The organism is Phenylobacterium sp. (assembly GCF_016124325.1).
GTDB lineage: Bacteria > Pseudomonadota > Alphaproteobacteria > Caulobacterales > Caulobacteraceae > Phenylobacterium.
In genome coordinates this window covers 1-82423 of sequence record NZ_WGNY01000026.1, presented here as the reverse complement: position 1 = coordinate 82423, position 82423 = coordinate 1, and the positions used below count along the sequence as shown (strand labels likewise).

The 82423-nt window shown below is 70.8% G+C and carries 88 protein-coding genes and 1 tRNA gene; 41 read left to right on the top strand and 48 right to left on the bottom strand.

The annotated features are described in order from the left end of the window. Window positions 1–72: 72 nt before the first annotated feature. The 3 genes from rpmI to GC203_RS15590 form a co-directional block, all read right to left on the bottom strand. Window positions 73–273 (bottom strand): 50S ribosomal protein L35, encoded by a 201-nt coding sequence (gene rpmI / locus GC203_RS15600; protein ID WP_293456315.1) that lies wholly within the window; start codon window positions 271–273, stop codon window positions 73–75. Between the two features lie 123 nt (window positions 274–396). Then, complete coding sequence (locus tag GC203_RS15595; RefSeq protein WP_293456313.1) at window positions 397–837, bottom strand: RidA family protein; 441 nt, start codon at window positions 835–837, stop codon at window positions 397–399. Between the two features lie 89 nt (window positions 838–926). Continuing rightward, on the bottom strand, window positions 927–1298 hold the full coding sequence (locus GC203_RS15590; protein WP_293456310.1) for a hypothetical protein: 372 nt from the start codon (window positions 1296–1298) through the stop codon (window positions 927–929). 138 nt (window positions 1299–1436) lie between these two features. Here GC203_RS15590 and GC203_RS15585 point away from each other — a divergent pair, with 138 nt between their 5' ends. Next, window positions 1437–2465 carry a mechanosensitive ion channel domain-containing protein gene (locus tag GC203_RS15585; protein WP_293456306.1) on the top strand — a complete coding sequence of 343 codons (1029 nt, stop codon included), beginning with the start codon at window positions 1437–1439 and terminating at the stop codon, window positions 2463–2465. A gap of 15 nt (window positions 2466–2480) precedes the next feature. Here the strand turns inward: GC203_RS15585 and GC203_RS15580 are convergent, their stop codons facing one another. Next, entirely contained in the window at window positions 2481–2816 is a 336-nt protein-coding gene (locus GC203_RS15580; protein ID WP_293456304.1) for a cytochrome c, read from the bottom strand. Window positions 2817–3082: 266 nt separating this feature from the next. Between GC203_RS15580 and GC203_RS15575 the strand changes: the two genes are divergently transcribed. Genes GC203_RS15575 through GC203_RS15565 form a run of 3 tightly spaced genes read left to right on the top strand, consistent with a single transcriptional unit; the run spans window position 3083 to window position 5573 of the window. Continuing rightward, window positions 3083–4531 (top strand): PAS domain S-box protein, encoded by a 1449-nt coding sequence (locus GC203_RS15575; RefSeq protein WP_293456301.1) that lies wholly within the window; start codon window positions 3083–3085, stop codon window positions 4529–4531. Then, window positions 4515–5129: a response regulator FixJ gene (fixJ, locus tag GC203_RS15570; protein ID WP_366501910.1), complete on the top strand. Its 615-nt coding sequence runs from the start codon at window positions 4515–4517 to the stop codon at window positions 5127–5129. The genes GC203_RS15575 and fixJ overlap by 17 nt, the downstream gene beginning before the upstream one ends. A gap of 48 nt (window positions 5130–5177) precedes the next feature. Next, on the top strand, window positions 5178–5573 hold the full coding sequence (locus GC203_RS15565; protein ID WP_293456298.1) for a response regulator: 396 nt from the start codon (window positions 5178–5180) through the stop codon (window positions 5571–5573). 246 nt (window positions 5574–5819) lie between these two features. Here the strand turns inward: GC203_RS15565 and hemN are convergent, their stop codons facing one another. Genes hemN through ccoN form a run of 9 tightly spaced genes read right to left on the bottom strand, consistent with a single transcriptional unit; the run spans window position 5820 to window position 14924 of the window. Next, window positions 5820–7211 (bottom strand): oxygen-independent coproporphyrinogen III oxidase, encoded by a 1392-nt coding sequence (hemN, locus tag GC203_RS15560; protein WP_293456295.1) that lies wholly within the window; start codon window positions 7209–7211, stop codon window positions 5820–5822. Window positions 7212–7255: 44 nt separating this feature from the next. Then, on the bottom strand, window positions 7256–7414 hold the full coding sequence (gene ccoS, locus GC203_RS15555) for a cbb3-type cytochrome oxidase assembly protein CcoS (RefSeq protein ID WP_293456292.1): 159 nt from the start codon (window positions 7412–7414) through the stop codon (window positions 7256–7258). Next, entirely contained in the window at window positions 7411–9591 is a 2181-nt protein-coding gene (locus tag GC203_RS15550; protein WP_293456290.1) for a heavy metal translocating P-type ATPase, read from the bottom strand. The genes ccoS and GC203_RS15550 overlap by 4 nt, the downstream gene beginning before the upstream one ends. Further along, window positions 9582–10076 carry a FixH family protein gene (locus GC203_RS15545; protein WP_293456287.1) on the bottom strand — a complete coding sequence of 165 codons (495 nt, stop codon included), beginning with the start codon at window positions 10074–10076 and terminating at the stop codon, window positions 9582–9584. Before GC203_RS15545 ends, GC203_RS15550 begins: the two co-directional genes overlap by 10 nt. Then, on the bottom strand, window positions 10073–11566 hold the full coding sequence (gene ccoG / locus GC203_RS15540; protein WP_293456284.1) for a cytochrome c oxidase accessory protein CcoG: 1494 nt from the start codon (window positions 11564–11566) through the stop codon (window positions 10073–10075). Before ccoG ends, GC203_RS15545 begins: the two co-directional genes overlap by 4 nt. Next, entirely contained in the window at window positions 11563–12492 is a 930-nt protein-coding gene (gene ccoP, locus GC203_RS15535) for a cytochrome-c oxidase, cbb3-type subunit III (protein WP_293456281.1), read from the bottom strand. Before ccoP ends, ccoG begins: the two co-directional genes overlap by 4 nt. Then, entirely contained in the window at window positions 12485–12658 is a 174-nt protein-coding gene (locus GC203_RS15530; RefSeq protein ID WP_293456278.1) for a cbb3-type cytochrome c oxidase subunit 3, read from the bottom strand. The genes ccoP and GC203_RS15530 overlap by 8 nt, the downstream gene beginning before the upstream one ends. Further along, complete coding sequence (ccoO, locus tag GC203_RS15525) at window positions 12655–13392, bottom strand: cytochrome-c oxidase, cbb3-type subunit II (RefSeq protein ID WP_293456276.1); 738 nt, start codon at window positions 13390–13392, stop codon at window positions 12655–12657. The genes GC203_RS15530 and ccoO overlap by 4 nt, the downstream gene beginning before the upstream one ends. A gap of 11 nt (window positions 13393–13403) precedes the next feature. Continuing rightward, a complete protein-coding gene (gene ccoN / locus GC203_RS15520) occupies window positions 13404–14924 on the bottom strand; it encodes a cytochrome-c oxidase, cbb3-type subunit I (protein WP_293456321.1) in 1521 nt (506 codons plus the stop codon). A gap of 267 nt (window positions 14925–15191) precedes the next feature. On the opposite strand from ccoN, the gene GC203_RS15515 reads away from it, so the two are divergent. The 3 genes from GC203_RS15515 (at window position 15192) to GC203_RS15505 (ending at window position 16623) form a co-directional block, all read left to right on the top strand. Continuing rightward, the gene (locus GC203_RS15515; protein WP_293456273.1) at window positions 15192–15449 is read left to right on the top strand and encodes a hypothetical protein; all 258 of its coding nucleotides are present in this window, start codon (window positions 15192–15194) and stop codon (window positions 15447–15449) included. Beyond that, window positions 15413–15871 carry a hypothetical protein gene (locus GC203_RS15510; RefSeq protein ID WP_293456271.1) on the top strand — a complete coding sequence of 153 codons (459 nt, stop codon included), beginning with the start codon at window positions 15413–15415 and terminating at the stop codon, window positions 15869–15871. The genes GC203_RS15515 and GC203_RS15510 overlap by 37 nt, the downstream gene beginning before the upstream one ends. 104 nt (window positions 15872–15975) lie before the next feature. After that, window positions 15976–16623 carry an OmpW family outer membrane protein gene (locus tag GC203_RS15505; protein ID WP_293456268.1) on the top strand — a complete coding sequence of 216 codons (648 nt, stop codon included), beginning with the start codon at window positions 15976–15978 and terminating at the stop codon, window positions 16621–16623. 179 nt (window positions 16624–16802) lie between these two features. Here GC203_RS15505 and GC203_RS15500 read toward each other — a convergent pair whose 3' ends face one another. After that, on the bottom strand, window positions 16803–18380 hold the full coding sequence (locus tag GC203_RS15500; protein ID WP_293456265.1) for an MBL fold metallo-hydrolase: 1578 nt from the start codon (window positions 18378–18380) through the stop codon (window positions 16803–16805). 4 nt (window positions 18381–18384) lie between these two features. Further along, the gene (locus tag GC203_RS15495; protein WP_293456262.1) at window positions 18385–18834 is read right to left on the bottom strand and encodes a host attachment protein; all 450 of its coding nucleotides are present in this window, start codon (window positions 18832–18834) and stop codon (window positions 18385–18387) included. Window positions 18835–19059: 225 nt separating this feature from the next. Between GC203_RS15495 and GC203_RS15490 the strand changes: the two genes are divergently transcribed. From GC203_RS15490 to GC203_RS15460, 7 genes are all read left to right on the top strand, one after another. Continuing rightward, complete coding sequence (locus GC203_RS15490; protein WP_293456259.1) at window positions 19060–19935, top strand: universal stress protein; 876 nt, start codon at window positions 19060–19062, stop codon at window positions 19933–19935. A gap of 38 nt (window positions 19936–19973) precedes the next feature. Then, the gene (locus GC203_RS15485) at window positions 19974–20822 is read left to right on the top strand and encodes a universal stress protein (protein WP_293456256.1); all 849 of its coding nucleotides are present in this window, start codon (window positions 19974–19976) and stop codon (window positions 20820–20822) included. Then, on the top strand, window positions 20798–21856 hold the full coding sequence (locus GC203_RS15480; RefSeq protein ID WP_293456253.1) for an AI-2E family transporter: 1059 nt from the start codon (window positions 20798–20800) through the stop codon (window positions 21854–21856). The genes GC203_RS15485 and GC203_RS15480 overlap by 25 nt, the downstream gene beginning before the upstream one ends. Beyond that, on the top strand, window positions 21853–22428 hold the full coding sequence (locus tag GC203_RS15475; protein ID WP_293456250.1) for a DUF308 domain-containing protein: 576 nt from the start codon (window positions 21853–21855) through the stop codon (window positions 22426–22428). The genes GC203_RS15480 and GC203_RS15475 overlap by 4 nt, the downstream gene beginning before the upstream one ends. Before the next feature lie 65 nt (window positions 22429–22493). Beyond that, complete coding sequence (locus GC203_RS15470) at window positions 22494–23261, top strand: glucose 1-dehydrogenase (RefSeq protein ID WP_293456247.1); 768 nt, start codon at window positions 22494–22496, stop codon at window positions 23259–23261. Window positions 23262–23278: 17 nt separating this feature from the next. Then, entirely contained in the window at window positions 23279–23890 is a 612-nt protein-coding gene (locus GC203_RS15465) for an NAD(P)H-dependent oxidoreductase (RefSeq protein WP_293456244.1), read from the top strand. Between the two features lie 37 nt (window positions 23891–23927). Beyond that, on the top strand, window positions 23928–24188 hold the full coding sequence (locus GC203_RS15460) for a hypothetical protein (protein WP_293456241.1): 261 nt from the start codon (window positions 23928–23930) through the stop codon (window positions 24186–24188). 7 nt (window positions 24189–24195) lie between these two features. Here GC203_RS15460 and GC203_RS15455 read toward each other — a convergent pair whose 3' ends face one another. The 8 genes from GC203_RS15455 to GC203_RS15420 all read right to left on the bottom strand — a co-directional run bounded on the left by GC203_RS15455 (window position 24196) and on the right by GC203_RS15420 (window position 33085). Beyond that, a complete protein-coding gene (locus GC203_RS15455; RefSeq protein WP_293456318.1) occupies window positions 24196–25179 on the bottom strand; it encodes a zinc-dependent alcohol dehydrogenase family protein in 984 nt (327 codons plus the stop codon). A 64-nt stretch (window positions 25180–25243) separates the two neighbouring features. Continuing rightward, entirely contained in the window at window positions 25244–26833 is a 1590-nt protein-coding gene (locus tag GC203_RS15450) for a PAS domain-containing hybrid sensor histidine kinase/response regulator (RefSeq protein WP_293456238.1), read from the bottom strand. Window positions 26834–26912: 79 nt separating this feature from the next. Further along, on the bottom strand, window positions 26913–28106 hold the full coding sequence (locus tag GC203_RS15445) for an MFS transporter (protein WP_293456235.1): 1194 nt from the start codon (window positions 28104–28106) through the stop codon (window positions 26913–26915). Beyond that, entirely contained in the window at window positions 28103–29341 is a 1239-nt protein-coding gene (locus GC203_RS15440) for an MFS transporter (protein ID WP_293456232.1), read from the bottom strand. The genes GC203_RS15445 and GC203_RS15440 overlap by 4 nt, the downstream gene beginning before the upstream one ends. Window positions 29342–29452: 111 nt before the next feature. Then, entirely contained in the window at window positions 29453–30316 is an 864-nt protein-coding gene (gene bla / locus GC203_RS15435; protein WP_293456229.1) for a subclass B3 metallo-beta-lactamase, read from the bottom strand. Further along, on the bottom strand, window positions 30313–30834 hold the full coding sequence (infC, locus tag GC203_RS15430) for a translation initiation factor IF-3 (protein ID WP_293456226.1): 522 nt from the start codon (window positions 30832–30834) through the stop codon (window positions 30313–30315). Before infC ends, bla begins: the two co-directional genes overlap by 4 nt. Before the next feature lie 107 nt (window positions 30835–30941). Beyond that, the gene (locus GC203_RS15425) at window positions 30942–31925 is read right to left on the bottom strand and encodes a glycosyltransferase family 9 protein (RefSeq protein WP_293456223.1); all 984 of its coding nucleotides are present in this window, start codon (window positions 31923–31925) and stop codon (window positions 30942–30944) included. Then, window positions 31925–33085 (bottom strand): glycosyltransferase family 4 protein, encoded by a 1161-nt coding sequence (locus GC203_RS15420; protein ID WP_293456220.1) that lies wholly within the window; start codon window positions 33083–33085, stop codon window positions 31925–31927. Before GC203_RS15420 ends, GC203_RS15425 begins: the two co-directional genes overlap by 1 nt. A 45-nt stretch (window positions 33086–33130) precedes the next feature. Between GC203_RS15420 and GC203_RS15415 the strand changes: the two genes are divergently transcribed. After that, window positions 33131–33877, top strand: a complete 747-nt coding sequence (locus tag GC203_RS15415) for an alpha/beta hydrolase (protein WP_293456216.1) — start codon at window positions 33131–33133, stop codon at window positions 33875–33877. Between the two features lie 58 nt (window positions 33878–33935). On the opposite strand, the gene metZ is transcribed toward GC203_RS15415, so the two are convergent. Continuing rightward, on the bottom strand, window positions 33936–35120 hold the full coding sequence (gene metZ / locus GC203_RS15410; protein WP_293456213.1) for an O-succinylhomoserine sulfhydrylase: 1185 nt from the start codon (window positions 35118–35120) through the stop codon (window positions 33936–33938). 128 nt (window positions 35121–35248) lie between these two features. Between metZ and GC203_RS15405 the strand changes: the two genes are divergently transcribed. The 3 genes from GC203_RS15405 (at window position 35249) to GC203_RS15395 (ending at window position 37003) form a co-directional block, all read left to right on the top strand. Next, complete coding sequence (locus GC203_RS15405) at window positions 35249–36271, top strand: 2'-deoxycytidine 5'-triphosphate deaminase (protein ID WP_293456211.1); 1023 nt, start codon at window positions 35249–35251, stop codon at window positions 36269–36271. Window positions 36272–36359: 88 nt separating this feature from the next. After that, the gene (locus GC203_RS15400; protein ID WP_293456209.1) at window positions 36360–36803 is read left to right on the top strand and encodes a hypothetical protein; all 444 of its coding nucleotides are present in this window, start codon (window positions 36360–36362) and stop codon (window positions 36801–36803) included. Next, a complete protein-coding gene (locus GC203_RS15395) occupies window positions 36800–37003 on the top strand; it encodes a helix-turn-helix transcriptional regulator (RefSeq protein ID WP_293456207.1) in 204 nt (67 codons plus the stop codon). The genes GC203_RS15400 and GC203_RS15395 overlap by 4 nt, the downstream gene beginning before the upstream one ends. Here the strand turns inward: GC203_RS15395 and GC203_RS15390 are convergent. Together GC203_RS15390 and GC203_RS15385 are read right to left on the bottom strand one after the other, a co-directional pair. After that, complete coding sequence (locus tag GC203_RS15390; RefSeq protein ID WP_293456205.1) at window positions 37000–37920, bottom strand: hypothetical protein; 921 nt, start codon at window positions 37918–37920, stop codon at window positions 37000–37002. The two genes, GC203_RS15395 and GC203_RS15390, sit on opposite strands and share 4 nt — an antisense overlap. Before the next feature lie 8 nt (window positions 37921–37928). Continuing rightward, on the bottom strand, window positions 37929–38537 hold the full coding sequence (locus GC203_RS15385) for an HD domain-containing protein (protein WP_293456202.1): 609 nt from the start codon (window positions 38535–38537) through the stop codon (window positions 37929–37931). 158 nt (window positions 38538–38695) lie between these two features. Here GC203_RS15385 and GC203_RS15380 point away from each other — a divergent pair, with 158 nt between their 5' ends. The 3 genes from GC203_RS15380 to GC203_RS15370 all read left to right on the top strand — a co-directional run bounded on the left by GC203_RS15380 (window position 38696) and on the right by GC203_RS15370 (window position 40206). Next, window positions 38696–39082, top strand: coding sequence for an MAPEG family protein (locus tag GC203_RS15380; RefSeq protein WP_293456199.1), 387 nt, complete (start codon window positions 38696–38698; stop codon window positions 39080–39082). 95 nt (window positions 39083–39177) lie between these two features. Then, window positions 39178–39252 (top strand) — tRNA-Gly (locus tag GC203_RS15375). 96 nt (window positions 39253–39348) lie between these two features. Continuing rightward, window positions 39349–40206 (top strand): DUF6065 family protein, encoded by an 858-nt coding sequence (locus GC203_RS15370; protein WP_293456196.1) that lies wholly within the window; start codon window positions 39349–39351, stop codon window positions 40204–40206. Between the two features lie 12 nt (window positions 40207–40218). Here GC203_RS15370 and GC203_RS15365 read toward each other — a convergent pair whose 3' ends face one another. After that, a complete protein-coding gene (locus GC203_RS15365; protein ID WP_293456194.1) occupies window positions 40219–40590 on the bottom strand; it encodes a YccF domain-containing protein in 372 nt (123 codons plus the stop codon). Next, window positions 40587–40967: a potassium channel family protein gene (locus tag GC203_RS15360; RefSeq protein WP_293456192.1), complete on the bottom strand. Its 381-nt coding sequence runs from the start codon at window positions 40965–40967 to the stop codon at window positions 40587–40589. Before GC203_RS15360 ends, GC203_RS15365 begins: the two co-directional genes overlap by 4 nt. 335 nt (window positions 40968–41302) lie before the next feature. Here GC203_RS15360 and GC203_RS15355 point away from each other — a divergent pair, with 335 nt between their 5' ends. Next, window positions 41303–42859 (top strand): hypothetical protein, encoded by a 1557-nt coding sequence (locus GC203_RS15355; protein WP_293456190.1) that lies wholly within the window; start codon window positions 41303–41305, stop codon window positions 42857–42859. Between the two features lie 83 nt (window positions 42860–42942). Continuing rightward, on the top strand, window positions 42943–45606 hold the full coding sequence (locus GC203_RS15350) for a TonB-dependent receptor (RefSeq protein WP_293456189.1): 2664 nt from the start codon (window positions 42943–42945) through the stop codon (window positions 45604–45606). A gap of 45 nt (window positions 45607–45651) precedes the next feature. Here GC203_RS15350 and GC203_RS15345 read toward each other — a convergent pair whose 3' ends face one another. After that, window positions 45652–46179, bottom strand: a complete 528-nt coding sequence (locus tag GC203_RS15345) for a recombinase family protein (RefSeq protein ID WP_293456188.1) — start codon at window positions 46177–46179, stop codon at window positions 45652–45654. A 222-nt stretch (window positions 46180–46401) separates the two neighbouring features. On the opposite strand from GC203_RS15345, the gene GC203_RS15340 reads away from it, so the two are divergent. Continuing rightward, a complete protein-coding gene (locus GC203_RS15340; RefSeq protein WP_293456187.1) occupies window positions 46402–47979 on the top strand; it encodes a response regulator in 1578 nt (525 codons plus the stop codon). Window positions 47980–48087: 108 nt separating this feature from the next. After that, window positions 48088–48366: a DUF6356 family protein gene (locus tag GC203_RS15335; RefSeq protein WP_293456186.1), complete on the top strand. Its 279-nt coding sequence runs from the start codon at window positions 48088–48090 to the stop codon at window positions 48364–48366. Between the two features lie 7 nt (window positions 48367–48373). Here the strand turns inward: GC203_RS15335 and GC203_RS15330 are convergent, their stop codons facing one another. Together GC203_RS15330 and GC203_RS15325 are read right to left on the bottom strand one after the other, a co-directional pair. Next, the gene (locus tag GC203_RS15330; RefSeq protein ID WP_293456185.1) at window positions 48374–50467 is read right to left on the bottom strand and encodes a M13-type metalloendopeptidase; all 2094 of its coding nucleotides are present in this window, start codon (window positions 50465–50467) and stop codon (window positions 48374–48376) included. Window positions 50468–50607: 140 nt separating this feature from the next. Then, window positions 50608–51333, bottom strand: coding sequence for a Crp/Fnr family transcriptional regulator (locus GC203_RS15325; RefSeq protein ID WP_293456184.1), 726 nt, complete (start codon window positions 51331–51333; stop codon window positions 50608–50610). A gap of 351 nt (window positions 51334–51684) precedes the next feature. Between GC203_RS15325 and GC203_RS15320 the strand changes: the two genes are divergently transcribed. After that, a complete protein-coding gene (locus GC203_RS15320; RefSeq protein WP_293456183.1) occupies window positions 51685–52194 on the top strand; it encodes a thioredoxin family protein in 510 nt (169 codons plus the stop codon). Window positions 52195–52207: 13 nt separating this feature from the next. Further along, window positions 52208–53182 carry an ornithine cyclodeaminase family protein gene (locus GC203_RS15315; protein WP_293456180.1) on the top strand — a complete coding sequence of 325 codons (975 nt, stop codon included), beginning with the start codon at window positions 52208–52210 and terminating at the stop codon, window positions 53180–53182. Window positions 53183–53190: 8 nt separating this feature from the next. On the opposite strand, the gene GC203_RS15310 is transcribed toward GC203_RS15315, so the two are convergent. The 7 genes from GC203_RS15310 to GC203_RS15280 all read right to left on the bottom strand — a co-directional run bounded on the left by GC203_RS15310 (window position 53191) and on the right by GC203_RS15280 (window position 59201). Continuing rightward, window positions 53191–54303, bottom strand: coding sequence for a membrane dipeptidase (locus GC203_RS15310; RefSeq protein ID WP_293456177.1), 1113 nt, complete (start codon window positions 54301–54303; stop codon window positions 53191–53193). Beyond that, the gene (locus tag GC203_RS15305) at window positions 54300–55634 is read right to left on the bottom strand and encodes an amidohydrolase family protein (RefSeq protein ID WP_293456174.1); all 1335 of its coding nucleotides are present in this window, start codon (window positions 55632–55634) and stop codon (window positions 54300–54302) included. The genes GC203_RS15310 and GC203_RS15305 overlap by 4 nt, the downstream gene beginning before the upstream one ends. A 108-nt stretch (window positions 55635–55742) precedes the next feature. Further along, window positions 55743–55928 carry a hypothetical protein gene (locus GC203_RS15300; RefSeq protein WP_293456172.1) on the bottom strand — a complete coding sequence of 62 codons (186 nt, stop codon included), beginning with the start codon at window positions 55926–55928 and terminating at the stop codon, window positions 55743–55745. A 51-nt stretch (window positions 55929–55979) separates the two neighbouring features. After that, window positions 55980–56171 carry a hypothetical protein gene (locus tag GC203_RS15295; RefSeq protein ID WP_293456144.1) on the bottom strand — a complete coding sequence of 64 codons (192 nt, stop codon included), beginning with the start codon at window positions 56169–56171 and terminating at the stop codon, window positions 55980–55982. Between the two features lie 123 nt (window positions 56172–56294). Further along, on the bottom strand, window positions 56295–56702 hold the full coding sequence (locus tag GC203_RS15290) for a hypothetical protein (RefSeq protein WP_293456142.1): 408 nt from the start codon (window positions 56700–56702) through the stop codon (window positions 56295–56297). A 78-nt stretch (window positions 56703–56780) separates the two neighbouring features. Further along, window positions 56781–57302 (bottom strand): hypothetical protein, encoded by a 522-nt coding sequence (locus tag GC203_RS15285; RefSeq protein ID WP_293456140.1) that lies wholly within the window; start codon window positions 57300–57302, stop codon window positions 56781–56783. A 78-nt stretch (window positions 57303–57380) separates the two neighbouring features. After that, a complete protein-coding gene (locus tag GC203_RS15280; RefSeq protein ID WP_293456138.1) occupies window positions 57381–59201 on the bottom strand; it encodes an alpha/beta hydrolase in 1821 nt (606 codons plus the stop codon). A gap of 227 nt (window positions 59202–59428) precedes the next feature. Here GC203_RS15280 and GC203_RS15275 point away from each other — a divergent pair, with 227 nt between their 5' ends. The 3 genes from GC203_RS15275 to GC203_RS15265 all read left to right on the top strand — a co-directional run bounded on the left by GC203_RS15275 (window position 59429) and on the right by GC203_RS15265 (window position 61922). Next, window positions 59429–59956 (top strand): RcnB family protein, encoded by a 528-nt coding sequence (locus GC203_RS15275; protein ID WP_293456136.1) that lies wholly within the window; start codon window positions 59429–59431, stop codon window positions 59954–59956. A 92-nt stretch (window positions 59957–60048) separates the two neighbouring features. Further along, window positions 60049–60225 carry a hypothetical protein gene (locus GC203_RS15270; protein WP_293456133.1) on the top strand — a complete coding sequence of 59 codons (177 nt, stop codon included), beginning with the start codon at window positions 60049–60051 and terminating at the stop codon, window positions 60223–60225. Between the two features lie 56 nt (window positions 60226–60281). Further along, window positions 60282–61922 carry an amidohydrolase gene (locus GC203_RS15265; protein WP_293456130.1) on the top strand — a complete coding sequence of 547 codons (1641 nt, stop codon included), beginning with the start codon at window positions 60282–60284 and terminating at the stop codon, window positions 61920–61922. A gap of 3 nt (window positions 61923–61925) precedes the next feature. Here the strand turns inward: GC203_RS15265 and GC203_RS15260 are convergent, their stop codons facing one another. Next, window positions 61926–62393: a hypothetical protein gene (locus GC203_RS15260; protein WP_293456127.1), complete on the bottom strand. Its 468-nt coding sequence runs from the start codon at window positions 62391–62393 to the stop codon at window positions 61926–61928. A gap of 320 nt (window positions 62394–62713) precedes the next feature. Next, the gene (locus GC203_RS15255; protein ID WP_293456125.1) at window positions 62714–63547 is read right to left on the bottom strand and encodes a TauD/TfdA family dioxygenase; all 834 of its coding nucleotides are present in this window, start codon (window positions 63545–63547) and stop codon (window positions 62714–62716) included. Between the two features lie 74 nt (window positions 63548–63621). Here GC203_RS15255 and GC203_RS15250 point away from each other — a divergent pair, with 74 nt between their 5' ends. From GC203_RS15250 to GC203_RS15235, 4 genes are all read left to right on the top strand, one after another. Then, window positions 63622–64305 carry a Crp/Fnr family transcriptional regulator gene (locus GC203_RS15250; protein WP_293456122.1) on the top strand — a complete coding sequence of 228 codons (684 nt, stop codon included), beginning with the start codon at window positions 63622–63624 and terminating at the stop codon, window positions 64303–64305. A 56-nt stretch (window positions 64306–64361) separates the two neighbouring features. Continuing rightward, window positions 64362–65024 (top strand): DsbA family protein, encoded by a 663-nt coding sequence (locus GC203_RS15245; RefSeq protein ID WP_293456119.1) that lies wholly within the window; start codon window positions 64362–64364, stop codon window positions 65022–65024. Window positions 65025–65288: 264 nt separating this feature from the next. Next, window positions 65289–65834, top strand: a complete 546-nt coding sequence (locus GC203_RS15240) for a hypothetical protein (protein ID WP_293456116.1) — start codon at window positions 65289–65291, stop codon at window positions 65832–65834. 14 nt (window positions 65835–65848) lie between these two features. Continuing rightward, a complete protein-coding gene (locus GC203_RS15235; RefSeq protein ID WP_293456114.1) occupies window positions 65849–66073 on the top strand; it encodes a hypothetical protein in 225 nt (74 codons plus the stop codon). Window positions 66074–66097: 24 nt separating this feature from the next. Here GC203_RS15235 and GC203_RS15230 read toward each other — a convergent pair whose 3' ends face one another. Together GC203_RS15230 and GC203_RS15225 are read right to left on the bottom strand one after the other, a co-directional pair. After that, a complete protein-coding gene (locus GC203_RS15230; RefSeq protein ID WP_293456112.1) occupies window positions 66098–67309 on the bottom strand; it encodes a hypothetical protein in 1212 nt (403 codons plus the stop codon). Window positions 67310–67316: 7 nt separating this feature from the next. Then, a complete protein-coding gene (locus GC203_RS15225; RefSeq protein WP_293456110.1) occupies window positions 67317–68270 on the bottom strand; it encodes a hypothetical protein in 954 nt (317 codons plus the stop codon). A gap of 108 nt (window positions 68271–68378) precedes the next feature. On the opposite strand from GC203_RS15225, the gene GC203_RS15220 reads away from it, so the two are divergent. After that, window positions 68379–68861 carry a hypothetical protein gene (locus GC203_RS15220; protein ID WP_293456108.1) on the top strand — a complete coding sequence of 161 codons (483 nt, stop codon included), beginning with the start codon at window positions 68379–68381 and terminating at the stop codon, window positions 68859–68861. On the opposite strand, the gene GC203_RS15215 is transcribed toward GC203_RS15220, so the two are convergent. From GC203_RS15215 to GC203_RS15195, 5 genes are all read right to left on the bottom strand, one after another. After that, window positions 68858–69880 carry an aldehyde reductase gene (locus GC203_RS15215; RefSeq protein WP_293456105.1) on the bottom strand — a complete coding sequence of 341 codons (1023 nt, stop codon included), beginning with the start codon at window positions 69878–69880 and terminating at the stop codon, window positions 68858–68860. The two genes, GC203_RS15220 and GC203_RS15215, sit on opposite strands and share 4 nt — an antisense overlap. Before the next feature lie 63 nt (window positions 69881–69943). Next, window positions 69944–70411 carry a DUF3429 domain-containing protein gene (locus GC203_RS15210; protein ID WP_293456102.1) on the bottom strand — a complete coding sequence of 156 codons (468 nt, stop codon included), beginning with the start codon at window positions 70409–70411 and terminating at the stop codon, window positions 69944–69946. Between the two features lie 6 nt (window positions 70412–70417). Then, the gene (locus tag GC203_RS15205; protein WP_293456099.1) at window positions 70418–71236 is read right to left on the bottom strand and encodes a TIGR02186 family protein; all 819 of its coding nucleotides are present in this window, start codon (window positions 71234–71236) and stop codon (window positions 70418–70420) included. After that, on the bottom strand, window positions 71236–72159 hold the full coding sequence (locus GC203_RS15200) for a sulfite exporter TauE/SafE family protein (RefSeq protein WP_293456097.1): 924 nt from the start codon (window positions 72157–72159) through the stop codon (window positions 71236–71238). Before GC203_RS15200 ends, GC203_RS15205 begins: the two co-directional genes overlap by 1 nt. A gap of 104 nt (window positions 72160–72263) precedes the next feature. Further along, window positions 72264–74762, bottom strand: a complete 2499-nt coding sequence (locus tag GC203_RS15195) for a peptidoglycan-binding protein (protein ID WP_293456094.1) — start codon at window positions 74760–74762, stop codon at window positions 72264–72266. Between the two features lie 168 nt (window positions 74763–74930). Between GC203_RS15195 and GC203_RS15190 the strand changes: the two genes are divergently transcribed. Then, complete coding sequence (locus GC203_RS15190; RefSeq protein WP_293456091.1) at window positions 74931–75134, top strand: hypothetical protein; 204 nt, start codon at window positions 74931–74933, stop codon at window positions 75132–75134. On the opposite strand, the gene GC203_RS15185 is transcribed toward GC203_RS15190, so the two are convergent. Further along, entirely contained in the window at window positions 75131–76798 is a 1668-nt protein-coding gene (locus tag GC203_RS15185) for a GNAT family N-acetyltransferase (protein WP_293456088.1), read from the bottom strand. The two genes, GC203_RS15190 and GC203_RS15185, sit on opposite strands and share 4 nt — an antisense overlap. 115 nt (window positions 76799–76913) lie before the next feature. Between GC203_RS15185 and GC203_RS15180 the strand changes: the two genes are divergently transcribed. From GC203_RS15180 to GC203_RS15160, 5 genes are all read left to right on the top strand, one after another. After that, complete coding sequence (locus tag GC203_RS15180; protein ID WP_293456085.1) at window positions 76914–78131, top strand: acyl-CoA dehydrogenase family protein; 1218 nt, start codon at window positions 76914–76916, stop codon at window positions 78129–78131. 61 nt (window positions 78132–78192) lie between these two features. Next, window positions 78193–79401 carry an acyl-CoA dehydrogenase family protein gene (locus GC203_RS15175; RefSeq protein WP_293456082.1) on the top strand — a complete coding sequence of 403 codons (1209 nt, stop codon included), beginning with the start codon at window positions 78193–78195 and terminating at the stop codon, window positions 79399–79401. A 49-nt stretch (window positions 79402–79450) separates the two neighbouring features. After that, on the top strand, window positions 79451–80653 hold the full coding sequence (locus GC203_RS15170) for an acyl-CoA dehydrogenase family protein (RefSeq protein ID WP_293456079.1): 1203 nt from the start codon (window positions 79451–79453) through the stop codon (window positions 80651–80653). Between the two features lie 151 nt (window positions 80654–80804). After that, on the top strand, window positions 80805–82007 hold the full coding sequence (locus GC203_RS15165) for an acyl-CoA dehydrogenase family protein (protein ID WP_293456077.1): 1203 nt from the start codon (window positions 80805–80807) through the stop codon (window positions 82005–82007). A 137-nt stretch (window positions 82008–82144) separates the two neighbouring features. Next, on the top strand, window positions 82145–82423 hold a 279-nt coding region (locus tag GC203_RS15160; protein ID WP_293456075.1), incomplete at its 3' end, for an acyl-CoA dehydrogenase family protein.

Below are 82423 nucleotides of genomic sequence, written 5' to 3'. Positions count from 1 at the left end.
TGCTCGAGAACCTTCTTGTGCTTGGCGTGGGCGACGACGCCCCGTTTCACGCGTGCCATCGGTCAGTTCTCCTTAGAGGCCGTAGGGGAGCCAGGTCTTGATGATCTTGGCGTCGGCCTCGCTCATCACCTTGGTTCCACGGTTCTGACGGATGTACTTGCCGTTGTGGCTGATGAGGCGGTGGCGCTTGCCGGCGACGCCGGCCTTAAGCTTGCCAGACGCGGTCATCTTGAAGCGCTTTTTCACGCCCGACTTCGTCTTCAGTTTCGGCATTTCACTCGGGTCCCGAAGGTCCCGTCCTCTGGTCGTGTTGATGAACCGCCCTGGCATGCCTTGGGGCCAGGCGGTTCCGAAGGGGCGGGCTAGTAGCCGAAAGGCGGCCGAAAGGCAAGGCCGCTAGGGCTTGCGGACGGCGATCCCCATCACCTCGAACCGGGCGTCGCCCAGCAGGTGGCTGGTCCCGATATAGGCCCGCGCCGGAAGCGGCCCCTTGAAGTAGGTCCGGTAGACCTCGTTGAAGGCGGCGTAGTCCGACAGGTCGGTGGAGAAGATCTGCACCCAGACGAGATCGTCCATGGTCAGGCCGCCCGCCTCGACGGCGCGCTTGACGTTGTCGAGCACCCGCTTGGCCGCGTCGGCCGGCGTGCCGCCCATCGCCGCTCCGCCATCGGTCGTGCCCGAGACGTAGAGCGTGTCGCCGGCCTTGACCGCCGCGCTGAACGCCGGCGCGGGCAGGTCGGGCCGCGACGGCGCCGGGATGTGGGTCACCTCGGCCGCCTGGGCGGCCGCGACGGGCGCGAGCGCGAGGCCCGCGGCGACGAGGAGAGTTCTGAGCATGGCGGCCGGTCCTTGCGATGGCGTGCCGCCCGATGCGACCGCCCGGCCTTCGCCCTGTCAAGGAACCTGCGGCGCGCCCGCCCCGGAATTCAGGCGAGTGGCGCGCCGTTCATCCGTTCCAGCGCGGCGCGCAGCCCTGGGAACTCCCCAGGAGCGGGCTCCCACGGCCGGTCTTCCGGCGGGCGGCCCTCCGGGTGGGCCCCTTCGAGAACCAGCGAACGCACGCCCCAGGTGTCCATCAACTCGCGCGCCAGCGCGGTCGCATCCCGGCGGCCGGTCGGCGGCCGGGCCACGATGGCCACGGTCGGCGAGGTCTGAGCCGCGAGCGCCAGCGCCATGTTCGCCCGGGTCACCGGCCCCACAACATTGGAGCCGCCATCGACCAGCGCAGAAATCAGGTCCGCCGAATACTTCTCGTCGTCACAGACGATAAGGACAGTATCTACTGAAGCTTCATTCATGCGCTCGCACTTCTCCTTCTTTAGTATTGTTGACTTTTTATACCCGATCGCGATCCGTCTATCCAGTCGGCGGGCTTGACAATTATGTGAGTGGACACACCTGCTTTTTCGGCTGCTGGCGGCGCGCAGGGAGTTGCGATGGATCGGGTTTGGCAGGCTGTCGAAAACTGGTTCGTGACCGGTGCGTGGGTTTCGATCGCGGGCAAGGCGATGGTCGCGGCGCTCATCGTCGCGCTGGGCTTCGCCGCCGCGCGCCTGGTGAGCCTCGGCCTGCGTCGCATCCGGCTCCATTCCCACAGCGCCGCGTCGCTGATCTACATCGTCGAAAAGCTCGCCGCGTACGGGCTTACGGTGGCTGGGCTGTTCGTGGGGCTCTCGACCCTCGGCGTCGACCTGAGCTCCCTGACGCTTTTCGCCGGCGCGGTGGGCGTGGGCGCCGGCCTGGGCCTGCAGGGCATCGTGCGCGAGTTCGTATCGGGCCTGGTCGTGATCTTCGATCCCCTGGTCCACGTCGGCGACTTCGTGGAGCTGGAGGACGGCCTGCGCGGCGAGATCATCGAGGTCGGGCCCAGGGCCACCCGCCTTCGCACCAACGACGGCCTGAACGTGGTGATCCCCAACTCGAAGCTCATCGAGAACCAGGTCGTGAACTGGACCCTGAAGGGCAGCAGCCGCCGGTTCCACGTGCCCTTCTCCGTGGCCTATGGCGTCGACAAGGCCAAGGTGCGCGACGCGGTGCTCGAGGCGGCGCGGGCCGTGCCCTTCACCTCCCCCGACACCGACCTGCGAAAGGCCCAGGTCTGGCTCACCGGGTTCGGCGATTCCGGCCTGAACTTCGAGCTGGTGGTCTGGCCCACGCCCGACGCGGTCAAGCGGCCGTCGGCCATGCATGCGGCGTACAACTGGGCCATCGAGGACGCCCTGCGCGCTGCCGACATCGAAATCCCGTTCACGCAGATCGACCTGCGCCTGCGCAGCCTGTTCGAACGGGAGGGCGACGAGGCCCTGCGTACGCTCAACCTGGCGACCGGCGACGCCGAGCCGGAGCCCGAGCGCGCGGCCCGCACACGCAATGACGCCGCCGAGGACCTCATGGCCGACGCCGAACGCGAGGCGCGCGAACGGGCGGCCGAGGAACAGGCCAAGCGCGACGCCGAGGCGCGCTGAAGCGCCTGGCGCGCCCTAGTTGGTGAGGCTCTCGATGTACGCCACCAAATCCTCGGCCTCGCTTCGGGTGATGTGGATCGGCGGCATCTCGCCGGACCCGTGCTCGGAGATCTGGTCGAACCGGCGCTGGAGCGACAGCGCGTTGAAGCGCATCCGCAGGGCGCGGAACCGCGGCCCGCTCGTCCCCTCGCGGTCGTCCAGGCCCACCTCGTGGCATCCCGCGCAGCGCCGGGCGGCGAAGGCCTGGCCCCGCTGGACCGCGGGGTCGGTTCCACCGGGCGGCGGCGATCCGGCGGCGGCGCAGCCGGACACCAGGACCGCCAGCCCCGCGGAAATAAGGATCGCGCGCATCTTCGTCTCCCTGCTCGCGCCCGGCCGGTCCGGGCAGGGCATCCTGCGCCGGGGCGCGGAGCGGCGCGCGTCCGTATGGCTACTTAGCCGACGCGATGCCAGATTGTATCCCGGACCGATTCAACCAAGATGTGGTCCTCCATGATGTGTCGGAATCCCAGGTCGCAGACAAGCTGTCTGTTGCACGCCGGAGCGGCCGGACTTAGGGCGTGACCATGGTGCAGCCACGGACGCGATTCATCGATCGACTCCGGTCCAGAGGCCCGGTGGCGACCTATGGCGCAGCCGCGCTGGCCACCGCCGTCTGCTTCGCCTTCCGCGCGGCGCTCGACCCGGTGGCGGACGGCTGGCCGATGCTGATCGTCTACATGCCGGCCGTGCTGCTGAGCGCGGCCCTGGGCGGATGCGGCCCGGCGCTGGTGGCCACGGCGCTGTCGCTTGCGTCCGATGCGGCGTTCGTCGGTCCCGACCTCTTCGCGCGGGACGCCAATCTCGTGACGGTGGCGATCTTCGCGATCCTCGGCGTCGCCAGCGGCGTCTTCGGCATGCGCCTGCGGGGCAGCGCCGGCCGGGTCGGCCAGATGCTGCAGGATCTCGAGGACCGCGAGGCGCACCTCCAGTCCATCCTGGCGACCGTGCCGTCGGCGATGATCGTGATCGACGAACATGGCGTCATGCAGTCGTTCAGCGCCGCGGCGGTCCGCCTGTTCGGGTGGAGCGCCGAGGAGGCGGTGGGCCGCAACGTCAGCATGCTGATGCCCAGCCCCTACCGCGACGCGCACGACGGCTACATCGGCCGCTACCTCTCCACCGGCGAGCGCCGCATCATCGGCATCGGCCGCGTCGTGGTGGGCGAGCGCAAGGACGGTTCGACCTTCCCGATGGAGCTGGCGGTCGGCGAGATGCAGAGCGGCGGCCGGCGCTTCTTCACCGGCTTCGTCCAGGACGTCACCGAACGGCAGACGGCGGAGCGGCGGCTGCACAATCTCCAGGACGAACTGGCGCATGTCTCGCGGCTCACGGCCTTGGGCGAGATGGCCTCGGCGCTGGCGCACGAACTCAACCAGCCGCTCTCGGCGACCGCGAACTACGTCAAGGGCTGCGTGCGCCTGCTCGAGCGGGAGACGCCGGACGTGCAGAAGCTCAAGTCGGCCCTGGAGGCGGCGGGGGAGCAGACGCTGCGAGCGGGCCAGATCATCCGGCGCCTTCGTAACTTCGTCAGCAAGGGCGACGCCGAACACCGGATCGAGAGCCTTCCCCAGCTGCTCGAGGAAGCCGGCGCCCTGGCTATGGTCGGCGCCAAGGAGCGTGGCGTGAAGCTCCGTTTCCGCTTCGAGGCCGGCGTCGACCAGGTGCTGGCCGACAAGGTGCCGGTGCAGCAGGTGGTGCTCAACCTGATGCGCAACGCCATCGACGCCATGGAGGCCTCACCCGAGCGCAGCCTGACCGTCGGCACGCGTCCGGCGGACGACGGAATGGTCGAGGTCTTCGTGGCCGACACCGGGCCGGGCCTGGCGCCCGAGGTCGCCGACCAGCTCTTCCGCCCATTCGTGACGACCAAGAGCACGGGCATGGGCGTGGGGCTCTCGATCTCCCGAACCATCGTGGAGGCGCATGGCGGCCGCATCTGGACCGAACCGAATCCGGCGGGGGGAACCGTGTTCCGCTTCACCCTGCGGGCCGTGAGCGAAGAGGAGCTTGCCGACGTTGAGTGAGGACGTGGTGCATGTGATCGACGACGACGACGCGGTGCGGGAATCGCTGAGCTTCGTCCTCGACACGGCGGGTCTGGCGGCCAGGACCTATGAATCGGCCGAGACGTTCCTCGCCGTTGCTCAGGGCGGCGTCACGGGCTGTATCGTCACCGATGTCCGGATGCCGGACATGAGCGGGCTCGACCTCGTCCGGCGGCTGCAGGGCATGGGCGTGGCCCTGCCCGTGATCGTCATCACCGGGCATGGCGACGTGCCGCTTGCCGTCGAGGCGATGAAGGCGGGCGTCGTCGATTTTCTCGAGAAGCCCTTCGACGACGAGGTGTTCATCGGCGCGGTCAACGCGGCCCTCAACGCCGGGGCCCGGGCCACTCATGTCGACGCCGAGCGCGCCCGGTTCCAGTCGATGCTCGCGGGCCTCTCGCCGCGCGAGGCCGAGGTGCTGCGCGGCGTGGTCGAGGGCAAGTCCAACAAGGTCATCGCCCGCGACCTGGGCATCAGCCCGCGCACGGTCGAGGTCTACCGGGCCCACGTGATGAGCAAGACCGGCTGCGCCGGACTTTCCGAACTGGTCCGGATCGCGCTGCTCGCCGGCTTCTGATTTGCGCGGCGTCAACGCCGCCAGGGCGGTTCCGCGCTAGCAAGCGGCATGGCGCAGGCGTCCGATCCGTCGCTCCCTCCGCGGGTGATCATCGTCGAGGACGATACGGCGCTCAGCGGCGCGCTACAGTTCTCGCTGGAGCTTGAAGGTTTCAGCGTCGAGTTGTGCGGGTCGGGTGAGGATCTGCTAGCGCTCGATCTGCCTCTTCGCCGCGCGTGCCTGGTGATCGATCAGGGGTTGCCCGGCCTCGCGGGCATCGAAGCCCTTACCCGGCTCCGGCGGCGGGGCGTCAGCCTGCCGGCGATCATCATCACCACGCACCCCGAGGATCAGCTGAGGCGGGCGGCCTATCGCGCACACGCCTCTGTCGTCGAAAAGCCGCTGCTGGGTGACGGCCTGATCTCGGAGATCAAGGGTCTGCTCGCCGACCGGCGGGGCGGCTGAGGCGCACGCAACGACCAGCGCGGCCTGGCGCGAGGCCAAAAGAAAGCGCGCCGGACCCGTCGTCCGGCGCGGTCAGATCGCTTGCGGGGGCGCGCGCTAGTTGCGCAGCCAGGCGTAGCCGAGCGCCGCGATGAACACGGCGTAGCCGGCCAGCACGAGCATGAGGAAGGGCGTCATCGGGCGTCTCCAGGTTTTCAGGCAGGTTTGCAGGGCGCGTCCTGCGTCGCTTTGATCGGCGTCAATGGCTCAAAGGCTGCGCGAGTGGCGGCCCGCCTCGGGATCGAAGTAGGCGTCGAAGACGGCGCAGATCGAACGGATCACCAGCCGACCGTCGCCCACCACCTGGAGGCGCCGGCCCTCGATCCGGGCCAGGCCGTCGGCGACGAACGGCGAGAGCCGCGCCATCGCGCCATCGAGCTCGCCGGGGTCGCGCCCATGCCGGGCCGCCACCGCGCCGACGTCGACGGCCAGGTCGCACATCAGCCGTTCTATGATCTCGCCGCGCAGGCGGTCGTCGTCGGTGAAGGCGACGCCGCGCGCCACCGGCAGCCGGCCCTCGCGCACGGCGGTGCGCCAGGCCAGTTCCTGGGCGGCGTTCTGGACGAAGCCCTGCGGCAGGCGCCCGATCGCCGAGGCGCCCAGGCCCAGCAGGGTCTCGGCCGCATCGGTCGTATAGCCCTGGAAATTGCGGTGTAGACGCCCTCCCGAGGCCGCCTGCGCCAGCTCGTCGCCCGGCCGGGCGAAGTGGTCGAGGCCGACCCGCACATAGCCGGCCGCCACCAGATGCTCGGCTGCGGTCTCGGCCTGGTCCAGCCGCGCCGCGGGGCCCGGCAGCGCGTCCTCCTCGATGAGCTGCTGGTTGGCCTTCATCCACGGCACGTGCGCATAGCCGAACAGGGCGATCCGTTCGGGCGCGAGCCGCAGGATGGAGTCCAGCGTGGCCAGGGTGTTGGTCGTCGTCTGGTGCGGCAGTCCGTACATCAGGTCGACGTTGATCGAGCGCACGCCCACTTCGCGCAGCCAGCCTACGGCCTGCTCGACCTGCTGCTCGGTCTCGCTGCGGTTCACCGCCGCCTGCACCCGCGCGTCCAGGTTCTGCACGCCCAGGCTCGCACGCGTCAGCCCGTGTCCGGCCGCGGCCTGCACCCAGTCGCGGGTCAGGCGCGCCGGGTCGATCTCGACGGAGACCTCCCGGTCGGGCGTCAGCCTGAAGACCCGGCCGAGCCCGTCGAACAGGGCGTCCATGTCGTCGGCCGACAGCATGTTGGGCGAACCGCCGCCCAGGTGGATGGCGTTGGCCGCGAGCCGGGCCGGCAGCGCCTCGCCCAGCATTTCGGCCTCCCGCACCAGCAGGCCCACATAGTCCGAGATCGGCTCGGGCCGGTTCATCGCCCGCGTGTTGCAGCCGCAGTACCAGCAGATCCGCGCGCAGAACGGGATGTGGGCGTAGAGCGAAACCGGCGTGTCGGCGGGCAGCGCCGCGAGCCAGCCGCGGTAGGCGGCCTGATCCACCGCCGGTGTGAACTGCACCGCCGTCGGATAGCTGGTGTAGCGGGGCGAGCGCCCGTCGTAGCGGGCGATGAGATTGGCCAGGGCTTGGGCGTGCGCCCGGGCGGCGGGGGCTTCGGCGATCGTCATGCCCCTCTGATCGCGCGGGCGGGCCGCGCGCGCCGTGATCGAAATCAAGCCGCCGGCCGGTCCTCGGGATCGTCCATCAGGATTCGCTCCGCGTCGCCCACGGGATCCTCGTACTGGTTGTTCCGCAGGCTCCACCAGAACGCGCCGACGGCGATCAGCCCCAGGCCCAGCGAAAGCGGCGCGAGGAACAGCAGGACGGTCATCGACGGCCCCCCGTCCGGAAGGCGTTCAGCGTGACCGTCAGCGACGATCCCGACATGGCCAGCGCGGCCACGAACGGATTGACGAAGCCCAGCATGGCGGCGGGCGCGGCCACGGCGTTGTAGAGCGCGGCGAAGCCGAAGTTCTCCAGCGCGCGGCGGCGGGCGCTGCGGGCCACGTCGATGGCCTCCACAACGGCCATCAAGCCCTCGCCGGAGAACACCAGGTCGGCGGCGTTCTGCGCGGCCTCCAGCGCCGTGCCGGGGGCCATGGCGCAGTGGGCCTTGGCCAGGGCCGCGGCGTCGTTCAGGCCGTCGCCGACCATCAGCACCTTCTGTCCGGCGGCGGTCTGGGCGTCGACGGCGGCCGACTTGTCCTGCGGCCAGCAGCCGGCGCGCCAGGCCTCGATCCCGACCGCGGCGGCGGTGCGGGCCACCGGCTCGGCCGCGTCGCCGGAGATGATCTCCACGGTCAGGCCGCGGGCCTTCAGCGCCGCCACGGCCTCGGCGGCGTCGGCGCGGAGCTGGTCCGAGAACCGGAAGCAGGTCTGGCTGCGGTCGCCGTCCAGGAAGCCGAACCACAGCTCGGTCTCCTTCGCGTCGGCGGTGGGGTCGGCGCCCACGAACGCCGCGCGGCCCAGGCGGGCGGGCCGGCCGCCGACCAGCCCCTCGACGCCTTCGCCCACCACTTCGCGCACGTCGTCCGCCATCGGGCCGTCGCCGGCGGCGTCGGCCAGGGCGCGCGCCAGCGGATGGCGCGACGCGCGCGCCAGCGGGGCTGCGGCGATCACCCGCGCCGGGTCGGCGTCGAGCAGGCGCGGGCGGCCTTCGGTGAGCACGCCGGTCTTGTCGAAGATCACGTGGTCGACTTCGGCCAGGCGCTCGAGCGCGGCGCCCGACTTCACCAGCACGCCTCGGCGGAACAGGCGCGCCGAGGCGGCGATCTGCACCGCCGGCACGGCCAGCCCCAGGGCGCACGGGCAGGTCACGATCAGCACCGCCACCGCCCGGATCAGCGCCTCGCGCGGGCCCAGGCCCAGCGCCCAGCCGCCGGCGAAGGTGGCCGCGGCCAGGGTATGCACCACCGGCACGTAGATGGCGGCCGCCTTGTCGGCGAGGCGGACGTACTTCGACTTCGACACCGCGCCGGCCTCGACCAGCCGGGCGATGGCGCTGACCGCCGAATCCTCGGCCGCGGCGAGGGCGCGCAGCTGCAAGGCGCCCAGCAGGTTCAGCGCGCCGGCGCGCACCACCGCCCCCGGCCGCACGGCCACGGGCGCCGCCTCGCCGGTCAGCAGGCTGTTGTCGAGATCGGAGGTCCCGGCCTCGACGGTGGCGTCCACGGGCGCGCGTTCGCCCGGGCGCACCAGGACGAGGTCGCCCGGCCGCACCTCGGAGACGGGCACGGCGCGCTGGGCCCCATCGGGCTGGACGACGGTGGCGGGGACGGCCTGGAGGGCCAGGAGGTTGTCGGCGGCGCTGCGGGCCCGGGCGCGAAGCTGGTGGTCCAGCCAGCGGCCGATCAGCAGCAGGAAGAGCAGCGAGACGGCGGCGTCGAAATAGGCGTCCCGGCCACGCAGGATCGTCTCGGAGACGCTGATGCCCAGGGTCAGCAGGACGCCCAGGCTGATCGGCACGTCCATGTTGGCGCGCCCGACCCGGAGCGACCGCCAGGCCGAGCGGAAGAAGGGCATGCCGGCGAAGAGCGCGCAGGGCGCGCCCACCGCCCCCGACAGCCACATCATCACCGTGCGGGTCGCGGGGCCGAGTTCCTGGCCGAACAGCCCCGCCCACAGCGGCACCGAGAACATCATGGTGTTCATCGCGCCGAACGCGGCCACCGCCATGGCCAGGACGAGCTGGCGGCCCTCGCGGTCGTAGGCCTCGCGGGCCTGGCCGGGATCGTACGGCGTCGCCGAATAGCCCAGGCGGTCCAGCAGGTTCACCACAGCGCCGGGATCGGCCGAGCCCGAGCGGAACGTCACCGTCAGCCGGTGGCTCGTCAGGTTCAGCCGAGCGGCGGCTACGTCGGGGCGGTCCTTCAGGGCTCCCTCGATCTTCGCCAGGCAGCCGGCGCAGCGCGCGCCGGGGATCAGCAGGTCGATCCGCGCCGCCTCTCCCTCGGGCTTGAGGAAGGCGCGGAGATCGCGGGCGGGAGAGGCCTCGTAGGCTAGGGCCACGTCAGTCTCCGCTCCAGCAGGAAGTCGTCGCCCGACGGGTCCTTGGCCTCGGCCGTCAGGTCCCAGGCGCCGGACAGCTGGCCGACCGTGGCTTCGTAGCGCCCCGGCGCGGTCTCGACGAAGCGCGGCGTGATGCGGCCCGTCTCGGTCGCCGGCCGTTCCATCTTCGCGGTGAGCGTCAGGCCCCGCACCGGCGCGTCGGCCCGGTCGCGGAACTCGACCAGCACCTTGTTCGTCCCGAGGGGACCGGCCGCGGCGCGCCATCCCAGCTGCCTCTGTTCCTCCAGCTGGGTGATCCGCTGGTTGTAGAGCAGGCCGTCCTCGTAGGGCGTCACCGACACCTCGCCGGGGTGGGTGCGCAGCGCCATGTACGCGAACGTGCCGTCCACGGCGAAGATCACGGCGAAGAAGGCGGAAATCCCGGCCAGGACGTGCCAGCCGGTCAGCCGGAAGCCACGGGGACGTTCGGGATGGACAGCGCTCATTGCGGGTTCGCGGCTCCGGACAGGAAGACGGTGCGCGTCTGGGTCTTGGCGTGGTCGCTGTGGACGTCGAACACCGCGGGCATGCTGGACTGGGTCAGGGCGTCGGGCGGCGCGGTGACGAAGACCCGGACGGCCTCCACCTCGTTGGCCGGAACCGTGACCCGGATCGACGCGCCCGCCGGCTCGCCGGGCATGCGCAGGGTCGCGCCGGGAACGCCCGAGAAGGTGACTTCCACCGGCATGGGCTCGAAGCTGCGGTTGGCGATCTTCAGGGTGTAGGCGTTGCGGATCGCCCCGTCGTGCAGCCGCACGAAGGTCGGATTGCGGTCGCGCAGCGCGTGCAGGGTCAGCTCGCTGCGGTTCAGGAAGCCCCAGAGCATCAGGGCGGAAACGACCGTCAGCGCCACCGCGTAGTAGGCGGTCCGCGCCCGCAGGAAGTGGTAGCGCGGCGGCTGGCCGGCCTCGCGGGCGGCGACGGCGGCGTCGGTGTCGTAGGCGATCAGCCCCTTGGGCCGTTCGACCCGCGCCATGATCTCGTCGCAGGCGTCGATGCACAGGGCGCAGTTGATGCACTCCAGCTGCCCGCCGTCGCGGATGTCGATGCCCATCGGACAGGCGGTGACGCAGGCGTTGCAGTCGATGCAGTCGCCGCGGCCCTCCCAGCTCTGGCCCTTCTTGTGCGGCCCGCGCGGTTCGCCGCGGTTGTAGCGATAGGTCACCTGCAGGGCGTGCTCGTCGAGCATCGCGCCCTGGATCCGCGGCCAGGGGCACATGTAGGTGCAGACCTGTTCGCGCATGTGGCCGGCGAAGATGTAGGTGGTCGCCGTCAGCACGAAGCACGAGATGTACGACGTCATCGGCGCCTTGCCGGTCCAGAACTCCACGAACAGCGTCGGCGCGTCACGGAAATAGAAGATCCAGGCGCCGCCGGTGCCGAACGCGACAGCCAGCCAGACGAGGTGCTTGCCGGTCTTGCGCCACAGCTTGTCGAACGACCACGGCGCGGCGTCGAGGCGCATGCGCGCGTTGCGATCGCCCTCGAACAGCCGCTCGACGTGGATGTAGAGGTCGGTCCAGACCGTCTGCGGGCAGGTGTAGCCGCACCACAGCCGCCCGAACAGCGACGTCACCAGGAACAACGCCAGCGCCGCCATCACCAGCAGGCCGGTGATGAAATAGACCTCCTGGGGCCAGAGCTGGATCCAGAAGAAGTAGAAGCGGCGGCCCTCGAAATCCACCAGCACCGCCTGGTCGGGCAGGGAGCCCGGCCGATCCCAGCGGATCCAGGGCGTCACGTAGTAGACCGTCAGCGTGGCGATCAGGATCGCCCACTTGATGGTCCGCCACTTGCCGTGGACCAGCTTGGGATAGATCGGCGTCCGCGGCTTGTAGAGGCTCTTGCCCGCGTCGCCTTTCTGGCGCGCGTGCTCGGCGGCCGACTCGGGGCCGGCCGCCGCACCCTTGGGCCGCTTGTCGATGACGACGGTCATTTGCCGCTTACGGCTCCGGCTGAGGGCCTGGAGACGGCCGCCGCCGCGGGTTCGGCGTCGCCGCCCGCATTGGCGTGGACATAGACCGCCAGCGCCTTGATCGTCTCGGGCGAGAAGCGCGCCTCCCACGTCGGCATGACGCCGTTGCGGCCATTCCAGATCTGATCGTGGATCGTCTGGCGGTCGGAGCCATAGAGCCACTCCGCGTCCGTCAGGTTCGGCGCGCCAGGCTTGGCGCCGCCGGTCCCGTCGGGTCCGTGGCAGGCCGAGCACTGGTCGGCGAAGGTCTGGGCGGCGCGCGCCACCGCGGCCCGATCGGCCTTGCGATGGGAAAGCGCCATCACGTACTCGGTCAGGTCGTTGATCTGGGCGTCGGTCAGCAGCTGATCGCGCCCGAACGCGGGCATGATGGTGTCGCCGCCGCGCGCGCCGGGGTGGCCGGAACGCACGCCCACGGTGATCGTGTGCTGGATGTCCTCCAGCGTGCCGCCCCACAGCCAGACGTCGTCACGCAGGTTGGGATAGCCCTTGCCGCCGCCGCCGCCCGCGCCGTGGCAGGTGGCGCAGTTGTCGCCGAAGACCGAGGCGCCGACCTGCATGGCGTAGGTCTGCAGCTGCGGATCGGATTCGATCTGTTCCAGCGACGCGGACTTCAGCTTCACCAGGCCGGCGCCGCGGATCGATTCCAGCTTGGCGAGCTCGCCGGTGACCGCGGCGCGGTCGGACTTGCCGAGCATGCCGTGGGTGTAGCCGGTGATCCCCGGCCAGGCCGGCATCAGCACCCAGTAGACGATCGCGAAGGCGATCGAGCCGTAGAACACCCACAGCCACCAGCGCGGCAGGGGGGTGTCGAGCTCCTTGATCCCGTCCCACTCGTGGCCGGTGGTCTCGGTGCCCGTGTGTTGATCGCGTTCGCGCTCAGACATGGTCGCTCTCGTCCTTCTCGAGCGGCAGATGGGCGAGGCGGTCGAACGCCTCCTTGTGCCGGGGCCAGAGCGCGTAGATCAGGCCGGCTGCGAAGATCAGGCCGAAGTAGATGGTGCCGCCCTGCTGGGCGAACCGGGCCAGGGTTTCGTAGGAGAGGCCGTTCATCGCAGGTTCTCCGGGTCTTCGGCCTTGTAGGTGCGGAAGTCGACCATGGTGCCGAGCACCTGGAGGTAGGCGATCAGGGCGTCCATCTCGCTGATCCTCTCGGGGTTGCCGTCGAAGTCGCGCTGGTTGACCCGCGGGCCGTAGCGCTTCTTCAGGTCGGAGGTCTCACCCGCGAAGGGATCCACCTGCATTTCCAGGTCGGCCTTGGCGTTGGCGATCTCGTTCTTGCTGTACGGAACGCCCACCGCCTTCAGCGTCTTCAGGCGCTGTTCGATGTTGCGGTAGTCGAGGTCCTTCTCCGCCAGGAACCGGTAGGGCGGCATGTTGGACTCGGGCACCACCGAGCGCGGGTTGGTCAGGTGGTCGACGTGCCAGTTGTCGGAGTACTTGCCCCCGACGCGCGCCAGGTCGGGCCCCGTCCGCTTCGACCCCCATTGGAAGGGGTGGTCGTACATGCTCTCGGCCGCCAGGCTGTAGTGGCCGTAGCGCTCAACCTCGTCGCGCAGCGGGCGGATCATCTGCGAGTGGCAGACGTAGCAGCCTTCACGGACGTAGATGTCGCGGCCCGCCTGTTCGAGCGGCGTGTAGGGGCGCACCCCGTCCACCTTCTCGATCGTGCTCTCCAGGTAGAAGAGGGGGCTGATCTCGACCAGGCCGCCGATCGACACCACGATGATGATGCCGATCAGCAGGACGAGCGAATGGCGCTCGAACTTCTCGTGTTTCTTCCACATGACGGTGCGCCTCACTCAGCCGCCGCGAGTTGCGGGGCGGCAGGGGCGCCCATCGCCTGCGAGCCCGCCGGAGCGGTCCCGGGCATGCGGACGGTGCGCCACAGGTTGTAGGACATGATGGCCGCGCCGGAGAGGTACATGAGGCCCCCGACCGTGCGGATGATGTTCTCGACGTGCTTGGCCGCGACCGTCTCGACGAAGGCGTTGGCCAGGTAGCCCTGCGGCGTGTACTCGCGCCACATCAGGCCTTCCATGATGCCCGACACCCACATCGCGGCGATGTAGAGCAGGATGCCCGTCGTCGCGATCCAGAAGTGCCACTCGATCAGCGTGTTCGAGTAGATGCGCTCCTTCTTCCAGAGCCAGGGGACCATGCAGTACATCGCGCCGAAGCTGATGAAGCCGACCCAGCCCAGGGCGCCGGAGTGCACGTGGCCGATGGTCCAGTCGGTGTAGTGGCTGAGGGCGTTGACCGCCCGGATGCTCATCAGCGGGCCCTCGAAGGTGGACATGCCGTAGAAGGCGATGGCCACCACCATCATGCGGACCACCGGGTCGGTGCGCAGCTTGTCCCACGCCCCCGACAGGGTCATCAGGCCGTTGATCATGCCGCCCCAGGACGGCATCCAGAGCATGATCGAGAAGGTCATGCCCAGCGTCTGGGCCCACTGCGGCAGGGCCGTGTAGTGCAGGTGGTGGGGACCGGCCCAGATGTAGATGAAGATCAGCGACCAGAAGTGGACGATCGACAGGCGGTACGAATAGACCGGCCGTTCGACCCGCTTCGGCACGAAGTAGTACATCATGCCCAGGAAGCCGGCGGTCAGGAAGAAACCCACCGCGTTGTGGCCGTACCACCATTGGGTCAGAGCGTCCTGCACGCCCGCGAAGGCCGAGTAGCTCTTGGTTTCGAGCAGGCCGACCGGCAGGGCGGCGTTGTTCACCAGGTGCAGGATCGCGATGGTGACGATGAAGGCCAGGTAGAACCAGTTGGCCACGTAGATGTGGGGTTCCTTGCGCTTCCAGATCGTGCCCAGGAAGACGAGCAGGTAGGCGACCCAGACGATGGTCAGCCACACGTCCACGTACCACTCGGGTTCGGCGTATTCGCGGCTCTGCGTGATGCCCGCGAGATAGCCGGTGGCGGCCAGGACGATGAAGAGCTGGTAGCCCCAGAACACGAACCACGGCCAGACGCCGCCGGCCAGCCGCGCCTTGCAGGTGCGCTGGACGACGTAGAAGGAGGTCGCGATCAGGGCGTTGCCCCCGAACGCAAAGATCACCGCCGAGGTGTGCAGCGGTCGCAGGCGGCCGAAATTCAGGAACGGCAGGTCGGCGTTGTAGAAGATGTTGGGCCAGCTGAGCTGCGCGGCCGCCAGGGCGCCCGCGGCGAGGCCTGCGATCGCCCAGAACATGGTGGCGATGACCCCCGCCCGGATCACGCCGTCGGCGTAGCGGGTGGGATCCGATTTGAGCTTTCCGGACGCCATGCCCACCGAGATCGCGAAGAACGCGACCGTGAAGGCGGCCATCAGGACATAGCTGTGAAACCGGAACAGCGGGTCCGGCGTGAACGCCGCAGCCAGCATCGACGCCAATGCGGCGACGCCGGTGAAGACGTAGAGTAGAACGGCGTCGAACGGCGCGTCGTCCGACGGTGCGACAGCCTGTGACATGAATCCCCAGCTCGCTTTTGAGACGGCCGAGGTCATGCCGCAGCGCGAAAGGCGTCACCTTGACATGCGTCAACGACGATTGCGGCCAGAAGGCGCATCTCTTTCACGTTCAAGGAGAAGTCCATGCGTGAGCGCGCTGCGTCGGGTGAAGACGCATTCCTGCGTATCGGAGCGAGTCTGTTGGGGGCGGTTCTCCTGCTGTCCGCAGCGCTCGCGGCCGACCTCGCGCGCGAGCACATGGCCGCCCTTGGCGCGATTTGCGGCGCCGGTCCTCATCCCCATTGTGGCTGGTGTTACGCGGCGGCGAGCCTCGTCCTGGCGGGGCTCGCCGCTTTCGCCGTCGCGTGGCGGCCGGCTCCGCCGCCGCTCCGCGCGCGCTGACCGCCGCGCGCGGCCAGGAGACCGCCGTGCCCCTGCCGGCCGTCGCCCGCGCCGTCTTGGTCTGGCTGCTCCTCATGCTCGCCGAGAGCGCTCAGGGTGCGTTGCGCCGCGCGCTGCTCGGCCCCGAGGTCGAGCGCTTCGTGCGCCAGTTCTCGGTGCTGACCGGCGTCCTCGTGATCTTCGCCATCACCTGGCTGCTGCGGCGCTGGCTCCGTCCGCCCAGCGTCGCTGCGGCGCTCGGCGTGGGGGCGCTGTGGGTCGCCATGACCGTCGTCTTCGAGGTGGCGCTCGGCCGGATGCTGGGCCTGGGCTGGCGCGATATCGCCGCCGACTACAACCTCGCCCGCGGCGGCCTCATGCCGCTCGGCCTGCTCGCCATGGGCCTGACGCCCTGGGCCGTGAGCGCCCTGTCGGCTCGTTGAACGCCATACAAATTTAAACGTTCGTTTTGCGGCAGATCAAGGCCGCGCTTGGGGCGTGGGACCAGGGTGCCTTCGCGGCGTTCGCCGCCGAGAAGGGGATAGAAATGAAGACCAAGATGATGGCGCTGCCGCTGATGGCCGCGCTGGCTGTCGCCGGGGTCGCCCAGGCGCAGGATTTCAAGCCGAAGGCCGCCGGGACCAAGGTCGTCGACCTGCGCATCACCCAGGTCGCGCCGAGCGGCACCGACCCGATCACCACCCTGGCCGGCGCGTCCACCGGGCTGCGCGCCGACGTGAACTACGACGTCATGCCGACCCTGGGCCTGACCTACTTCTTCACTGATCACGTGGCGGTCGAGGTGATCGCCGGGACGACCAAGCACACCGTCAAGGCCAAGGGTCCGGGGACCGACATCAAGGTCAAGGAAACCTGGGTCCTGCCGCCGATCGTCTCGCTGCAGTATCACTTCGCGCCGGATCAGCGGATCAGCCCCTACGTGGGCGCCGGCGTGAACTACATGCTGTTCTACAGCGGCTCGGACAAGAACGGGTTCAACCTGAAGCTCGACGACGGGTTCGGCCTGGCCGCCCAGGCGGGCGTCGACATCGCCACCGGCGGGCCCTGGAGCCTGAACCTCGACGTGAAGAAGGTCGCCTTCAAGACCGACGCCGTCGACAAGACCAACGGGATCAAGTCCAAGGTCCACCTGGATCCGTGGGTGGTCTCGGCGGGCTTCGGCTACCGCTTCTAGAACGCGCTGGGAGGCGTTACGCGGGGCGCGGACTTAGGTCCGCGCCCCGTCGCATGTCCGGGACCTGGGCGCCAGCGTCCGGGTTGATGGCTTGATCGACCGACCCTCGCCGTCATGGCCCGGGCAAGCCGGGCCATGACGGCCTGAAATGTCTTCAAGCTATCGAGCGGGTCTTCAACCTAGGCCAGCGACTTCGACAGGCGCGCGAGCAGGGCTTCCCGCTCGGCGTCGCTCGGCAGGGCGTCGAGCCTGGCTTCGAGGTCGAGCAGCAGTTGGGCGCGGGCGTTGTGCCAGTCGGTCCGGGCCGCGGCGCCGGGCTTGAGGCGGCTCGCGCCGGCCTGCGCCACCACCGTGTCGTGATCGAGCGCGAAGCGGTCGTCCAGGGACGGGATGATGATCTGCTCGGCGGCGAAGCCGTCGCCCGCCAGCCGGGCGCGCATCGCCTCCTGCCCCTCGGGCTCTCCATGCACCAGGAACAGCTTGCCCGACACAGGCGCGCGCGCCTTCGCCCAGGCCTCGAGGCCGGCGGCGTCGGCGTGGGCGGAATAGACGTCGAGCGAGCGGATGCGCGCGCGGACCGAGATGTGGTCGCCCTGGATTCGCACCATGCTGGCGCCGTCCGACAGCAGGCGGCCCAGCGTGCCGGCGGCCTGGAAGCCGGTCAGCAGCACGGTCGCGTCGCGCCGCCAGAGCAGCCGCTTGAGGTGCTTCCGCACCCGGCCCGCGTCGCACATGCCGCTGGCCGCCATGATGATGTGCCAGCCCGAGAGCCGCTCCAGGCGGTCGCTTTCCCAGGGCTCGCGCAGGAACTGGAGGCGGCCGGCCGAGCGCAGCCGCTCGAACGGATTGGCCCCGCGCGCCTTGCTCCAGCCCCGCCGGCGGAACACCTCGGTGGCCTCGATGGCCAGCGGCGAGTCGAGGAAGATGTCGGTCTGCGGGACCTCGCCCTCGTCCATCAGGATCTGGATGTCGGCCAGCAGCTCCTGCGAGCGCTCCACCGCGAAGGCCGGGATCAGCAGAGGGCCGCCGGCGCGGTGGGCGTCGCGCAACTCCTGCGCCAGCATCCGCCGCCGCGTCGCCGGGTCGATCAGCGTCCGCGCGCGGGCGCCGTAGGTCGACTCCATGATCAGGTGGTCGACGCCCGACGGCCCCTCGGGATCGGGCTGGAACTCGCGTCCCCCCGGGCCGAGGTCGCCCGAGAACAGCAGGCTCACCGGCTTATCTCCGGCCTCGACGCGCACCTCGATCGAGGCCGATCCGAGGATGTGGCCAGCCTCCCAGTAGACCGCCGTGACGCCCGGCGCCACGCGGACTTCCCGGCCCAGCTTGGCGGTCTTGAAGAGCTCGATCGTGCGCTCGGCGTCGCGCGCGGTGTAGATCGGCTCCACCGGCGGGCGGCCGCGGCGCTCGTTGCGGCGGTTGAGCTGGCGGACCTCGCTTTCCTGGATGTCGCCCGCGTCGGGCAGCATGACGGCGCAGAGGTCGGCCGTGCCGGCGGTGGCGTGGATCGGCCCCTTGAATCCCGCGCGCATCAGCTTGGGCAGCAGCCCGGAATGGTCGATGTGGGCGTGGGTCAGAAGGACGGCGTCTATTTCGACCGGATCGAAGGGGAACCGCTCGTAGTTGAGGGCCTTCAGGGTCTTGGAGCCCTGGAACATGCCGCAGTCCACGAGCACGTTGCCCCGGTCGGTCCGCAGCTGGGCGCATGATCCCGTTACGCAGCCGGCCGCGCCGTGGAACGTCAGGTCGAATGTCACCCCGTCAGGCTCGCGCGCGGACGTCGTGCAGGTGGCGGCGGATGTCGTCGGCGGTCTCCTTCACCCGCTCGTGCGGATCGGATCCCTCGAGTTTCGCGGCGACGGCCGGGGGCAGGGCCTGGCGCAGGACGCCGAGGGCGTGCGGCGGCGCCATCACCACCAGGCGTTCGTAGTCGCCATGCTGGGCCGCCTTGGCCAGGCGATCGGCCACCCGCCTGAGGAACCGGTCCTCGGTCTCCTGCTTGGGCGAGGTCTCGTCGCCGGCGCCGTGCCGTCCGACGCCTCCGCGCTCGTGGACCGTGCCGTGCTGGTGGGATGGGGCGTGGTCTTCATGCCCGGCCCGCATGCGGGAGTCGGTCAGCTCGTGGACCGGGCCGGCGCGCATGGGCTCGGCGAAGAACCGCGCCTCGGCGCCGTCCGCCGCCACGATCCAGGTGGTTCCCGTCAGTTCCATGCCGATTCTCCTATGCCGAGGCGCCATGCGTGCGGGGCCCCGCAGACCGCGATCCAGACCAGAAACGCGCCGGCTGCAAAACCTCCGTATAGCTACTTAGGGCGCCGCCCCAAGTTCCCGGTCGCCGCGGTCGAGCGTACCCCTCTGCTCAGGTTTCCGGCTGCGAACGCGCGCCGGCCGCCCACATTGCGCTTACAATATCCGACATGTCGCAAGGAGGCTGAGATGACCTCGACGAAAGATCAGGTTGCGCTCCAGACCAAGGCCGCCGCGTCCGGCCCCGCCATCGCCAGTCTGCTGGTCCATGCCGAGCCCGCCGCCCGCGCGACGACCCGCGTCCACGCCGCCGCCGTGCTGGCACGTGACCTTGGCGCGCGGCTGATCGGCCTGGGCGCCGAGACCTTCGATCCGACGCCGACGGTCGATCCGTTCTTTGGCTACGCGGCCGGCGAGTGGGTCTCGCTCGTTCAGGAGCAGATCAACGCCGACCTCAAGGCGGCCGAGGCCGCCTTCCGGCGCGACGCCGCCGGCGCCGACGTCGAGTGGCGTTCGGTGCAGGCCTTTCCGGCCCGGGCCATGGCGAGCGTCGCGCGCGCGGCCGATCTCATCGTCGCCAGCCCGCGCAGCCGGCTGGGCCCGTCGCTCTGCGCGGATCCGGCGGAGCTCGTCATGCACGCCGGCCGCCCGGTGCTCATCGTGCCCGAAGGCGGCGCCGCCCCGAAGGGCCGCGCGGTGGTCGTCGCCTGGAAGGACACGCGTGAAGCCCGGCGGGCCGTGGCCGACGCCATGCCGTTCCTGGCGCGCGCCAAGGACGTGATCGTCGCCGCGGTCTGCGACGACGACGCCATCGAGGAAGCCCGCTTCCAGGCCGAGGACGTCGCCGCCAGCCTGCAGCGCCACGGCGTCGCGGCGCGAGCTCACGTCTCGACGAGCGCGCCGGAAGGCGTCGCCCAGGAGCTGGCCAAGATCGCCGGCGCCAACGGCGCGGACCTGATCGCCTGCGGCGCCTACGGCCACAACCGTGTCGCCGAGTGGGCGTTCGGCGGGGTGACGGACGAGCTCATTCATCGCCCGCCCTGCTGCGTGCTGCTGAGCCATTGACGGTTGAGCGTGTCGGCGAGCCCGGACATAAGCGGCGCATGACCTATCGCGACTTGCTGCTGGGGGCGCTCACCTACCCCGACGCCACGCCGGACAAGGCGGTGCGGAGCGGCGTCGCCTTGGCGCGCCGGTTGGGCGGCGGCGTCTGTATGGCGCCGGTTCGCGTCGACATACCCTCGCTGCGCAGCCGCCTCGCCGACGCCTTGATCCACATCGAGCGCCTGGTGGAGGAAGAGGAAGGGCGCAGCGTCGCCGCGGCGCGGCACATCGAGGGGTGCGCGCGCGTCGCCGCCGACGAGGCCGGCGTTCCGATCGAGGTCCGCACGCTCACGGCGCGCATGTACGAGGAAGGCTCGGCGCTGTGCGCCGCGGCCCATACGCGCGACCTCTGTCTCCTCCCGCTGGGGCCGGCCGTGCTCGACGATCGCGAGCTGGCTGAGGCCGTGCTGTTCGGCTCGGGCCGTCCGGTGATGGTCTATCCGGAGGAGGTGGAGATCACGCCGGGTGACGGTTTCGACGTCATCGCGATCGCCTGGGACGGCGGGGCGCGCGCCGCGCGCGCCGTGGCCGACGCCCTGCCGCTGCTGGTCCGCGCCGGGAGCGTCCGCATCCTGGTCGTGACCGACGAGAAGCCGGAGGTGGGACCGGCCGTCGCCGACGATCTGCTCCGCCACCTCGCCGCGCACGGCGTCAGCGCGACGGTCGACGCGCGCTCGGCCGACGGCCGGCCGATCTCGCGCACGATCCGCAACTACGTCGTGGAGGCCGGTGTCGGGCTCCTGGTCATGGGCGGCTTCGGCCACGCGCGCCTGCGGGAGTTCGTTCTCGGCGGCGCGACCGCCGGGGTCCTGGAGGCTCCGCCTTGCCCCGTCCTGATGTCCCACTGACGCCGGGACCGCCGCAGGCGCGGCGGGCGCGCCTGCCCGCGGCCATGGCCCTGATCGTGGCCGCGACCCTGGGCTTCCTGATCTGGCGTCTCGCCGACGTCATCCTGCTGGCGTTTGGCGCGGTGCTCGTGGCCATCCTGCTGCACGCCCTGGCCGAACCGCTCGTCCAGCGCGCCCGCATGGGCCGGCAGCCGGCGCTCGCGGTGGCGGTCGTGGTCATGGGCGTCGCGATCGCCGGAACGCTGTGGCTGTTCGGCCAGCAGATCGGCCAGCAGATGGCGGCGCTCGGCGAGCTCCTGCCACGCACCTGGGCGGCCCTGCAGGAGCGGCTTTCGGCCTCGCGCGTCGGCGCCTACGTGCTCGACGACCTTCAGCGTCTCCGCCAGCCCGACGGCATGATCGTCACCCTGGGCTCGCAACTGATCGGCCAGTGGGCCAGCGCGGCGACGGCGGCGGTGATCGTGCTGTTCGCCGGGCTCTATCTGGCCTTCCACCCGCAGACCTATGTCGGCGGCCTGCTCCGGCTGGTCCCGGTGGGGCGGCGACCGCGCATGGCCCAGGTCTTCGACGCCTGCGGCAAGGCGCTGAACCGCTGGCTGGTCGGCCAGCTCATCTCGATGGTCCTAGTCGGCGTCACGGTGGGCCTCGGGCTGTGGCTGGCGGGCGTTCCATCGCCCTTCGCCCTCGGCGTGGTGGCGGGGCTCGGCCAGTTCGTGCCCGTGGTCGGCCCGATGGCCGCGACCGTGCCGGGCCTCATCGTCGCCGCCGGACAGGATTTCCAGACCCTGGCCTGGACGGGCGTCGTCTACCTCGGGGCTTCCCAGTTCGAGGCCAACGTCGTCACCCCGCTGGTGCTGCGCCAGATGGTCGAGCTGCCGATGGCCGTGACCCTGTTCGCCGTGCTGGCCATGGGCGTGCTTCTCGGGCCTCTCGGCGTGCTCTTCGCCACGCCGCTGGCCGTGGTGGCCTACGTCGTCGTCCGGATGCTGTATGTCGAGGACGTGCTGGGCGATACGCAGGAGCCTGCGCCGTGAGCGCGGTCAGCGCAGCGGCGGCGCCACGACCCGCCAACCTGCATGCTTCGCGCAGGCGGCCCGCGGGGATCGTGGGGCTGGCGCTTCTGGGCCTGGCGCTCGCGGTGGCGTTCTCTCCGGGCAAGGCGTCGATGCTGATCGGCGCGGCCAGCGGCTGGGCGCTCTGGCTGGCGGGCGCGCTGATGCTGGGGTTCGCGCTCCTGATGTTCACCGGCCCGCTCCGGGCGGCCGGAGCGGCGGCGGCGCTCGCCGCGGCGGGGCTCGGCGCGTGGCTGACCTTCCATCCGACGGCGGGCGCGCTCGCCGCGGCCCTGCTGCTGGCCGCCGCGTTCGTGGTGGACGGGGCCTTCCAGCTCGCCGCGGCCCTGCACCTGCGGCCCCTGGCGGTCTGGCGCTGGATGCTGGCTTCGGCCCTCACCAGCCTGGCGGCGGCCGGCCTGCTCGCCGCCGGCCTGCCCGAGCGGACGTCCGAGGCGGTGTCCCTGCTGCTCTGCGCCGCCCTGGCCACCACCGGCGCGGCGCTCGTGGCCCTGGGGTTCACACGGCGCTCGGAAAATCCGCTGGCGGATTGATCAACCGCAAGTCGCTTCGGCGGCGTCGGGCGCAGGATTGCTTCCGAACCGCCAGGAGCCTGCTCATGGACCGTCTTCGCGGAAAGGTCGCCGCCATCACCGGCGCCGCGCTCGGGATCGGCCGGGCCACGGCGATCCGGATGGCCGGGGAAGGCGCCGCCGTCGCCCTGTTCGACACCAAGGTGGAGGAGGGGACTGCGCTCGCCGCCGAGCTGAGCGGCCGCGGTTTCAAGGCCCGGTTCTGGGCTCTGGACGTCACCCGTGAGGCCGACGTGGCCCGCGTGCTGGACGAGGCCGCCGCGCACTTCGGCCAGCTCGACATCCTGGTCAACAACGCCGGCGTGGCGGGCGCCAACAAGCCGACAGACCAGCTCACCGAGGCGGAGTGGGACTGGGTCCAGGCGGTCAACGTCAAGGGCGTCTTCTTCGGCGTGAAGCACGCGGTCGGCCACATGCGGCGGGCCGGCGGCGGGAGCATCATCAACCTGTCGTCGATCTACGGCCTGGTCGGCGGGCCAGATGTGCCGCCCTATCACGCGTCCAAGGGCGCGGTTCGCCTGATGAGCAAGACCGACGCCCTGATCTACGCGCCCGACAGGATTCGCGTGAACTCGATCCATCCGGGGTACATCTGGACGCCGATGGTGGAAGGCTTCCTGGGCGGGCAGGATGACCCCGAGGTCGCCCGGGAACAGATCGCCACGCTGCATCCGCTCGGCCACCTCGGCGAACCCGACGACATCGCCTGGGCGTGCGTGTATCTTGCTTCCGACGAGGCCAAGTTCGTCACCGGCGCCGAGCTGGTGGTCGACGGCGGCTATACGGCGCGCTGAACCTCCCGAGGGTCCCGATGAAGCACGCGGTCATCCTGGCGCATCCGGCTTCCGACAGCCTGAACGCGGCCGTCGCCAAGGCCTATGCCGCGGCGGTGCGCCAGGGCGGTGACGAGGTGATCCTCCGCGACCTCTACGCGATGGGCTTCGACCCCTGCCTCAAGGCCGAGGAGATACCCGGGCCTGGCGAGCCGCACTTCGGCGCCGACGTCGTCGACGAGCGGGCCCTGCTGGCCGACGTCGACGTCTTCGCCTTCGTCTATCCGCTCTGGTTCAACGCGCCGCCGGCGATCCTGAAGGGCTACGTCGATCGGGTGTTCAGCATGGGGTTCGGCTTCAAGCCCGGCTTCGGCGGCACCGAACCGGCGCTGCGTGGCCGGCGCCTGATCAGCTTCACCACGTCGGGCGCGCCCGACTTCTGGGTGAAGGAGACCGGGGCCCTGGAGACGCTTTCGCGCCTGTTCGACGCGCACCTCGCGGGGGTGTGCGGGCTGGAGGTGGCCGACCACGTCCATTTCGGCGGCATGGTCTCGGATATCGGCCGCGAGGCCTACGAGGACGTCGTATCCCGGGTCCGCGACGCCGCGACCCGTCTTGTGTCGCAACCTGTCGCGGCGCGCGCCCGTTGACCGCGAAAGGGCCGGCATTGGCAGGAGGAGGATCGCCATGAACGCAGTCTCAGAGCAACCGCCCGCTCCGGCGCACAACCTGATGGAGATGCAGGCCCGCGAAGCGCTCTGCATCTGGGAGTGCGCCTGCGGCGCCTGGACCGACTATCTGTCGGCCGTGAGCGCTTCCCCGACGCCGGCTTCGGTGATGGAGGCGAACACCAAGCTCGCCGCCGACACCTGGGACATCTATGGGCGGGCCGCCGGGCTCATGCTCTCCCATGGTGGACTGCGCGCCCCGCTGCTGAGCGACGGCTGATCGCGCCTCAGGGCGTCAGCACGGCCGCGCCGGCGAAGCGGCCTTCGCGCAGGTCGTCCAGCGCCCTGTTGGCCTGGGCGAGCGGATAGGCGGCGACGCGCGGCCGCACGCCGGCCCTGGCGGCGAGCGGCAGGTACTCCAGCCCGTCCCCGCGCGTCAGGTTCGCCACCGAGACGAGGCGGCGCTCGCCCCACAGCAGGTCGTAGGGGAAGGCGGGGATGTCGCTCATGTGGATGCCGCCGCAGACCACGATCCCGCCCTTGCGCACCGCCTTCAGCGCCGCGGGGACGAGCGCGCCGACCGGCGCGAAGATGATGGCGGCGTCCAACAGGTCCGGCGGCGTCTCCGACGAGCCTCCGGCCCAGGCGCAGCCCAGTTCGCGCGCCAGCGCCTGGGCCGGCGCGTCGCCATCCCGGGTGAAGGCCAGCACCTCCTGACCCTCGTGGATGGCGAGCTGGGCCAGCAGGTGGGCGGCGGCCCCGAAGCCGTAGAGGCCCAGCCGCCGAACGGGCCGGCCCTCGCACGCCTTGCGCCACGAGCGGTAGCCGATCAGGCCGGCGCACAGCAGCGGCGCCGCCTCCAGATCGGACAGGCCCTCGGGCAACGGAAAGCTGAAGTCGGCCCGGACGATCACCTTCTCGGCATAGCCGCCGTCACGGGTCCAGCCGTTGAAGGCGGGGTTGTCGCAGAGGTTCTCCTCGCCCTCCAGGCAGTAGCGGCAGACGCCGCAGGTTCCGCCGAGCCAGGGCGCGCCGCGCCGCTCGCCGATCACCACGCCGCTCACGCCCGGGCCGATCGCCTCGACGACGCCGACGATCTCGTGGCCCGGGACGATTCTGGCCCGCACCTGGGGCAGGTCGCCGTCGGCCACGTGTAGGTCGGTGCGGCAGACGCCGCAGGCCCGCACCTTCAGGCGCACCTCGCCCGGCCCCGGCTCGGGGTCGTCACACACCTCGGCGACGAGCGGCGTGCGCGGGGCCTTGAGAACCATGGCGAGCAAGGCGTCGGCTCCGGATGTCTGTCGCGCGGCAGACTATCATGGTCGCCGGCGCGGCTCAGGCCGGTTGGTGCGCCTCGGCCGTCGTCCACCGGGCGATCTTGCCCACCAGCTCGCGGGCGTCGATCGGCTTGGCGATGTGGTCGTTCATCCCCGCCGCGTGGCAGGCTTCGACGTCGCTCGGCAGCACGCTTGCGCTGACCGCCAGGATCGGCGTGCGCTGATTGGGCGCCGCGGCCTTGCGGATCTCTCGGGCCGCGGCCATGCCGTCCATCCCGGGCATCTGCAGGTCCATGAGGACCACGTCGAACGGCTCGCGGAGGGCCGCGTCCACCGCCGCCGCGCCGTCCGCGGCTTCCGTGATGCGGATGTTGAACGGCCCCAGCAGCGCCATGATGAGCTCTCGGTTGGGCCGGGCGTCGTCCACCAGCAGCAGGCGCAACGGCGTCAGCGCCGGTGCCGCGTCCTCCTCCGGCCTGGGCGTGTTCTCGCCGGTCGCGGCCGGTGCGGGCACGGCGAACCAGAACGTCGACCCCTGGCCCTCGACGCTCTCCACGCCGATCTCGCCCCCCATCAGCTCCACCAGCCCCTTGGAGATCGCCAGGCCCAGTCCGACGCCGCCCAGGCCCCTGTCGTCGCGCCTCCCCACCTGGGAGAACCGCTTGAAGAGCTGGCCGACCGCTTCGGGGGCGATGCCGATCCCGGTGTCGCGCACGCGCACCAGCAGGCGCGCCTCGCCGGCGTCGTAGCCGACCTCCGCCGTGACGCCCCCCGCGGGCGTGAACTTCACGGCGTTGGTGAGCAGGTTGAGGATGACCTGCCGCAGCCGGCCGTCGTCGACCAGGAGCCGGCGCGGCGTCCCGGGCGCGATCCTGATGTCGAGCGCGAGCCCCTTTCCGCGCGCCTTGTCCTGCACGACCGCGACGGCGTCCTCGATGAGGTCCGTCACGTCGATGATCGCGGGTCTCAGTTGGACCTGACCGGCCTCGACGCGCGAGTGATCGAGCACGTTGGTGACGATCGCGGCCAGGGCCTCGCCGCTCCGGCCGATGCGATCGGCGTAGGTCCGCGCCCGATCGGGGAGGTCCGCCATCTTGGCCAGCAGGCCGGCAAAGCCCACCACCGCCGTAAGCGGCGTGCGGATTTCGTGGCTGACGTTGGCCAGGAGTTCGGCCCGGGCGGCGACGGCTTCGGCGGCTTCGGCGCGTCGCGCGGTGACCTCCTCCTCCAGGGCTCGCCGTTCGGTGACGTTGCGCAGGATCGTCACGACGCCGGTGACCCGCCCGTCGGCGTCGCGCAGGACCGTCGGGTTGCCCTGGGTCCAGACCCAGGATCCGTCGCCGTGCCGCAGGCGGCGCTCGTTCTCGATACCCCCGCGTGGCTCCACCCCGTCCCGCGTGGCCCGCAGCCGGTTGCGGCGCGCTTCGTTGTCGTCCGGGTGCCCGAAGTCGAAGATCTTGCGGCCGACGAGTTCCTCCGGCCGGTAGCCGAATACCACGGCCGACGGCGAGGCGTACTGGATCACGCCCTCGGCGTCGTACTGGATGATCAGGTCGCTGGCGCTTTCCGCGAGCAGGCGGTAGCGCGCCTCGCTCTGGCGAAGCCGCTCCAGTTCCTCCCGATCGAAATTCTCGTCCGTCGAAGACATGGTAAGCGGAAGGTAAAGCTGCGCCTTGACGACGAACAGGCGTCGGAAGGCCGCAGGGGGTCGGACGGTCTGGACGCCCTCAGGCCGGCCGGAGCGGGGCGGCGGCGATGATCCGCGAGGCGAACCAGAGGGCGGGCAGGATCAGCAGCGCCGAGATCGCGAACGGGGCGCCCGGCTGGATCAGCGAGAAGGCCTGTCCGGCCGCGACGGGGCCCACGATACGGGCCAGCGCCATGCCGCTCATGTTCAGGCCCAGCATCTCGCCCTGCCGGTCGGCCGGCGCCGAGCGCGAGATCAGCGCCGAAACGTTCGGGAAGCAGATCGACTGGCCCAGGCACACCAGCAGGAACCCGATCATGGCCACCGGCCAGCTTGGCGACAGGCCCTGCACGACGAGGCCGAGGCCCATGAACGCCAGGCCGCCCGTCAGGGTGCGGGCCTCGCCGAAGGCGCGCGCCAGGCGGCCGCAGAGCCAGCCCTGGAACACCGCCCCGGCCACGCCCACCAGCATGAAGGCCAGGCCGATCTCGCGCGGGCCCCACCCGAACCGCTGCTCGGTCCATAGCCCGTAGGTGGCCTCGATGCCGGCGAAGCCGATCACCACGATGAAGCTGATCATCACCACGCGGCTGATGATCGGGTGCGCGAAGCCTTCGCGCAGGCGGGCCGAGCGCACCCGGCGCACGGCCTTCGGTCGGTCGGGGCGGTGCTCGCGCACCAGCAGCACCACCGCCAGGGCCGAGGCGAGCGCGAAGCCCGCCGCCACCAGCAGCGGCAGCTGGAATCCCAGGGCGCCGCGGCTGGGCTGGGCCAGCAGGCCGCCGATCGCCGGACCGGTGGAGAAGCCGGCGCTGAACGCCGCGCCCATGATCCCCATGCGGCCCGCCCGCCGCTCGGGCGGCGTGATGTCGGCCAACGCCCCCTGGAGCGTCGAGATGTTGCCGGCGAAGAGGCCATTCAGGAACCGGATCGCGAAGGCCGCGGCGATGTTCGGCGCGAAGGCCAGGGCGGCGTAGCTGACGCCGACCATGGTGATGGTCACGATCAGCACGGGCTTGCGGCCGATGCGGTCCGACAGCTTCCCCCAGAACGGCTCGCCCAGGAACTGGCCGACCGAGAAGGCGGAGAACAGCAGCGTCACCTGCCACGCCGGCGCGTCGAACGCCTGCGCGAAGAAGGGCAGCAGCGGGATCACCAGGCCGAAGCCGGCGATCATCAGGTAGATCACCGTCAGCAGGACGATCAGCGCGCGGCGCTCTTCCGCCAGGGTCATGGCTGTCCGCCTGCCGGCTGGGCCGCGCGCCAGACCTTCGCCCGCCGACCGGCGCTGATCGACAGGAAGATGGCGGGGATGACGAACGCCGCGCCCTGGAAGAACGGGCCGTTGATCGAGATGCTGGCGAAGCTGAGACCCGCGCAGAAGGGCCCCACCACGCGCGCCAGGGCGCCCATGGCGTTGTTGAGCCCGAGGATCTGGCCCTGCCGATAGGGGTCCGCGGTCTCCGAGATCAGCGCACTGACGTTGGGCCAGGCCACCGACTGCCCCATGGCCGACAGGCTCATCAGGGCGATCGTCATCGGTCCGCCGGTCGAGAATGGCTGCAGGCCGATGCAGACCACCGTGATCGCCATGCCGACCGCCAGCATGGTCGCCTGGCCGAACCGTTCGGACAGGGGCCCCGTCAGCAGGAGCTGGGTGCACGCCGAGGCGACGCCCACGAACATGAACGCCCAGCCGATCTCGCGCGGGCCCCATCCATAGCGGTCCTGCGCCCACAGCCCGAAGATCGACTCGATGCCCGTGAAAGCGAAGCCGACCAGGAAGGTGACCAGCATCAGGCGCCCGATCACCGGGTGCCGTGCGGCCTCGCCGGTCGCCACCCACCGGCTCGGGCGGTAGGTCGCGCCCTTGTCCCGCTGGCGGCTCTCCTTGATGAACAGCGCGATCGCCAGCGCCGAACTGCCGAACAGGCTCGCCGAGATGAACAGGGGCAGCTGGAAGCCCACATGGCCGAGCGACGGCTTGGCGAAGACGCCGCCCAGCCAGGGGCCGACGATCAGGCCCACGTTCCAGGCCGCGCTCATCCAGCTCATGGAACGGGTGCGGCGCTCGGCCGGCGTCACGTCGGCGATGTAGCCCTGGATGATCGAGCCGTTGCCCGAGAACAGGCCGCCGCACAGGCGGATGAAGAACGCCGCCCAGGCGTTGGGCGCGAACGCCAGCGCCAGGTAGCAGAGCCCGTTGGCGCAGATCGTGGAGATGAGCAGCGGCTTGCGGCCGTATTTGTCCGACAGCCGCCCCCAGAACGGCTCGCCGAAGAAGGTGCCCACCGAGAAGGCCGAGAAGATCAGCGCGATCTGCCACGCCGGCGCATCGAACGACTTGGCGTAGAAGGGCAGCAACGGGACGATGATCCCGAAGCCGAGCATGTTCAGGAAGATCAGGCCGATGAGCGACAGCGCCGCCCACGGCGGCGGGGTCGCCTGCCTGGGCGGCGTTTCTGACATGGACGGCGAATTAGGCGCGCTGGCCGCTCGCGGCAAGCCTTGCGGCGCCGGCGCCACACAGATCGCTGTTCACCGTTGGCGTGCGGCCACACCTTCCGGGCCGCGCCTGGCCTAGGGGTTCTGCTTCTTCAGCTCGGTTCGGAACGCGGCTTCGGTCTTGGCGTAGAACGCCTTGCAGCCCTGGGGGTCGACGAAGGCGTCGGCCTTGCCGGCGTCCAGCGCCTTCTTCTTGGCCTGCATGCCGTAGAACGAGGCGTGCGAGCCGAGGAACACCTCGCAGGGCAGGGCCTTCCAGGTGGCGAAGCTCTTCTCGAACTGGGCGGTCTGGCCGGGCCAGGTCTCGACCTTGCCGATCCTGTAGCCGGGCAGGACCGTCGACGAGCAGTGGACCAGGGCCTGGCGCGTCTTGCCGGCCACCGTCACGGGGAAGGTCCAGGTGGTGCAGCCCGCCGTGTGCCCGCCGGTGATGTGGGCGGTCAGGGTCCAGCCGCCCAGCTTGACCTGCTGGCCGTCCTTCAGCGTCACGGCCACCGGGACCGGCTCGTAGTAGAACCGCTCGGCCTTGAGCAGCGGATCCCCACGTCCGCCAGCGGCGATCACCGCCCCGTCCGCGGCGCTGGCGTAGAGCTTGGCGCCCGGCGCGGCCTTCGCGATCGCCGCCAGGCCCGCGGCGTGGTCGAAGTGCTGGTGGGTGTTGAGCAGGATCTTCACCTGCGACGGGTCGAAGCCCAGCGTGCGGATGTTGGCGACGATCTGCTTGCCGGTCTCGGCGTCGCCGCCGTCCAGCTGGATCAGGCCCGCCTTGGTGACGATCAGGTAGGCGGCGTAGTCGGCCGAGCCGACGTAATAGAGGCCTTCGCCGATCTTGAACGGCGGGTAGGGGGCGTCGCCCGGATCGGCGGCGAGGGCCCCCGACGCGAAAACGGCCGCCGAGAGGGCGACCGCTCCGAAAATCCGAAAATGCGTCAGGCTCACCGCGGCGCCAGGATCATGATCATCTGACGACCTTCCATCCGCGGCTCGTACTCGACCTTGGCGACCGGCTCGAAGTCGGCCTTCACCTTCTGGAGCAGCTTCATCCCCAGTTCCGGGTGGGCCAGCTCGCGGCCGCGGAAGCGCAGGGTGATCTTCACCTTGTCGCCTTCCTCGAAGAAGCGGTTCATCGACCGCGCCTTCACCTCGTAGTCATGGCTGTCGATGTTGGGGCGGAGCTTGATCTCTTTGATCTCCACCACCTTCTGCCGCTTGCGCGCCTCGTTCTTCTTCTTCTGCTCCTGGAACTTGAACTTGCCATAGTCCAGGATCTTGCAGACGGGCGGATCCGCGTTGGGGACGATCTCGACAAGGTCGAGTCCGGCTTCTTCGGCGGCCTCGATGGCGGCCGAAGTCGGCATCACGCCCTGTTTCTCGCCGTGCTGGTCGATCAGCAGGACGCGAGGGACGCGGATATCTTCGTTCATGCGCGGCCCTTCCTTGACGGGCGGCGCTTGCATGGGGCGGCGAATAGGCAGTGCTCCGGGCTGTTGAAACGCAAAAAACGCCGGGACGCGAGAAGCGCTCCGATCGTCTGATCAGTATATGACCAACGGGCCCCTTCGTATCAACCCGCAGCGGTGGCCGGGACCAAAGAATTGACCGCCTGCGCCACCTGCGCCACAGGCAGGTCGGCTAGGTTGTCCGACCGCAGGATGGCCACGCGGCCCCGCGGCGCCGACAGCGCCGGGTCGGAGGCCTTGGAGAACAGCACGATCGTGGGCGCGCCGGCCGCGGCCGCCAGGTGGAGCGGGCCGGTGTCGTTGCCGACCGCCAGCGCCGCCTTGGCGCCCAGCATGGCGACGGAGGCGAAGTCGGTGCGGCCGGTCAGGTCGCGGGCTCGCGGCGCGGCGCGCTGTATCGCGTGCGCCAGGTCGGTCTCCTGCGGGCCGCCGATGACCACGATGTCGAACCCGCGCGCGTAGAGGATGCGGGCCAGCTCGGAATACTTCTCGACCGGCCAGCGCTTCTCAGGGCGGTGCGCCGAACCGCCGGGGACGAACATCACATAGGGCCTGGGCTTGTTCGAGCCCGGCACCGGGCGCTCGGGCGGCGCCGCCTTCAGCACCCACGACAGGTCGGGCGGCGGCGCGGCGCCGGGCTCGGTGGGCGCGTCGGGCCAGATGCCGGCGTACATCAGCTGGTCGGCCTGCCGCTCGAGGGTGTGCATGCCGTTCCGCAGCGTGTTGCCATGGGGCAGGGAGCAGCCCAGCGCGATCCCCGACCAGGCCGGCGGGTTCGGCCGCAGGATCTGGAAGATGCGGTTCGACTGCGAGGAGGTCTGGAGGTCGTAGACCCGGTCGTAGCCGGCGGCCTTGAGCCGCTTGCGCAGGGCCATCCAGTCGCGGAAGCTCTCGGGCCGGCCCCCGGTGTCGACCGCGTTGAAGTAGGGGCAGATCCTGGCCAGCGCCTCGAAGGGCGGCGTGGTCAGCAGCGTGATGTGCGCCTTCGGGTGGGCCTGGCGAATCCGCTTCATCGCCGCCAGCGCCAGGACGAAGTCGCCCAGCGCCGACAGCTTGATCACCAGGATGCGCTCCATCTGCCGCGGCATCAGGCGCGCGCCTCCAGGATGTGTTCGTAGGCCGCCAGGGTGGCCGCGCACATGGCGTCGGCGGAATAGAGCTGGCGGGCCCGGTTGCGGCCGATCTCGCCCATGTCCGCCCGCTTGCCGGGGCCCAGGTCGATGGCGCGCGCCAGCGCCGCGGCCCAGGCCTCGGCGTCGTCGACCGGCGCCAGCCAGCCCGTGACCTCGTTGACCACGGTCTCGGTGACGCCGCCGTGGTCCGAGGCGATCACCGGGCGGCCCATCGCCTGCGGCTCGACCGCCGCGCGCCCGAAGCTCTCCGGCACGCTCGTGGGCAGGATCGCGAAATCGGCCAGCAGATAGGCGGCCGGCATGTCGTCGCAGTGGCCGACGATCTTCACCACGTCGTCCAGGCCCGCCGCGTCGATCGCGGCCTGCACCTCGGCCGCATAGCCCGTGCGGCCCTGGTCGTCGCCGGCGAACAGGATCTGGAAGTCGCGGCGGCCTTGCGCGACCAGGCGGCGCGCGGCCTCGACGATCATCAGGTGGCCCTTGATGCGGGTCAGGCGGCCCGCCAGCAGGATGCGGGTCCGGCCGTCCGCCCCGACGCCCCAGGCGTGGCGCAGGTCGTCGATCCGGTTGGCGGTCACGAACCCGGGGTCGAAGCGGTCGAGGTCCACGCCGCGCGGAATGGTCACCACCTTGGCGGGATCGACATGGTGCTCGGCCAGCACGTGGTCGCGCGTGTACTCGGAATTGGCGATCACCAGATCGCCCCGCGTCATCACCGCGTTGTACCAGCGCTTCAGGCCCGACCTGGCCTTGTAGACGCCGTGATAGGTGGCCACGAACGGCGTGCCCGTCGCGTGCGCCGCCCACAGGGCCGAGAAGGCCGGCGCGCGGCTCCGCGCATGGACGATCGAAACCTTCTCCTGGCGGATCAGCGCCACCAGCCGCGCGGCGTTGCCCAGCATCACCAGCGGGTTCTTGGTCTGGACGGGCATCTGGGCCATGCGCCCGCCGTCGGCCTCGAGCCGGGCGGTCATGCGCCCGCCGCGCGTGGCGACCAGCGCCGTGCCGCCGGCGCGGACCACGGCCTGGGCCACGTCGATGGTGCTTTGCTCGGCCCCGCCGGTTTCCAGTTCCGGGACCACCTGCAGCAGGGTGAAGTCGGGAGGCAGCGACACGGGGCTTCTCTAAACTGGTTCGTCCCGAACTGCTAAGAGGCGCGCATGAGCGAAACGAACGGATTCCTGGACCGCCCCGACGGCGAAAGGATGGCGTGGCGGCGCGTCGACGGCGCGGGCCCCACGGTGGTCTGGCTGGGGGGCTTCAAATCCGACATGACCGGGACCAAGGCCCAGGCCCTGGCCGACTGGGCGCTGACCTCGGGCCGCGCCTTCCTGCGCTTCGACTACTTCGGCCACGGCGAGTCCTCGGGCGACTTCGCCAGGGGCACGATCAGCCGCTGGCGCGACGACGCGCTCGCCGCCCTCGACGAACTGGCGCCGGGCGAGGTGATCCTGGTGGGCTCGTCCATGGGCGGCTGGATCGCCTGCCTCGCCGCCCTGGCGCGGCGCGAACGGATGAAGGCGATGGTGCTGATCGCCCCGGCCCCCGACTTCACCGAGAAGCTCATGGGCCCCGAGATCCCGCCCGAGGGCCGTGCCGCCCTCGCCGCCGACGGCGTGTGGCTGCGGCCGTCCGAATACGGCGATCCCTATCCGATCACCCAGGCCCTGCTCGACGACGGCGCGCGCTGGTCGATCCTCGGCGGCGAGCCGATCCCGATCGAGGTTCCCGTGCGCGTGCTCCAGGGCGGCGACGATCCCGACGTGCCCTGGCGCCATGCCCTGGAGTTGGCGATGACCCTGAAGGGCGACGACGTGGTCTTCACCCTGGTCCGCGACGGCGACCACCGCCTCTCGCGCCCGCAGGACATCGCCCGCCTGCTGGCGGCCGTGGACGAGGTGGCCTGAACCCGGGTTGGGCGCGCGCCGCGGGCGGAAAACCGCTCCGCACCTCTCCTCGACGCGCTCAGGCCGCGTCCAACGCCCGGCTCACGTCGCGGCCCAGGTCGCCGGCGCCTTCCAGGCCCACGCTCATCCGCACCCAGCCCTCGGTCAGGCCGATCTCCAGCCGCTCGGCCTCGGGCATCGAGCGGTGGGTGGTGGTGCAGGGGTGCGTGGCCATCGACTTGGCGTCGCCCAGGTTGTTGGAGATGTCGACGATCTCCAGCTTGTCGAGGAACCGCCAGGCCGCGGCCCGGTCGCCCAGGTCGAAGGCGACGACGTTGCCGCCGCCGCTCATCTGGTTGGCGATGATCGCGGCCTGCGGGTGGTCGGGACGGCCCGGATAGATCGTCTTCCTCACCTTGGCGTGGGCGGCGATCAGGTCGGCCAGCTTGCCCGCCGTCTCGGTCTGGCGCCGGACCCGCAGCTCCAGCGTCTCCAGCCCCTTCAGCAGCACCCAGGCGTTGAACGGCGACAGCGCCGGCCCCAGGTGGCGGGCCATGTCCTTGTAGGCCTCGGTCATCAGCTCCGCGCCGCCCAGGATGGCCCCGCCCAGCACCCGGCCCTGGCCGTCGATGTGCTTGGTGGCCGAATAGACGACCACGTCCGCGCCCAGGGCCAGGGGCTTCTGGAAGATCGGCGTGGCGAAGACGTTGTCCACCACCAGCTTCGCGCCGGCGGCGTGGGCGATCTCGGCCACCGCGCCGATGGCCGTCACCTCCAGCAGCGGGTTGGCCGGGCTCTCCACCAGGAAGGCCCGCGTGTTGGGCCGGACGGCCGCCTTCCAGGCGTCGAGGTCGGTGGCGTCGACGTAGGTGGTCTCGATCCCGTACCGGGGCAGCCAGTTCGAGACGATCCAGCGGCACGAGCCGAACAGCGCGCGGCCCGCCACTAGGTGGTCGCCGGCCTTCAGCAGGCCCATCAGCGCCAGGTGCACCGCCGCCATGCCCGACGCCGTGGCGCGGCACTGCTCGGCGCCTTCCAGCAGCGCCAGCCGGTCCTCGAACATCTGGGTCGTGGGGTTGCCGAAGCGCTGGTAGATGAAGCCCGGCGCGTCGCCCGCGAAACGGGCGTCGGCGCTGGCCGCGTCGTCGTAGGCGAAGCTCTGGGTGAGGAACAGCGCCTCGGAGATCTCGCCATACCCCGTGCGCATCATGCCGCCGCGCACCGCCCGGGTCTCGATCTCCCAATCGCGCGGATCTTCCGCCATGACGGCCTCCTTCGGCAAACAGGACGCCGCTTGAACGGCAGGGGCGCCGCCCCGTCAAGGTCCGCTTGGCCGCGAGCGGCGCCTGAGGCCTTGCAACACCCGCGTTCTGCGCTAAGGCTTCGCCGCCCATGAGCGATTTCCCCGTTCCGGGCATCCTGCCCTGCCAGTCCATCGAAGCCCTGATCGCGGCCGGCGCGATCACCTCCGCCACGCCGTGGGAGGACGACCAGGTCCAGCCCGCCAGCCTCGACCTGCGCCTCGCCGGCAAGGCCTGGCGCGTGCGCGCCTCGTTCCTGCCCAGGCACGGGACCGTGCGCCAGCGGATCGCCGAGGTGGCCATGCACGAGCTCGATCTCACGGGCGGCGGCGCGGTGCTGGAGCGCGGCTGCGTCTACATCGCCGAGCTGCAGGAGCGGGTGAAGCTGCCCAAGGGCGTCTCGGCGCGGGCCAATCCCAAGAGCTCCACGGGCCGGGTCGACGTGTTCGTGCGCGTCATCACCGACTACGGCGACGCCTTCGACGACGTGGACGAGGGCTACGAGGGGCCGCTCTACATGGAGATCGCGCCCCAGACCTTCTCGGTGCTGGTGCGGTCGGGCACACGCCTCAATCAGCTGCGCCTCAAGGCCGGCGTGCCCGAGCGCCTGCGGATCGAGAGCGTCGGCGTCGACCTGACGGGCGAGGTCGCCGGCTTCCGCGGCCGCCGCCACGCCGGCGTCGTCGATCTCGACCACGAGGACGGCCACGATCCGCGCGACTTCTGGGAGCCGTTGATCCCGCGGGGCGGCCAGCTCCTGCTCGATCCCGGCGAATTCTACATCCTGGCCTCGAAGCAGCCGGTGGAGATCCCGGTGCTGGAGGCGGCCGAGATGACGCCCATCGACCCGTCGGTGGGCGAGTTCCGCGTCCACTACGCCGGCTTCTTCGATCCCGGCTTCGGCACCGACGAGGCGCACGGCAAGGGCTCCAAGGGCGTGCTCGAGGTGCGCAGCCACGAGACGCCGTTCATCCTGGAGGACGGCCAGACGGTGGCCCGGCTGGTCTACGAGCCGCTGACCGAGCGGCCGACCCGCCTCTACGGCGACCTCGGCTCCCACTACCAGCGCCAGGGCCTGAAACTCTCCAAGCACTTCAAGGTCTGGGGCGAGTAGGCCGATCAACGAAGCCCGACATTTGTCCAGCGTCCTTGACAGGCCTGATATGTCATGTTTCCTTGTCATCAAGACAAGGAGACGCGACATGAGCGGTCCATCTCGACTTCACCGCAACCTCTTGATCGGCGTCGTGTGTTTCGCGGGCCTCGCCGTGGCGATGGTGCTGACGCTGCGCATCGGCGTCGCCATGGGCTGGAGCCAGCCCGCGCGCATCATCGCCGGCACGGCCGGCGCCGCGGCGCTCGTCCTCCTGTGGGGGCTCTTCGCCATCCGGCTCAACCGGTCGATGGACGAATACCAGCGCTGGCGCGAGCAACGCGCCTGGTATGTGGGCGGCCTGGCCGGGCTCCTGCTGTCGGTGCCGGCGTATGCTTTCGTGGGCCTGGGCGGCCTGCACTGGCTGTTCCCCGCGACGGATGCGGGCCCGGCCGCCGCGCGGGCCTTCTCCAGCGGCTACATGCTGGCGCTGTTCATGCCGACGGCGGGCGCCGTGATCTACGGCCTCTGGACGCGGCTTGCCCGGCGATGAAGAACCGCCTGAAGGTGCTTCGCGCCGAGCGCGACTGGAGCCAGGGCGACCTGGCCGACCGGCTGGGCGTCTCGCGCCAGAGCGTCAACGCCATCGAGACGGGCAAGTACGATCCCAGCCTGCCGCTGGCCTTCCGTATCGCCCGGCTGTTCGCGCTGCCGATCGAGCAGATCTTCGAGGACGGGAACGCGGGCCCTTAGTCCCGGCCGGCGCAGGCGTTAGGGGCCTGCGGCTTCCAGGCGATCCGTCGCAGCTCCGACCCGTTCCACCGGAGGAGCGCGAAGCAGAAGCCGGGCCCGCCGTTGATGACGTCCGGCCAGCCGTCGGCCCCGCGGGTCGACTGGAACTCCGGAATGCCGGGGCTGTCGAACACCTTGCGCCAGGTTCCGTTGGCTTGCTTGGCGACCACCACATATCCCGTGCCGGTGTTGCCGTAGCAGAAGGTCCCGGCGTCGGTGACCACGGCGTCCGGCCGTCCGTCGCCGTTCAGGTCGTTGAACTCGATGGTGGCCTCCGTCGACTTGTCGCAGGCCGGGTGCCTGCCGCGCACGGCGGGGAAGCCGGCCGCCTTGAACGCCGCTTCCTTGTCGGCCGCGCTGACGGCCATCGGCTTGGGCGGGCCGGCGGAAGGCGGCGCGGCGGGGGGCGGCGGCGCGGCGGCGGTCGTCGTCCCGCATCCCTTGCTCATCAGGTATTCGCGCCCGTTCCAGGTCCAGGTCGGCTGGCAGCCGCCGCCCTCCAGGCTCAGGTCGCGCCAGCCGTTGGTCTGGGTCTTCAGCAGCATCAGCCGCCCGCGTCCCCTGGCGACCGCCCGCCAGCGCCCCGTGGCGTCGCGCTCGAGGATCGAGAAGGATTCGCCCGTGCCGCCATAGCAGACGGGATCGATCTCGGCGGCCACGGCCTCGGGCCGGCGGTCGCCGTTCAGGTCGACGAAGGCGAAGCGCGGCTGGGCGGGCCGGCCGCAGCTGTTGACCGCCTGGGTCCCGCGCATGGTGAAGCCCGCCGCCCCGGCGAGCTGCATGGCTTCCTGGGGCGAGATGCGGCCCTGGGCCGCCGCCGCGCCGGCCGCGGCCAGAGCCGCCAGCCCCGCCGCTACGCTGAAACGCCAACCGCGCATGGCCGGCGTCAGGCCGCCTGCGGCTTCTTGTAGATCGACCGCTTCGGCGCCTCCATCACCCGCCGCATCATCGGGACGAAGGCCTCGAGCGGCATGGTGTCGTAGGCGGGATCGAACGAGTTCTGGTCGTACAGGTGGCAGAACTGGGCCGTGTATTCGAACCACGGATGGCCGCGGAACTGTTCGCGCATGTCGCGATCCAGGCCGATATAGTGGAAGAAGTAATAGCCCTGGAAGATCCCGTGGTGCTCGAGCATCCAGTGGTTCTGCTCCGAGACGTAGGGCTTCAGGATCGCCGCGCCCAGCTCGGCGTGGCTGGCCGGCAGCAGGATGTCGCCGATGTCGTGCAGCAGGGCGCAGACCACATATTCCTCGTCGCGCCCGTCGCGGTGGGCCCGGGTGGCGGTCTGCAGCGAATGCTCCAGCCGGTCCACATTGAACCCGCCGTGATCGCCCTTCAGCAGCATCAGGTGGGCCAGGATGCGGTCCACATGCTCGCCGCGGTGGGCGGCGGCCGCGCGGCCGATCGCGGCCCAGTCCTCCGCCGTGCCCTCGGTCATCGCGCAGAACCTCGCCCGGTCCTGCGCGTCCTTGCTCAGCATCTCGCCGTCGGCCATCGCCCCGTGTCCTCGCCTATCGTGTTCGACGAATGGTGCGCCCCCGCCGGCGTCCGGGTCAACGCGCCCGAGGTTGAATCTCGCCAGGTTTGACGGGCCGCACGCCGACCGCTGATATCCGGGCACGTCCGCAACAAGGACGATTCGGGGAAGGCAACATGTCGGTCGAGCTTCAGATCCTGGTGTGCGCCGTGGCGCTCACGCTCATCCAGATGCTGGTCGCCGTGGCCGGCTCGTTCAGCCAGTCCAGCCTGCCGGTGCTCGTGGGCAACCGCGACGGCATGGCCGAGTATCCCGGCTGGGCCGGACGCGCGCACCGCGCCCACCGCAACATGCTGGAGAGCCTCGTCCTGTTCGCCGCGCTCGTGCTGGTCGCCCATGCGGCGGGCCGCGAGAACGCCATGACGGCGCTGGGCGCCCAGCTCTTCATCTGGGGCCGGGCCGCCTATGCGGTGATCTATGTGGTCGGGCTTCCGTGGGTGCGTACGGCGGCCTGGGCCGTGGCCCTGGCGGGCGTGGTGCTGATCCTCGCCCAGCTGTTCTGAGGCCCGACGCCTCCGGCGTCCCGCGCCTTGAGGGGCGGCCCGGGACGAGCTAAAGGGATCGCCCCCGGGGCGGCGCCCGCCGTCGCCCCGACGGCGCGGGTGTAGTTCAGAGGTAGAACGTCAGCTTCCCAAGCTGAATGTCAGGGGTTCGATTCCCCTCACCCGCTCCAGGTCCCCCATCGCCGCCCCGCACGTCCCGGCTTTTCCGCAGCCGTGTCGCAGTTCTGTTGCAGTTTTGAGTCTTGTTGCGGGCGGCGAGGGTAGAGATGGCGAAGCGTTTGAAGGGGTCCGCGCCCGAGCGTCCGCGGAGCGCGCCGGCGCGGAAGGCCGAGACCGAGCTGACCTGCTACGTGCACGAGGGCTGGGCGCCGCGGATCGTCCCGGCCTCGTCCCGGCGCGGCTGGATGGACGCCACGCCGGAGAGCTACGCCTACCGCTGCCTGCCGCTGTCGATCGCCAATTCGCACGGCTGGGAGGTGCTCAGCCCCTGCGGCTTCTCGGCGTGCTGGCGCGGCGACATCGGCACGGGTTCGGTCGAGATCGTGCCCGACAAGGGCGCCGACCCGCGCAAGCTGCCGGAATCCCTGTTCGGCAACGGCGTCATCACCTTCCACGTCGACGGGGTGATCCGCACGTCCGAGGGCTGGAACCTGTGGGTCGGCGGGCCGCCGAACGGGATCAAGGACGGCATCGCGCCGCTGGCCGGCGTCATCGAGACCGACTGGTCGCCCTACACCTTCACGATGAACTGGCGCTTCACCCGGCCGGACGTTTGGATCCGGTTCGAGGAGAACGAGCCGTTCTGCTTCTTCTTCCCCACCCCGCGCGGGGTGGTCGACGGGCTGAAGCCCGAACTGCGGCCGATGGAGGACAATCCCGAGCTGCTGCAATCCTACGACGGCTGGAGCGCCGCCCGCGCCGCCTTCCAGGAATGGGTCCACCGCACCAACCCCAAGGCGCCCTCCGACCAGTGGCAGAAGCTCTACTACCGGGGCCTGCACCCGCAGGGCCAGCGCGGCGCGCCCGATCACGAGACCAAGCTGCGCCTGTCGCCGTTCCGCCAGACCGGCTCGCGGCGGGTCTGCCCGGTCGATCACACGGCAGGCGGGCGGAAGCCGCGCTGAGGGGGCCGCCCGTCAGACCTCCACCACCGCCTTGCCCACGGGCATCAGCGCCAGGCCGGCCAGCTTCACGTGCTGCCAGGCGAAGGGGATGCCGATGATCGTCACCGCCAGCGCCGCGGCGATCAGGATGTGATGCAGCGCCAGCCACCAGCCGGCCAGCACCAGCCACAGGATGTTGAGGCACCCGCTGCTGACGCCGGGATCGCGGTCGACCACCACCTTGCCGAACGGCCAGTAGCTGAAACCCGCGATGCGGAAGGCCGCGGGCGTCCACGGCATGCCGATGACGGTGATCGCCAGGATCACGCCGGCGATCAGCCAGGCCGTGCCCGAGATCCAGCCGCCGAGGATGAACCACAGGATGTTGAGCAGCAGCCGGATCATTCCGACCGCTCCGCCCGGCGCGCTTCGCGCATCTCCCGCAGGATCGTGCGCAGATTGCTCTTCACTTCTTCCTGCTCCTCGTGCGTCCAGGCGTCGGAATCGACGATCAGCCGGGCCGCCACCAGGCCCGCCAGCAGGATGTTGAACACCCAGGCGGCCACCATCAGCAAGCCGGCGATGACGCGCGCGGGCAGCGTCTCGGGCGAGAGGTCGCCATAGCCGGTGGTCGTCACCGTCGCCACGCCCCACCACAGCGAGTCGGCCAGGTCCCAATGTTCGAAGCGGCCGACGCCCAGCGAGCCGCCGAGGAAGGCCGCCAGGTAGAGGCCCCCCACCTCGGGGATGGTGTCGAGGAGATTCGGAATCCGGAGCTTCATCGAAAGGGGCCCCCCGCTGAGTCTGCTCGCGTGTCGACGCCCATACTCAGGGGCCGCTCCGCGAAAATCCATGGCTCGCCGCCGCGCGCGCTTTTCCGACGTTCGCATCCCCTTGCGCCGAGTGCGGCCGAAGCATCGCGTCGCGAACTATTTTTCCTACATGGCGTGGCTTTCCGACAACGGAATCAGAAGCGTCACAATTCTGCGGGGGAGGCGTCACAAAGGACCCCTAAGTGTCCGAGCCCAGGGCGGGGCTGGGAGCTGAAATTCTCCGGCGAAGCCGTTCGTCCGCGCGACATCGCGCGCCTGGTTCGAAGCCGTTGGAGAGACCCAAGATGACCGGCCATACGCTGAAGACATTCCTCCTGTCCGCCGCCGCGGCTGTGGCGCTGGCCGGTTGTGACGGAGCGTCCGACATTTCGTCGCCCGGGACCGGCGGCAACGTCACCATCAACAACCCGTCCACGCCCTCGACGCCGACCACGCCGACGACCCCGAGCGGCACGGTCACGCCGGCGTCGGGCTGCCCGACCATCGCCGATCCTCAGGGCCTGAAGGACGACGGCACGATCACCGGCCCGACGGGCACGTGGCGCGTCTGCAGCCTGCCCTCGCGCATCAACAAGTCGATCACCCTGACCAAGATCGCCGGCCTGCTCTACCAGCTGCCGGGCCGCGTCGACGTCGGCACGGACGGCGGCTTCACCAAGGGCTCGTCGGACACCAACGTCACCCTGACGATCGAGCCGGGCGTCATCGTCTACGGCGGCACGGGCGTGTCCTGGCTGGCGGTCAACCGCGGCAACAAGATCAACGCCGTCGGCACCGCGACCAAGCCGATCATCTTCACCAGCCGCGACAACATCCTCGGCCTCAACACCGAGACCTCGCAGGGCCAGTGGGGCGGCGTCGTGCTCATGGGCCGCGGCAAGGTCACTGACTGCACCACCGGCTCGACCGCCGCCGGCACCTGCGAACGCCAGACCGAAGGCGCGGTTGATCCCGCGGTGTTCGGCGGCGCCGACAGCGCCGACAGCAGCGGGACGATGTCGTACGTCCAGATCCGCTACTCGGGCTACGTCCTGAGCGGCAACATCGAACTGCAGTCGCTGACCACCGAGGGCGTCGGCTCGGGCACCAAGCTCGACCACATCATGAGCTACAACAGCTCGGACGACGGTTCGGAGCACTTCGGCGGCTCGCCGCAGATGACCTACTACATCGCGGTCGGCGCCGACGACGACAGCCTGGACGTCGACACGGGCGCCCAGATGAACGTCCAGTACGCCCTGCTGCTCCAGCGTCCGGGCAAGGGCGACGCCCTGAACGAGATCGACTCGAACGGCTTCGAAACCGACACGCCGCGGACGAAGCTTCAGATGTCGAACTTCACGATGATCCAGAGCCAGGTCAGCAGCAACAACGAGGCGGCCGACCAGGCGGCGGTGCTCTACCGCGGCAACGCCGACGTCACGCTGGTCAACAGCATCATCTACACCCCGAACAACGAGTGCATCCGCATGAACGGCTCGGGCACGACGCCGGCCACGCTGACGGCGCGCTCGGTGGTGATGACCTGCAACTCGACCAAGTACATCGGCACCGGCAGCTACACGGCCGCCCAGGTGCAGACGATGTTCGGCGCGGGCTCGAACAACAACAAGGACGACTTCACCTCCACGCTCTCGAGCCTGTTCGTGAACGGCTCCAACGAGACGGGCGTCGTGGCGTTCGACCAGTCCACGCTCGGCTCCTTCTTCGCCAAGACGACCTACGTCGGCGCCGTGAAGGACGCGAACGACACCTGGTGGCAGGGCTGGACCTGCAACAGCGACGCCGCGAACTTCGGCTCCGGCAACTCCGGCGCCTGCTCCTCGCTGCCGACCACCTAACCAGCCGCTGACTTTGTCGGAGGGGGGCGGCCGGCGACGGCGGCCCCCCTTTTCACCAGCTTGCCACTCCAAGGGGGTCGGAAATGATCACGCGGCGGCTCACTTCGTTACTGCTGCTTTCCACCGCACTCAGCCTGCCGACGTTGGCCTACGGCGCCGACCAGCCCACGTCTCCGGCCGCGGCCTCAGCCGCCCAGCCGGCGTCCGCCGCCGCGCAGGAACAGCCCGAGGTTTCGATCCCCGGCGTCGCCGAAGTCGTGGTCACCGGCGCGCGCGCCAACGTCGTCCAGTCCACCTCCCAGGTGCTCTCGGTCCTGTCGACGGAAGAGATCAAGCGGAGCGGCGAGGGCAATATCGCCGGCGCGCTGACCCACCTCAGCGGCCTCAGCCTGGTCGGCAGCGGCTACGTCTATGTGCGTGGTCTTGGCGACCGCTACTCGCTGGCCCTGCTCAACGGCTCTCCGCTTCCGAGCCCCGAACCCCTCAAGCGCGTCGTGCCGCTCGACCTGTTCCCGAGCAGCATCATTTCGTCGGCCCTGGTGCAGAAGAGCTACTCGCCCAACTTCCCGGGCGAGTTCGGCGGCGGCGTGATCAACCTGACCACCCGTTCGATCCCGGCCGAGGGCTTCGTCACCATCGGCGGCTCCGTGTCGGCCGACACCGCCACGACCAACCGGTTCGGCTACACCTACTACGGCAGCAAGACCGACTGGACCGGCTACGACAACGGCCAGCGCGACATCCCCTCCGCGCTCGGGGCCTTCCTCGCGAGCGGCGAACGCATCAGCTCGGGCAAGGTCGACACGGTCCCGATCGCCAGCCAGCTGGTCAACAGCCGCAACGCCGTCCTGCAGGGCTGGAACCACCTGCCGGCCAACTCCTCGGTCAACCTCGCCGGCGCCAAGTCGTTCGAGATGGGTTCGTACAACCTCGGCCTGATCGCCGCGGCCGGCTACAGCAACAAGTATCAGACCCGCGACGCCATCAACCAGACGTCGCTGCAGGGCGATCTCGAGGACCTGGAGTCCGACTTCCACCGGGTGACCACCGACCAGCGGGTCATCGTCAACGCCCTGCTGGGCGCGGCGGTCGAATTCGGTGAGTCCAACGAGAACAAGATCCGCTTCACGAACGTCTACGTCCACGACACCATCAAGCACTCGCGGCTGGGCCTGGGTAACCGCCACGGCACCACCGTCGACTACATGCAGCAGGACACCGCCTGGTACGAGCGGCAGCTGTTCGACACCCAGGTCGTGGCTGAGTTCAAGCCGACCGAGAACCTGTCCGTCGACCTGCGCGGCAGCTACGCAAAGACCAAGCGCGAGGCGCCCTTCGAGCTGTCGTTCGAGTATGTGCGCACGAACGTGGCGTCCGACCCGTTTGGCCAGTACTTCATCAATCGGCTGAACAACGGCAACAACGGCGACGCGCAGGTCAGCTTCTCCGACCTCAACGAGCGTCTGTGGTCCGGCGGCGCGGACGTGTCCTACAAGGTCTCGCCCGACCTTTCGTTCACGGTCGGCTACGCCTACGCCGACACCCGGCGCACCAGCTCGCGCCGCGACTTCCAGTTCCAGGCGCCCAGCGACTTCCCGGGCGGCGTCGACATGTTCCGGCCGGATCTGCTCCTGCAGCCGTCGATCATCAGCAACTTCGGCGTCACCCTGATCGACATCAACGAAGGCAGCCCGGCCTTCCTGGCGACCCTGAAGAACCACGCCGGCTACGCCAAGGTGAACGGCCGGCTGTTCGACTCGCTGAAGTTCGACGTGGGCGTCCGCTACGAGACGGCCAAGGAACAGGTCGCCCCGATCGAGGTGTTCAACACGCCGGGCGCCTCGACCGCGGCCACGAGCCTCGACAAGGACTACTGGCTGCCCGCCGCCACCCTGACCTGGGAGATCCAGCCCGGGATGCAGCTGCGCGGGAACCTGTCCAAGACCCTGGCGCGGCCCCAGTTCCGCGAGCTGATCTACCAGTTCTATTTCGACCCGGACAACAACCGCACCTACCGCGGCAACCCGCTGCTGGTGGACAGCGAACTGACCAACGCCGAGGTCCGCTACGAGTGGTACTTCGGCGGCGACCAGCGCGTCTCGGCCGCCGGCTTCTACAAGAAGATCGACAACCCGATCGAATCCTTCGTCTCGGGCGAGTCCTTCACCACCAGCTTCGCCAACGCGCCCAAGGCCAACCTCTACGGCGTCGAGCTGGAGGCCCAGAAGACCTTCGATCTCGATTTCTGGGGAGGCGACTTCTGGGCCAGCCGGCGCTTCCGGGTGGGCGGCAACTACACCTACTCGAAGTCGGAGCTGAAGGTCTCCGCCAACGATCCCGTGGCGGTCTTCGCCTCGAGCTCGACCCTGGCGACCGATTTCTTCCGCGACGGCGCGCCGCTGACCGGCCAGTCGAAGCACGTGGCCAACCTCGAGCTCGGCTTCGAGGAGCGGGGCCACCTGTCGCAGCAGACCCTGCTGGTGAACTTCGCCAGCAAGCGCGTCACCAGCCGCGGCCTGGCCAACACCGGCCAGCCCGACATCTACGAATACCCCGGCATCCGGCTCGACTTCGTCGCGCGCCAGGGCGTGGAAGTGGCCGGACACGAGGTCGAGCTGAAGCTGGAAGCCCGCAACCTCACCGGCCGGAAGTACAAGGAATACCAGAGCGCCGGCGGCAAGCGGGTCGATCTCAACACCTACGACCTGGGCCGGGTCTTCACCGCGTCCGCCAGCGTCACCTTCTGATCGGCGGCTCGGGGATCGGCCGGGGCCGGGGCGATGCGCCCGGCCTCAGGGCCGGCCCTCGCCCAGGATGTCCGAGATCTCGTTGGGCGAGAGCCGGAAGACCAGGCCGATCTCGCGCAGCGAATGGCCGCGACGCCGCATCTCGCGCGCGAACGACACCTGGTGGCGCGAGAGGCCGTCCGGCTCGGGCCGTGCGCGCCGCCGCGTAGGCGCCCGCGACGGGCGGCGCGTCTCGTGGTCCGCCAGCAGCGCGAGCACGCGCGGCACCCCACCGTTCGGCGCCAGGGTCTCCAGCTGCGAGCCGCCGACGAACCGCAGCTTCACGCCCGTTTCGAAGAACCGGCGGATCATCCGGGTGAGTTCGCCGGTCGTCGCCTCGAACGCGTCGAGGCTGTAGGCGACCACCTCGTCGCCGAGTTCGAGGCCGTTGAGCAGCCGGAACAGCGCGCGTTGGCTGCCGGGCGACGGCGGCCCTTCCTCCAGCCACACATCGCAGCCGGTGGCCTCGATGAGCCGCCGCTGCTGGTTCGGCGGCGGCAGGCCCGGCGAGCGGCGGATCAGGCCGTAGCGCATGTGCGGGGAAGCTCCCGGTCGACGAACTGCGGGGCCTGAACTTGCCCTGGCGATGCGACATCGCGGTGAAGCTTTGGTGACAATACGCCAGCGCCCCGGGGCGTCGCCGCCTCCACAGGCGTTGTCGCCAAATTGTCATAAAAGATTCAAAGGCTTCGGGCGCGCGATCAACCAAGAGTTAGGCGTTGCGGTGCGAGACCTTCCGCGGGCTCGGGGCGTCTCATGACCTTTCTTCGCGAAATCGCGCCGTTCATTCCTCCGGCGTCGCCGGACGACCGCGGCGAGACGATCTTCCGACGGTTCGAAATCGAGCCGGACACCATGGCCATCGCGATTGTGGACGACGACGGCCGGCCCCTGGGGCTCGTCGAACGCAACTCCTTCCTCGTCCGCATGGCGGCCCAGCACGGCCACGCGCTCTGGTCGCGGCGGCCGATCTCGGCGGTCATGCAGACCGACCCGCTGGTGGCCGAAGGCGACCTCACGGTCGAGCAGTTCTGCGGCGAGGTGCTGGAGGAGCGGCCGTCCGAGCTGCTCCACGGCTTCATCGTCACCCGCAATGGCCGCTACGCCGGCGTCGGCGCCATGCTGGCCCTGCTGCAGGCGTCGGCCGCGGCCGCCACCCTGCACGCCAGCCAGGCCCGCGACGCCCTGGCCGCCCGCGCCCGCTTCCTCGCCGTCATGAGCCACGAGATCCGCACCCCCCTCAACGGCGTGCTTTCCGTGGCCGAGATCATCCGGCGCAAGTCGGCCGATCCGTCGCTTCGCCCCCTCGTCGACACCATCGTCGAGTCGGGCGGGGTCCTGCTGCGGCTGCTCAACGACGCCCTCGACCTCTCGCGGGCGGAGGCCTCGGGGCTCGAACTCGACGTCCAGCCGTTCGATGTCGCCGGCCTGCTGGACGAGATCGCCAACCTCTGGTCGCCGCAGGCCGAGATCAAGGGCGTGCGGCTGGACACCCGCTTCGCGGGGCCGGCCGGCCTCTGGCTCGCGGGCGATGCGATCCGGCTGCGCCAGATCCTCAACAACCTGATCAGCAACGCGCTCAAGTTCGCCGCCAGCCGGATCGACGTGCGGATCCTCGCCACCGAGTCGGCGTCCGGTGCGGTGCGCGTCGAGGCCAGCATCGCCGACGACGGTCCCGGCGTGCCGCCGGACCGCCGGGACAACATCTTCGCGCCGTTCCAGCAGACCGAGGAGGGCGCGCGCCTCGGCGGCGCCGGGCTCGGGCTGGCCGTCTGCCGGCAACTCGTCGAGGTCATGGGCGGGGTCATCGCCGCCGGCGAGAGCGACTATGGCGGCGCGCGCCTGGCCTTCGAGATCGAACTGCCCCGCGCCCACGCGCCCGGCGGCGCGGAGCCTGCGCCGGTCGGCCATGCCGTCGAGGACGCCGCGCGCGCGGCCCATGTGCTGATCGCCGACGACAATCCGACCAACCGCATGGTGGCCCGCCAGCTCTGCGAGATCTTCGGGCTCAGCGCCGAATGCGTCGACGACGGCGCGGAGGCCGTCGAGGCGGCGCGGTCCGGGCGGTTCGACCTGATCCTCATGGACATTCAGATGCCGGGCATGAACGGCGTCGATGCGACCCACGCCATCCGCTCGATGCGCACGGCCGTCGCGCTCACGCCCATCATCGCGCTCACCGCCAACGCCGGCACCGCCGACGCGACCTTCTATCGCCGCGCCGGCATGAACGGGGTGGTCGCCAAGCCGATCAATCCGGAGGAACTGCTGCGCGCGATCGACGATGTGCTGGCGTCGGCGGCCGAGCCGGAGCAGGCGTTCAGCGTCGCGTGACCCCAACGGAGATTCGTCATCTCCAGATTGGCGTGATCGAAGAAAGTCATCCTACGTCTGGTCGGGAGGTCCGGAAAATCGGGCGATGATCTTTCCGCCGGCTCCGTCATGCTGGGGGCGATCCTGGCGAATGGGGCGCATATGCTGAAGGTCTTCACCCGCCACCCGCAGACCGTGGGTGAGAACTATCTGGAGCACCTGGTCTCGGCCTGGGGCTTCGCCGCCACCATGGTCGTGGCCGCCGCCGCCTGCGCCCTGCATGGCCTGTTCCCGTTCGCGTTCCAAACCTCGGGCAGCCGCCGCGTGCGCGAACTGCACCGGCGGATGGTCACCCACCGCACGAAGGGCAAGGCCCCGTCGCGCGACGAGGCCGGCGCCTACATCTGAGCCGGCGCTACCAGATCTTCACCCGCTGGTCCGGCGCGACGTAGAGCTTGTCGCCCGGCTGCACGCCGAACGCCTCGTACCAGCCCGGGATGTTGCGGATCGTGCCGTTCACCCGATAGATCGCCGGCGAGTGCGGATCGGTGGACAGCCGTTGCCGGAGCTGCTCGTCGCGGATCTTCTCGCGCCAAACCTGGGCCCAGCCGAGGAACACCCGCTGGTCGCCGGTCAGGCCGTCGATGACCGGCGCCGGCGCGCCCTTCAGCGACGCGTGATAGGCGTCGAGCCCCAGCGACAGTCCGCCCATGTCCCCGATGTTCTCGCCCATGGTCAGCGCGCCCTGCACGTGCGCGCCGGGCAGGGGCTCGAAGGCCGAGTACTGGGCGCCCAGCCGGTCGGCCTGGGTCTTGAACTTGGCCGCGTCCTCGGCGGTCCACCAGTCGCGCAGGACCCCGTCGCCGTCGGACTTGCGGCCCTGATCGTCGAAGCCGTGGCTGATCTCGTGGCCGATCACGCCCCCGATGCCGCCGTAGTTGATGGCCGGGTCCGCGTCGGGATCGAAGAACGGCGGCTGCAGGATCGCGGCCGGGAACACGATCTCGTTGTTGGGCGGGTTGTAATAGGCGTTCACGGTCTGCGGGGTCATACCCCACTCGCTCTTGTCCACCGGCTCGTTCAGCCGCGACACGTCGCGCCGCCATTCGTAGGCCGTCGAGCGCATCGCGTTGCCGTAGAGGTCGTCGGCCTTGAACGTCAGGGCGGAATAGTCGCGCCACTTGTCCGGATAGCCGATCTTGACGGTGAACTTCGATAGCTTCTCGAGCGCCTTGGCCTTGGTCTCCGGCCCCATCCAGTCCAGCTTCTCGATGCGCGCCTTCAGCGCTGTGCGGATGTCGCCCACCAGGGCGTCCATCTTGGCCTTGGATTCCGGCGGGAAGTAGCGGGCCACATAGACGCGGCCGACCGACTCGCCGATCGAGTTGTCCATGAACTCCACGGCCCGCTTCCAGCGCGCCTTCTGTTCCGGCTGGCCCGCGAGGTCCTTGGCGCGGAACTCGAAGTTGGCGTCCACGAACCGCTTCGACAGCAACGGCGCGGCTCCGTCAGCCAGATGGAACGCCTGCCAGGCCTTCAGCGTGTCGAGCGGCGTGTCGCGATAGACGGCGGCGAATTTCGGCAGCGCCGTGTTGGTGGTCACCACGATGCGGTCGACCTTGGGCAGCTCGGTTCCGGCCAGGTAGCGGTTCCAGTCGAAGCCGGGCATGGCCGCGTTCAGCTCGGCCGGGGACATCGGGTTGTAGGTCTTGTCGCGGTCGCGGCGGTCGACCCGCGACCAGCTGACCTCGGCGAGCCTGGTCTCGAAATCGACGATCGCCTTGGCGTGCTCGGCGGGCTTGTCCCAGCCGATCATGGTGAGGATCTGCGCGACGTAGGCCTGATACTTCGCCTTCTTCTCCGCGAACGACGGCTGCAGGTAGTAGTCGCGGTCGGGCAGGCCCAGGCCGCCCTGCGTCGCGCCCACCGCGTAGCGGGTCGGCGCCTTGAAATCGATGGTCACATAGACCGGCACGATGGTCGCGAAGCCGCTGACGTTGGCCTTGCCCATGAGGGCCGTGAAGTCGTCCTTGGTCCGGACCTTGCGGATCTGGGCCAGTTCCGGCGCGATCGGCTTGGCGTCCAGCGTCTCGGCCAGCGCCTCGTCCATATAGGCCTTGTAGCCCGCGGCGATCTTGGCGGCGTCGGGATCGTCCAGCTTGCCGGCGGCGGCGTCCTCCAGGATCGCGTGCTGGCGGTCGTCCGAGAGCGCCCGCAACTTGTCGAAGTTGCCATATCGCGTCCGGTCGGCGGGAATCTCGGTGCGCTCGGCCCATTTGCCGTTGGCGAACTTGAAGAAGTCGTCGCCCGGCCTGACGCTGCGGTCCATGCCGCTCATGTCGAAGCCCCAGGTCCCGTAGTGGGGCGAGGCCAGCGAGACGGCCTCGGCGTCGCCCGCCGTGGCGGCGGCCAGGGTCGCCGCCGGCTGGGCCTGGGCGAGCCCCCCGCCAAGGATGAGCGCCGCGCTCGCCGCGGCCGTCAGCAGGATCTTGCGCGTTTTCGAAACCATGAGCCTCGTCTCGTTCGGCTGGGGTGGGCTCCGCACGCGGAATCGCCCTCGGCCGTCAAAAGACGGGGAAAAGCCGGTCGATGCAACGTCGCCGCGACGAGCGGACCCGCCGGGTCGATGTCCGCGAACCCGGCCGTCGGTCAGCGCCTCGCGCCGGTCGCCGGGTCCAGCAGACGCGCGTAGGTCTCGCGGATCGCGCCGTAGCACTCGCAGCTCAGCGCCTCGAGCCCCGCCCGGTCGACGATGTCGACGACGCCCCGGCGGTAGCGGATCGCGCCCCGGGCCTGCAGCGAGCGGGCGACGGCCGTGACGGTCGTGCGCTGCACGCCCAGCATGTCGGCGAAGAACTCCTGGGTCAGCGCCACCCGGTCGGCGTTGACGCGGTCGTGGCAGGTGAGCAGCCAGCGGCAGAACCGCGCCTCGACGGAGTGGAGGGCGTTGCAGGCGGCCGACTGCATGGCGTGCCCCAGCAGCGCCTCGCCGTGCCGATCGACCAGGAGTCGCAGCGCGGGGCTGCGGAGCCAGGCCTCGTGGAGGCGTTCGGCGCTGATCCGCGAGGCATGCAGCGGCGTCTGGACGAGCGCGCGCCCGAGCGACTGGCGCGGGGCGACGGCCGCCGCCAGCCCCAGGGCCCCCTCGGGCCCGATCGTGATCGATTCGATGGCCGCGCCGCTCTCCATCAGGGTCAGCAGCGAGATGACCCCATCGTGGGGGAAGTAGACGTAGTCGACTGGATCGCCTGGGTCGTAGAGAAGACGGCCCCTTTCCATATCCACCTGAAGCAGGTGGGGCGCGATCAGAGCATGATCTTCCGGAGGCAGGGCTTCGAGCAGGCTGTTCGGCAAGTCGGGGCTGCGCCTTTGCATCGGGGATTGAGAACGCCGCTCCACGGCACTGGTTTCAGGCTATCGGCGCCCGCGCGCAAAGACTGTCGAGTACTCGACACTCTCAGGTGTAAGACGGAAAAATACACGCGAATTTCCCGCGCACTTGCGGCGCAACATGGAACAAGCCCCCCGACCGCGCGTCGGATAGTCGAGTCAACTACACCTGAATGAAATCAAGGGCGCTGCGTCAGATCGTATCAACTGGAAATTGAAATTAACTTATTGATCCTAAGTGCGAATTTGTCCTTCCGGCCATCGGCGCCTGTCCCCGCGAGGCTTGACGCCGGGACCTCGAACACCAAATTCAGCGATCCGCTTCTGGAGCGCCCTATGATCCGATACCTCGCCGCCGCCGTTGTCCTCGCGCTCGCGGCGCCCGCCGCGGCCGCCCCGGCGCCGAAGGTCAGCATCTCCGACTACGGCCAGCTCAAGACGCCGCTGCCCTACCCGTATGACGAGAAGGCCGACGCGAACGCCGCCGTCGACGGGGCGCTGGCGCGGGCCAAGGCCGGCGGCAAGCTGCTGATCATCGATCTCGGCGGCAATTGGTGCGGCGACTGCCGCATCCTGGCGGCGACGATGGAGCTGCCCGAGATGAAGCGCTTCATCGATCGTCATTTCGAGCTGGTCAGCGTCGACGTCGGCCGCTTCGATAAGAACCTGCAGATCCCGGCGCGCTACGGCATCACCACCCGGCTCGAAGGGGTGCCCGCCCTGCTGGTCGTGGATCCGAAGACCGGCAAGCAACTGGTGAGCCGCCAGCAGGTCGCCGACCTCGCCGACGCCCGCCACATGACCCCTCAGGCCCTGGCCGACTGGCTGGCCCAGTGGACCCGTTGAGCCGGGCCGGCCGATGATCGTCATCGGCCGTGAGGATGTTCGCGCGCGCCTGACCTGGGACGTCGCGATCCCGCTGGTCCGCGAGGCCATGATCGCCCTGTCGCGGGGCGAGACCCGCCAGACCCTGCGCAGCATCATCGACCTGGACGCCGGCCGCGCCTTCGGCGTGATGCCGGGGGCGATGGGGCCGGGCCGGGTGTTCGGCGCCAAGCTGATCAGCGTCTATCCCGAGAACTTCGCCAAGGGCCGCCAGTCGCACCAGGGCTTCGTCGCCCTGTTTGACCCGGAGTCCGGCGAGGTCGCCGCCATCGTCCACGCCGGCGAGATCACCGCCATCCGCACCGCCGCCGCCTCGGCCGCCGCCACCGACGCCCTGGCCCGCGCCGACGCCGGCGTCCTGGCGATCCTTGGCTACGGCGAGCAGGCCCGCGAGCACGCCCATGCGTTGGCCCGGGTGCGGCCGCTGGCCGAGATCCGCGTCTGGGGCCGCTCGGCCGAACGCGCCGCCGCCTTCGCCGCCGAGGCCGGCGCGGCCCTAGACCTCCCGACCCATGCCGCGCCGACGGCCCGCGACGCCGTATCCGGCGCCGACATCGTCTGCACGACCACCGCCGCCGCCGAGCCGATCCTGCTGGGCGAGTGGCTGTCGGAAGGGACCCACGTGAACCTCGTGGGCTCCAGCCGGGCCGGGCCCGTGGAGTGCGACGAAGCCCTGGTCGCGCGCTCGCGCTTCTTCGCCGACCACGCCGCCGGCGTGCGCGCCCAGGGGGCCGAGTTCATCAAGGCGCTCGAACGGGGCGCGGTCGGCCCGGATCACCTGCTGGGCGAGATCGGCGAGGTGTTCGACGGCAGGCTTCCCGGTCGGGTCTCCGCGTCCGACGTCACCGTCTACAAGTCCCTCGGCTCGATCGTGCAGGACCTCGCCAGCGCCTGGACGCTCTACGAGCAGGCGTTGGGCGGAGGGTTCGGGACCCGGGTCGACTTCTAGGCGCCCCCTCAGGCGCCCCAGATGTCGCGGGCGTAGCGCATGAAGTTCAGCCCCAGGATCTTCTCGATCCGCGCCGGCTTGTGGCCGCGCGCCGCCAGAAGGCGGTAGAGCTTGCGGAACTGGTCGGGCCCGCGCAGGTCGTCGACGAAGGGGTGGGTGTCGGCCCGCTCGCCCGGGGCCGCGATGCCGGCGGCGACCCGCTCTTCGTGCTCCTTGCGCAGGGCCGCGGCATAGGCGTCGAGGTCGTCGATCTGGGTCGTGCCGCCGTCGGTGCCGATGCCCACGTGATCCTCGCCGCAGAGGTTCACCGCATGCTCGATATGGGCCACGACGTCCTCGGGCGTGGCGTGCCCCGAGAGGTTCAGGAACGGCATGAAGTAGATGCCGACGAACCCGCCCTTGTCGGCCACCAGCCTCAGTTCCTCGTCGGTCTTGTTGCGGGGCAGGTCGGTCAGGGCCCGGCAGCCGGTGTGGTTGATCGAGATCGGCTGCTTCGAGGCCCGCGCCGCGTCCAGGCAGATCTGCGTCCCCGAGTGCGAGAGGTCGACCATCACCCGGTTGGCGTTCAGCCGTTCCACCACCTCGTGGCCGAACGGCGTGAGGCCCCGGCCCTCGGGGGCCATGGAGCCGTCGCCGAGCGCATTGGCGTTGTTGTAGGTCAGCTGGATCACCCGCACGCCCAGGTTGGCGAAGATGTCGGCGCGGCTGGCGTCGCCCTCCATCATCGCCGCGTTCTGGAAGCCCAGGATCACGCCCACCTTCTTCTCGGCCTTGGCGCGGGCGATGTCGGCCGTGGTGCGCACCATCATCAGGTCGGCGGCGTTGGCCCGCACCAGCGCCTGCCATTTCGCGACGTCGGCCACCGATTGCTGGAACGGCTCGCCCGGTCCGAAGACGTAGCCCACCGTGCAGTTGACCGCCGTGGTCCCCGAGGCGTGAGCGTCGGCCAGGATGCGCGGCGTCATGACCGTCTCGGACGCCTCCGGGTGGTTGGGGTCGCCCAGTCCGCCCAGCGCGTTGATCACGGTCAGTCCGGCCAGGGGATCGGGGCCCGCGGCGACCGCGGGCGCGGCCAGGGCTGCGGCGGAGAGGGCCAGCACGGTGCGGCGGGTGGGGGTCATTCGGCGTCCTCGAATTCGGCTTTCGCGATCGGGCGGAAGTCGGCGCGGCGGTATTCGCGTCCGCGCTTGATGACGAGCTCCAGGCTCTTCAGGTTTTCGATGTCGGCGGTGGGATCGCGCGTGGTGACGATCAGGTCGGCCAGCTTGCCCGCCGCCACCGTGCCCATGTCGCCCTCCTGGCCGGCGGCCATCGCTCCCACCAGCGTCGCCGAGCGGATCACCTGCGAGGCCGGCAGGCCCGCCTGCACGAGGGCGGCGAGTTCGTGGTGCAGCGTCGGCCAGGGGTCGTCGTAGGGGGCGACCCAGTCGGTGCCGGTCGAGATATCGACCCCCGCCTTGAACGCCTGCCGCGTCAGCGCCGCGGCCATCGGCCCCGAGCAGAGGCCGGGCTTGGCCTTGGGGTTCTCCGCGACCCGGGCGTCCGACTGGGCGTAGATGCTGATGGTGGCGTCCAGGATCGTCCCCTGCGCCTTCATCGTGCGGAAGAGCCCCGCCATCACCGGGTTGTCGCCGGCCAGGAACGGCCCGGCCTCCATCGGCGTGCGCGACTGGTAGGTGTCGGGCGTGCCCGCGGCTTCGTGGGCCAGGCCGCAGGCGTGCGAAACCACGTCGGCCTTGGCCGCCAGCACCTCGCTGGGCGTGGCCGGATAGACCGCCGTGTGGGCCCACACCTTCAGGCCCTGGCGGTGCGCTTCGGCGGCGATCTTCGCCACCAGGTCGCCGGGCAGGTTCGCATAGATCTTGATCGCCGTGGCCGAGGTCCCCCGCGCCAGGGTGACGGCCTCGCGCAGGTCGGTGGTCTCGTCGATCGCCTGCATCCAGGGCGCCTTGCCGGGCGTCACGCCGTAGGTCGCCGCGTGCGTGCGCGGATCGACGAAGAAGCTGGGGCCGGCCATCAAAGCCGCGTCGTAGATGTCGGGCGCCGGAATCTCGCCCTTCTGCGCGGCGCGTTTCAGTTCGCCCACGGCGCGCAGGTCGTCGGCCATGTCGCGGATGGCGGTGACCCCGCCGTAGAGGTCGCGGCGCAGGCTGGCCTCGGCCTGGATGCGATTGGGCGGCGTGGCCAGGTGTTCGTGGCTGTCGATCAGGCCGGGCAGCAGGAACTTGCCGGTCAGGTCGACCACATGCGCGCCGGCGGGCGCGGACGCCGCCACGTCGCCGTCGGGCCCCACCGCGGCGATCCGCTCGCCGTCGACCAGCACGGCCATGTCGCGCCGGGCTGGCGCGCCCGTCCCGTCGATCACCGTCGCGTGCCGGTAGAGCGTCGCGGCGGCCTGCGCCCCGCTCGCCCCGGCCAGCGCCGCCGCGACCGCCATCGCCGCCAGACCCATACGTCCCCGAATCGGACCCATCGCACTCAAGCCCCAGACTTCGCCGCCCCCGGCGTGGGTCGTGGTTAGGGTGTGGTCGCCCTCCTCGCAAGGGCGCGCCGCGCCGGCTCAGCCGCGGCAGTCGCCGTTCGGCCGGAGTTGGAACTCGGCGGCGGCGCGCCAGCAGGCGGCCTTCTCCCGCTCGCTCTGCCAGGCGAAGGCGAGGCTGGCGCACATCAAGGCCAGGGCCACGCAGACCAGCGCCATGACGCGCACGGCCCAGAGCGACCGTTCGGGTTTGCGAGCGGGGGGCATGAGTCAGGCTTTGGCCGATGCGTCGGGCGAGGGCAAGGCTTCCCGGTCGGATCAGCGCTCGGGGCGCGCCACGGCCCCGATCCGGCTCTCGCCGCGCCAGACCGTGACCTCCACCGAGCTCGGGTGTTCGGCCAGCACCTGGCGCGCCCGCACCAGCGCGCTCACGTCGTCGGGCAGTTCGATCGTCTCGAAGGTCGTCGCCGACCCGTCGCGCCTGCGCGGATAGAAGGTGAAGAGCGCCATCGCGACCGCCTCTCCGATCCGCCGGCGGCAGACATGTGCCCGCACGTCTCGCGCGTCCGCCCCGGCCCGACCTTGACTATAGAACTGCATCTAATGGTTGTGAAGTCGCCTGTGGGGCGAATTTCACAGGGCCGTGCTCTCGCGCCGCTGCAGGGCGGCGCTCAGCTTGGCCATGGCGCGCCCGAGCTGGACGCGCAACTCGTTCGCCGTCACCAGCACCGGGGCGGAGACGCCCCAGAACAGCATCAGGGCCGGTATCGAGCCGTTGGCGGCCACGCCGTGCGGGCTGAGGAACAGCCGCAGGCCTACCGCCCCGCCGGCCAACATCACCAATCCCCCGCACAGCGGTCCGCGGATCAGGCCGGCGGCCAGGACGGCGGCGACATAGAGCATGAACGGCGAGGCGCCGCCGAGCATCGGCGTCAGGGCGGCGCGGCCCAGCGTGGCCAGGGTGACCAGCACCGCCGCGACGACCGCCGAAAGCAGCGCCTGCAGCGCCAGGTTCGCAAGTCCGTTCTGTCGGCCGGTCATGCCCCACCCTTGCCGAACCTGGCCGTCCACCGCAATCAGCTTCCCCCTTGGGGCGAGGCTTGAACGCGCGACGCCGCTTCAGCCCGCGGCCGGCGCGGGCGCGGCCTCATCGGCGGGCGCCGCGGCGGCGGGCATGGCCTCGGGCGGCGGCGGCGCCTCGACCGCGGCGGGCTCCGGCGGAGGCGGCGCGTCGCAGCTCTTGCCGGCGTATAGCCCGGCCAGCAGCGCCTTGCGGGTGTTGGCGGTCTGGATTCGCTCCCCCGCCTGGGCCTTCACGGCCTCGGCGCGCTGCTTGGCCATGGAGGCCGCGTTGTTGGCGAACATGCCCAGGCCCGGCGCGCGGCCCAGCAGGCCGGTGCGCAGCATCCCCTCGACGGCCACCGACGAGGCCATATTGGCGCCGCGCGCGCCGCCGTCGGCCTTGGCGATCTCCTGGTTGGACGCATAGATCACCTGGTCCATCCGCGCGCTCTCGCCGGCGATGGCGGCGCAGTCCATCATGGCGTCGCCGGGATAGCTGACCTGCAGCGGCGCGTCGGCCGCCACGGCCGACGCGGCGAACAGCGCCAAGGCGGCGCCGGCCCCGAACTGCTTGAACATTGGAAGCCCCTCTCTGGTCCCCGATGCCGCATCGTTAGGCGTCGGAGCGGGCCTGGACTTCCCCCAATTGGGGGCGCCTCATGCGATCAGGTCGACCAGCGCTTCGGGGTGCGTGAACTGCACGAGCAGGCCGGCGCCGTCGATCACCGTCGGCGGGCCGGGAACGGGGGACCAGCCGAAGTCCGCGTGCGCCGCGACCGCGCCCGACATCGCCAGCGACCAGATGTCCGCGGGCAGGTCCGCGGGCGGCTCCCAGCCGTTGGCGTAGATCGCCTGCTCCGAGACGAATCCGCGGACCGAGCGGGCGCACATCGCCTGGACGTCGCGCGCCAGGAACTCGCGCACCTTGGGATCCTGCAGCGCCGCGTGGTCCGCCGGGGTGTCGCGCATCGATCTGTCGAAGATGCGCTCCAGGAGCGCGGTGGTGGCCTGCCGCCGCAGGAGTTCGGCGAAGGCGACCACGAGGTCGGGATTGCGCAGCAGGTGCTTCTGGACGCTGGCCATGAACGAGCGCCGCTCCCCGCCCTTGGTCGTCGGCGGGTGCGGATTCAACAGCACCGAACGGCCGATCAGTCCGGGATAGGCCTGGGCGAACGCCAGGGCGGTCGGCGCGCCGGTGTCGCGGGCCAGCAGCCGCACCCGTTTCAGGCGCAGCCGCTCCACCACCGCGGCCATGTCGTCGGCCCCGGCGGCCAGATAGTCGGAGACCGCCGGATCGCTCAGCCCGAACCCCGGCCTCTGGATGACGATCGGGCGCAGGCCCCGCGAGATCAGGCCCGCGCGGAGGCGGTCGGGCAGGCGGCGTCCGGCCGCGCCGCCGTGGAAGACGAACACCGGTTCGCCGTCATAGGGGCCATAGTCGATCAGGGCGACCCGGCGCGCGCGATCCAGCGACGGAACGATCCGCAGGCGCCCGCCGCCTTCCTCCTCGCCGAACATCGGCTCGGCCGCGTCGGCCAGGGCGATCAGCTCGCGCGCCTCGGCGAGCAGCCGGGCGAGGTCCTTAACCCCCTTGGCGCCGGTCTTGGCCAGGACGGCCTTCACGTGGGTGCGGACGGTCTCGGCGCTGACGCCCAGCGTGCCGGCGGCCTCGGGAGCCGTCGCTCCGCCGGCCACCAGCGCGGCGGCGCGGGCCTCCGCGGGCGTCAGGCCGAAAGCGTTCTCCGCGATCGCCGCATCGCCGTCGTGGGGGCGCTGGGCGGCGCACATCACCCCGATCAGGTGGGCGACCAGTTCCGGCGTGCGCCGCACGCCCAGCTTGGCGTTGAGCCGGCGCAGCGCGTCGCGGGCGGTCTCGCGGCCGACGCCCACGTCGGCGGCCGCGGCCTCCAGGTTCGGCGCGAACAGCAGCGCCTCGGCGAGGCGCGCCTCCAGCGCGGTGAGGTCCAGGGCGCGCGCGGCTCCGCGAGCCAGCTCGGACGATCGTGAGGGCGCGCTCACCACGACCGCCAGGCGGTCGGGCGCCTCGCTCAGCGCGACCGTCGCGTCCCGGTCCAGGGGCCAGCGCCGCGCGGCCTGGGCGTCGCCGACCCAGGCGGTGAAGGCCGCGCCGGCGCCGCCCTCGACGAGGCTCACGACGGACCCCTCGCGCAGCGCGCGTTTCAGAAGGGGACGCATGTCCGAGGAGTCGGCGAACAGGGCGAGGTAGGCCGGGTCGGCGAAACAGATGGTCCCGCGGGCGCTCATCACGGCCGTGGCCAGGGCCCGCCGGTCGGCGATGGCGCCGGCGATCGGCGGCAGGGCATGGGCCGCGGCGGTCAGGGCCTCGCGCGCCTGGGAGCTGTCGGCCAGCACCGCGTCCTCGACCTCGGGCCAGGAGTCGAGCAGCAGCTCCACGGGCGCGCCATCCGGCGCCGTCTCGCGCAGCAGGTCGAACAGGCGGATGGGCGTTGCGTTCATGTGACCCGAACGAATTACGGCTCTGCCTTGGCGCAGGTTGCAAGCGCCGGTCGCGGTCCCTGCAATCGGCGCGCCACGGTTCGGCGACCCTGTTCGCCGCGCGGCGGCGCTTCCGACGCCCCGCGCCGCGCCCGATGAACCGAAGCTGATCGAAAGAGTTCAGGCCGGGTTCAGTCGTTGACGGTTGTCATGGGCGACGACGGGAAGCCCTCTAAGAAGGATTCGCCATGAAACGCCTGCTCTACGCCGTCGCCGCTCTGGCGACCGCCGCCGCCCCCATCACCGCCGCCGCCCAGCCGCGTTCCGAGCGCGCTCAGGATCGCCGGGAACTCCACGAGGACCGGCGCGAACTGCACGAGGATCGTCGCGACGCCGGCAAGTACGTCAGCCCGCGCGAGGCCCGCGAACTCAGCCGCGACCGGGCCGAGATCCGCCGCGACCAGCGCGAGCTGCGCTACGACCGCCGTCATCCCGACACCTGGCGCGCGCGGCCCGAATGGCGCGGCTACGCCGGCCCGCGCTCGGGCTACTGGTACGCGCCGGGCTACGGCTACTACCGGCTGCCGCCGGGCCACGCCTGGCGCCGCGGGGCCTATGTGCCGCGCACCTATCGCCACTTCTACGTTCAGGACTACGCCTACTACGGCCTGCGGCCGCCGCCCCCCGGCCATCGCTGGATCTACGCCGACGGCAACTTCGTGCTGATGGCGGTGGCGACGGGCCTGATCGTCAGCGTCATCCTCGACGCCTACTGATCGTGGGCCTGCCGATCGCGGCTTGAACCCGGGCCCGGTCTGCCCCAACCAGGGACGGCGCCTCCGCGGCGCGCGCTGCGGGAGCGTCGTCCATGACCGATCGGGATGTCTATCTGAAGCTGGCGGCCGTGGCCGAGGAGCTGATGGCCCTGTCCGAGACGGCCGACACGCTGGTGGGCGAGGCCGCCCTGCGCACCGCCGCCAGCACCATCGCGGGCACCGCCAAGGCCGTCTATGAGCATGCCTTGGGCGGCGAGGGCGGCCACTGAGCTGATCGCGCCCGGAAGACTGGCTGCGATGGGGTTCGACCGCTAGCTTGGCCGCCATGAAAGCCGCCCTCGCGTTCGCCGCCGCCTTCGTCCTCGCCGGATCCGCCGCCGCGGCCGAACCGCCCGCCGACCTCGTGATCTGGGGCGGGCCCGTCTACACCGCCGCCACGCCGGCCAAGGTCGAGGCCGTCGCCGTCAAGGACGGCCGCATCGCCTATGTGGGCGCCAAGGCAGGAGCCCAGGCCCGCGTCGGCCCGAAGACGCAGGTGATCGACCTGAAGGGCGCGGCCCTCTTCCCCGGCTTCACCGACAGCCACGCCCACCTGCGCGGGATCGGCGAGCGGGAGCTCAGCCTGAATCTCGAAGGCTCCAGTTCGGCCGCCGAGGCCGCGGCGCGGGTGAAGGCCTACATCGAAGCGCGCAAGCCGCAGGGGCCGGTCTGGGGCCGTGGCTGGATCGAGACCGGCTGGCCCGAGGGCCGCTTCCTCGACCGTTCCGACGTCGACGCCTTCAGCCCCGACATCCCCGTGCTGCTGGTCCGCGCCGACGGCCACGCGCTGGTGGCCAACACCGCCGCGCTGAAGGCCGCGCACATCGACGAATCCACCCTCGCGCCGGCCGGCGGAGCCATCCTGAAGGACCCGCAGGGCCGGCTCACCGGCATGCTGGTCGACAACGCCCAGCGCCTTGTCGCCAGCCTGCGCGAGAAGCCGACCGAGGCCGACCGTCGGGCCGCCTTCGACGCCGCCTTCCGGGTCGAGACCGCCTACGGCTGGACCGGCGTTCACGCCATGAGCGTCTCCTGGGACGACGTGCTGCTGCTGGAAGCCCTCGACGCCGAGGGCAAGACCCCGCTGCGGGTCTACAACGCCGTCGACGCCGACCAGGCCGGGCCGCTGTTCGCGGGCGGCCCGCGCGCCACGCCGGACGGCCGGATCACCACCCGGGCCATCAAGCTCTACGAGGACGGCGCGCTGGGCTCGCGCGGCGCGGCCCTGTTCGCGCCCTACGACGACGCCCCCGGCACGACCGGCCTGGTCCGCACGCCGCCCGAGGTGATGCGCAAGACCATGGCCCAGGCCAAGGCCGCCGGGATCCAGGTGGCCACCCACGCCATCGGCGACCGGGGCAACGCCAATGTGCTGGACCTCTACGCCGAGCAGAAGCCCCAGGGTCTGCGCTGGCGCATCGAGCATTCCCAGACCCTGCGCCTGGCCGACATCCCGCGTTTCGCCGAACTGGGCGTGGTCGCCTCCATGCAGCCCAGCCACGCCATCGGCGACCTGCACTTCGCCCCCGCCCGCCTGGGCATGGCGCGCCTGGCCGGCGCCTATGCGTGGAAGAGCCTGATCGATTCCGGCGCGGTGGTGGTCGGCGGCTCCGACGCCCCGGTCGAGCGGGGCGACCCGCGGATCGAGTTCTACGCGGCCGTCGCGCGCAAGGACCTGAAGGGCTTCTCCGGCCCCGGCTGGCATCCGGAACAGCGGCTGAGCCGCGACGAGGCGCTCGCCCTCTTCACCTCGAAGTCCGCCTGGGCCCGCTTCGCCGAGGACGACCTGGGCACGCTGGAGGTGGGCAAGCGCGCCGACCTCTCGGCCTTCTCGGCCGACCTGATGACCATTCCGGAAGCCGAGATCCTCAAGACCCACGCCGTGCTGACGATCGTCGACGGCCAGGTCGTCTACAGCGCGCCCTGAGGCTCAGAACTGCGCCGTGAGCGACAGGCGCAGGCCGCGTCGGTGCGCCCAGGGCAGCTCGCGCACGATCGCGTTGTCGGGGTGGGTGAACTTCAGCGACAGGCCGTCGAGCGTCGCGGCGCCGGGCTGGCCGCTGTACCAGGCCCGCTCGTCGGGCAGTGCGGGCGCGCCCACCGCCGCCGATCGGCCGAATCCCGCGCCGTAGCGGTCGCGCTTTCGTCCCGGCGCGGCGAGGACGAACGATGCGCGCGGAGCTGGGGGGATGGCGTATCCGAGGCCGTAGGCCGTGGCGCTGTCGATCCGCCACGGAAGCGGGACGTCCGTTCGCGCCGCCTTGGCCGCGTCGGCGACGAGTCCGGCTCCCCCGACCTCGGCGATCACGCTGCCGTCGTAGGCGCCGGCCCGGGCGGGGCCGCCCGCCGCCAGCATCGCCATCACCGCGGCCGCGCCGGCCGCTCCCGTCCTGACCATCGCTGCGCTCCCTGGTTCGCTGGGATGACGCCGCGGCGAGGGCCGCTCCTCAGGCATGCGATGCGTTTCGGCGCGAAGATGGCCCCTCCGGCGCGCGACCGGAGGGGCTGGTTTCCGGCCTTGCGCCAGGCGAGGACCGACTGGGCAAGGCGCGGCGCCGCGCGACCCTGCGCTCGGGGGAACGCTTCGTCGGGTCGAACGGCCTGTCCGTCGTCGCCCGATGATCCTGCGCGGCGGGCCGCCATGGGGGAAGGCGCGTCGGCGTGCACGCCGGTGCGTCGCGATGCGCCAGGCCGGCGTCTGCCGCGGCAGACCGCCTCCTAGGCGAGCGGAACCCCGTCCAGGGTGATCCGGTGCATCAGCCGCCGATGGCCGTGATAGTCGTTCATCGCGTAGTGCCAGGTGCAGCGGTTGTCCCAGATCGCCATCGAACCGGGGCGCCACGAGAAGCGGTGAACAAACTGCGGCTGCACTGCGTGCTGGTAGAGGAAGCTCAGCAGCGCCTCGCTCTCGGCCGGGCTCCAGCCGATGATCCCGGTGGTGAAGGCCGGATTGACGTACAGCGCCTTCCGTCCGCTGCCGGGGTGGGTGATCACCACCGGATGGATGGCCTCGGGCGTGTCGGCGTGGCCCGACAGCTCCTTGCGATCGGTGTTCGCATAGCCGCTTCCGGCGCCGAACACATGGGCCGAGGCGTGATGCGCCTTCAGCGTCGACAGCATCGCCTTGAAGCCGTCCGACAGCGCCTCGTAGGCGGCGTACATGTCGGCGAACTGGGTGTCGCCGCCGCTGGGCGGGGTCTCCACCGCCAGCAGCACCGAACCCATGGCCGGGGCCGCGTCATAGCTGTGGTCGGTGTGCCAGCCGCCGCCGATGTTGGTGGTCTGGGCTTCCGACTTCTCCACCTTGGCGATCTCGGGATAGCGCTCGGTCTTGGGGAAATAGCGGTTGACCACGATGGGCGCGATCCGCCGGGCGAAGGCGATCTGGTCCTCGGGCGCCAGGGCCTGATCCTCCAGGAACACGACCCCGCGGTCGAAGATCGCCGTCCGCAGCGCGTCGATCTCGGCGTCCGACGCCGCCTTGGCGTCCAGCCCGCGGATGCGGACGCCGCAGCCGTCCAGCCGTTCGATATCCAGCACCGACGCCAGCATCGGCTCCTCCCGTTGTTTGCGGCGATCCTACGCGCCGTCTTGGCCCCGATTGTCCCAGTCGTTACATTTCCGGGATGGATTCCGAAGATCGCGCCCTGACGCTGGCCGCGCTCTGCGGCGCCGCCTGGCTCGGGCAGGGCCGCGAAGACCTCATTGGGCCGATCCTGGCCAACGCGCGCATCCTGCGCCTGTCGGTCGGCCAGTGGGCGCAGGCCGAGGGCGACGACGAGGCCGGCGTGCTGGTGGTCCTTTCCGGCTCGGTCCAGATGCTTTGCAAGGCGCCCGGAGACCGCGAGGTGCTGATCGGCCAGGCGGGCCCCGGCGTCGCCATCGGCCAGACCACCCGCTTCGGCGGCGGGCCGCGTCTCGTCACCGTGATCTGCCAGGAGGATAGCCGCCTGCTCCAGGTGTCGGACCGCGCGCTCGGTCGCATCGCCCAGGCCGCGCCGCGCATCTGGGAGGCGGTGGCGGCGCTGCTCTACCTCCAGCTGCGCAACCTGCTGCAGCTCGTGGCCGAGGCCGCGGCCCTGTCGCCGCGCCAGCGGCTGGCGGCCCGCATCGAGCTCCTGGCCCGGGGCGCGCCGCCGCCCCAGACCCTGCGGCTCACCCAGCAGGCGCTCGGCGAGATGGTGGGGCTCTCGCGCAAGGCGGCCAACGCCCACCTGGCCGACTTCGAACGTCGCGGCCTGATCCGCCGCGCCTACGGCGGCCTCGCCGTCATCGATCCCCGCGGCCTGAGGCGCATCGCCGAGGCGTGAGCGGCCTTGCGCCGCGCCGCCTTGCTCCGGGCCGATTTCGGCGGCATCGGATCGCCGTGGGCTTTTTCGCGCGACATCCGCGGGCGCTGCTGGCCGTCGCCGTGGCGGCGGGACTGGCCGTTTCCGTGGGCCTCCGATGGCTGCCGCAGGACGGCAAGCGGCTCGAGCTGACCCCGGTGGTGGCCAAGGTCTTGCGCGACCCCGGCTCGCCGGCCTCGGGCGCCGCCGCGCCGGAGGTCACGGTGGTGGTCTTCACCGACTACCAGTGCCCGATCTGCAAGAGCACCGATCCCGCGCTGGGCCGGCTGCTCGGCGCCGATCCGACCGTGCGGGTGATCTGGAAGGACTGGCCGATCCGGGGGCCGATGTCGGACTACGCCGCCCGCACGGCCCTGGCCGCCGCCTGGCAGGGCCGGTACCGCGAGGTCCACGCCGCCCTGATGGCGGCCCGCGGCGCCCTCGATCCCGCGCGCATCGACGCGATCGCGGCCTCGGCCGGCGCCGACCCGGCCCGCCTCGCCGCGGACCGGACGGCCCACGCGCGCGACATCGACGCCCAGCTGTCGGGCCACGCCCTGCAGGCCTTCGGCCTCGGCCTTCGGGGGACGCCCTCCTATCTCGTCGGCCCCTACCGCCTGGAAGGCGGCCTCGACGATCGGCGCCTCCGCCATGCCGTGGAAAAGGCCCGCCGCGCCGGCCCGCCAAGATCACCGACCTGACAGGCTCGTGATGCGATGCAGTGTGGACAGCTCCGCCGCCCTGTGACATAAGACCCGTTGCAGCAGAAAATGAATGTCGGCCCCGCGCTCGCGCCGCGAGCGGCGGCCGCTTCGTTTTGCAATTACGGGCGTATTGCAGTTGATATCCAATCCCTACGATCGGACATCAGAAGGAGCTACCTCCGAATACTGTCTTCCTTGCGCTCTTACGATCGCGGCCCGGCTGCAAGACTTGTCTGTATCGAAGCGAAAGGATGACCGCCCATGAGACCCCGCCCGCAACGCTCCAACAACCGTCAGGCCCCCGGCGACCGCTTTTCGCGCGGCCCGCGCGTCCGCGCCGGCCTCCTGATGTCGCGCCAGATGGACTTCGGCGGCCTGGGCGACGTCGAGACGCTCATGACGGACGAGGGCCTCACGCTCGCGCCCATGACCGCCGACGGCAAGCCGGTCGAGCGCCCGGGGCCGCAGCATTCGTCGGTGACGGTGCTTCCGACCGCCGGGGTCCAGGACATCGCGGCCGGCGGCCTGGCCGCCATCGTGGCGCCCGGCAACGGCGAGGTGCGCTCGCCGGAATCGGTCAGCGGTTTCGACAAGCTGGTCAACACGGCGCACGCGGCCGACGTGCCGGTGCTGGCGTTCGGCGAGAGCGTGTCGCGCGCGCTTCAGGCGGCCGGCTATGATGCGCCGGCCAACCCGTCGCCCGCCGCCCTGATCCACAAGGGCGTGCGAATGCTGGAAACCGTCGACGAGGTGCGCGATGCTCTGCGCGCCGTCTCCGGCGTAAGCCCCCAGACCCACGCGGCTTGAGGACCAAGACCCGCATGCGAACCCTTCTTCTCGCTCCCGCCCTCGCCGCGCTCGCGCTCGGCGCATGCCAGCCGCGCAACGCCCCAGTGGTCGACGCCGCCGCCGATCCCGAGACCCAGGTCTCGGAGTCCACGCCGGACGGCATGAAGGCCATGGGAGCCGAGCCGATCGCCAAGGCAGAGCCCGAGGGCCCGGCGGCGATGTCGCTGAAGGACCTGTCCTCGGCCCCGTCGCACTGACGGAAGGCCGGCGCCGGAGGCGGCCTAGCCTCCGGCCGGCGCGCCTGCGAGGGCGGCCGCCAGCGCCGCCGCGCCCAGGGCGGCCATGCCGACCTGGGCGGGCCAGCCGGCCGCGCCGGTTCGGCGGGCGGCCATCACCGCCAGCACGCACTGCAGCATGTAGAACGCGCCGAACGCGCGCGAGGCGGCGGCCACCACCTCGAACGGATCGGTGAGCCAGACGACGGCGACGGTCAGGGCCGCCGAGGCGACGAACCCCATCTTCAGCGACAGGCGCTTCTCGCTGAGTTCGCTCGCCAGGCCCGCCGAGCCGATCGAGTCGGCGGTGGCGGCGCTGAGCTGGCTGGCGAGCGCGCCGGTCATCACCACGCCGCCCATCAGCGGGGCGGTCAGCGCCATGATGTCGAGGATGCCGGCCACGCCCTCGGTCTGGGCTGCGCGGCCGAGGAACGGCGTCAGCAGGACCAGGAACACCATGTAGATCGCCGACGAGATCCATTGGGCGTGGCGCATGGCGCGGCGGCGCACTTCCGGGCCGTACGCCTCGCCCATGTAGCGTGATGTCTCGAACCCCTGGACGGTGATCAACAGCCCGAGCAGCATCGGGAGGCTCTGGACGGACACCTTCAGCGGCGGCAGGCCCGGCGGCGCCGCGGCGGTGATCCAGCTGAGCGCCAGGGCCACGAACATGCCCGCGATCACGCCCAGCTTCAGCGACACCGTCATGTGCGCCAGCCGCTCCATGCGGTGAAGCCCGCCGCTCAGCGCCAGGACCACGAACATCCCCACCAGCGCGGTCACCAGCCCGCGCGAGGCCAGGGCCTGGAGGTCCGGTCCCAGGGCGAAGGGCCGCAGGGCGAACTCGGCGAGGAGCTTCAGGTAATAGGCCACCGACACGGCGTAGGCGGCCGCCAGCACCGCCTGGGTGAACCGCGCCGTCCAGGCGATCGGGTCGCGCGGCGGCAGGTCCGCGAGCAGGGGCTCCAGTCGACGGATGTTGAACCGCACCACCGCGCCCAGGCCGTAGGCCAGCAGCAGCAGCACGCCCATGGCCGGCGCCGCGGCCCCGCCGAACTCTCGCGCGAGAAGGGGGCCGCAGATCAGGAAGCCGCTGCCGATGATCGAGGCCAGCGGCGTGACCGTCGCCTCCCACGACTTCGAGCGCTGGATGGGCCCCACGTTGAGGGCGGCGATCACGGCGACGGCCACGGCCAGCGCCGCTGCGAGGATCAGCATGGACTGTTCAGTCGCATCCGCCCGCGAGCGTCGCGAGCGTGGCCTGCAGCATGGGACGAACCTCTTCCGCGGGCATCGCCGCCAGCGCCTTCAATGTGTGGGTCCGGCCCTGCTCGCGGGCGACCAGATAGCCGACATAGTAGCCGAAGCGCGGCGGCAGTCCCGCGCTCAGCCGCCCCATGCTGAAGAGCGCGTTCAGGTCGTCCTCCGACCGCGAGTCGAGCCGCGCGGCTACGGCGCAGACCGCGGCCTTGCGATCCTTCTCCACGGCGGGGCGGATCGGCTCGGGGAAGGTCAGCAGAAGCTCGTCGTCCGTGGCGTCCGGGTTGAGGCTCTGGGCCACATAGACCGCGAGACCCTCGGCCCAGAGCCCGCACCAGACCTGGTCGCACTCCGGGAAGCGGCGGCCGTGATAGATGTGGAACAGCTCGTGATGGAAGAACGGCTGGATGCGGTGGCCAAGGTGCAGGCGGGCGATGACGTCGGCGCCGAACATCAGGTGGTTGCCGTCGGCCAGGTCGCGGGTGCCGCCGTCGAACTCGCCCAGGCTGTCCACGAGGAAGATCGGCGGATAGCCCTCCATCGGCCCGAACTCGCTCTCGAAGCTGGCGAGCGCCGGGCGGAACATCTCGCCGAAGCGGGCGCTCACCTGGGCGATCCCGGCGCGCTGGTCGGGAAACGCCGCCAGCCCCCGGGACATCTGCTTCTGGAAGCGCTCGGCCGAGCCCTTGAACCGCACCTCGTCGTAGAAGCCGGGCAGGGCCTGGGCGAATTGCGCCTTGAAGGCGGCTGCCCGCGCCGCCTCGTCCAGCCCGGCCGTCCGGTCGAAGGTCTCGGCGAACATCGGGGTCAGGTCCACCAGCGTCAGGCCTCCGGCGGTCTGGGTGGGCGGCTCGGCGGCGAAGGCCGGCAGGGCCGCCATGAAGGCTGTGGCGGCGGCGAACGCGAGGCGAAGCAACATCCGACCAAGCTAGCAAAAACGTATGTCCGACGAACCCATTCCGTCGCCGCTTCCGCAACGCGGCCGCGCGAGGATAGGGTTCGCTCGATCCGGCCGGGGGAGGCGCAGATGAACCGAGGATTCCATTGGGGCCTGGCGCTTGCCGCCGGGCTCTCGCTGGCCGGGCTGGGCCAGCCGGCCGCCGCCGCGCCGGTCCGCGTCTGCGCCTGGCTGGTCGAGACGCTGGACGACGACGACTATCACGGGCTGGCCCTGTGGTTCGAAGCCAACACCGACTTCGACTTCTATTACATGATCAAGGGCAAGGGCATCGTCGGCGACGGCTCCCGCGCCCATTCGCCCAGCAAGGGCACGTTCGTCCTGAGCGCGGGCGAGCCCGACAAGCCCTGGAGCTTCGGGACCAACCTCACGCCGCCCGGCGAGATCGACGTCGTCGTCGAGATCCACGCCACCCCGGCCGACGTCTTCTCCGAGGAGGAGCCGCCCCTGCTGGCCAGCTTCACCTTCAACCGCCAGGTGACCGAGGACGATCCCGCACCGCCGAAGGACTTCGGCGCGCGCCAGTGCGCGACGGTGACGCCGTCGCCCTAGACGGCGCCCGCCTCGATCAGGCTGCGGGCGCAGTCCATCACCGTCTCGCGCACGGGCCGAGGCCGCCAGCCAAGCAGCTCCTGCGCCTTCTTCGAGGTGAAGTCGTAGCGCCGGCCCAGCCGCGGAACGACGAAGCGCAGGTCGGTGTCGAACAGGCTGGCCAGGCGCACCATCAGGTCGGGGACCTTTCGGGTCGGGACCTTGGCGGCCGCCGGGCCCAGTTCGGCCTTCAGCATGTCGGCCATCTCCGCCATCCACGCGAAGCCGCTCGCCGCGATCAGGCGCTGGCCCGCCGCCTCGGGTGCGGTCATGGCGCGGATGTGCAGGTCGGCCACGTCGCGCACGTCGACCACGTTGAAGCCCATCCGCGGCATGCCCGGCATGCGGCCGGTCAGCAGGCGCTCGACCACCTGCACCGAGTCCGAGAAGTCGCCGCTCAGCACCGGGCCTAGCACCAGCGTCGGGTTCACCGTGGCCAGCGTCGTCCTGCCGCCGGCCTCGCCGATCAGCTCCCAGGCCGCCCGCTCGGCCAGGGTCTTGGACTGAGCGTAGACGCTCACGCCTTGCGCGTTGGGGTCTGTCCAGACGGTCTCGTCGGCGAGGAAGTCGCTGGCGCCTTCGATCGGGCTGGTCGCGGCCACCGACGAGGTCTGCACCACCCGCTTCACCCCGGCCTTGATGGCCGCGCTCACCGCCCGCCGGGCGCCCTCGCGGGCCGGCCGGATCAGCACGTCGGGGTCCTTCGGGTCGGTCACCCCCAGCGGCGAGGCCACGTGCAGGACGTAGTCGCAGCCCTCGGTCGCGGCGTCCCATCCGGCGTCCGACATCAGGTCGGCGGCGTGGAAGCTGAGGTTCGTGGTGTCGGCCGCCTTGCCCAGGGCGGCGCGGACGGCCGGCTCCTTGGCGAGGTCGCGCACCGTCGTGCGCACGGCGTAGCCTTCCTTCAGGAGCCCGATCACGCACCAGCCGCCGATGTAGCCCGACCCGCCGGTGACCAGCACCGTTCCCTTGCCCGCCATGCCCCGCCTCCCGATGTTAACGATGCTAAGACATAGGGGCTTGGCGCGCCGGGGGAAGGGGCGTCAGGCGTGCATGGCGCTTTCGAGGGCCAGCGACAGCGAGATGCAGGCGGCGGCGGTGAGCGTCGTCGAGAGCAGCGGATAGCGGGAAGGGCTGTCGGGCGTCTGGTGGTCGAACAGCCACTGGATCAGGAAGGCCACGATGAAGCCGCCGAGGATCCAGGTGTCGGGCGCCCGGTCGCGGGCCAGCAGCACCACCATCGCCGCCATCGCGCAGAGCGCCGAGAAGGTCTGCCGCTGCCAGCGGGGCCGGGGCTCGCGCGTCTCCAGGCCCCAGCGGACGCCGCCCAGGAACGACAGCACCACCGCCGACCAGGTGAGCAATACGCCCAGCGCAGGGGCGGCGAACTTGGCGGGGCCGTAGCAGTAGACGATGGCGGCGCCGGGGAAGGGGGCCACCGCCGTCAGCGCGATGACCCATAGGGCGATCGGAATGGACTCCGCCCGTCGGGCAGGCCGCACGTCATCCATGAGCAATCAATCTCTCCGGAATGCCGCCGAGGCCGCCCAACCGACCGCCAGGGCGAACGCCATGGAGGCCAGACCGTAGGACCATGGCCTGTCATGGGCCAACACGTAAAGGGCCCGTTCGGCGCCCACCTTCTGCACGGTCAGGGTGCGGGTTCGCTGGGCCACCGGCTTGCCGTTCTGGAAGAGGATGATGTCGGCCCGGTAGACGCCCGTGGGCGCGCCCGCCGGCAGGGCGATCTCGGCGCGGAACAGGCCCCGGTCCACGAACCGGACGCCGTGCTCGTCCTCGCGATAGAGACCCGCCGCTTCCTTCAGGCGCACCACCGCGCTCTTCCAGTCGTAGTAGTCGGCGCCCAGCTGGTTCACGACCACGTCGCGCACGCCGTAGCGCGTCTCCACCCGCTGCTCGGCCGGGGCGGCGAAGGTCAGGTGGTCGATGCCGGCGCCCAGCCGGCGCAGGGTTCCGAAGTTGGCGATGTCGGCCAGCGGGCGGTTGGAGGCGGCGCGGTAGAAGCCCGGCGCGCCGCGGAACACCACCGGCCGGCTGTTGATCCACAGGCCCGCCACCTGGATCTTGCGGGTGATCCGCACCGGCTGCTCGGGGCCGCGCACCAGCACCACCACGTCGCTGGGCCGGGCGGCGGCGTCGAACACCGCGCCGTAGAGCACGATCCGCGCGCCGCGGAAGTTCGACTTCACCTGGATATTGGCGTCGGTCAGCGCCGCCGAGATGATCGGCTTGGGCGCCTCGGGCGCGCGCACCTGCGGCGCCTCGGCGGCGGGCGGCGCTTCGGCCACGTGCGGCGGCAGGGGGAGGTCGGCCATCACCCTCCCATCCCCGACATCAGGATGAAGGGCTCCTCGGGCCGGAAGAACAGGCCCAGGCCCATGCGCAGCCCGACCAGCAGCACGATCAGCGCCAGGATCGCCCGCAGCTCCTCGGCCCGGAAGCGCGCCGAGGCCCGCGCGCCGAGCTGGGCGCCCATCACCCCGCCCACCAGCAGCAGCGTCGCCAGCACGATATCGACGGTCTGGTTTCGCCCGGCCTGCAGCACGCCGGTGAGCGCCGTGGTGATGATGATCTGCAGCAGGCTGGTGCCCACCACCATGCCGGCCGGCATGCGAAGCAGATAGACCATCGCCGGCACCAGGATGAAGCCGCCGCCCACGCCCATGATCGCCGAGAGCATGCCCACGAACGCGCCCAGCAACAGCGGCGGGATCACGCTGATGTAGAGCCGAGAGCGCGGGAACCGCATCTTCAGCGGCAGGCCGTACAGCCACACCGGCCGGCGGTCGCGGTGCGGCGGCTGCGGCTCGCCCCGGCGGCGGCGCAGGATGGCGCCCAGGCTCTCGGTCAGCATCAGCCCGCCGATGACGCTCAGGAACACCAGGTACGAGACCGACACCACCAGGTCGGCCTGACCCAGCAGGCGCAGCAGGCGGAAGATCTCCACGCCGGCGTAGGCCCCGATCACCCCGCCGGTCGCCAGCACCGCGCCCATCCGCAGGTCGACGGCGCGCCGGCGGCTGTAGGCGATCACGCTCGACATGGACGAGGCCGCCACGTGGTTGGCCATCGACCCGACGGCCACCGGCGCCGGCACACCGAAGAACACCAGGAGCGGCGTCATCAGGAAGCCGCCACCGATGCCGAACATGCCCGAGATGAAGCCCACCAGGGCGCCCAGCGCCACGATGAGCGGGGCGTTCACGGCGACCTCGGCGATGGGCAGGTAGATGTCCACGGTCCGCGCCTACGACCCCCGTCCGGCCGGGTCCAGACCGAAATCCCATGCCCCGCGGGCATGGGCGGTGGTCGCGGGCGTGAGAAGGCCTGTCGGACCTGGCCTCAACGCTCGGAAACGTGGGGCCGCGGGCCCGGCGCAAGGTCGCGCTGGTAGGCGGCGAGCGCCATCCGGTAGGCCGGGTTCGAATAGCCGTCGGCCGGGCCGTCGTAATAGCCCAGCCGGGCCAGCACCTTCTGGGTCTGCCGCACGTTGATCGAGGGCCCCATCGCGGCGGTCGCCGTCGCTGCGGGGGCGGGCGATGGCGTCGCCGGAGCCGCCGCCGGAGCCTTGGGCGACAGCTTCGCCAGCGCCTGGCGCGCATCGGCGTCGCCGCGGTCGGCCGCGCGCTGGAACCACATCCGCGCTGTTTCGAGGTCCTTCGGGGCTCCGCTGCCCGACTCGTAGATGAGGCCCAGATTGTACTGGCTCTCCACCACCCCGGCCGCGGCGGCCTTCTCGAACCACTTCACCGCCGTCGGCAGGTCCTGTCCGCCGCCCTCGCCGCGGAAGTAGTAGACGCCCAGGTTGTGCATCGCGCGCACATCGCCGTTCTCGGCCGCCAGCGTCGTGAGGCGGCGGGCCTCCACCGGGTCCTGCGGCAGCCCAGCCTCGCCGGCGTCGTAGAGCTGGGCGAGATAGAGCTGGGCCTGGGCGTGGCCGGCTTCGGCCAGGGCCTTCAGCTTGCCCAGCGCGCCGGGCTCGCCGGCTTCCACGCCGGCCCGCACCTGGGCGAACACGGGGCTGGGCTGGATCGCGGCGGCGCCCGGGGAAGCCAGTCCGGGCGCCAGCGCCACCGACGCCCGCGGGTTGTCGCCGATCGGGGCGACCTCCGCGGTGCGGTCCTGATCCTGGGGGCCCTGCATCAGCACCAGACCCGCCGCGCCGACGCTCAGGAACGCGGCGCCGCCGGCCACCATCAGCGCGGTCTGCATCGCCGAACTGCCCCGCCGCGGACGCGAGGTGAGGCTTCGGAACAGGCCGCCCTTGCCGCTCTTGGCCCGCATCTTCTTCATGGCCTTCGCGCCCTGCGCGATCTCGTTCGCGCGCGCGGCGGCCTGGGCGCGTTCGATCACCTCGCGGGTGGAAAGCTGGGGGCCGGGCCACCGAACACCCTCGCCCTCGCCCTCGTTGTCGGCGAACAGCTCCTCGTCGGGATCCTGGATCGGAGCGAAGCCCTCCGGGACCTTGGTCTCCGGCACGTCCAGGTCCAGGCGACGCCAGGGCGGGTAGACCGCGTCCGGGTCCTCCGCCTCGGCGAAGGTGCGCGGCTCGGGCTCGCTGCGCGCGGCCAGGTCGGGACCGAAGGACGCGCCCGGCGGCATCGCGAACGGCTGGGCCTCGGCGGCCTGCGCGGCGGCCTCGGGCGTCGCCGCACGCCAGACCGGTTCCGCAGCCGGCGCCTCCGCCGCGCGCATGCGGATCCGCTCGACCTGCGCGCCCAGGTCCTCCAGCGCCTGGGCGGCCCGCTGCTCGGAGGTGGTGAGGCGCCCGTCGAGGGAGTCGCTCACCCGGGTCAGCTCCGCCCCGAGCCGTTCGAACGCCTCGGCCTGGGTCTGCTCGGCGCGGCCGAGCCGCTGCTCCACGGCGCTGGCGATCCGCGCCACCTCCGAGCCCACCTGGTCGATGGCCTCGGCGCCGCGCTGGTCCACTTCCTCCAGCTTGCGGCCGACAGCCTCGGCCATGCCGAGCACCTTGCGGCCCATCTCCTCGACGGCGTGGGCGGTCCGCTCCTCGGCCTCGCGGATGTGCGCGCCCATCTCGGCCAGGCGCTTCTCCACCTGCGGTCCCGCCGAGGCCGCCAGCTTGTCGGCCACCTCCGCGCGCAGGGCCTCGACCCGATGGCCCAGCACCTGCGCCAGGGCCTCGAACTTGACCTCGGCCTCGGCCGAGCTGCCCTGTTCGGCCAGGCTCAGGCGCTTGTCGAGCGCGCTCATGGCCGATTTCAGGTCGTTGAGCGCCGCGGTGGTCCGAGCCTCGGCGTCGGCGAGCCGGTCGCCCAGCCGCAGCAGCACCGTCTCGACGACCACTTCGGGCTCGATCCGGGTGAGCCGCTGTTCCAGCGCCTTGAGCACCTCGGTCGATCGGGGGCCCGCCGGCTGCGCCTCCAGCCGCCGAAGCCGCTCGCCCAGATAGCTCTGCTGGGCCGATCCTTCCGACAGCAGGCCTTCGAGCCGCGCGGTCTGGCTGTGCTGTTCGCGCTCCGTGGCGTCGATCCGGGCCAGCGCCTGGCGCACCGAATGCTCGACGCCATTGATCGCCAGGCCGGCGCGGGTCTCGGCGGATTCGATCCGGTCGGTCAGCCGGTCGAGCGAGGCGGCGATCCGGGCGAAGTCCTGCGAGGTGTCGGATTCGGTGCGCGGCCGCCAGGCGTCGGGGGCCGGCCGGTAGAGGCGCGCGCCCAGTTGCGACTCGGCGGTGACCTCCTCGGGCAGGTCGTCCTCGAGGATCATCCGGTTCAGCCATTCGCCGAGGGTCATGCCCGAGCGCCGGGCAAGATCCTTCGCGACCTCGCGGGCCTTGGGATCGATCCCCTTAACGCTCCAAGGCGCCCCCGCGCTCATCCGAATCGCTTCTCCGCCTGAGACGAAACGGTATCGGCCGATTCCTGGGGTGTAAACGAAGCCGCACCACCAGATATGGTGTCGCGGGGGCCGTTCCTGTGGACGGCTTCGCCGGGCCGCGGCGACGATGCCGCTTGCCAAACCGGTGGCCACGACTAGAGCGGGTGGATGGACTTCCGCACCCTATTCGCCGTGGGCGGCGGCCTGGCCGCGCTGGCGCTCGTCGCCGGGTGGCGGGGCGCGCGTCCGCCCAACCTCCAGCGGGGGCCGCGGCTCGTCCCCTGGCGCTTCATCATGCTGCTCAGCGCGGCCGTGGCGATCCTGCTGATCTTCCAGGCGCTGCGGCTGTCGGGCTGGCTGCCCCACCGCTAGGCCGCCTGCGGCAGCGGCTCCTCGGCCTTCTTCGGGCGCTTGGCCAGGCCCGCCATGCCCCCGGACGACAGCAGGCCCACATCGGCCACCAGCCGCGGGATGGCCCACTTGTGCGGCGCGGCGACGTAGCGCGGCTGCCAGAGCGGGTCGTACTTGTCCTTGTACCGCCGCACGCCCTGGAAGTTGTAGATTTCCTCGCCGCGGTCGAAGATCAGCCGGCCCACGCGCGACATGATCGGGGCCAGCGGGCGATCGTCGAGGCCCGCCAGCGGGGCCATGCCGAAGTCGAAGGCGACGTACCCCTGGGCGCGGCCCCACTCCATCAGCTCGACGAAGAGATAGTCCATGACGTTGCGCGGGCCCTCGTCGCGATAGCGCATCAGGTCGATCGAGAACGAGGCCTTCGACGGCGTGGTCCATAGCGTCGCGAAGGCGATCACGCGCCCGCCCCAGCGCACCACCGCCACCGGGAATTCCTGGACATATCGCGGCAGGAAGCCGCCCAGCGAAAAGCCCTTCTCGCCGCCGGCGTGGTCGGCCAGCCAGTCGTCCGAAACGGCCCTCAGCTCGGAGATGAGCGGCGCCACGCGCTCGCGGGGGACGACTTCGAAGGTCGCGCCTTCCTCGGCGGCCTTGCGCCACGCCCGGCGCAGGTTGCCCCGGCGGCGGCCCTCGAGGCTGAAGGTCTCCAGCGGGGTCAGCGCCGACTCCCCCAGCTTCTGGATCGAGAACCCCAGCTCGACCACGTCGGGCAGGTCCTCGGCCTCCAGGCCGTAGAGGCCGGGCCGCGCGGCATGCGCATCGGCGAGTTCGCGGAACCGCCAGAGCAGCTCCAGCCGCTCGTCGCGCCGGCCCACGGGCGGGCCCAGCGCCACCCAGCTGCGCCCCCGGACGCCGAACATCAGGAAACTTTCCCCCGACGCCGAGAACAGGAACCGCTTGTCGCCGAGCAACGCCAGGTTCGAGCCCGGCCGCGAGACCTCCGCATTGGCCAGGATGGTCCGGACGCGCTCGAAGTCGGGGTCCTCGTCGCCGACGATCGGCGGCGTCGCGGCGGAGGCGAACAGCCGCCAGACCCCGAAGGCGATCAGGACCAGCGCCGATCCGGCCCAGGCTCGCAGCGACCGCTCGGCGTCGGCGTCGGCCATCACCCGCCACCAGGGCAGCTCGCCGTAGTCGGCGTGTTCGAACGACCACAGGCCCAGAAGGCCGACGCCGGCCACCAGGCACACGGCCGACACCAGCCAGCCGGGCGTCACCTCCATCCGGCTCAGCCGGGCGGTGCGGGGAAAGGCGGCGCGGAACGGGGCCAGCAGCACGGCCAGCCCGACGAGCACCGTCGTCTCCTCCCAGATGAAGCCCTTCACCAGGCTGAGCGGGGCGGCGACCAGCAGGACGATCAGCGTCGCCGCCCAGGCCGCGTCCAGCCGCGCGCGCAGGCCGAACGCCAGCATCACCAGCACCAGCCCCAGGACGCTGGAGAGGAAGTGGCCGATCTCGATCAGCAGCACCGGCTCGAACTTCAGGAGCTCGACGAAGCGCTCCGGCGCCGACGGCGTGGCGGCCGAGGCCAGCAGCATCACGCCCGCCGCCAGGGTCAGCACCGCTCCAGCCAGCGGCGCGGCGGCCAGGGCCGCGGGATGGAGGTCACGGAAGACACGCATCGGGGCGTCTATTAGCCGGGTTCGCCGCGCCGCGCTCAAACAACTGTTTTGTTGCGCTTGCCCTGCGTCCGCCCGGCGCTAAGCTTGGGAAAAAGGTCCCGACAAGGAGAACGTCATGGCCGACTTCGGCGCCGCCGAACTCGACGCCTTCGCCACGGAGGTGCGCGAGGCGCTCGCGGCCCTCTATCCGGCCGAGCTGCGCGACCCCAAGGCCGCGACCGATCCCGAGGCCGTGTGGGGCGGCCGCGCCTTCGCCGGCTCCGACGATCCGCAGATCGTCTGGATGAAGCGCATGGCCGAGAAGGGCTGGACCGCGCCGACCTGGCCCAGGGAATACGGCGGCGGCGGCCTCTCGCCCGCCCAGGCCCGCGTGCTGGACCGGGAACTGGCCGCCGGCCGCTATCGCGCGCCGCTCGCCTCGTTCGGTGTCTGGATGCTGGGCCCCGTCCTGCTCGAATACGCCAACGAGGAGCAGAAGCGCGAGCACCTGCCCAGGATCATCCAGGGCCAGATCCGCTGGTGCCAGGGCTATTCCGAGCCGGGCGCCGGCTCCGACCTCGCCGGTCTCGCCACCCGCTGCGAGGACAAGGGCGACCACTGGCTCATAAACGGAAGCAAGATCTGGACGAGCTACGCCGACAAGGCCGACTGGTGCTTCTGCCTGGTGCGCACCGACACCACCAAGAAGCACGAGGGCATCTCGTTCGTGCTGATCGACATGAAGAGCCCTGGCGTCGAGACCCGGCCCATCCAGCTGATCAGCGGCGAGAGCCCGTTCTGCGAGACCTTCTTCACCGACGTGAAGATCCCCAAGGGCAACCTGGTGGGCCGGCTGAACGGCGGCTGGGAGATCGCCAAGCGCCTCCTGCAATACGAGCGCCAGAACATCTCGGCCGGCTTCGGCGACGGCGGCTCGGCGGGCGGCGCCTCGGGCGACCTTGGCGAGATCGCCAAGCGCTACGCGGGCGATGCGGACGGGCTCTCCGACACCGACCTGCGCCGGCGCATCACCGAGAACAAGATGAACTTCCAGGCGCTGCGCCAGACCATCGCCCGCTCGGCCGCCGAGAGCCGCGCCGGCAACGGGCCCTCGGCCACGACCTCGATCATCAAATACGCCGCGGCCGAGTTCGCCAAGGAACGGTCCGAGCTGATGGTCGAGGCCATGGGCCACCAGGGCCTGGGCTGGGACGGCGCGGGCTACGAGGGCTCGGAGATCATGGCCGTGCGCGGCTGGCTGCGCACCAAGGCCAACTCGATCGAGGGCGGGACCAGCGAAGTGAACCTCAACGTGGTGGCCAAGCGCGTGCTCGGCCTGCCGGACCCGAAGTGACGCGGAGCGTCATCCCGGACGCCTGCGAGGCCGATCCGGGATCTAGAGGAGGAATTTTCTGATGGCGGACTTCGGCGGCGACGTGGAGGCCTTCCGGGCCGAGGCGCGCGACTGGCTCGCGGCCAACTTTCCGAAATCCCTGGCCCACGACTTCGACACCCAGCTGGCCAAGCTGCAGGCGCGGCCCGAGACGGCCGAGGCGAAGGCCTGGCGTCTGGCCCTGGGCGCCAAGGGCTGGGGCGTCCCCACCTGGCCGAAGGACATCGGCGGCGGCGGCCTCACCCGCGAGCAGGCGCGCGTGCTGGCCGAGGAGATGGCCTCCATCGGCGCCCGCAACCCGATCGGCGGCATGGGCGTCTCCATGTTCGGGCCGACGCTCATGGAGTACGGCTCCGACGCCCTGAAGAAGCAGCACTTCCCCGGCATCGTCATGGGCGAGGTCTGGTGGTGCCAGGGCTATTCCGAGCCCGGCGCCGGCTCCGACCTGGCGGGCCTGCAGACCCGCGCCGAGGACAAGGGCGACCACTTCCTGGTGAACGGGTCGAAAATCTGGACAAGCGGCGCCCAGTACGCCGACCGCTGCTACTGCCTGGTGCGGACCGACACCTCCAAGAAGCATGAGGGCATCAGCTTCCTGCTGATCGACATGCACGCTCCGGGCGTCGAGGTCCGGCCGATCCTGCTGATCAACGGCACCTCGCCCTTCTGCGAGACCTTCTTCACCGACGTGAAGGTGCCGAAGGACCAGCTGTTCGGGCCGCTGAACGGCGGCTGGACCATCGCCAAGCGCCTGCTGCAGCACGAGCGCGACGGCATCGGCGCCAGCCTGGGCTCGGGCAACATCGGCGCGGCCTCGGTCGTCCCCACCGTGATCGAGGCGGCCAAGGCCAACGTCGGCCTCGACGAGACCGGCCGGCTGGCCGACCCCGACCTGCGGCGGCGCGTCACCGAACACCTGATGGAGAACAAGGCCTTCCAGCTCACCGTGCGGCGCCAGCAGGACGAGGCGCGCTCGGGGGCGGGTCCGTCGAACCTGGCCGCGGCCATGAAGTACGCCGGGGCCAAGATCGCCCAGGACCGCAACGAGCTCGTGGTCGAGAGCCTGGGCCATCAGGGGCTGGGCTGGGGCGGCGACGGCTTCGCCGCGGGCGAGGCGGCCGCGGTGCGCAGCTGGCTGCGCTCGAAGGCCAATTCGATCGAGGGCGGCAGCTCCGAAATCAACCTCAACGTCGTCTCAAAACGAGTCCTCGGATTGCCAGATCCGAAGTAGGATTAGAAAAAGCGGTATTTCAAACGACCATAATTTCGGGAGGTTCATGATGGCGGATTTCGGAGGGACCGATCTGGACGCCTTCCGCGCCGAGGCGCGCGAATGGCTCGAAGCCAATTTCCCCAAGTCGCTGCGCGACGATCCCGAAGCCGGGACGCGCGCCATGACGGGCGGCTTCAAGCCCACCGGCGACCATCTCGTGTGGAAGCAGCGGATGGCCGAGAAGGGGTGGGGCTGCCCCACCTGGCCCAAGAAGTACGGCGCCGGCGGCCTCAGCCAGTCCGAGGCCCGCGTGCTCCAGCAGGAGATGGACCGCATCGGCGCCTACAACCCGATGGTCGGCATGGGCCTTTCGATGTTCGGCCCCACGCTGCTGGAGTACGGCACGGAGGACCAGAAGGAACGCCACATCCCGCCCATCGTCCGGGGCGAGATCCGCTGGTGCCAGGGCTATTCCGAACCGGGCGCCGGCTCCGACCTCGCCAGTCTCCAGACCAAGTGCGAGGACGCCGGAGACCACTGGAAAATCAACGGCCAGAAAATCTGGACGAGCGGCGCGCAATGGGCCGACTGGTGCTTCTGCCTGGTGCGGACCGACACCTCCAAGAAGCATGAGGGCATCAGCTTCGTGCTGATCAACATGAACCAGCCGGGGGTCGAGACGCGGCCGATCAAGCTGATCGCCGGCTCCTCGCCCTTCTGCGAGACCTTCTTCACCGACGCCCGCGCCGAGAAGAACGACATGGTCGGCCCGCTGAACGGCGGCTGGACGGTGGGCAAGCGCCTGCTCCAGCACGAGCGGTCGGGCCAGGGCGGCGGCCGCATGACCGGCGGCGCCAAGGTGTCCGAGATCGCCAAGACATACGTCGGCGTCGACGAGGCGGGCCGCATCGCCGATTCCGACCTGCGCATGCGCATCGCCCGGAACGAGATGGACGCCCGCGCCCACGGCCTGACGCTGCAGCGGGCCTTCGCCGAGTCCAAGGGCAATTCCAGCCCCTCGGCCGCCACCTCGATCATGAAGAACTCGGGCACCTGGATCGGCCAGGAACGCGCCGAGCTGCTCATCGAGGTGATGGGCGCGCAGGGCCTCGGCTGGTCGGGCGACGACTTCCAGAAGGACGAACTGGAGGCCGTGCGCTCGTGGCTCTCGGGCAAGGCCTGGACCATCTTCGGCGGCAGCCAGGAGGTCCAGTCCAACATCGTCTCCAAGCGCATCCTGGGACTGCCCGACACGACCCAATCGAGCTGACCCGGAGCGCGCTTATGGCGTCATGGCCCGGCCTGTCCGGGCCATCCATGAACACGGCCGACGGAGGCGCCGCCTAAAAGATCGGTGTTCATGGATCCCCTGGACAAGCCCGGGGATGACGATCTGAAAATGGGTCGAGGGAGGAACTGACATGGCTGACTTCGGCGGAGCCGACCTCGAGGCCTTCCGGGCCGAGGCCAGGGACTGGATCGCGGCGAACTTCCCCGCGTCGCTCAAGGGCCGGCCCGCGCCCGAGGGCCGCGAGCTGAGTCCCGACCAGGACGCCTGGCGCAAGGCCATGGGCGAGAAGGGCTGGGGCGTTCCCACCTGGCCCAGCCAGTACGGCGGCGGCGGGCTCTCCCGCGCCGAGGCCGCGGTGATCGCCGAGGAACTGGCCCGGGCCGGCGCCTACAACCCCATCGGCGGCATGGGCGTCATCATGTTCGGCCCCACGCTGCTGGAGTACGGCGACGAGGCCCAGAAGCAGAAGCACATCCCGCCCATCGTCCGCGGCGAGGTGCGCTGGTGCCAGGGCTTCAGCGAACCGGGGGCGGGCTCCGACCTGGCCGGCCTGCAGACCAAGGCCGAGGACAAGGGCGACCACTTCCTCATAAATGGTTCAAAAATTTGGACTTCCGGCGCCCATCTCGCCGACATGTGCTTCTGCCTGGTGCGCACCGATCCCACGAAGAAGCACGAGGGCATCAGCTTCGTGATGATCGACATGCATCAGCCGGGGGTCGAGGCCCGGCCGATCCGGCTGATCAACGACACCACGCCCTTCTGCGAGACCTTCTTCACCGACGCCAAGGCGCCGAAGGAGAACCTCGTGGGCCCGCTGAACGGCGGCTGGACGGTGGCCAAGCGCCTGCTCCAGCACGAGCGGCAGGGCATCTCCGGCGCCGGCGGCGGCGCCCCGCCCGGGTCGCTGGAAGGGCCCACGATCACCGAACTGGCGAAGACCTACGTCGGCCTGGACGAGACGGGCCGCCTGGCCGATCCGGACCTGCGCCGCCGGCTCACCGACCACCTGATGGAGGAGCGCGCCTTCCAGCTCACCGGCCGGCGTGCGGCGGTCGAGAACCGCGGCAACTCCGGCCCCAGCGCCGCCTCCTCGGTGCTCAAGAACGTGGGCTCGAACGTCCGCACCGAGAAGTCCGAGCTGGCGGTCGAGATCCTGGGCTGCCAGGGCCTGGGCTGGGGCGGCGAGGCCTTCGCGAGGCACGAGGTGGCCGCCATCAAGACCATGCTGCGCTCCAAGGCCGGCAAGATCGCCGGCGGCTCCTGGGAGGTGCAGCTCAACATCATCTCCAAGCGCATCCTGGGACTGCCGGAGACCACGCAGAAGGGCTAAGAGAAATAGCCCTCTCCCCCTTGCGGGGAGAGGGTTGGGAGTGGGGGTGTCGGCTCAGCGCCCAATTGAATGCACCCCCACCCCCGACCCCTCCCCGCAAGGGGGAGGGGAGAAATTTGAAGAGGACGAGATTTCGAATGGCTGATTTTGGCGGAACTGACCTGGAGGCCTTCCGCAAGGAGGTCCGGGACTGGGTGACGGCGAATTTCCCCGCCTCGCTCAAGGGCAAGCCCAATCCGATGGCCGGCGAAGGCCGCGCCGAGAAGCCGACCGCGGACCAGGAAGCCTGGCGCAAGGCGGTGGGCGAGAAGGGGTGGGGCACGCCCACCTGGCCCAAGCAGTACGGCGGCGGCGGGCTCTCCGGCGCCGAGGCGCGGGTGATCCAGGGCGAGTTCGCCCGGGCCGGCGCCTACAAC

Excerpts from the sequence above, each read along its gene's own strand:
- GC203_RS15545 (WP_293456287.1), bottom strand. The coding sequence starts at position 10,076 with ATGAGCGCTGTCCATCCCGAACGTCCCCGTGGCTTCCGGCTGACCGGC.
- ccoN (WP_293456321.1), bottom strand. The coding sequence starts at position 14,924 with ATGGCCGCCTTCACGGTCGCGTTCTTCGCGATCTCGGTGGGCATGGCG.
- GC203_RS15585 (WP_293456306.1), top strand. The coding sequence starts at position 1,437 with ATGGATCGGGTTTGGCAGGCTGTCGAAAACTGGTTCGTGACCGGTGCG.
- GC203_RS15290 (WP_293456142.1), bottom strand. The coding sequence starts at position 56,702 with ATGACCGGCCGACAGAACGGACTTGCGAACCTGGCGCTGCAGGCGCTG.
- GC203_RS15325 (WP_293456184.1), bottom strand. The coding sequence starts at position 51,333 with ATGCAAAGGCGCAGCCCCGACTTGCCGAACAGCCTGCTCGAAGCCCTG.
- GC203_RS15370 (WP_293456196.1), top strand. The coding sequence starts at position 39,349 with ATGGCGAAGCGTTTGAAGGGGTCCGCGCCCGAGCGTCCGCGGAGCGCG.
- hemN (WP_293456295.1), bottom strand. The coding sequence starts at position 7,211 with ATGACGATCGCCGAAGCCCCCGCCGCCCGGGCGCACGCCCAAGCCCTG.
- ccoS (WP_293456292.1), bottom strand. The coding sequence starts at position 7,414 with ATGACCGTCCTGCTGTTCCTCGCGCCGCTTTCGCTGGGCCTGGGGCTG.
- GC203_RS15355 (WP_293456190.1), top strand. The coding sequence starts at position 41,303 with ATGACCGGCCATACGCTGAAGACATTCCTCCTGTCCGCCGCCGCGGCT.
- GC203_RS15260 (WP_293456127.1), bottom strand. The coding sequence starts at position 62,393 with ATGGTCAGGACGGGAGCGGCCGGCGCGGCCGCGGTGATGGCGATGCTG.
- GC203_RS15205 (WP_293456099.1), bottom strand. The coding sequence starts at position 71,236 with ATGGCCGACCTCCCCCTGCCGCCGCACGTGGCCGAAGCGCCGCCCGCC.
- GC203_RS15590 (WP_293456310.1), bottom strand. The coding sequence starts at position 1,298 with ATGAATGAAGCTTCAGTAGATACTGTCCTTATCGTCTGTGACGACGAG.
- GC203_RS15365 (WP_293456194.1), bottom strand. The coding sequence starts at position 40,590 with ATGATCCGGCTGCTGCTCAACATCCTGTGGTTCATCCTCGGCGGCTGG.
- GC203_RS15470 (WP_293456247.1), top strand. The coding sequence starts at position 22,494 with ATGGACCGTCTTCGCGGAAAGGTCGCCGCCATCACCGGCGCCGCGCTC.
- ccoP (WP_293456281.1), bottom strand. The coding sequence starts at position 12,492 with ATGTCTGAGCGCGAACGCGATCAACACACGGGCACCGAGACCACCGGC.
- ccoG (WP_293456284.1), bottom strand. The coding sequence starts at position 11,566 with ATGACCGTCGTCATCGACAAGCGGCCCAAGGGTGCGGCGGCCGGCCCC.
- rpmI (WP_293456315.1), bottom strand. The coding sequence starts at position 273 with ATGCCGAAACTGAAGACGAAGTCGGGCGTGAAAAAGCGCTTCAAGATG.
- GC203_RS15490 (WP_293456259.1), top strand. The coding sequence starts at position 19,060 with ATGACCTCGACGAAAGATCAGGTTGCGCTCCAGACCAAGGCCGCCGCG.
- GC203_RS15305 (WP_293456174.1), bottom strand. The coding sequence starts at position 55,634 with ATGGGTCTGGCGGCGATGGCGGTCGCGGCGGCGCTGGCCGGGGCGAGC.
- GC203_RS15345 (WP_293456188.1), bottom strand. The coding sequence starts at position 46,179 with ATGCGCTACGGCCTGATCCGCCGCTCGCCGGGCCTGCCGCCGCCGAAC.
- GC203_RS15240 (WP_293456116.1), top strand. The coding sequence starts at position 65,289 with ATGAGACCCCGCCCGCAACGCTCCAACAACCGTCAGGCCCCCGGCGAC.
- GC203_RS15335 (WP_293456186.1), top strand. The coding sequence starts at position 48,088 with ATGCTGGGGGCGATCCTGGCGAATGGGGCGCATATGCTGAAGGTCTTC.
- GC203_RS15295 (WP_293456144.1), bottom strand. The coding sequence starts at position 56,171 with ATGGCGCTCTTCACCTTCTATCCGCGCAGGCGCGACGGGTCGGCGACG.
- GC203_RS15485 (WP_293456256.1), top strand. The coding sequence starts at position 19,974 with ATGACCTATCGCGACTTGCTGCTGGGGGCGCTCACCTACCCCGACGCC.
- GC203_RS15405 (WP_293456211.1), top strand. The coding sequence starts at position 35,249 with ATGAGCGATTTCCCCGTTCCGGGCATCCTGCCCTGCCAGTCCATCGAA.
- GC203_RS15315 (WP_293456180.1), top strand. The coding sequence starts at position 52,208 with ATGATCGTCATCGGCCGTGAGGATGTTCGCGCGCGCCTGACCTGGGAC.
- GC203_RS15190 (WP_293456091.1), top strand. The coding sequence starts at position 74,931 with ATGGACTTCCGCACCCTATTCGCCGTGGGCGGCGGCCTGGCCGCGCTG.
- GC203_RS15460 (WP_293456241.1), top strand. The coding sequence starts at position 23,928 with ATGAACGCAGTCTCAGAGCAACCGCCCGCTCCGGCGCACAACCTGATG.
- GC203_RS15425 (WP_293456223.1), bottom strand. The coding sequence starts at position 31,925 with ATGCCGCGGCAGATGGAGCGCATCCTGGTGATCAAGCTGTCGGCGCTG.
- GC203_RS15350 (WP_293456189.1), top strand. The coding sequence starts at position 42,943 with ATGATCACGCGGCGGCTCACTTCGTTACTGCTGCTTTCCACCGCACTC.
- GC203_RS15595 (WP_293456313.1), bottom strand. The coding sequence starts at position 837 with ATGCTCAGAACTCTCCTCGTCGCCGCGGGCCTCGCGCTCGCGCCCGTC.
- GC203_RS15565 (WP_293456298.1), top strand. The coding sequence starts at position 5,178 with ATGGCGCAGGCGTCCGATCCGTCGCTCCCTCCGCGGGTGATCATCGTC.
- GC203_RS15280 (WP_293456138.1), bottom strand. The coding sequence starts at position 59,201 with ATGAACGCAACGCCCATCCGCCTGTTCGACCTGCTGCGCGAGACGGCG.
- GC203_RS15275 (WP_293456136.1), top strand. The coding sequence starts at position 59,429 with ATGAAACGCCTGCTCTACGCCGTCGCCGCTCTGGCGACCGCCGCCGCC.
- GC203_RS15450 (WP_293456238.1), bottom strand. The coding sequence starts at position 26,833 with ATGTCTTCGACGGACGAGAATTTCGATCGGGAGGAACTGGAGCGGCTT.
- GC203_RS15320 (WP_293456183.1), top strand. The coding sequence starts at position 51,685 with ATGATCCGATACCTCGCCGCCGCCGTTGTCCTCGCGCTCGCGGCGCCC.
- GC203_RS15300 (WP_293456172.1), bottom strand. The coding sequence starts at position 55,928 with ATGCCCCCCGCTCGCAAACCCGAACGGTCGCTCTGGGCCGTGCGCGTC.
- GC203_RS15390 (WP_293456205.1), bottom strand. The coding sequence starts at position 37,920 with ATGCGCGGTTGGCGTTTCAGCGTAGCGGCGGGGCTGGCGGCTCTGGCC.
- GC203_RS15340 (WP_293456187.1), top strand. The coding sequence starts at position 46,402 with ATGACCTTTCTTCGCGAAATCGCGCCGTTCATTCCTCCGGCGTCGCCG.
- GC203_RS15310 (WP_293456177.1), bottom strand. The coding sequence starts at position 54,303 with ATGACCCCCACCCGCCGCACCGTGCTGGCCCTCTCCGCCGCAGCCCTG.
- GC203_RS15220 (WP_293456108.1), top strand. The coding sequence starts at position 68,379 with ATGAACCGAGGATTCCATTGGGGCCTGGCGCTTGCCGCCGGGCTCTCG.
- GC203_RS15270 (WP_293456133.1), top strand. The coding sequence starts at position 60,049 with ATGACCGATCGGGATGTCTATCTGAAGCTGGCGGCCGTGGCCGAGGAG.
- GC203_RS15495 (WP_293456262.1), bottom strand. The coding sequence starts at position 18,834 with ATGGAACTGACGGGAACCACCTGGATCGTGGCGGCGGACGGCGCCGAG.
- infC (WP_293456226.1), bottom strand. The coding sequence starts at position 30,834 with ATGCAAGCGCCGCCCGTCAAGGAAGGGCCGCGCATGAACGAAGATATC.
- GC203_RS15380 (WP_293456199.1), top strand. The coding sequence starts at position 38,696 with ATGTCGGTCGAGCTTCAGATCCTGGTGTGCGCCGTGGCGCTCACGCTC.
- metZ (WP_293456213.1), bottom strand. The coding sequence starts at position 35,120 with ATGGCGGAAGATCCGCGCGATTGGGAGATCGAGACCCGGGCGGTGCGC.
- GC203_RS15330 (WP_293456185.1), bottom strand. The coding sequence starts at position 50,467 with ATGGTTTCGAAAACGCGCAAGATCCTGCTGACGGCCGCGGCGAGCGCG.
- GC203_RS15385 (WP_293456202.1), bottom strand. The coding sequence starts at position 38,537 with ATGGCCGACGGCGAGATGCTGAGCAAGGACGCGCAGGACCGGGCGAGG.
- GC203_RS15215 (WP_293456105.1), bottom strand. The coding sequence starts at position 69,880 with ATGGCGGGCAAGGGAACGGTGCTGGTCACCGGCGGGTCGGGCTACATC.
- GC203_RS15230 (WP_293456112.1), bottom strand. The coding sequence starts at position 67,309 with ATGCTGATCCTCGCAGCGGCGCTGGCCGTGGCCGTCGCCGTGATCGCC.
- GC203_RS15170 (WP_293456079.1), top strand. The coding sequence starts at position 79,451 with ATGGCGGATTTCGGAGGGACCGATCTGGACGCCTTCCGCGCCGAGGCG.
- GC203_RS15285 (WP_293456140.1), bottom strand. The coding sequence starts at position 57,302 with ATGTTCAAGCAGTTCGGGGCCGGCGCCGCCTTGGCGCTGTTCGCCGCG.
- GC203_RS15580 (WP_293456304.1), bottom strand. The coding sequence starts at position 2,816 with ATGCGCGCGATCCTTATTTCCGCGGGGCTGGCGGTCCTGGTGTCCGGC.
- GC203_RS15415 (WP_293456216.1), top strand. The coding sequence starts at position 33,131 with ATGAGCGAAACGAACGGATTCCTGGACCGCCCCGACGGCGAAAGGATG.
- GC203_RS15255 (WP_293456125.1), bottom strand. The coding sequence starts at position 63,547 with ATGCTGGCGTCGGTGCTGGATATCGAACGGCTGGACGGCTGCGGCGTC.
- ccoO (WP_293456276.1), bottom strand. The coding sequence starts at position 13,392 with ATGTGGAAGAAACACGAGAAGTTCGAGCGCCATTCGCTCGTCCTGCTG.
- GC203_RS15360 (WP_293456192.1), bottom strand. The coding sequence starts at position 40,967 with ATGAAGCTCCGGATTCCGAATCTCCTCGACACCATCCCCGAGGTGGGG.
- GC203_RS15175 (WP_293456082.1), top strand. The coding sequence starts at position 78,193 with ATGGCGGACTTCGGCGGCGACGTGGAGGCCTTCCGGGCCGAGGCGCGC.
- GC203_RS15400 (WP_293456209.1), top strand. The coding sequence starts at position 36,360 with ATGAGCGGTCCATCTCGACTTCACCGCAACCTCTTGATCGGCGTCGTG.
- GC203_RS15465 (WP_293456244.1), top strand. The coding sequence starts at position 23,279 with ATGAAGCACGCGGTCATCCTGGCGCATCCGGCTTCCGACAGCCTGAAC.
- GC203_RS15250 (WP_293456122.1), top strand. The coding sequence starts at position 63,622 with ATGGATTCCGAAGATCGCGCCCTGACGCTGGCCGCGCTCTGCGGCGCC.
- GC203_RS15265 (WP_293456130.1), top strand. The coding sequence starts at position 60,282 with ATGAAAGCCGCCCTCGCGTTCGCCGCCGCCTTCGTCCTCGCCGGATCC.
- GC203_RS15210 (WP_293456102.1), bottom strand. The coding sequence starts at position 70,411 with ATGGATGACGTGCGGCCTGCCCGACGGGCGGAGTCCATTCCGATCGCC.
- GC203_RS15180 (WP_293456085.1), top strand. The coding sequence starts at position 76,914 with ATGGCCGACTTCGGCGCCGCCGAACTCGACGCCTTCGCCACGGAGGTG.
- GC203_RS15165 (WP_293456077.1), top strand. The coding sequence starts at position 80,805 with ATGGCTGACTTCGGCGGAGCCGACCTCGAGGCCTTCCGGGCCGAGGCC.
- GC203_RS15505 (WP_293456268.1), top strand. The coding sequence starts at position 15,976 with ATGAAGACCAAGATGATGGCGCTGCCGCTGATGGCCGCGCTGGCTGTC.
- GC203_RS15440 (WP_293456232.1), bottom strand. The coding sequence starts at position 29,341 with ATGTCAGAAACGCCGCCCAGGCAGGCGACCCCGCCGCCGTGGGCGGCG.
- GC203_RS15235 (WP_293456114.1), top strand. The coding sequence starts at position 65,849 with ATGCGAACCCTTCTTCTCGCTCCCGCCCTCGCCGCGCTCGCGCTCGGC.
- GC203_RS15445 (WP_293456235.1), bottom strand. The coding sequence starts at position 28,106 with ATGACCCTGGCGGAAGAGCGCCGCGCGCTGATCGTCCTGCTGACGGTG.
- GC203_RS15530 (WP_293456278.1), bottom strand. The coding sequence starts at position 12,658 with ATGAACGGCCTCTCCTACGAAACCCTGGCCCGGTTCGCCCAGCAGGGC.
- GC203_RS15455 (WP_293456318.1), bottom strand. The coding sequence starts at position 25,179 with ATGGTTCTCAAGGCCCCGCGCACGCCGCTCGTCGCCGAGGTGTGTGAC.
- GC203_RS15225 (WP_293456110.1), bottom strand. The coding sequence starts at position 68,270 with ATGTTGCTTCGCCTCGCGTTCGCCGCCGCCACAGCCTTCATGGCGGCC.
- GC203_RS15395 (WP_293456207.1), top strand. The coding sequence starts at position 36,800 with ATGAAGAACCGCCTGAAGGTGCTTCGCGCCGAGCGCGACTGGAGCCAG.
- GC203_RS15515 (WP_293456273.1), top strand. The coding sequence starts at position 15,192 with ATGCGTGAGCGCGCTGCGTCGGGTGAAGACGCATTCCTGCGTATCGGA.
- GC203_RS15185 (WP_293456088.1), bottom strand. The coding sequence starts at position 76,798 with ATGCGTGTCTTCCGTGACCTCCATCCCGCGGCCCTGGCCGCCGCGCCG.
- GC203_RS15195 (WP_293456094.1), bottom strand. The coding sequence starts at position 74,762 with ATGAGCGCGGGGGCGCCTTGGAGCGTTAAGGGGATCGATCCCAAGGCC.